95 protein-coding genes, 1 tRNA gene and 1 pseudogene (1 of these 97 only partly in view) are annotated in these 107,821 nt (G+C 38.6%); 24 read left to right on the top strand and 73 right to left on the bottom strand.

Going from position 1 to position 107,821, the window contains the following annotated elements:
- The 4 genes from J2Z32_RS07145 to J2Z32_RS07160 all read right to left on the bottom strand — a co-directional run.
- Positions 1-412, bottom strand: partial view of an iron-containing alcohol dehydrogenase gene (locus J2Z32_RS07145; RefSeq protein WP_210088495.1) — the 5' end (the start) only. It extends 752 nt beyond the left edge of the window; 412 of the gene's 1,164 nt are visible here — the first part of the coding sequence; its start codon is at positions 410-412; its stop codon lies off the left edge, out of view.
- Positions 413-603: 191 nt separating this feature from the next.
- Positions 604-2,184, bottom strand: a complete 1,581-nt coding sequence (locus tag J2Z32_RS07150) for a UDP-glucose--hexose-1-phosphate uridylyltransferase (protein WP_210088496.1) — start codon at positions 2,182-2,184, stop codon at positions 604-606.
- 27 nt (positions 2,185-2,211) lie between these two features.
- Positions 2,212-3,198, bottom strand: coding sequence for a UDP-glucose 4-epimerase GalE (galE, locus tag J2Z32_RS07155; RefSeq protein ID WP_210088497.1), 987 nt, complete (start codon positions 3,196-3,198; stop codon positions 2,212-2,214).
- A 1-nt stretch (position 3,199) separates the two neighbouring features.
- Positions 3,200-4,378, bottom strand: a complete 1,179-nt coding sequence (locus J2Z32_RS07160; protein ID WP_210088498.1) for a galactokinase — start codon at positions 4,376-4,378, stop codon at positions 3,200-3,202.
- A gap of 845 nt (positions 4,379-5,223) precedes the next feature.
- Between J2Z32_RS07160 and J2Z32_RS07165 the strand changes: the two genes are divergently transcribed.
- Positions 5,224-6,084, top strand: coding sequence for an AraC family transcriptional regulator (locus tag J2Z32_RS07165; RefSeq protein ID WP_210088499.1), 861 nt, complete (start codon positions 5,224-5,226; stop codon positions 6,082-6,084).
- A gap of 126 nt (positions 6,085-6,210) precedes the next feature.
- Here J2Z32_RS07165 and mgrA read toward each other — a convergent pair whose 3' ends face one another.
- Positions 6,211-7,215, bottom strand: a complete 1,005-nt coding sequence (gene mgrA / locus J2Z32_RS07170) for an L-glyceraldehyde 3-phosphate reductase (RefSeq protein WP_210088500.1) — start codon at positions 7,213-7,215, stop codon at positions 6,211-6,213.
- A 78-nt stretch (positions 7,216-7,293) separates the two neighbouring features.
- On the bottom strand, positions 7,294-8,037 hold the full coding sequence (locus J2Z32_RS07175; protein ID WP_210088501.1) for an NAD-dependent protein deacylase: 744 nt from the start codon (positions 8,035-8,037) through the stop codon (positions 7,294-7,296).
- A 177-nt stretch (positions 8,038-8,214) separates the two neighbouring features.
- Here J2Z32_RS07175 and ilvD point away from each other — a divergent pair, with 177 nt between their 5' ends.
- A complete protein-coding gene (gene ilvD, locus J2Z32_RS07180; RefSeq protein WP_210088502.1) occupies positions 8,215-9,903 on the top strand; it encodes a dihydroxy-acid dehydratase in 1,689 nt (562 codons plus the stop codon).
- A 147-nt stretch (positions 9,904-10,050) separates the two neighbouring features.
- Here ilvD and J2Z32_RS07185 read toward each other — a convergent pair whose 3' ends face one another.
- The 22 genes from J2Z32_RS07185 to J2Z32_RS07290 all read right to left on the bottom strand — a co-directional run bounded on the left by J2Z32_RS07185 (position 10,051) and on the right by J2Z32_RS07290 (position 35,453).
- Positions 10,051-10,452: an SH3 domain-containing protein gene (locus J2Z32_RS07185; RefSeq protein ID WP_210088503.1), complete on the bottom strand. Its 402-nt coding sequence runs from the start codon at positions 10,450-10,452 to the stop codon at positions 10,051-10,053.
- 283 nt (positions 10,453-10,735) lie between these two features.
- Positions 10,736-12,184, bottom strand: a complete 1,449-nt coding sequence (locus tag J2Z32_RS07190; RefSeq protein ID WP_210088504.1) for a polysaccharide deacetylase family protein — start codon at positions 12,182-12,184, stop codon at positions 10,736-10,738.
- Positions 12,185-12,270: 86 nt separating this feature from the next.
- Entirely contained in the window at positions 12,271-14,040 is a 1,770-nt protein-coding gene (locus J2Z32_RS07195; protein WP_245251274.1) for a peptidoglycan D,D-transpeptidase FtsI family protein, read from the bottom strand.
- Between the two features lie 213 nt (positions 14,041-14,253).
- On the bottom strand, positions 14,254-16,473 hold the full coding sequence (locus tag J2Z32_RS07200; RefSeq protein WP_245251275.1) for a methyl-accepting chemotaxis protein: 2,220 nt from the start codon (positions 16,471-16,473) through the stop codon (positions 14,254-14,256).
- A 244-nt stretch (positions 16,474-16,717) separates the two neighbouring features.
- The gene (locus J2Z32_RS07205; protein WP_210088505.1) at positions 16,718-17,986 is read right to left on the bottom strand and encodes a peptidase U32 family protein; all 1,269 of its coding nucleotides are present in this window, start codon (positions 17,984-17,986) and stop codon (positions 16,718-16,720) included.
- Between the two features lie 20 nt (positions 17,987-18,006).
- Entirely contained in the window at positions 18,007-18,942 is a 936-nt protein-coding gene (locus J2Z32_RS07210; protein WP_210088506.1) for a peptidase U32 family protein, read from the bottom strand.
- A 311-nt stretch (positions 18,943-19,253) separates the two neighbouring features.
- Positions 19,254-20,306, bottom strand: coding sequence for an endolytic transglycosylase MltG (mltG, locus tag J2Z32_RS07215; protein WP_210088507.1), 1,053 nt, complete (start codon positions 20,304-20,306; stop codon positions 19,254-19,256).
- An 81-nt stretch (positions 20,307-20,387) separates the two neighbouring features.
- A complete protein-coding gene (locus J2Z32_RS07220) occupies positions 20,388-20,690 on the bottom strand; it encodes a DUF1292 domain-containing protein (RefSeq protein ID WP_210088508.1) in 303 nt (100 codons plus the stop codon).
- Positions 20,683-20,994, bottom strand: a complete 312-nt coding sequence (locus J2Z32_RS07225; RefSeq protein WP_210088509.1) for a DUF1292 domain-containing protein — start codon at positions 20,992-20,994, stop codon at positions 20,683-20,685. Before J2Z32_RS07225 ends, J2Z32_RS07220 begins: the two co-directional genes overlap by 8 nt.
- Positions 20,995-21,006: 12 nt before the next feature.
- Complete coding sequence (gene ruvX, locus J2Z32_RS07230) at positions 21,007-21,423, bottom strand: Holliday junction resolvase RuvX (RefSeq protein ID WP_210088510.1); 417 nt, start codon at positions 21,421-21,423, stop codon at positions 21,007-21,009.
- Positions 21,424-21,433: 10 nt separating this feature from the next.
- Entirely contained in the window at positions 21,434-21,694 is a 261-nt protein-coding gene (locus tag J2Z32_RS07235) for an IreB family regulatory phosphoprotein (RefSeq protein ID WP_210088511.1), read from the bottom strand.
- 122 nt (positions 21,695-21,816) lie between these two features.
- Positions 21,817-24,444: an alanine--tRNA ligase gene (gene alaS / locus J2Z32_RS07240; protein ID WP_210088512.1), complete on the bottom strand. Its 2,628-nt coding sequence runs from the start codon at positions 24,442-24,444 to the stop codon at positions 21,817-21,819.
- A gap of 436 nt (positions 24,445-24,880) precedes the next feature.
- The gene (locus tag J2Z32_RS07245) at positions 24,881-26,845 is read right to left on the bottom strand and encodes a stalk domain-containing protein (protein ID WP_210088513.1); all 1,965 of its coding nucleotides are present in this window, start codon (positions 26,843-26,845) and stop codon (positions 24,881-24,883) included.
- A 98-nt stretch (positions 26,846-26,943) separates the two neighbouring features.
- A complete protein-coding gene (locus J2Z32_RS07250) occupies positions 26,944-28,008 on the bottom strand; it encodes an AI-2E family transporter (RefSeq protein ID WP_210088514.1) in 1,065 nt (354 codons plus the stop codon).
- Between the two features lie 144 nt (positions 28,009-28,152).
- Positions 28,153-28,362: a hypothetical protein gene (locus tag J2Z32_RS07255; RefSeq protein WP_210088592.1), complete on the bottom strand. Its 210-nt coding sequence runs from the start codon at positions 28,360-28,362 to the stop codon at positions 28,153-28,155.
- Positions 28,363-28,375: 13 nt separating this feature from the next.
- Positions 28,376-28,894 (bottom strand): PRC-barrel domain-containing protein, encoded by a 519-nt coding sequence (locus tag J2Z32_RS07260; RefSeq protein ID WP_210088515.1) that lies wholly within the window; start codon positions 28,892-28,894, stop codon positions 28,376-28,378.
- 69 nt (positions 28,895-28,963) lie between these two features.
- Positions 28,964-30,115 (bottom strand): cysteine desulfurase family protein, encoded by a 1,152-nt coding sequence (locus J2Z32_RS07265; protein ID WP_210088516.1) that lies wholly within the window; start codon positions 30,113-30,115, stop codon positions 28,964-28,966.
- A gap of 199 nt (positions 30,116-30,314) precedes the next feature.
- Complete coding sequence (locus J2Z32_RS07270) at positions 30,315-31,055, bottom strand: Bax inhibitor-1/YccA family protein (protein WP_210088517.1); 741 nt, start codon at positions 31,053-31,055, stop codon at positions 30,315-30,317.
- 84 nt (positions 31,056-31,139) lie between these two features.
- Positions 31,140-31,901 (bottom strand): ThuA domain-containing protein, encoded by a 762-nt coding sequence (locus tag J2Z32_RS07275; protein WP_210088518.1) that lies wholly within the window; start codon positions 31,899-31,901, stop codon positions 31,140-31,142.
- 37 nt (positions 31,902-31,938) lie between these two features.
- Positions 31,939-32,832: a carbohydrate ABC transporter permease gene (locus J2Z32_RS07280; protein ID WP_210088519.1), complete on the bottom strand. Its 894-nt coding sequence runs from the start codon at positions 32,830-32,832 to the stop codon at positions 31,939-31,941.
- 15 nt (positions 32,833-32,847) lie between these two features.
- Positions 32,848-33,783 (bottom strand): ABC transporter permease, encoded by a 936-nt coding sequence (locus J2Z32_RS07285; RefSeq protein ID WP_210088520.1) that lies wholly within the window; start codon positions 33,781-33,783, stop codon positions 32,848-32,850.
- An 80-nt stretch (positions 33,784-33,863) separates the two neighbouring features.
- Positions 33,864-35,453 carry an extracellular solute-binding protein gene (locus J2Z32_RS07290; protein WP_210088521.1) on the bottom strand — a complete coding sequence of 530 codons (1,590 nt, stop codon included), beginning with the start codon at positions 35,451-35,453 and terminating at the stop codon, positions 33,864-33,866.
- A 373-nt stretch (positions 35,454-35,826) separates the two neighbouring features.
- On the opposite strand from J2Z32_RS07290, the gene J2Z32_RS07295 reads away from it, so the two are divergent.
- The 3 genes from J2Z32_RS07295 to J2Z32_RS07305 all read left to right on the top strand — a co-directional run bounded on the left by J2Z32_RS07295 (position 35,827) and on the right by J2Z32_RS07305 (position 40,157).
- Positions 35,827-36,936, top strand: a complete 1,110-nt coding sequence (locus J2Z32_RS07295) for a GntR family transcriptional regulator (protein ID WP_210088522.1) — start codon at positions 35,827-35,829, stop codon at positions 36,934-36,936.
- A 31-nt stretch (positions 36,937-36,967) separates the two neighbouring features.
- A complete protein-coding gene (locus tag J2Z32_RS07300) occupies positions 36,968-39,196 on the top strand; it encodes a GH92 family glycosyl hydrolase (protein ID WP_210088523.1) in 2,229 nt (742 codons plus the stop codon).
- Positions 39,197-39,593: 397 nt separating this feature from the next.
- The gene (locus J2Z32_RS07305; RefSeq protein ID WP_210088524.1) at positions 39,594-40,157 is read left to right on the top strand and encodes a tyrosine-type recombinase/integrase; all 564 of its coding nucleotides are present in this window, start codon (positions 39,594-39,596) and stop codon (positions 40,155-40,157) included.
- Between the two features lie 60 nt (positions 40,158-40,217).
- Here the strand turns inward: J2Z32_RS07305 and J2Z32_RS07310 are convergent, their stop codons facing one another.
- Positions 40,218-40,904 carry a universal stress protein gene (locus J2Z32_RS07310; RefSeq protein WP_210088525.1) on the bottom strand — a complete coding sequence of 229 codons (687 nt, stop codon included), beginning with the start codon at positions 40,902-40,904 and terminating at the stop codon, positions 40,218-40,220.
- 124 nt (positions 40,905-41,028) lie between these two features.
- Here J2Z32_RS07310 and J2Z32_RS07315 point away from each other — a divergent pair, with 124 nt between their 5' ends.
- The 7 genes from J2Z32_RS07315 to mnhG are packed head-to-tail and all read left to right on the top strand — an operon-like array spanning position 41,029 to position 46,854.
- A complete protein-coding gene (locus J2Z32_RS07315; protein ID WP_210088526.1) occupies positions 41,029-43,440 on the top strand; it encodes a Na+/H+ antiporter subunit A in 2,412 nt (803 codons plus the stop codon).
- Positions 43,427-43,849, top strand: a complete 423-nt coding sequence (locus tag J2Z32_RS07320) for a Na(+)/H(+) antiporter subunit B (protein ID WP_210088527.1) — start codon at positions 43,427-43,429, stop codon at positions 43,847-43,849. Before J2Z32_RS07315 ends, J2Z32_RS07320 begins: the two co-directional genes overlap by 14 nt.
- A 1-nt stretch (position 43,850) precedes the next feature.
- Positions 43,851-44,189, top strand: coding sequence for a Na(+)/H(+) antiporter subunit C (locus J2Z32_RS07325; protein WP_210088528.1), 339 nt, complete (start codon positions 43,851-43,853; stop codon positions 44,187-44,189).
- Positions 44,182-45,657 carry a Na+/H+ antiporter subunit D gene (locus J2Z32_RS07330; protein ID WP_210088529.1) on the top strand — a complete coding sequence of 492 codons (1,476 nt, stop codon included), beginning with the start codon at positions 44,182-44,184 and terminating at the stop codon, positions 45,655-45,657. The genes J2Z32_RS07325 and J2Z32_RS07330 overlap by 8 nt, the downstream gene beginning before the upstream one ends.
- A gap of 12 nt (positions 45,658-45,669) precedes the next feature.
- A complete protein-coding gene (locus tag J2Z32_RS07335; RefSeq protein WP_210088530.1) occupies positions 45,670-46,149 on the top strand; it encodes a Na+/H+ antiporter subunit E in 480 nt (159 codons plus the stop codon).
- Entirely contained in the window at positions 46,149-46,427 is a 279-nt protein-coding gene (locus J2Z32_RS07340; protein WP_342453933.1) for a Na(+)/H(+) antiporter subunit F1, read from the top strand. The genes J2Z32_RS07335 and J2Z32_RS07340 overlap by 1 nt, the downstream gene beginning before the upstream one ends.
- Entirely contained in the window at positions 46,402-46,854 is a 453-nt protein-coding gene (mnhG, locus tag J2Z32_RS07345; RefSeq protein ID WP_425342983.1) for a monovalent cation/H(+) antiporter subunit G, read from the top strand. The genes J2Z32_RS07340 and mnhG overlap by 26 nt, the downstream gene beginning before the upstream one ends.
- A 105-nt stretch (positions 46,855-46,959) precedes the next feature.
- Here the strand turns inward: mnhG and J2Z32_RS07350 are convergent, their stop codons facing one another.
- A complete protein-coding gene (locus J2Z32_RS07350) occupies positions 46,960-47,583 on the bottom strand; it encodes an NAD(P)-dependent oxidoreductase (protein ID WP_210088533.1) in 624 nt (207 codons plus the stop codon).
- Positions 47,584-47,702: 119 nt separating this feature from the next.
- Between J2Z32_RS07350 and J2Z32_RS07355 the strand changes: the two genes are divergently transcribed.
- Both J2Z32_RS07355 and J2Z32_RS07360 read left to right on the top strand, forming a co-directional pair.
- The gene (locus tag J2Z32_RS07355) at positions 47,703-48,371 is read left to right on the top strand and encodes a cysteine hydrolase family protein (RefSeq protein WP_210088534.1); all 669 of its coding nucleotides are present in this window, start codon (positions 47,703-47,705) and stop codon (positions 48,369-48,371) included.
- 259 nt (positions 48,372-48,630) lie between these two features.
- Positions 48,631-49,224: a DedA family protein gene (locus J2Z32_RS07360; protein ID WP_210088535.1), complete on the top strand. Its 594-nt coding sequence runs from the start codon at positions 48,631-48,633 to the stop codon at positions 49,222-49,224.
- Between the two features lie 128 nt (positions 49,225-49,352).
- On the opposite strand, the gene J2Z32_RS07365 is transcribed toward J2Z32_RS07360, so the two are convergent.
- From J2Z32_RS07365 to J2Z32_RS07400, 8 genes are all read right to left on the bottom strand, one after another.
- Complete coding sequence (locus J2Z32_RS07365; protein ID WP_210088536.1) at positions 49,353-50,315, bottom strand: nucleoside-diphosphate kinase; 963 nt, start codon at positions 50,313-50,315, stop codon at positions 49,353-49,355.
- The gene (locus J2Z32_RS07370) at positions 50,312-51,862 is read right to left on the bottom strand and encodes a hypothetical protein (protein ID WP_210088537.1); all 1,551 of its coding nucleotides are present in this window, start codon (positions 51,860-51,862) and stop codon (positions 50,312-50,314) included. The genes J2Z32_RS07365 and J2Z32_RS07370 overlap by 4 nt, the downstream gene beginning before the upstream one ends.
- Before the next feature lie 31 nt (positions 51,863-51,893).
- Positions 51,894-53,726, bottom strand: a complete 1,833-nt coding sequence (glmS, locus tag J2Z32_RS07375; RefSeq protein WP_210088538.1) for a glutamine--fructose-6-phosphate transaminase (isomerizing) — start codon at positions 53,724-53,726, stop codon at positions 51,894-51,896.
- A gap of 30 nt (positions 53,727-53,756) precedes the next feature.
- The gene (locus J2Z32_RS07380; protein ID WP_210088539.1) at positions 53,757-54,794 is read right to left on the bottom strand and encodes a hypothetical protein; all 1,038 of its coding nucleotides are present in this window, start codon (positions 54,792-54,794) and stop codon (positions 53,757-53,759) included.
- Positions 54,795-54,906: 112 nt separating this feature from the next.
- Positions 54,907-55,893: an ABC transporter ATP-binding protein gene (locus tag J2Z32_RS07385; protein ID WP_245251276.1), complete on the bottom strand. Its 987-nt coding sequence runs from the start codon at positions 55,891-55,893 to the stop codon at positions 54,907-54,909.
- Positions 55,894-55,904: 11 nt separating this feature from the next.
- Positions 55,905-56,708, bottom strand: a complete 804-nt coding sequence (locus J2Z32_RS07390) for an ABC transporter permease (RefSeq protein ID WP_210088540.1) — start codon at positions 56,706-56,708, stop codon at positions 55,905-55,907.
- Positions 56,709-56,711: 3 nt separating this feature from the next.
- Positions 56,712-57,503, bottom strand: coding sequence for an ABC transporter permease (locus J2Z32_RS07395; protein ID WP_210088541.1), 792 nt, complete (start codon positions 57,501-57,503; stop codon positions 56,712-56,714).
- A 51-nt stretch (positions 57,504-57,554) separates the two neighbouring features.
- Complete coding sequence (locus J2Z32_RS07400; RefSeq protein ID WP_210088542.1) at positions 57,555-58,985, bottom strand: nucleotidyltransferase family protein; 1,431 nt, start codon at positions 58,983-58,985, stop codon at positions 57,555-57,557.
- 438 nt (positions 58,986-59,423) lie between these two features.
- Between J2Z32_RS07400 and J2Z32_RS07405 the strand changes: the two genes are divergently transcribed.
- Positions 59,424-60,203 (top strand): alpha/beta fold hydrolase, encoded by a 780-nt coding sequence (locus J2Z32_RS07405; protein WP_210088543.1) that lies wholly within the window; start codon positions 59,424-59,426, stop codon positions 60,201-60,203.
- Between the two features lie 91 nt (positions 60,204-60,294).
- Here the strand turns inward: J2Z32_RS07405 and cymR are convergent, their stop codons facing one another.
- Positions 60,295-60,714, bottom strand: a complete 420-nt coding sequence (gene cymR, locus J2Z32_RS07410) for a cysteine metabolism transcriptional regulator CymR (RefSeq protein ID WP_210088544.1) — start codon at positions 60,712-60,714, stop codon at positions 60,295-60,297.
- A gap of 467 nt (positions 60,715-61,181) precedes the next feature.
- Between cymR and mnmA the strand changes: the two genes are divergently transcribed.
- Together mnmA and J2Z32_RS07420 are read left to right on the top strand one after the other, a co-directional pair.
- Entirely contained in the window at positions 61,182-62,306 is a 1,125-nt protein-coding gene (gene mnmA / locus J2Z32_RS07415; protein ID WP_210088545.1) for a tRNA 2-thiouridine(34) synthase MnmA, read from the top strand.
- 217 nt (positions 62,307-62,523) lie between these two features.
- A pseudogene (locus J2Z32_RS07420) lies at positions 62,524-63,729 on the top strand (cation:proton antiporter).
- Positions 63,730-63,743: 14 nt separating this feature from the next.
- Here the strand turns inward: J2Z32_RS07420 and J2Z32_RS07425 are convergent.
- Complete coding sequence (locus J2Z32_RS07425) at positions 63,744-65,051, bottom strand: replication-associated recombination protein A (protein WP_210088546.1); 1,308 nt, start codon at positions 65,049-65,051, stop codon at positions 63,744-63,746.
- Positions 65,052-65,557: 506 nt separating this feature from the next.
- Between J2Z32_RS07425 and J2Z32_RS07430 the strand changes: the two genes are divergently transcribed.
- Positions 65,558-65,863 (top strand): CD3324 family protein, encoded by a 306-nt coding sequence (locus J2Z32_RS07430; protein WP_210088547.1) that lies wholly within the window; start codon positions 65,558-65,560, stop codon positions 65,861-65,863.
- 111 nt (positions 65,864-65,974) lie between these two features.
- Here the strand turns inward: J2Z32_RS07430 and J2Z32_RS07435 are convergent, their stop codons facing one another.
- The 12 genes from J2Z32_RS07435 to J2Z32_RS07490 all read right to left on the bottom strand — a co-directional run bounded on the left by J2Z32_RS07435 (position 65,975) and on the right by J2Z32_RS07490 (position 79,840).
- Complete coding sequence (locus tag J2Z32_RS07435) at positions 65,975-68,041, bottom strand: HelD family protein (protein ID WP_210088594.1); 2,067 nt, start codon at positions 68,039-68,041, stop codon at positions 65,975-65,977.
- A 180-nt stretch (positions 68,042-68,221) separates the two neighbouring features.
- Entirely contained in the window at positions 68,222-68,617 is a 396-nt protein-coding gene (locus J2Z32_RS07440; RefSeq protein WP_210088548.1) for a hypothetical protein, read from the bottom strand.
- A 170-nt stretch (positions 68,618-68,787) separates the two neighbouring features.
- Complete coding sequence (locus J2Z32_RS07445; RefSeq protein ID WP_210088549.1) at positions 68,788-69,531, bottom strand: tRNA threonylcarbamoyladenosine dehydratase; 744 nt, start codon at positions 69,529-69,531, stop codon at positions 68,788-68,790.
- Between the two features lie 33 nt (positions 69,532-69,564).
- Positions 69,565-71,343 (bottom strand): aspartate--tRNA ligase, encoded by a 1,779-nt coding sequence (gene aspS / locus J2Z32_RS07450; RefSeq protein WP_210088550.1) that lies wholly within the window; start codon positions 71,341-71,343, stop codon positions 69,565-69,567.
- A gap of 276 nt (positions 71,344-71,619) precedes the next feature.
- Entirely contained in the window at positions 71,620-72,873 is a 1,254-nt protein-coding gene (hisS, locus tag J2Z32_RS07455) for a histidine--tRNA ligase (RefSeq protein WP_210088551.1), read from the bottom strand.
- A 551-nt stretch (positions 72,874-73,424) separates the two neighbouring features.
- A complete protein-coding gene (locus J2Z32_RS07460; protein WP_210088552.1) occupies positions 73,425-74,180 on the bottom strand; it encodes an ABC transporter permease in 756 nt (251 codons plus the stop codon).
- Entirely contained in the window at positions 74,155-74,913 is a 759-nt protein-coding gene (locus J2Z32_RS07465) for an ABC transporter ATP-binding protein (protein WP_210088553.1), read from the bottom strand. The genes J2Z32_RS07460 and J2Z32_RS07465 overlap by 26 nt, the downstream gene beginning before the upstream one ends.
- Before the next feature lie 57 nt (positions 74,914-74,970).
- Positions 74,971-75,738 carry a MerR family transcriptional regulator gene (locus J2Z32_RS07470; RefSeq protein ID WP_210088554.1) on the bottom strand — a complete coding sequence of 256 codons (768 nt, stop codon included), beginning with the start codon at positions 75,736-75,738 and terminating at the stop codon, positions 74,971-74,973.
- Positions 75,739-76,218: 480 nt separating this feature from the next.
- Positions 76,219-76,668 carry a hypothetical protein gene (locus J2Z32_RS07475; RefSeq protein WP_210088555.1) on the bottom strand — a complete coding sequence of 150 codons (450 nt, stop codon included), beginning with the start codon at positions 76,666-76,668 and terminating at the stop codon, positions 76,219-76,221.
- 77 nt (positions 76,669-76,745) lie between these two features.
- On the bottom strand, positions 76,746-76,958 hold the full coding sequence (locus J2Z32_RS07480) for a hypothetical protein (RefSeq protein WP_210088556.1): 213 nt from the start codon (positions 76,956-76,958) through the stop codon (positions 76,746-76,748).
- Positions 76,959-77,088: 130 nt separating this feature from the next.
- The gene (gene dtd, locus J2Z32_RS07485; protein ID WP_210088557.1) at positions 77,089-77,535 is read right to left on the bottom strand and encodes a D-aminoacyl-tRNA deacylase; all 447 of its coding nucleotides are present in this window, start codon (positions 77,533-77,535) and stop codon (positions 77,089-77,091) included.
- 136 nt (positions 77,536-77,671) lie between these two features.
- On the bottom strand, positions 77,672-79,840 hold the full coding sequence (locus tag J2Z32_RS07490) for a RelA/SpoT family protein (protein WP_210088558.1): 2,169 nt from the start codon (positions 79,838-79,840) through the stop codon (positions 77,672-77,674).
- A 273-nt stretch (positions 79,841-80,113) separates the two neighbouring features.
- Between J2Z32_RS07490 and uraA the strand changes: the two genes are divergently transcribed.
- Positions 80,114-81,412: a uracil permease gene (gene uraA / locus J2Z32_RS07495; protein WP_210088559.1), complete on the top strand. Its 1,299-nt coding sequence runs from the start codon at positions 80,114-80,116 to the stop codon at positions 81,410-81,412.
- Between the two features lie 313 nt (positions 81,413-81,725).
- Here uraA and J2Z32_RS07500 read toward each other — a convergent pair whose 3' ends face one another.
- The 6 genes from J2Z32_RS07500 to J2Z32_RS07525 all read right to left on the bottom strand — a co-directional run bounded on the left by J2Z32_RS07500 (position 81,726) and on the right by J2Z32_RS07525 (position 88,533).
- Positions 81,726-82,238 carry an adenine phosphoribosyltransferase gene (locus tag J2Z32_RS07500; protein WP_210088560.1) on the bottom strand — a complete coding sequence of 171 codons (513 nt, stop codon included), beginning with the start codon at positions 82,236-82,238 and terminating at the stop codon, positions 81,726-81,728.
- Between the two features lie 162 nt (positions 82,239-82,400).
- On the bottom strand, positions 82,401-84,797 hold the full coding sequence (gene recJ, locus J2Z32_RS07505; RefSeq protein WP_210088561.1) for a single-stranded-DNA-specific exonuclease RecJ: 2,397 nt from the start codon (positions 84,795-84,797) through the stop codon (positions 82,401-82,403).
- Between the two features lie 74 nt (positions 84,798-84,871).
- A complete protein-coding gene (locus tag J2Z32_RS07510) occupies positions 84,872-85,807 on the bottom strand; it encodes a cation diffusion facilitator family transporter (protein ID WP_210088562.1) in 936 nt (311 codons plus the stop codon).
- 93 nt (positions 85,808-85,900) lie between these two features.
- Positions 85,901-86,818 carry a protein translocase subunit SecF gene (gene secF, locus J2Z32_RS07515; RefSeq protein ID WP_210088563.1) on the bottom strand — a complete coding sequence of 306 codons (918 nt, stop codon included), beginning with the start codon at positions 86,816-86,818 and terminating at the stop codon, positions 85,901-85,903.
- Complete coding sequence (gene secD / locus J2Z32_RS07520; protein ID WP_210088564.1) at positions 86,808-88,064, bottom strand: protein translocase subunit SecD; 1,257 nt, start codon at positions 88,062-88,064, stop codon at positions 86,808-86,810. The genes secF and secD overlap by 11 nt, the downstream gene beginning before the upstream one ends.
- A gap of 214 nt (positions 88,065-88,278) precedes the next feature.
- Positions 88,279-88,533, bottom strand: a complete 255-nt coding sequence (locus tag J2Z32_RS07525) for a post-transcriptional regulator (protein WP_210088565.1) — start codon at positions 88,531-88,533, stop codon at positions 88,279-88,281.
- A 178-nt stretch (positions 88,534-88,711) separates the two neighbouring features.
- Between J2Z32_RS07525 and spoVB the strand changes: the two genes are divergently transcribed.
- On the top strand, positions 88,712-90,322 hold the full coding sequence (gene spoVB / locus J2Z32_RS07530; RefSeq protein WP_210088566.1) for a stage V sporulation protein B: 1,611 nt from the start codon (positions 88,712-88,714) through the stop codon (positions 90,320-90,322).
- Between the two features lie 225 nt (positions 90,323-90,547).
- Here spoVB and J2Z32_RS07535 read toward each other — a convergent pair whose 3' ends face one another.
- On the bottom strand, positions 90,548-91,261 hold the full coding sequence (locus tag J2Z32_RS07535; RefSeq protein WP_210088567.1) for a DUF421 domain-containing protein: 714 nt from the start codon (positions 91,259-91,261) through the stop codon (positions 90,548-90,550).
- Positions 91,262-91,400: 139 nt separating this feature from the next.
- Between J2Z32_RS07535 and J2Z32_RS07540 the strand changes: the two genes are divergently transcribed.
- Both J2Z32_RS07540 and J2Z32_RS07545 read left to right on the top strand, forming a co-directional pair.
- A complete protein-coding gene (locus tag J2Z32_RS07540) occupies positions 91,401-91,793 on the top strand; it encodes a TIGR04086 family membrane protein (protein ID WP_210088568.1) in 393 nt (130 codons plus the stop codon).
- A 74-nt stretch (positions 91,794-91,867) separates the two neighbouring features.
- Positions 91,868-92,692, top strand: a complete 825-nt coding sequence (locus tag J2Z32_RS07545; RefSeq protein ID WP_210088569.1) for a phosphatase PAP2 family protein — start codon at positions 91,868-91,870, stop codon at positions 92,690-92,692.
- 91 nt (positions 92,693-92,783) lie between these two features.
- Here J2Z32_RS07545 and yajC read toward each other — a convergent pair whose 3' ends face one another.
- The 7 genes from yajC to ruvC all read right to left on the bottom strand — a co-directional run bounded on the left by yajC (position 92,784) and on the right by ruvC (position 99,628).
- Entirely contained in the window at positions 92,784-93,086 is a 303-nt protein-coding gene (yajC, locus tag J2Z32_RS07550; RefSeq protein ID WP_210088570.1) for a preprotein translocase subunit YajC, read from the bottom strand.
- Positions 93,087-93,107: 21 nt separating this feature from the next.
- Entirely contained in the window at positions 93,108-94,247 is a 1,140-nt protein-coding gene (gene tgt / locus J2Z32_RS07555) for a tRNA guanosine(34) transglycosylase Tgt (RefSeq protein WP_210088571.1), read from the bottom strand.
- Positions 94,248-94,267: 20 nt separating this feature from the next.
- On the bottom strand, positions 94,268-95,296 hold the full coding sequence (gene queA, locus J2Z32_RS07560; protein ID WP_210088572.1) for a tRNA preQ1(34) S-adenosylmethionine ribosyltransferase-isomerase QueA: 1,029 nt from the start codon (positions 95,294-95,296) through the stop codon (positions 94,268-94,270).
- Positions 95,297-95,305: 9 nt separating this feature from the next.
- Complete coding sequence (locus tag J2Z32_RS07565) at positions 95,306-97,381, bottom strand: SpoIID/LytB domain-containing protein (RefSeq protein ID WP_210088573.1); 2,076 nt, start codon at positions 97,379-97,381, stop codon at positions 95,306-95,308.
- Positions 97,382-97,473: 92 nt separating this feature from the next.
- The gene (gene ruvB / locus J2Z32_RS07570; RefSeq protein WP_210088574.1) at positions 97,474-98,475 is read right to left on the bottom strand and encodes a Holliday junction branch migration DNA helicase RuvB; all 1,002 of its coding nucleotides are present in this window, start codon (positions 98,473-98,475) and stop codon (positions 97,474-97,476) included.
- 23 nt (positions 98,476-98,498) lie between these two features.
- Positions 98,499-99,128, bottom strand: a complete 630-nt coding sequence (ruvA, locus tag J2Z32_RS07575; protein ID WP_210088575.1) for a Holliday junction branch migration protein RuvA — start codon at positions 99,126-99,128, stop codon at positions 98,499-98,501.
- Complete coding sequence (gene ruvC, locus J2Z32_RS07580; protein ID WP_210088576.1) at positions 99,125-99,628, bottom strand: crossover junction endodeoxyribonuclease RuvC; 504 nt, start codon at positions 99,626-99,628, stop codon at positions 99,125-99,127. The genes ruvA and ruvC overlap by 4 nt, the downstream gene beginning before the upstream one ends.
- 264 nt (positions 99,629-99,892) lie before the next feature.
- Between ruvC and J2Z32_RS07585 the strand changes: the two genes are divergently transcribed.
- Positions 99,893-102,301 (top strand): glycoside hydrolase family 3 N-terminal domain-containing protein, encoded by a 2,409-nt coding sequence (locus J2Z32_RS07585; RefSeq protein WP_210088577.1) that lies wholly within the window; start codon positions 99,893-99,895, stop codon positions 102,299-102,301.
- 101 nt (positions 102,302-102,402) lie between these two features.
- On the opposite strand, the gene J2Z32_RS07590 is transcribed toward J2Z32_RS07585, so the two are convergent.
- The 3 genes from J2Z32_RS07590 to J2Z32_RS07600 all read right to left on the bottom strand — a co-directional run bounded on the left by J2Z32_RS07590 (position 102,403) and on the right by J2Z32_RS07600 (position 103,939).
- The gene (locus J2Z32_RS07590; RefSeq protein WP_210088578.1) at positions 102,403-103,095 is read right to left on the bottom strand and encodes a BofC C-terminal domain-containing protein; all 693 of its coding nucleotides are present in this window, start codon (positions 103,093-103,095) and stop codon (positions 102,403-102,405) included.
- Positions 103,096-103,164: 69 nt separating this feature from the next.
- On the bottom strand, positions 103,165-103,653 hold the full coding sequence (locus J2Z32_RS07595; protein ID WP_210088579.1) for a GNAT family N-acetyltransferase: 489 nt from the start codon (positions 103,651-103,653) through the stop codon (positions 103,165-103,167).
- Positions 103,654-103,865: 212 nt separating this feature from the next.
- Positions 103,866-103,939: transfer RNA gene (locus tag J2Z32_RS07600), tRNA-Pro, on the bottom strand.
- Between the two features lie 177 nt (positions 103,940-104,116).
- Between J2Z32_RS07600 and J2Z32_RS07605 the strand changes: the two genes are divergently transcribed.
- Positions 104,117-104,668 (top strand): SLOG family protein, encoded by a 552-nt coding sequence (locus tag J2Z32_RS07605; protein ID WP_210088595.1) that lies wholly within the window; start codon positions 104,117-104,119, stop codon positions 104,666-104,668.
- Between the two features lie 133 nt (positions 104,669-104,801).
- Here J2Z32_RS07605 and J2Z32_RS07610 read toward each other — a convergent pair whose 3' ends face one another.
- The 4 genes from J2Z32_RS07610 to J2Z32_RS07625 form a co-directional block, all read right to left on the bottom strand.
- Positions 104,802-105,779: an aldo/keto reductase gene (locus J2Z32_RS07610; protein ID WP_210088580.1), complete on the bottom strand. Its 978-nt coding sequence runs from the start codon at positions 105,777-105,779 to the stop codon at positions 104,802-104,804.
- 101 nt (positions 105,780-105,880) lie between these two features.
- Positions 105,881-106,207, bottom strand: a complete 327-nt coding sequence (locus J2Z32_RS07615) for an iron-sulfur cluster biosynthesis family protein (RefSeq protein WP_210088581.1) — start codon at positions 106,205-106,207, stop codon at positions 105,881-105,883.
- A gap of 380 nt (positions 106,208-106,587) precedes the next feature.
- Positions 106,588-107,340 carry a class I SAM-dependent methyltransferase gene (locus J2Z32_RS07620; RefSeq protein ID WP_210088582.1) on the bottom strand — a complete coding sequence of 251 codons (753 nt, stop codon included), beginning with the start codon at positions 107,338-107,340 and terminating at the stop codon, positions 106,588-106,590.
- A gap of 35 nt (positions 107,341-107,375) precedes the next feature.
- A complete protein-coding gene (locus J2Z32_RS07625) occupies positions 107,376-107,720 on the bottom strand; it encodes a cupin domain-containing protein (RefSeq protein ID WP_210088583.1) in 345 nt (114 codons plus the stop codon).
- Positions 107,721-107,821 lie beyond the last annotated feature (101 nt).

The following is a 107,821-nucleotide window of genomic DNA, read 5'->3' on the forward strand; positions in this document are numbered from 1 at the left end:
TTAACACGGTACCTAGTGGAAGTCCACCTTGCGCAACCGCTTTACGCTCTGCAAAATCCCACATATCTCCATCATATTTAGCACCAACAGCAATCGCTTTAGCACAGTCAATCACACTGCCTCCACCAACAGCAAGAACAAGATCAATATGATGCTTGCGACATAAGTCTACACCTTCATGTACAGTGGATAAACGAGGGTTAGGTTGAACCCCAGCTAGTTCAGTTACAACTGCATTAATTTTACTTAATTCAGTTTTCACTTCGTCATATAGGCCAGTACGTTTAATGCTTCCGCCACCATAAACAAGTAGTACATTACGTCCAAATTTCTCTACTTCCTTACTTAAAGAGGATAATGTATTTTTGCCGAAAATTAACTTGGTTGGATTATGAAAAGTAAAAGTATTCATTTATTGTACCTCCGCTTTAAATTTGTAACTACCACTATATATTATAGGACTGTCCTACCTTAAATTACAAATGACATCATAATAAAAAAATAGGGGCTGATGGAACAACGGAGGTATGATGAAATTTCCTCTCCCTTTTTGTTCCAATCAACCACTACAGTAGCAAATCAAGTATATGGGTTAAAACTTATTTATTTTTCCACACAGCCTGCTTCAATTAGAAACTTACGGAAGGCAATACGCCCTGCTTCATCATTTTTAAACACACCCGCATGACCTAAAATTTCCGCAAACTTCACACCTACTACATTTTGTAATAAGCCTTGTGCTTCATCAAAAGTAAGGCTTGTTCCATGCAGTTCAACTAATTGCACAATCCATTCTTTATGAACAGCTAGCGGATGACCTCCAGTTTCCAAAGCTTCTTTATACAAAGCTTCATTCCCACTCAAAATCGAAGCAATGTCATTTAATTCTTCCTTTAAGCGACCCGGTAAAATAGCTAAGCCCATCACTTCGATTAAGCCGATATTTTCTTTTTTAATATGGTGCATTTCACGATGTGGGTGAAAAATTCCTTCTGGATGCTCTTCGTTGGTACGGTTATTACGCAATACCACGTCCATCTCATAGCCCCCAGCCTGACTACGACGTACAATCGGTGTTACGGTATTATGAGGAACCGTAGTTCCATCCTCCCCTTTGGAGAAGGCATATACGTCTACATCTGGATCACTGTATTGCTTCCACTTTTCATAGAGATCATTGCCCGCCTCAAGCACAGCTTGCTTATCGTTACCTTGTAAGCGAATGACGGTCATAGGCCACTTCACCATCGCTACAGTTACCCCTTCATAATCTGGATGGGTGAACGTTGCTTCACTTGGTGCTTTTTCCAGTGGGAAGGTGTGATGTCCACCTTGGAAATGATCATGTGTAAGAATCGAGCCCCCTACAATCGGCAAATCTGCATTTGAGCCTACAAAGTAGTGGGGAAACTGTTCTACGAAATCAAGTAGACGCTGGAAGGTTTCCTTCGTCAGCTTCATCGGAACATGATCATGATGGAACACGATACAATGCTCATTGTAATAAACATAAGGTGAATACTGAAAAAACCAAGGTTCATTGTTTAGCTCAATTGGAATGACTCTTAAATTTTGCCTAGCAGGATGATTAAGTCGCCCTGCATACCCTACATTTTCGCGACATAATTGACACTTAGGATAGATCGGTGGAGGTAACAGCTTGGCTGCTGCAATTTCCTTAGGATTTTTTTCTGGCTTAGACAAATTAATCGTGATTTCCATCATGCCAAAATCCGTTTCTTGCTCCCAATACATATTTTTAGAAATACGATCCATCCGAATATAGTTACTTGCCGTAGATAAATGAACAAATTCGTCCGTTGCTGCTTCAATACCTTTTGTTTCAGTGGTCTGCTTGAAGGCTGCAATCGTCTCAGATGGACGTGGCATAAGCAAGCCCATAATTTTTGCATTTAACAAATCGCGATACGTATCTGAGTTTTCTGCAATAAGTCCAATAGAATAGCCATAGTCCATTAATACATCAAGCGGTGCTTCAGGACTTGATATCGACGTTGTAGGCTGATTACCTAAATACGGCTCATCACTTTGAAAAAGGGATAACAATTGGTTGCGAGAAAAATCAATATCCTCATTTCCGATTAAACGTTGCTCGAATGCGTAACGGACTAGCTGCTCTATTGCAAAAAGTGCTTCATTTTTTAGTTCATCTTGTGCGGTCACCTTAAACACCCTCCTTTATCATCAAGCTTAGTCATTGTAGCCGTCTGGATGTTGTTCGTGCCAACCCCAAGCACTTGCGATAATATCATCAAGCCGATTACGAGAAGGATTCCAGCCAAGCACCTTTCTAGCTTTTTCAGAGGAAGCGATGAGCACCGCAGGGTCACCAGCACGTCTTGGACTGATTTCTACTGGGAAGCTACGACCTGTTACTTCCTGTACCTTTGCAATCACCTCTTTGACTGAAAAGCCTTGACCATTGCCGAGATTAAACACATCACTTTCTCCACCCGCTAGCAAATGCTGAACCGCAAGCACATGCGCATCCGCCAGATCACTTACATGAATGTAGTCACGTACACAAGTGCCATCAGCAGTTGGATAATCATCACCAAAGACTGAAATTGCTGGACGTTTACCTTGTGCCGCTTGGATAATTAATGGAATCAGGTGTGTTTCTGGAGAATGATCTTCACCAATTTTGCCACTAGGATGTGCACCGGCTGCATTAAAATAACGCAACGCTACATATTTGATCCCTAACACTTTATCAAACCAAGACATCATGCGTTCCATCGTCAGCTTGGTTTCCCCATATACATTAGTTGGATTTGTAGGATCACTTTCTTCAATTGGCACTTTATTAGGCTCACCATAGGTTGCAGCAGTAGAGGAGAATACAATCTTACGTACATTTGCTTCATCCATCGCTTCTAATAAGCATAATGTGCCGTAGACGTTATTGTCATAATATTTAACTGGCTTTTGCATACTTTCACCAACAAGAGAGTTAGCTGCAAAGTGAATCACAGCTTCAATTTCATTTTCGGAAAATAACTTTGCTAATAAAGCTTTGTCACGAAGATCCCCCTCGTACAGCTTACCTCCAAGTAATGCGTCCCGATGTCCAGATTGTAGATTGTCAATCACAACAACCTCTTTGCCTTGACTAAGCAATTCTGCGACTGTATGAGATCCAATGTACCCTGCTCCACCTGTTACGAGAATAGCCATGTTATTTTTCCTCCTTTATTTCATGTACACCTTGACCTACACCACAAATATAAAAGTCTGCCTTAAGTCCTGTGCGTGCCTCATATGCTTTACCTACTTCGGCTACAAATTGCTCCACATCATCCTCATGGACTAACGATACCGTACAACCTCCAAAACCTGCACCTGTCATTCGAGAGCCTAATGTTCCTTTAATTTTACGTGCTTCCTCAACTAACACATCTAGCTCCAGACAGCTAACTTCATAAAGATCACGTAAGGAGTCATGAGAAGCGTTCATATAGTTACCAAACAACTGTAAATCGTTGCCCTTGAGAGCTTCCACCGATTTTAAAACACGAGCATTTTCTTCTACAACATGCGTAGCGCGACGTAGCAGCACGTCATCCTGAATTAAATCCTTTAATTGTTCAAACCGTTCTGGTGTTAAATGTGCAAGATAGTTAAGTTCTGGCTCTTGTTGCTGTAAAGTAGCAAGCACAGCATCACATTCACTACGTCTCTCATTATATTTTGAATCCACAAGCCCTCTACGCTTATTAGTGTTACTGATCACAATTTTATAAGCACCTGTGCGGAAAGGTACTAGATCATATTCCAATGTGTCGCACATTAACAAAATCGCATGGTCCTTTGCTCCGTTTGCAACTGCAAACTGATCCATGATGCCACTATTTACACCTACATATTGATTTTCAGTTCGTTGTGATAATACCGCAATTTCTACCTTGTCTTGTGCTTTACCTTCCATCCCAAGCAAGCTGTAAGCAGTAACTACTTCAATAGAAGCAGAAGAGGAAAGGCCAGAACCATTTGGAATTTCCCCATGGAACAATAGGTCATAACCAGAAGTCAGTTCTACTCCCATTTTTTTAAGCTCAACGATAATGCCTAATGGGTAATCCACCCACTCACCTGTTTTTTCCACTCCAATATTGTGTAGCTGAATGGAAGCTTCATAAGGTATATTTGTAGATTTTAAATTTACAAGATCATCGTTCCGCTTACGAATGATCAACGTTGTTCCGAATTCAAGTGCAGCAGGCAATACATACCCACCGTTATAGTCAATATGCTCACCAATCAAATTAACACGACCAGGTGCATTAAAAAAATGCAGGGATTGCTCATTTTCCTCATAACGTGTTAAAAATAATTGTTTTAGTTCTTGTTTATTCATTGTATTTAACTCCTTCGCTAACATGTTATTGTGTTTCAAAGGCTAATTTTAAGATGGATCCTTCTTGATTTAAGTATAAAGAATATAGCGAAAAATGATAATGTATCTATGTTAGTTGAATATGGATTTATGTGACTTTAGGGTTTAGAATATAAATGAGTTAAAAACAATAGAATGAATGAAATACTTGTTAACTGAGTAGGTGGATGTTACGTTCCAGAGGGTTGTTTCGATCGCTCTTAAAATCAAATTTTATTTGAAAGAACTGTATAGGTTAAAATTTGATTTTAAATACGAACGCTCCGCTTCTCCACAATCCCCCTGTCTCTTCACAAATTCAGGTGGTTAACAAGTATTTTATTAATAAAGAATATTTTTAAATTTATTTATATTCAAAGGTGAAGATGGGGAGGGGGCGTTACGTTCCAGAGGGTTGTTTCGATCGCTCTTAAAATCAGATTTATTTGAATGAACTGTATAGGTTAAAATTTGGTTTTAAATACGAACGCTCCGCTTCTCCACAATCCCCCTGTCTCTTCACAAATTCAGGTGGTTAACAAGTATTTCATTAATAAGGAATATTTTAAAACTTATTTATATTCAAAGGTGAAGATGGGGAGGGGGCGTTACGTTCCAGAGGGTTGTTTCGATCGTTGTTAAAATCAAATTTTATTTGAACGAACTGTATAGGTTAAAATTTGATTTTAAATACGAACGCTCCGCTTCTCCACAATCCCCCTGTCTCTTCACTAGTTTAGTTGGGGAGTCAAATTATTATCCTATTCAAATAGCATTGTTTACATAGTAGCTTTATTAACTAAATTTATAGGTTGAGGTGAGACGGTATGGCGGATGTTACTTATTATTCGGCGGCAAATCCTGAAGGTGATGCTGATAGCAACAGCAACCTACACGTATTGTTTGCAGGCGCTAGTCAAACTGAGGCCGAGCACAAGCTAGGTCCTAAAATATATAATTATTATTTATTACATTTTATCGAGCATGGCAAAGGGCAGTTTGTAAACGATTCAATTGTGTACACATTACAAGCGGGAGATTGCTTTCTGATTCCACCTAATCAGTTAGTGAGCTATGCTTCCGATCCGATTGAACCATGGCGTTATCGCTGGATTGCCTTTTCAGGTGCTGGCGCTGAAGCCTTGATTCAAGAGGCTGGGTTTACGCCACAAATCACCGTATTTACACCTGGAGCAGATAGCGAAATTTCTAAAATGCTTTTTGAAGTGCTAGAGGCTTTCCACAACCGTAAATTAGGCGCTAATTTATTATCTCTCGGATACTTATATCTTATTATGGGTGAAGCGAAAGAAACGTTGCTTAAGGACTCGCCTATACCTGTTGGTGAAACGGTAGTACAACGAATTGTAAAACAGATGATCCACTATATGTCTAGCCAATATGCTTATCCAATCTCGATTGAGCAAATGTGTCACAGCTTAGGCTACAATCGTGCCTATTTGTCTCGTATTTTCCGTAAAGAAACGGGAACTACGCCTGTCTCTTACTTATTAAAGCTACGAATTGAAAAATCAAGACAATTGCTTCGTAGTAAACCTGAACTATCCATCGAGCAAATTGCAGCTTCAGTGGGAATGACCGATCCTCTTTATTTCTCAAGACAATTTCGTAAAATATATGGGAAATCTCCAAGTGATTATCGCAAATCCGTAACAAGAAAATCGTAATAAAGTAAATTTTAAAAGTAATTAAATAATGATCGCATTATTAATAAGTTGCAAAAAAACGCAACCCATATTCAGGTTGCGTTTAAACAATTTAATAGTTATGATTCTACACTCGTCTTCCGTTTATTAATGCTCTCCAGCGCTATTCAAAATCATTTCGATTCGCTCTAATTCTTCTGCTGAAAAATCTAGGTTGTCTAATGTTTTAACATTTTCTTCAATTTGACTGGCTCTACTTGCCCCAATCAAAGCAGAGGTCACTTTACCGTTACGCAATACCCAAGCAAGCGCTAATTGAGCTAAGCTTTGTCCACGAGCTACAGCAATCTGATTTAATGCATGTACTTTTCGTAGCAATTCCGGCGTAATATTTTGTTCATTTAAAAATACACTTGCACTTTTTGCTCTAGATTGCTCTGGAATTCCATTGAGATATTTATTTGTTAGCAAGCCTTGAGCTAATGGACAAAAAGCTATGCTGCCAACACCATTCTCCTCTAGTACATCTTGTAAGCCATCTTCAATCCAGCGATTAAGCATAGAATAAGCAGGCTGATGAATGAGCAGTGGCGTGCCAAGTGATTTTAAAATTTTTGCAGCTTCAGCGGTTTGTGCAGGATCATAGCTTGAAATTCCTACATACAATGCTTTACCAGAGCGGACAATGTGGTCTAACGCCATCATCGTTTCCTCCAATGGAGTATCGGGGTCAAAGCGATGTGAATAAAAAATGTCTACATATTCTAATCCCATGCGTTTTAAACTTTGATCAAGGCTGGATACTAAATATTTGCGAGAGCCCCATTCTCCATAAGGACCCGGCCACATGTTGTAACCTGCCTTAGTCGAAATAATTAACTCGTCTCGATAAGGAGCTAGGTCTTTCTCTAGTACTTGTCCAAACATTTCTTCAGCTGACCCAGGAGGGGGACCATAGTTATTTGCTAAATCAAAATGAGTAATACCTAAATCAAATGCGGTGCGTATCATTTCTCTCCCATTTTCAAAGGAATTAATGCCTCCAAAATTATGCCATAGCCCTAATGAAATCGCTGGTAGCTTTAATCCAGATTTCCCCACACGATTATATGCCATCGTATCATATCGATGTTCATTTGCTGTATATGTCATTTAAGCGCTCCTTCTTTCATATCGAATTGGGTCAAACATGCTTACGCTTTCATAAGGTCATTATAACGTCAAAGAGAGCTAAAGAGAAATGATTTTCCCCACTCTTTCTAGTACAGCACCAATTGGCTCTTTTATGTGCATATCCACTTGATCATCATATGGAGTTGAGGATGAATTCAATAAAACAATACGGCCCCCTCTAAAATAATGAATAAAATTAGCAGCAGGATAGACAGTAAGGGAGGTTCCACCAATCAATAATAAGTCTCCTTGCTGCATAGCTTCAATCGCACCCGAAATTACATTTTCATTCAAATTTTCTTCATATAACACAACGTCAGGTTTAACGATCTTTCCACAATCGCCACATCGAGGAACAACCTCATTACTATTAGCAACTTCATCTAAAGAATAAAATCTACCACAACCCATGCAAAAGTTACGATGAATTGATCCATGCAATTCCCATACTTTTTTATTGCCTGCATCTGTATGTAATCCATCTATATTTTGTGTAATTATCGCTTCCAATTGATCATTTTGTTCAAGTCTAGCTAAAAACTGATGAGCAGCATTAGGTTGTGCATCTAAATGTAGCATTTTAGATTTATAAAAATCAAAGAAAATTTCAGGATGTCGATTAAAAAAACGACGACTGAGTATTTCCTCAGGTGAATATGGCGATTGATGCTGGGCCTGATAAAGTCCTGCTGCTGAACGGAAATCAGGAATACCACTTTCAGTTGAAATGCCCGCGCCTCCAAAAAACACAATTTTTTTACTATCTTTTATCCAATCAGCCAAAATCTGTTCTTGATTCAAATCACACCACTCCTTTCGTTTTTATTATAACATTTCAACATAACAATATTTTCATCCAATAAACAAAAAGGATGGATAGAAAAACTTTACTACATGTGTTAGACTATTGAGAAAACCTTTAGCTAATTAAAGCTACAATTCACTACAATATATATAAATGGGAGGAAGTTGAATAACATGGCAGCCAAGAAAATGCGTTCTGATATGATTAAAAAAGGCTTTGATCGTGCACCTCACCGTAGCTTGCTACGTGCCGCTGGGGTAAAGGAGGAAGATTTTGGCAAACCGTTTATTGCCGTGTGCAACTCCTATATCGATATCGTTCCAGGACATGTCCACTTGCAGGAATTCGGAAAAATTGTTAAAGATGCAATTCGCGAGGCAGGTGGCGTTCCATTTGAATTTAATACGATTGGTGTAGACGACGGGATCGCAATGGGACATATTGGAATGAGATATTCCTTACCGAGTCGTGAAATTATTGCTGATTCCTTAGAGACGGTCGTTTCTGCTCACTGGTTTGATGGCATGGTATGTATTCCTAACTGTGATAAAATTACGCCAGGGATGATGATGGGTGCTTTACGTGTAAATATTCCAACCATTTTTGTCAGTGGTGGACCTATGAAGGCTGGCGTAGACAGTAAAGGAAACAAACTGTCCTTAACTTCTGTATTTGAAGGTGTTGGTGCTCACCAAACTGGTCAAATTACGGATGATGAACTACTTGAATTAGAACAATTTGGTTGTCCAACCTGTGGATCTTGTTCAGGTATGTTTACTGCAAACTCCATGAACTGTCTTGCCGAAGCATTAGGGATTGCGATGCCTGGAAATGGGACAATCCTAGCTGTAGCGGAAGAACGTCGTGAGTTTGTAAGACAATCTGCGAAGCAGCTTATGGAGTTAATTAAGCTAGACTTGAAGCCTCGTGATATTGTTACTAAAGAAGCGATTGATAACGCATTTGCACTTGATATGGCAATGGGAGGATCTACGAATACAGTTCTTCATACATTGGCATTAGCTCAAGAAGCAGGTATCGATTATCCTTTAGAGCGTATTAATGAAGTTGCTAACCGTGTTCCACATATTTCTAAGCTTGCTCCTGCATCTAATTACTTTATCGAGGATGTACAAAATGCAGGTGGCGTAAGTGCCGTTCTTAACGAATTACTCAAAAAACCGGGTGCTATCCATGGCGATCAAATGACGGTAACTGGCAAAACAATTGCTGAAAATGTAGCCGGACATGAAATTAAGGATCATAATGTTATTCATGCTATAGATAATCCATATTCTGAGCGTGGTGGACTAGCAGTTCTTTACGGTAATTTGGCACCTGAAGGTTCTGTTATCAAAGTAGGTGCGGTTGATCCTTCTGTGGGTGGTTATCACAAAGGTCCTGCAATTTGCTTTGACTCACAAGATGAAGCATTGTATGGCATTGCAAATGGTAAGGTTAAAGAAGGACATGTCGTGGTTATTCGTTATGAGGGACCTAAGGGTGGACCTGGTATGCCAGAAATGCTAGCACCAACCTCACAAATTGCTGGTATGGGCTTAGGTGCTAAGGTTGGTCTTATTACAGACGGACGTTTCTCAGGGGCATCTCGTGGAATTAGTATCGGTCATATTTCGCCTGAAGCTGCAGAGGGTGGACCTATTGCTTTTGTTGAGGATGGCGATATTATTGAGCTTGATCTTAACAATCGTAAAATAGAGCTTCACGTCTCTGATGAAGAATTGGCACGTCGTCGCAATGAGAACTGGACAGAGTTCGAACCTAAAGTAAAAACAGGTTACTTGGCACGTTACTCCAAGCTGGTTACAAATGCAAGCCAAGGTGGCGTATTGAAAATTTAAGAATGAACTTGATATAGCAACTAAAATGAGTAGCTAATCAATCTAATCCGACAATTTAAAAGAGACTCCCAAATCTTATTTACAAGACTTAGGAGTCTCTTTTGTTATCGGAATATATTGAAATAATTATATTTTAATGTTTATTGCTTAACCCCATTCTTCAACATAGCTGGTTACAACCCAGCCAGTTATTCCTGTAGCCTGACTTTCTACTTTCATCCACTCATAGCCCTCTTTAATGGTTGTTTCATATCCTGTAACAAGATCACCTTTATAAAGAAGGCCTTTGATCGTAGCTGAAGTTGAAGGGGTACTTCTTATTCGAACTCCATTTCCAGTTATTCTATAGGTAGAAGTAAAAGGGGTTATGATACCAATTGACTGTACTGATTGGACAGGCACTAATCCAGCAAGCACCTCTGGTTGGACTGCCATTTGAGCTTGTCCAATATCACTTGTGTTGCTTGTATTGTCATATGCAAACGCTGCCTCTGAGGGGACGATTAATGTGGCTGTAATCAAGGATACTGCTACGATTTTTTTAAACATCTTTTTTCCTCCCTATTATTTTTAATAATATCCGGAGTTTCTCTAGATGTTAGAACCATCGTTCAAAGCAGTAATACAAGTTGGAATTTAGGTGGTTCTTAAAATTAAGATAATTAGAAATATATTCCAACAACAAATCTATTGTAGCATAATTTACAAATTATTCAATGGTTATATGGATTACTGTATATCCATATTAATTTCAATCAAAAAACTCCTCTTTAAAATGCAGTAGTTCTAAGGATTGACCTTCTTCTGCACAATTAAAGTGGAGTTTTTAGGATTAACGAAAATGCAAATGAGCTTGCATTACAGCTTCCTCTTCTTCCTCAGTTGCGGCAACCGGCTGAAGCTGATTATCGTACCAACGAAAATGAGATGAGTCAGTTAAATATTTCTGGAATAATACATCTATTGGCATCATAATCATTTTAGGCTCTAACTGGTGTGCTGTTTCTTTATTATTCACTCTTGAGAAGCCGTCTGGATGAATAATACTCATTAAAAATTTCAAATAAATATGAGTGGATCTAGCAAACAATCCTTTAGGCAATTCACTTACCGTAAATCCAAATTTCTCTGGCCCACGATTAATCATGCTAACTCCGTATAAAGCTTTGATGTCCCCAAATTCAGGATGTTGTGCAATATAACTAGCTAGGTCAGGCAAGGTCTTCTCTACGCCTCGGATCATTTGAATGGCAACCTGAAGTGAAGTTCTTGAGGACATTCCAATCTGGAATAGTTTTTTATTGTCAAAATGCAACTCCATAACCTTATCCCCATGCTGCAAAGGTACGTTGTCTCTTGTCCCCTTCATCATTACAGTTTCACCATGATAAGTTCTGATTCTAAAATGCAGGAAAGGTTCTTCCGTATTTGTAGACTTCAAATGAAATAAATAATGAAATAGCTTTTCCCACAGCAACCATAAGAAAACAACAAATCTTTTCATTTTAGGTAAAGTTCTTTTACCCGATGCCTTTTCCTCTAAGTAAGAAGAAAGAGACGTTTTTTTACCGGTTGTTTGCTCCGTTTCGGTGATTAAGTCATCAATCCGAATGCTCTTTAAACCGCGTTGCTCGGCTTCCCGCAGCACACGCTCCAACGCAATAAGCATTTGACCAGGAGCACCAGCGTTGGCTCCAAGTGTGGCCCCACAATCATGAAGCAAAAAAACCTCGCCACCCTTTAGCTTTTTCATCATTCGTTTACATAAACGATCAGCGCCAAGTCTTAATCGCCAATCTCCAAACATCGCTGACCACAATACAATTTGGGTTTCATTTCGCTTAGCAAAATCAAATATATTCACGATCCCCCAAGGTGGTCTATAATAGTGCGTGTTCTCTCCTGTTACATCACGTATAATTTTTGTTGTACTGTGAATTTGCTTTCTAACCTCTTTAGGACTCATTAGCCAATTCGTCTTGTGAATATAATTGTGAACCCCAATCATATGCCCTTCCTCATGCATTCTGGACAAAAGGTCTGGGTGCTTCTCCGCATTTGCACCTACAACAAAAAAGGTCGCTTTTGCATCGTAACGCTTCAATAAATCAAGTAATTGTGTTGTGTAAGTTGCGTCAGGTCCATCGTCAAAGGTAAGTGCAAAATGCTCCTTACTTACCCCTCTCCGGAATACTCTAAAACCAAACAAGCGACTAATTAATCCAGGTATAAAAGCATACAGTGACGTAAGGTAGAACATCCACAGAAGCAAAGTCTCCATATTCTGGTCCCTCTCTTTATCTCTTGTTACTTACTCTGGCATGCTTAAACCTAACATCTTATTTATATTACCATATTCGAAGTAAATTAGCGCACTAATTTAGAATGCTCCGCTAATATATTCATGGTTTCCTTAAATAGCAGGGTCGCTTTATTTTTTGCATTAACAGGTTGATTTTTGATCAAAACAGCAACGGCATATTGCGGCTTCTCAGTAGGTCCATACCCAATAAACCAATGATGATTACGAGACTGCGAACCGTAGGTAACCTGTGCTGTTCCTGATTTCCCAGCCAGTGTCCACTTTGCAGATTGTAATGATTGACCTGTGCCCTCTTCAACTACCTTGCACATCCATGAAGCTAGTAGACGGCTTGTACGGATGGATATTTGTTGCTCATTTTTTCTTACCTTTGGTTCGAAATCAATAAAGTGACTGCCATCTTTATAGGTAATCGCAGATGCTAATCTAGGTGCGGCAACTTTTCCATCATTTAATAAGGTCACTACTAAATTAGCGGCTTGAAGAGGTGTAATCTGTACATCTCTTTGACCAATCGCAGTTTGAGCACGTACACCACCATCTGCTAACTTTGCTTTAAAAATAACACCTGCTTCTTCCTGATCAATTTGTTGTAGGTTATTTCCTTGCCAACCTATTTTTCGGCCTAACCCAAGCCCATAAGCAGTATTCATAATATCCTGTTCGCTTAATCTTTCACCTAAGGTTGCAAAAACAATATTACAGGAATGAGCATAACCATCCTCTAGCGTAATTTCACCGTGCCCCTCCTGTAACCAGCAGGACAGACCGTATTTTCCATATTGCCTATTACAACGAAATACTTCGTTTGGCTGTGTTACTCCTTTCTCTAAAGCGGCAGCAGCAATGACCGTCTTAAAAATCGAACCTGGCACAGCGGCTTTCACCGCACTATTGCTCCATTCACCCCGCTCTAAATTAATACGTTTTGGATCATAAAAAGGTCGCGAAACCATACTAATAACGTCTCCATTAGTAGCATCCAGTACAACAATTGCACCTTGCTCGATATGCTGTTCCTCTGTTAACTGCTCAATTTGACGTTGAAGTGTATTATCTATCGTACTATGAACAACGAGCGGTAAATAGTTACTTGGTTGTCCCTTAATTGTTGCTCCTACCCCTTGTAATGCTCTACCCTTTCCGTCTATTGCATAATAGGCCGCTGTTTTTTCTGCTGCCCTTAAATAGAAATCAAAGCTACGTTCAAGCCCTGCTGCACCTAATGAAACACTTAAGTCCCTTTTCCCTCTATTTTTGATTCCAAGAGATTTTATTAATTCAGGCTGCTCAGCCAAATAACCCAACCATTGATTGCCTCTTAATCCTTCAGCATAACGATTCATATAAGGTAAGACCATAATCCCTTTCAGGTTACGCCATTGCTGAAGTTCATCCTGCTTAACATGAAAAACACCAGACTGCTTCTCTTCCCATGCTTGTGGTATTTTTAAATGCACCCATGTCTCATGAAGCTTGGCCGTCGTTGTATGCAGCAAAGAAGCAATACGTTTCATCTCCTTAGCAGATGGAAGCTGCTTAAGCGGAAATAAAACAGGTGTCCATACTACTTCACCAGTCAAGGCAACTCCATTCCGATCTACAATATGTCCCCTACCAGAATCAAGCTCAATTCCTTCTTGTCGTTGACGAACAGCTAACTCATTTATTGTAGATGTGCTCGGCTTTATAATTTTCCAACCAGCGCTAGTTTGAATCCATAATAATCGAAAAATAACAATGAGAAATAAAAATAAAAAGAGCATTAGAATATAAAATATGCGTTTTTTTCTTAATAATGATAGCCTATGCAAAATAGAGTCCCTTCTTTCTAACCCAGCTAACCCCTAGTCGTTATTTTTGATCCTTTATTACAAGCATGTCCTTAAAAATATACTTTCACACTACACTTCAAGCTACATTTCACAAACGATGTCACTTCAAGACAATAAAAAACTGCTTTCGTAGTTTTTCACTACAAAAGCAGTTTAAATAATTTAATAAATATACAATTTATGGAGCGCCCTTTATACTGTGAACTTAGATAATGTTTCTTTTAAGCCTACGGAAACCTGCTCTAATTTTTGAGATAAATTCACTAAATGATTTCCGATATTCTCTTGCTCATTACTTAATGATGCAACCTCTTCGGACGTTGCAGAGGACTCCTCAGCGACAGCACTCACGTTAGTCATTGCTTCAGACATAACCGCCTGAGATTGATTTAGCTCATCGATAGAGGTTGTTACCATACTTAAATGGTTTACGAAGCCTTCCATTTTTTCCTGTACAGAAATGAAGATTTTACTTGTTTCTTTTACCGAGTCAATTTGCTCTTCAAACAGTGGATTGGCATCCATTAAAGCCTGCACCGTTTGGTTCATCTCTGTACTAATTTCATCTGTTATTTTGCCTACCATTTTAATCGATTCTCTGGATTGATCTGCAAGCTGACGAATTTCATCTGCGACCACCATAAAACCTCTGCCTGCTGCTCCTGCACGTGCTGCTTCGATTGTAGCATTTAACGATAGGATGTTGGTTTGCTGTGTAATATTTTGCATCACATCAAGTACCTTCATAACAGAAGAAGTGCTTGTTTTTAGCGTATTCACCTTATCGGTTAACGCTTGAATGATGTCAACTGTCGTATTTGTTTTATTTAGTAATCCATCCAAATACTTTGTTCCAAGCTGACTAGATTGCTCTACCTCATGTGCAGAAGTAGACATTTCTTTGTTCGCTTGAATCACTTTTTCCATTTGACGACCAATGTTATCCGCCAACTCGTTCCCACGTTCAGCTTCATTTGCCAAACTTGTAGCACCGTTCGCAATTTCTTCTGTTGCGATTGCAATTTCCTTCGCAGACATCGCCGTCTTATTAGAGGCATCTGTAAGTTCTGTTGCTGTTTCTAACACATCTTGCGCAGAGTGATTGGTTTGCTCTACTAGCGTAGTAATTTGCTCCATCATTACATTAAAGCTGCCAGTCAGTTGCCCAATTTCATCTTTAGAGGTAACCACCATACGAACATTTAAGTTCCCCTTTGCGCCTTCTTCCATTAAATCCTTTAATTTAACTAACGGACGCCCAATCATATTGACCATCCACATCCCGATTAAAATAGCAATAATTGCGACAACACCCGCTGAAATATATGTAGTTAGTAAGATGCCTCTTGCATCTTTCGTTAGCTCTGCTGTTGGGATACTGCCAAGAAGTTTCCAGCCCGACGTTGCTTGCTCCTTAAATACGGCAAGAACAGATTCACCTTTTGCATTTTTAGTTTTAGTGCTTTCAAGCTTTTGCTCAACTGCTTTGCTAATATCAAATTCTGAAGGTTTCCCTTCTTCATCTTTTACGGAAGAAGCAACGATTACGTTATCAGACGCTAAAATCTGAACCTTAGCTCCTTCACCCATTTGAAGCTCTTGTAGATATCCTTTTAAAATATCTAGGTTGAGATCTGCAACTAATACAAAACGTTTCATCGTGTTTACACTTTGAACAGAACGAGCTAAACGAAATACAGGTGTTCCTTTTGCTTCTGGAACATTTATCCATACAATTTTGGACGATTTGGACAACTCTTTAAACCAACTTTGATCATGAATGGTTTCAAGGAAATTTTGATCTACTGCACCTGAAGTCACGCTAGTGAAATTGGGATCATCTGCAACTAAATAAATACCTGAAATCCCTTTTGTTGAAAAAGTAAGCGCGTTCAAACGAGTTCTCATTTTTGTCGTTGCGGTAAACTTGTCATATTCTGTCGATGTTGTTAACGCCAAATCCATAATCGCTTTTTGCATTTCATCATCTAAAAACATCTGCTGTATATTATCTTGAAATTTTTCGAAAATGATATCCAGCTTCTGGGCTGTCTGAGTTACGGTAGCAAGATTTGCTTTTTCTGCATTATCTTCAATCGTGCTTTTAGCCATTTGATACGAAATGATCCCGATCGATAATACAAAAAACATAATAGCTACAAAAAATATAAGAAATAGACGGATACCCACTGATTTTCTTGGATCTGCCCATTTTACATCTTTCGTACTTTCCTTCATAAAATTAAATGATTTTTTTGCAAATTTACCTGAAAACAATTTCTTATAATTATAAGAAGTTACTTTTTTAACTATTTTTGATGGAAATGTCTTAAGCTTATTAACTCCTGCCTGCTGCTCTCCCTTCTGTTTCGTTTTCTCTGTTTTGAAACCTTTCTTTGGACCTAGACTCATACTAAACACCTACCCATTTTAATATTCGCACGCTCATTACCTAGGCTCTGAGTCATGTTAATTACTGTCAGTAAAGCGTTTTCCCATCACATTATGCAATTCGACAAAAGTTAATATATTCCTCTATCTATATCGGCAAATTCTTTGTTATCTTTTAAGCTTAAAGACCTAAAACTTAAAAAAACATAAAAACAGGACTCCCGAACTACAATTCAGGAATCCTGCTATTTATTTTTTTCGACAATTATTTCTTTTTTCTCATCATATCAAAATAAGCAACAGGCTGATCTACTTTCATTTGGATACGTTGTAGTGGGTGACGAGCAACATCAAGCTCATTCCCCTTTTCATCCCATATTTGTCCAACTGTTTGTTTAAAGAAGCGACCTCCTGGACCAAAAAACTCAACCTCTGTTCCTGGCTTAAAATGATTTCTTTGCTCAATTAATGCTCTACCTGTTGCTTCATCATAATCAAGAACTAGTCCTGCAAAATCATAAGGAATCACTTTTTCTTCTGGCTCATAAATATGATCCTCATGATCTGGTGTATCATTGAAGAAACCAGTGTTAAGAGGTCGGCTAGCTGCTTTATTAATTTCATCTACCCATTCCTGCTTGAGCTCATAATGCTCTGGGTCCTCCATGTAAGCATCAATTGCTTGACGATAAGCATTTACAACGCTAGCGACATAATGAATAGACTTCATTCTACCTTCAATTTTAAAGCTATCGATCCCTACATCAACAAGTTCTGGGATGTGATGAATCATACATAAATCCTTGGAGCCCATTGTAAACGGATTATCCTCAGGCTCAAATAAGGGATTTGCTTCTTCCTCTACTGCACCTTCAAATAAATCATATTTCCAACGGCACGATTGACAACATCCACCACGGTTGCTATCTCGATCTGTAAAATGGTTCGATAATACACAACGTCCAGAATAGGAGGAGCACATTGCACCATGTATAAAGGCTTCAATCTCAATATCTACTTTTTGTTTAATCTCTTGAATTTCTTCAAAGCTAGTTTCACGCCCTAATACCACACGTGGTAAACCAAGCTCTTTCCAGAAGCTTACCGCTTGCCAGTTCATTGTAGATTGCTGTGTACTTAAATGCACTTCAATTTCGGGCACCTTATGCAATGCAATATCAACAATCGTAGGGTCCGCTGTAATAATCGCCGCAATCCCTGCCTTGCGTAGCTCCTTTAAATAGTCCTCAATTCCGTCGATATCCTCGTTATGCGCATAAATATTTGTCGTTACGAACACCTTAGCGCCGTATTTTTTAGCAAATTCAACACCTTCAGCCATCTCTTCAAAGCTAAAATTATCCGCATTAGATCTTAGACCATATTTTTGTCCACCGATATAAACGGCATCAGCTCCATAGTGGACTGCAAATTTTAATTTTTCAAGATTTCCTGCTGGAGCGAGCAGCTCTGGCTTGTCCAATCGATAACGTTTGCCTACATATTTTGCTTTACTTTTTGTCGCTGTTTGCACCTTTGTTCACCTCGAAAAAATTAATAAACTTGTTCTTTATAAAAAAATCCAAAGGACAACTCACGATGAGGGTCCTGTACGTTCCGAATTTCATCTAACCATGCTTCGTTAAACTCATAGTTGTCAGGATCATTAAAATAACAATCCATCGCTTTACGATACGCTGCGATCACAACAACATTGTAGCTCTGTGGCTTTAACATGGTTTCAATTCTAAAGCTTGGAATCCCCGCTGCCATTAAAACATGTAAATCTTCCAAAATGCATATATCATCTGAACTCATAATATGCGTGCCGGTTTCATCCTCGTAAATTGGGAATTGTTCACCAGGACGTTCCTCTTCCACTAAAAACAAACCACGTTGCTTGCTTGTATCCTCTCCCTCAGGAAATTCACGACCTTGATGGGACATATAGCTACGTACTAAACGACGTTTAGAATGATAAATATTAGTCATGCCATGTACCTGTACCTCTGCTTCAAGCTCCAAATTCGGATACATGCCTGTAATTTCTTCCATGTTTAATTCTCTTGCTAATACGACACGCGTAGCGCCTTGCTTACCCCAAAAGTTAGCTGTTGAATAGTTGGTAGAAGTCATCTCCGCATTCCAATGTAGCTTTAACTGAGGAGCCACCTCACGCACTACTTTAAGTACGGCTGGATCACCAAATTGAATGCCATCAACACCATAAGCAGCAATTTGTTTAATGTATTGTGTCAAAGCAGGTAATATTTCATGGTCTACAAAGTTGGTTACACTTACGTAAATTTTCCCTTCACGTTCATGCACAACCTTCACAGCATCCTCTATCTCTTCTAACACAAAATCATTAGGCAATCTCATACCATAAGGGGAGGAGCCAATTAATACCGCAGTTGCCCCTGCGTCCATGTATTGCTTGATATCTTCTAATGACCCTGCGGGTGCAAGTAATTCTATTGTTTTTTTCATGCGTCTTTCTCCTTCAACACGTTAACATTTTCTATATTGAACCTATCTAATTAAGCTTGGCTTTACTAACCTGAGGATATATGCCCATTAAGCTTAATAATTTTCGTGGCTCAATCTAAAATCAGTCCTTGACAGCCCAGCCACATTAGCGAAGAGACAGAGAGATTCTGGATCTAACTATAGATCTCCATTCAAAGGAATCTGGTTTTAACAACGATCGTAAGAACTCTCTGTATCGTAGTCTCTAACCTCCAAACGTTGTCAAGCACTGATTTCTAATAGAGCAACCTTTATTAAGCTTAATTCACACACTATTTAGCCATTGCCTTACTTTTTTCAATATTATTTAAATGCTCCTTATAGGTTTTAGCGAATAAATGCTCGCCACTGCCGTCCTTTTTAGTAACATAAAATAAATAATCAGAGCTTTCCGGAGCAAGTGCCGCCTCAATCGATTTCATGCTTGGTGCTGCAATTGGACCTGGAGGTAACCCTGCATATAAATAAGTGTTGTAAGGACTGTCTGTACGTCTTAAATCTGAATTATATAAACGTTCCTTTGGTTTCTCAAGCAAATATTGAACCGTTGCATCGATTTCTAGCTTCATATCTTTAGCCAGACGGTTATATATGACACCTGCAACCTTACTGCGTTCAGAATCCACAACAACCTCACGCTCAATCAAAGAAGCCAACGTCATCATTTCATTTAAAGTTAAATTTTGTTGCTTTAATTTTGCATCTAAATCAACAATGCTGTCTAATCTTTTTTGTGTCTCTGCAAGCATACGTTCAATAATTTCTTGATCTGTACTGCCTTTTTTCATTTCGTACGTTTCAGGGAACAGATACCCTTCCAAAGTATACATCAAATTTGAACTATTAGGGATAGCTTGTACTAAATTTCCAGTAAAACCTTTTCCTGTTTTCACAAGTTCTTTAAAGCTTTTTTGATCAACAAAACCTTCTTGTGCAAGCTTGACCCCAATTTGTGCCACTGTGAAGCCTTCTGGAATCGTGAAGCGGATCATTTCTTTTTCAACAACTTCTCCTGCATTTAGCTTCGCTATAATTTCCTGATATGTGACACCAGGTTTAAATTGATATACACCAGCCTGAAAATGACTTCCTTGCGATTTTACCTTTAAATATCCTTTAAACAAAAAAGAAGATTTGATAAGTCCTTCTTGTTGAAGTTTATCCGCAATCGTAGCACTACCTGTACCTGATTTAATTTCAATTTGTACAGCTTGATCTGAGGAAGCGACAGGCTGCATGCCGTAATAAGCCCACCCTGCTATAGCCCCAATTCCAATTACAAATAGTAATAGGATACTTAGTATCCATCTCCACACCTTCTTCAAGTATTAACCTCCTTAACAGCCAAAAAGGGCGGTTGTCCCGCCCCTCCTAGACCGATCTATAAGACTTTACAACCTTATTACTTATTCAGAAAATGTTAGCTCGTCATAAAGCTCACTAATATTTTCCCACTCTTCGTCATCATCAATCGTAACTAATTCTAATTGGCCTTCATCATTTTGGACCACTTGAAATATTTCAGGCTCCTGATTACTAGACGGCTCATCACTAACTAAAACAGCATAGGATTTGCCAGCGATATCAAATTCCTGTTCAAGTACATAATAGGAAGGCTTTCCACCTTCATCTGTAAGCTCAAGTGTCGTACCGATTGCATCCTTAACCTTTGTCGTAAAGACGACATTACTTGCTATATACTCAGTCATGGTCAGCTTCTCCATCAAACTCATCAATCAAGGTATTAAACGTTTCTTCTACGATCTCCCACTCTTCATCACTATCGATCGTGTATAATTTAAGGTCATCGCCATCTTCTTCATAACGAAATGCGTATACCTCTTCGCTTTCCTCATCAGAGCTTTCAGGCTCTAAAGGAACGACCATCATATACTTGTTATCAGAACCGTCCACTTCGAACTTCATAATTACTTCGAATTCCTCTTCATTTCCTTCCTCATCAGGAATATAAATAATTTCCGGTTCTTCTACATGATTACGTTCGTTCGTCATATGCGATCACCCTCACTTTTTACTCTTAGAGTCCAAATAGTTTTGTAATATCAATGCCGCCGCTAATTTATCCACGACACCTTTGCGTTTCTTACGACTTACATCTGCTTCAAGCAATGTACGCTCTGCAGCTACTGTACTTAGACGCTCATCCCATAGATGAATAGGTAACTGGAGTTTTTCACTTAGCTCACTGGCAAAGGCTTGACACAATTCACCACGTGGACCAATAGTTCCATTCATATTTTTGGGTAAGCCTACTACAATTTCCTCTACCTCATATTGCTTCACTAGCTCTGCAATCCGCAGTAGATCTTGCCCTTCCTTGCGACGCTCAATCACCTCAAGCCCTTGAGCTGTCCAACCAAGGTCATCACTAATAGAGACTCCAATGCGGCGGTCTCCATAATCTAGACCTAAAATCTTCATTCCAACGCTCCTAACGGTGATTAGCCATGTAAAACCTTACTAGCTCTTCTATCAATTCGTCACGCTCTTTCTTGCCAATCAAGCTTCTTGCGTTGTTATGACGCGGAATATACGCCGGATCACCAGATAATAGATAACCTACAATCTGATTTACAGGGTGATAATCCTTTTCTTGCAGTGCACCATATACCGTAAGCAAAATTTCTTGTGACGAGACCTGATGTTCATCACCCTTGACATTAAACTTTACAGTTTTATCCATAGAGTCCATGACGACACCTCATTTCTTTTGAGACCTAAGCACCTGCTACTACTGTATAGCGGATCTATACCCATACTATACCATATCTAACGGACAATAAGGAAATTTCTCAGCACATTAAATTAGATCCATTATTCCAGTACTGACAGTAGTTCTGAAGCTTTAGCAAGCGCTTCATTTAACTTACTTATATCTTTACCACCTGCTTGTGCCATATCAGGGCGTCCGCCTCCGCCTCCACCACAAACACTAGCGACTTCCTTAACTAATTTACCTGCATGTAGTCCTCGCTTGATATCCTCAGCAGGAACAGCAACAACAAAGTTAACTTTATCCTCCATCACGGCACCTAACACTAATACAACATCAGGTAACTTCACCTTTAATTCATCTGCAAGCCCACGTAAAGCATCCATATGATTAACGTCAACCTTAGCTGCAAGCAACTTCGTATTGCCTACTTGTGTTACCTGATCTGTAAGCTGACCTGCCTCAATGTTACTTAGCTTAGCTTGAAGTGATTCATTTTCTCTACTTAATTCCTTTAATTGCTGGTACAAGCCTTCGATTCGTTTAGGAACATCCTGCACATGACTCTTAAGAAGACCTGCCGATACCTTCAGCAATTCAAGCTGACTATCCATAAACTCGTAAGCACCTTGGCCTGTCACGGCTTCAATTCGGCGTACACCTGAACCAATACCACTTTCACTAATTAGCTTAAACAAACCAATTTCTGAAGTGTTATTGACATGACAACCCCCACACAATTCAAGGCTATAGCCACCCATTTGCACAACACGTACAATATCACCATATTTTTCACCAAATAGCGCCATAGCTCCTAACGCCTTCGCTTCATCAATTGGCTTATTGTCGATCATGATCGGTAAAGCATTCCAAATCTGCTCATTCACACGTTTCTCAATGATAGCCAATTCTTCATCCGAAATACTGCCAAGATGGGAGAAGTCAAAACGCAGACGTTGACTATCTACTAATGAACCTGCTTGATTGACATGCTCGCCTAACGTTTCCTTTAATGCTTTATGCAGCAAATGTGTTGCAGAGTGGTTTTTTTCGATTTTGCTTCGATTGCTTTCATCTACACGAGCAGTTACCGTTGCGCCCTTCACCAGCTCTCCAGATGTCACGACAACATGATGAACAAATTGACCATGTGGTGCTTTAAACAAGCCTTGCACTTCTGCACTACCTTGCTCGCCATGAATATGGCCAGCATCGCTTACTTGACCACCACTCTCCGCATAAAACGGAGTCACATCCAAAATAATTTGTCCTTGCTGACCCGCAGATAATGTTTCCACAAACTGATCATCCGCAATAATCGCTACAATTGTAGTAGTCTGAACAAGCTCATTATATCCAACAAATGACGTTTTAGTCGTAAAGTCGGATAATACACCCCCTTGAACCGCCATGCTACCGCCTTTATTACTTGCACCTCTACCACGTTCACGTTGTGCTTCCATTTCCTGTTCAAAGCCTTCATGATCCACCGTTAAGCCATGCTCAGCAGCAAAGTCCTCGGTTAAATCTAGTGGGAAACCATAAGTATCATATAACTTAAAGCTTTCTACCCCTGTCAGTACTGTACGGCCCTCTGCTTTTGCTTCTTCCGCAATCGTAGCAAGAATAGTAAGTCCATCGCTTAATGTTTCATGGAAACGCTCTTCTTCCGCTAGTACAACCTTCACAATAAAATCACGTTTCGTTAACACATCACTATAGTGGTTACCCATAATGACACCCACTACATCTACAAGGTCATACATAAATGGCTTGTCTAGTCCTAATACTTTCCCATAACGTACTGCACGGCGGAGTAAACGTCTGATTACATAACCTCGTCCTTCATTTGAGGGCAATACACCATCTGCGACAGCAAACACGACGGTACGAATATGGTCCGCAATAACCTTTAAAGCTACATCTATTTCTTCATTTGTTCCATAGGTCACGTTAGCAAGCTTCGCTGTTTGCTGAATGATCGGTTGGAATAAATCTGTATCAAAATTAGAATTAACGTCCTGTAATATAGAAGCAAAACGTTCAAGACCTGCACCAGTATCAATATTTTTATTTGGAAGTGGTGTGTAGCTACCATCTTTATTATGATTAAATTGAGTGAATACAAGGTTCCACACTTCAAGATAACGCTCATTTTCCCCACCTGGATACATCTCAGGATCAGACATATCAGAACCATAAGCTTCACCACGATCGTAAAAAATCTCTGAACATGGTCCACATGGTCCTTCGCCAATATCCCAGAAATTATCCTGTAGCTTAATGATACGCTCTGCTGGCAAACCAACCTTTTCATTCCACAGCTTAAATGCTTCCTCATCTTCAGGGTATACAGTCACGGATAAGCGCTCTGGATCAAAACCAATCCAATCTTTTCCAGTCAAAAACTCCCATGCCCATGTAATTGCTTCTTCTTTAAAATAATCACCAAAAGAGAAATTACCTAACATTTCAAAAAAGGTATGGTGACGTCGTGTTTTCCCTACGTTTTCAATATCCGTTGTACGAATACACTTTTGAGCATTCGCTAACCGCGGGTTTTCAGGCTTCACTCGTCCATCAAAGTAAACCTTTAGTGGTGCCATTCCAGCACTAATCCATAACAAAGAAGGATCGTCGTGCGGAACTAAAGAAGCACTTGGCTCAATTTTGTGTCCTTTTCCTTCAAAAAACTGCAACCATTTTTCACGAATCTGATTCGATTTCATCGTTAACCCTCCTAAAATTAAAAAAACGCAAAAAAGTCCCTGAAAATCAGGGACGAAATCAATCGCGGTACCACCCTGGTTATCGCCATTTTGCAAGCTAATTATTCATAACTTTTGCTTATCGCGATCTCCTTGAAAGCCCGATAACGGTGGCAACCCGTTGAATTTAGCATTCACACTCTGAAATTAGCATTCAGCTTAAGCGATCATCAGGTTTCTTTCAGCCTATGTACTTTATTTTATCGTTAAAATATAAGCACAACGGAAACCCGTCTCTTTAAAAACCGTCTAAAACTTACTTTATTTCATCACCGATTTTGTTTTATAGACAAATTAATTCAAGTATATAAGGCACAACATGGGCCTGTCAATGTATTTGATGGTGATTTAATCGCTTCCTTATAGCTTGATCGTCTTTAGTCAAGGTCATCCTTACTTAATTAGTAAATTGAATAACCTTACCATTGGCGAAAGTCACAATTTTAAAATCCAAATTTTTATTGCCGTATACCCAGACCTCAACTGTTCCTTTATTTTTAACCGATTTTTTTGAGATCGAGGTCGGATGTCCCCAGGCGAATTGAACTTGTGTAGTATTCATCCCAAAGCTTACTTTATTTTGTTTGATCTTATTCCAAACTGCATTTGACCATTTATATTTTTTATAAGGATCATAAGTTAGTAATTGGTTTGAATCGTTTAATGTATCAATCACATTTGAAGTTGTCCCTACTGCATAAGGTTCGTATATTTTACCTTTTGCACCTTGGAAAATAACCTCATAGGTTCTCTGATCTTGCTCACTTATCGTTACGTTAATATCTTTGATTGTAACTTTGCTGAAGCGTTCGCCACCATAATAGAAATTGTTTACCCAATAGCTTTTTCCAATATACTTAGCTAAACTTCCTAATTCAGACTTTTTAACAATTTTCGCTGTTTCTTCAGATTGAATTACAAGCTTCGCATTACCAATCACTAATTCTCCTTGTTGAAGCTTGGCATTCCAAGTAAATGTTCCTAACTTCAATTCAGTAAGTAATGCTGCTGGGAACAAAATTTTTCCATTTTTAACCTGAACCTTACCTTTAAGTGTTACCTTTGTTCCATCTATATCTGCTACGATGCTACCAATTTGCAATACGATCTTTGTTTCTCCTAACTGAATTTTTATTAACGCTTTGTCAACATTCGCAACTGCGCCTAGTGCTTTAAATACACCTTCTATAGGTAAGTAGGAGACACCATCTAGCAAAACAGCACCAGTCAGTTTTTGATTATTTGATACATTAAAGGTAAAGCTAGAACTCATCCCATTAGTTTCAAGGCTGACAGTTGTACTTCCCATACCTTTTGCAAGCAATTTTACAGGATCATTCGCCTGCCATTGTGCTATCTCAGGCTTTTCAATTTTTAATTCGTTATCTTTCGGTTGACGTAATAGCTCATAGCCATTGGAGTAAGTCTCCATTACATTCAAGTCTATAGATGAGCCGATTGACGCTTCCTTAGAAGATGGCTGTAATGTCAATTTAGATAACTTAGGAGGTGTCAATGGAGTAATTGCACCCTTCTGATAGTCATAGCCCACCCATAAACCATCTTTTGATTGAGCAAATAGTTCATTCGTTGAACTCACTAGCTTAACAATATTTGACAACTCACTTATTTGCTCTGCTACATATTTCTTTTGTCGACTATAACTCCATACCGTTCCATTTTGATGAATAGCAATCAAATTAGATTTGTTATCCCGAACAAAAGAGGTAATATTACTGCCTACTTCACGTGGAGCATCGTCAGTAAGCATATCTAGTAACGTTATCGTTCCATTTTTTTTGAGTACTGCAGTATTAACATCCCCTAGTTTAATTTCAACCGCTTGCTCAACATGTCCAATCTTACGAGGCTTAGATGTATAATTTTCGGCAAACCATATATCCCCAGAAGCTAAAAGTACAGCAACTTTTTCTTCATACATATCAGCATCAATAACATCTTTAATTTCTTTCATTTTACCAACTACACCAGAAATGGTTCCATCATTATTAATAATAATATCACCATTAATTTTTTTGATGCCACTTACTTTAGTTAATTTAATTGAATGTTCAGAATTAGCATTCCAGTTTGCAAGATTTCCATCTTCTGTCCAGGCAAATAACCCCTCACCACTACTAGGATTCCCTCCAATTCCCTTATAACTTCCTGTATCATGTACAGGCCCATCAAAACTTGTGGTCCAAATGGAACCGTCCTCCATTAAATAATGATTGCGGTTAATCACATCAATGATTTTCCCATCTGTGCTAGACCCAAATGCCGTCCCCATTCCCACTAACAAGCTACTAAGCATACAAAATACAAGTAAGGCAATACCGCTTTTTTTTCTTATTTTCATATTCTCATTCCCCTTGATTTAGTCATACCTGTCTATTCTCAGGTATTTTCCTTAAAAAGGGAATGAAATTTTTATTATTAAAGGAAAATTTTATTTATTTACACCGACTTTCGTCGAATATAATATACAAAAACATGCTGGATCACAACCTTGCATACGGCGAAGAAAGGAACTGCCAATATTAACCCCACTACACCACCTACTTCACCACCAACAAGCAATGCAAATATAATCATCATTGGATGAAGCTGCAGGCTGCGCCCAACCACCTGTGGCGATACAATGTTACTTTCCACCGTTTGACAGATACAATTAACAACAATGACCAGCAGAACTTGCTTCCATGACATCGTTACTGCCATCACTAAGGCAGGTGCAGCGCCTAGAAAGGGGCCAATATAAGGTATGATGTTACAAATAGATACAACGCCTGCTAATAGCAGTGCGAATGGCATCCCGATAATAATATAGCCAATATAGGCAAATATCCCGATTATGACGCAAACTAACAATTGTCCCCGTACATAGCTACCTAACGCATCATCGATTTCCTTCATCAAACGAACAATTGGTTTGCGATGTGCACGAGGCAAAAATTGCATCATTTTATCTTCAAAAAACTGAAAATCCTTCAAAATATAAAAAATAAGAAACGGGACAATAAATGCATTAAACACAATTTCAATGGTTGCTCCAATATTATTCATGAAATCAGATAACGCTTTGGCGAACTTTTGCTCTAGACCAAAAAACCAATTCGTTAAGCCCATGCGGATTCCACCTGGCATACTGCTATGATCAATTTCATTAATAACCTGCTGGGTGTGCATAGTGAGCTTAGGAAGGTGCTCATCTAATTCGCCTAATTGTTTAATAATCATCGGAATTAAGTTGATTAAAATAACAGCAACTATGACGAGGAAAACCGCATAAATAAGTAATACCGCAATAGTTCGTGGAACTTTTCGCCCTCCTAATGTCCTTACAATTGGATTGAGTACATAAGAAATAATCATAGCAACGATAAAAGGGGCTAGAATCGCCTTGAAAAAATCATAGACATGCCCAAACATCGGACGTAGCATCCAGCCAAAAAACAAAATAAGCATTGCTAATAAAATCCATAGGGTAGTCTGAAAGAGCTTAGTTTTATGTATAGGCATCCATTCCGCCCTCCTAACGAACAAGATAAAACTAAGTATGCGCTAATTAGAGGGGATTTATGTTTAAAAACAAAGAAAGAGCAACCTCTTCACTTTGAAGTGAATAAGATCGCTCTTCTCATATATTGCTTATGATCATGTTTATTAAGAGGATGCTTGAATAGAAGAAAAATCTTCCGGTAAATTTTCATTAAAAAACAAATCATCCAATGAACTTAATGTGCCATCTTCTTCGACTTGATAAACTGACATTTTTTCGCCGTTTACAGTTAGCTCGATAAAGCAACCCCAGCAATAAAATTGATGTGAACCAATCTTACCGATATCCTTGGAATTGCAGTTTGGACATTTCATCATATTACATCACCTATCCATCAGAATAATTCATGGGTGTCTCTAGTCGCTGCTCACTCAGAGAGGGCACCATGATTACGTTCTCGCCCATTGACATACCCGGTAATAAAGGCAGCATCTTTCTACCTTCCATCAGATCGGCAAAAAATCCATCACTGATTTCAATTCCTGTAATTGTATTTCCCTTTTTTTGGTCAAAATAAACATCACTAACATGTCCAATCATTATTCCATCTTCGGTTAACACGGAAAGTTCTTTCAATTTCTCTTTGCCTGTCAAAAAAGTTAAGTTTATGTTGTCGGCATCTTGTTTATGGATCGCCTGTTGATTACTTATCATTACAGCATCTTCGCCATAGGCTACAATATCTTGCCATAACACGATTTTAGTTGAAGAAAAAAGATGCTTTCTTTCTAATAAAATCCCTTGCAAAACCCATTCATCGTTTAACATTAAATCGAGGACTTTTCCAACACGTTTACCTGTCTCTATATCATATACAGGTAAACCGATCATTTCATGAAATCTCATAGGCTAGTCCTCCTTATCCTAAATTCGATATAAACTGAGAGCCTCCTCCCCAACACAAAAAGTAAACTATTATTTTTTATTACGAAGTCGCTCCAAGATGGTTCCAATTTTTTGCGCCGTAAATTTTATATTATCAGTAGTATTACCCATTCCCATACTAAAACGAATCGCAGACGATAAAGTTTCTTCTGACAAATTCATTGCTTTTAAAACATGAGATGGCTCTAAAGAACCTGACGTACAAGCAGAACCACTTGCTACTGCGATTCCTTCCATATCTAAGTTCATAAGCATCGTCTCTGTTCCACAATCAGGAAAGCTAATATTTAAAATGTGAGGCAATCTATGCTCTGGATGTCCATTAATGATAAACCTCTCATGTCCAACTCTTTCATCCAGCTCAGCTAAAAATAAAGCACGTAGTTTCTCATAATGTTCGTATTTGTTACTTTGTTCGCGATATGCAATATGTGCTGCTGTAGCAAAACCTACAATACCTGCAACATTTTCAGTTCCTGCACGTCGTTTTTTTTCTTGCAACCCTCCAAATAACAATGGGGTAAGCTGTAGCTTTTGACGAACATATAGTGCACCAATCCCTTGAGGACCATTCATTTTATGCGAAGAAAAACTCATCAAATCTACAGGGAGCTGACTACAGGAAATCGGTAGAATTCCCATCGCCTGAACTGCATCAACATGAAATAAAACTTCATTTTCCTTTGCAATCTTCCCAATCTCCTCGATGGGTTGGATTGTGCCCGTCTCATTATTCGCGTACATAATGCTAATGAGTATTGTATCCTCTCGAATGGCCTCTAACACCTGCGTAGGTGCCACGCGACCATAATGATCTACAGGTAAATAAGTAACTTCGTACCCTTTTGCCTCTAGCTGCTCACAGGCGTGTAAAATTGCATGATGCTCTGCTTGCGTTGTAATAATATGCCGACCCTGATGGGCAAAAGCCGTCGCAACCCCAAACAATGCTAAATTATCACTTTCTGTCCCTCCGCTTGTGAAAACAAGCTCTTCGGGCAAACAGTCTACAACTTTTGCGATACCATCACGCGCATTTTGGATTAGCTTCTTCACATCACGACCATAAGCATGAATGCTAGAAGCATTCCCAACATGGTCTGTCATTACCTTTACCATTTCGGCTGCAACATCAGGATGAACCGGTGTTGAAGCGGCGTGGTCTAAATAAATATGTTCCATTTCATTATCCCCACTTCAATTGAAATTATAACAATAAAAACCATTTTATATCAATAAAACCTATTTTTATTTTAATCAGCACTTAAAGGGCTGTCCTCTAAGTCACAATAGACATAAAGGCAGCCCTATTACAAAGCACTTCTTTAATTGCATTATTCATAAAATCTAATTAAAAGTCAATTAAAACATCACTTATTGATTAATCACGACTATTAATTTTAGCTAACAGGCGCAATAGCTCTAAGTACAACCAAACTAAAGTAACCATTAAACCAAACGCACCGTACCATTCCATATATTTAGGTGAACCATTTTCAGCACCTTTTTCAATGAAATCAAAATCCAGTACTAGGTTTAAGGCGGCTACGATAACAATAACAACAGAAATGCCAATGCCAATCAAGTTACCTTCATGTAAATAAGGCATTTCAATGTTAAACCACCGTAATACCATGGAAGCTAAGTATACAAGTGCAATACCACCAGTAGCGGCAAAAACACCTAACTTAAAGTTTTCCGTTGCTTTAATAATTTGAAACTTATAAATGAGCAATAACGCCAAAAATACGCAAGCTGTCAATAAAGCTGCCTTCATTACAATGCCATCAAAAAGTGATTCATAGGTAGCTGAAATTGCGCCTAAAAACATCCCTTCTAAAACAGCATAAACAGGAACTAAAAATGGTGAAGACTTAGGAGCAAAAGAAACAATTAATGCTACAACAAATGCCGCTATCCCGCCTATGTAAGCTAATTGCACGACTTCATAACCTTCAAAATACCGCATCCACGTAGCAAATGCACTAGCTAACAAAATGATCAGTGTAATAAAAGATTTATTCACCGTACCACCTAATGTCATCGTGTTGCCACTTTGATAAGACTCAGGTCTTTCAAAGGTTCTTTCTCTTAATGTTGGATTCCCACTACGTCCGATCAAAAAAATTTCTCCTTTACTGTGAAATTTAAAACTAGTATACCACATATAGGAATTTAGTAAGGGAAATTTTTCTAATCATTTTTTCTAACTATTTTGTCTAGCTTCAAAATGGCCATAGGTTGGCATTATGTTTTGCGTTGGCGCACACCACTTTACCGCATTTTTAATAACCTGCTGCACTTTTTCGTTGTAATAGCTTGGATATGTTTCATGACCAGGCTGGAAATAAAAGATTTTGCCTGTGCCTCGTCTAAACGTACAACCACTTCTAAATACTTCGCCACCAGGGAACCAGCTCACAAAAATCAATTCATCAGGCGTTGGGATATCAAAATGCTCCCCATACATCTCCTCTTGCTCCAATTCAATAAAATCTCCAATGCCTTCAACAATGGGATGACTAGGATTCACATTCCAAATTACACTGTTTCTTCCGTCCTCACGCCATTTTAAATCACAGGAGGTGCCCATTAGCTTTTTAAATATTTTTGAAAAATGTCCTGAATGAAGTACGATTAAGCCCATTCCTTCTAAAACTCGCTTTTGCACACGTTCTACAATACTATCCTCTACTTCGTTGTGAGCAATGTGCCCCCACCAGATTAAAACATCAGTTTCCTCTAACACCTGCTGTGTCAAGCCATGCTCCGGCTCATCTAAGGTGGCTGTTCTTACCTTAAATTGTCCTTGGGCTGACATATTAACCTTAGGTTCACTACTAGCGAGTAGTCCGCTTTCCACTAAAAAGTTAGCAATTTGTCCATGAATCCCATCAGGGTACATTTCCTGTACGACAGGGTTACTTTGCTCATGACGAAATTCATTCCATACCGTTACACGAATCATGCACACGCCTCCTTGCTGTTATATTTATATCACCAATTTAACCTTTAATCGCGCCAACCATAATCCCTTTTTCAAAGTATTTAGAAACAATTGGATAAAAAATGAGCACTGGAACACTTGAGATAACGACTACAGTATACTTAATGGACTGCTTAAGTGCATTTACTTCACTCTGATTGGCGCTCATAATACTTTGGTTTACAGAGTCACCCATCTGATTTTGCACAAGTATTTCTCGTAAAATTAACTGTAACGGAAATAACTCGCGATCAGACAAATAGATCATTGCATCAAAATAGCTATTCCATCTACCTACACCATAAAACATCATCATGACGGCAATGATAGGTGTAGATAATGGAAGAACAACTTTAAGCAATAGCTGCAAATCGGTTGCCCCATCGATAAACGAGCTTTCCTCCAGCTCCAGCGGGATGTTTTGCTGAAAATACGTACGCATAATAATCATATTATATACACTAATTGCCCCAGGAATAATCATAACCCATGCAGTATTTACAATACCGAGAGATTGATTGACGATATACGTAGGAATAAGGCCACCTGAAAAAAACATCGTAAACGTAAACAAAATCGTGATAACGTGACGTCCTCTAAAGTCTCTTCGTGATAACGGATATGCCGCAAGTGTCGTCATCACCACGTTCACAGCTGTCCCTAACACCGTATATATCGCAGCATTTTTAAATCCCATCCAAATATCAGTATTTCCTAACACACGCTTGTATCCATCAAGTGTAAATCCTTTTGGCCATAACAGCAAAACATCATCAAAAATTTGTCGTGGATCACTTAGGGAAGCAAACACCACAAATAATAGTGGATACAATACAAGTAGCGTAAATATACTTACGATGATTATATTTGCCCAATTAAATATTTTATCGCCCTTTGTTAACTGAAATTGCATATGCGCTTCTCCTCCCTACCACAGACTTGTTTCGCTAAATTTCTGAGCAAATTTATTGACCAAATACAACACGATAAAGTTAATTAAATTGTTAAACAGTCCAACAGCGGCGGAAAAGCTATATTCAGCATTTAAAATCCCTGCTTTATACATATAGGTAGATAAAACCTCAGACGTGGCTAGATTTGCATCATTTTGCATCAGCAATACCTTCTCAAATCCAACAGACATGACAGAGCCTGTCGCTAATATTGTGCAAATCACAATCGTTGGCATGATTGCAGGAATCGTAATATACCAAATACATTTCAATCGTGACGCCCCTTCAATCGCTGCCGCCTCATATTGATCTTGAGGAATCCCAGACATCGCCGCTGTATAAATCAAAGTACCCCACCCAACAGATTGCCAAATTCCTGACCATACAAACACATGCGCAAATAGATTGGGATTGCCAATAAAATCAATCGGTGTACCACCAAAATATTGAATGATGGAGTTTATTACGCCATCTACGGGTGAAGTGAAAAACATAACCATCCCAACAATAATAACGACTGAAATAAAGTTTGGAATATATGAGATCGTCTGAACGATGGATTTAAACTTCTTATTCCTAAGCTCGTTAAACATCAGCGCTAAAATGATAGGCAGTGGAACGCCCACCAACAGACTATATAGACTTATTCTTAACGTATTAACAATGACATCTTTAAAATAAAAAGCATTAAAAAACCGCTCAAAATGACTAAATGCCACCCAAGGGCTATTCCAAATCCCAAACGCTGGAGAGTAGTCCTTAAATGCAATAATAACCCCATACATCGGGATATAATTCCAAATAATTAAAGAGGCCAGTGGCAACAGCATCATAATGTATAACCACTTGTGTCTCATCACAGCTTGACCCTTTGACTTTGTAAAATGCTTTCTCGCTACAAGCCGTCCCATAGTATTCTCCTCTCTATAAACGGATAGGAGATTCATTAAGAATCCCCTATCCCTATCGGCTGATTATCGCTTTTAAAGCATTAGCTGTCTTTATAGCGCTTGTATTGTGTCTTTTTAATTTCCAAATACTTCTCTGCTCCCATTTTTTTAAGCTGAGCAATATAATTGTCCCACTCCTGATCAATATCCTTAGTCCCTGTCACAAACTCCACTCGCATCTGCCCAACGTAGTTTCCAATATCCGCAATAATTGAAGAGGATTCATTGGCTTCCTGAATCGTTGCGGGCAGATCTGGCAACATGACACGTGGTAATGTATTCTCATTTAGGTCAGTATACAGGGGCGCTTTCTGCCGTCCTGCAGCTGCTCGAATTTCTGGCGACAATTCAATATAAGGGAAATACCCGCCATATACGTTATCTACATATTGGAATGCACCAAGTCCAATCCCATCTTTATAATTTAAAATGTCATCAATATACACTTTATTGCCATTTTCAACGTTGTAGGTGACGCCTTCCTTCCCTAAATAACCAAATACACTTCCTTCTTCACTATAAAAATAATCCACCCATTTAAGAATCATTGCAGGGTTTTTGGCATCCTTCGTAATGACTAAGCTAGATGCACCCGCAACCTGTGAATCTGTTAGTGAAGCAGTATGTCCCCCAGGTCCTGCAAGCACATTAATTGGAACAAAGTCATCCTTTACTTGTTGTCCGATATAATCAGGTGCCGCCCAATTCCAAGCACCTACCGTATCCTTAGCCGCATCTGCGGTCCATTTGTCATAATCAATCCCACTAAAAGATTGCTTATGAATGGCACCACTTTTATATAAACGATTTTCATACTTTAAAAGCTCTTTATAGCCATCAGACATAATCGTAAGCTGAATTTCATCGCTGTCATCCACATAAATAAAGTTTCCTAGTGCTTTACGTCCACCATTGCCAATCCCAAAGGAACCCATCAGCATTTGTTCAAATGTCCAGCCTAAAGAACCACTTGGCATATACCAACCTTGTTCGTCGTTAACCTTGTTGCCGTTTGGATCTTGGGTAACAAACGCATTTAATGCTTGTTCAAGCTCTGCCGTTGTCTTAGGCACATCAAGCTTCAGCTTATCCAACCATTTTTTATTAATATATAAACGAATCGTACGATTTCCCTCTGGATAAGGATCAAGATAAGGTGTCGCATATATGTGCCCATCCGCACTCGTTAACCCTTTTCGCACATCCTCATGCTCATCCATATATTTTTGCAAATTGGGCGCATGCTCTTTAATTAAATCCTCTAACGGGATAAAGAGACCCTGCTGTCCATATTTCAACAACTCTCCATTACTCCAATCCACTTGGTAAAAGGCATCTGGTAGCTTGCTACGGGTAAGTATGACATTTTTCTTTTCTCCTATATCACTAAGCTCTTCCCACTCCACCTTAATGCCTGTCATTTTCTCGTATTCCTTCCACATCCATAAATCTTTAGATGCAGGTCGTAAATTATTCCAGCTAGGTCTAAGCATTGATATCGCTTTCATATTTTCAGTTTGTTGTCCATTATCATTTTTTGAGCCTTCTGTTTTACCACCACAGGCTGTCACAATTAAAACCAATGCTAAAATACTAATGAGTGCAAGCCCTCTTTTTCTAAAATGATTCATTTGATCAACCTCCCTCTGTAATTTGGTATATCAAATATCTAAACAAAACATATTTTGAGGTATACCATATTATTTGTCAAGAGGTATAAACGAAGAAAAGAAACCGTTTACAATTTATACATAATCCTTTTTATTTTTCAAACTTATGCCATTGTTTTTTCTGACTAATTTTGTAGTAAAGCAATAGTACAAACGATGCTAAGGCTCTCAATCTACAACAACTAATATATCGTGTTTATTTATATTGCTGAATAACAAAATCTATCGTATATTCAACGTAATGTTTGTCGATAATCCAAATTTAAACACCATCCATGAAACTTGACATAAATAATCAATATATGATATATCATATTTGCAAGGAGAATCAAAAATGGAACAAATACCTCTATATCAACACATTGTAAACACACTTAAGCAAAAGATGAACTCAGGAGAGCTTCATCCTGGGGACCAGCTTCCTACCGAAGCTGAAATTTCGAAGCAATTTAAGGTTAGCCGTATTACTTCAAAAAGAGCTTTAACAGAGCTAGAAAATGAAGGTTTAATTTACCGAATCCAAGGAAAGGGGAGCTTTGTAAATGAGGTTCAACCGTTTCTTCGACCAGTAGTAAAAGCAAGTAAGGAAATTTTGCTTATTCTTCCCTTTACGCATAACCCCGGGCTTGGTGACTATGAAAAGGGCATTAATGAATTTTTAGCAACAACAGATTATACATTAAACATCCAGTCGAATACGAGAATTAGCCAACATAAGCTTTTGCAAAGTGCGTTACAAAGCTCAAACTCGGGTTTAATTTTGTACCCAGTCAGCAGCAATTCAGACCTAGGTATGTTATATCAATATCACTTATTGAAATACCCGCTGATTACGATGGACAAAACGATTGATGGCATTCCGTTTCCATCCGTTGTATCGGATAATTTGAACGGTGCTTATATGGCTTGCAAGCATTTAATTGACAATAACCATAAAAAAATTGCCTATCTCTCCTCGTTGAAGGTTGAAACCTCTTCTTCTATTCGCGAGCGATACTTTGGTTATTTGAGTGCACTATATGACCATAACTTAATCGATTACAGCGTCCATGATTTAACAGCACGTTTTTTAACCCATGATAGTGATAATGGCAGGGATTATTATTTGCAGTTTATTCAGTCCATTATGGAGCAAGGAATTACAGGGCTTGTTGCTGAAAATGATTTGATTGCGATCGAGATTATACAAATTGCCAAGGAAATGGGTTTATCCATTCCTAAGGACTTTTCCATCGTTGGTTTTGATAACATTCATCTGTCTACCTATGTTGAGCCTAAATTAACAACCATCTCTCAGGATTTTGAAAGAATGGGTTATTTAGCGGCACAACAGCTAATTACAGAGATTGAAAACCAACAACAGGACTTATCTAAGGATTTACCTAAAAAAAATATAGTTGTCCCAGTTAAGCTCATTGAGCGACAGACCGTCAAAAAACTTTAAACCCGTTTCTAAAAAACGTTGGAGGTTTTACATGCTAGATTACATTGATACTAGACAAGGCACCAACAGTAAATATACATTTTCAAATGGCAACACATTACCCGTTACAGCAGTTCCGTTTGGCATGAATCATTTTGTAGTCCAAAGCAGTGACGAGGGAAGTTGGTTTTTTAATCCCTATGATCGGGTTTTTCAAGGGGTACGTCTAAGTCATCAGCCAAGTCCATGGATGGGAGATTTCTCTCATTTTGTGATGACCCCCATTGCAGACGACAAAATTAAAGGCTCTCTCTTTTCTTGTCAAAGCTCTTATCGCCCTGAGGAAGCAATTTTCAAACCACATTACGTTAAGGTGAAGCAGCAACGATATAATATTGTCACAGAGCTTGTCCCTTCTACTTATGGTGCTGCATTACAGATCAAATACAATTCAAGGCAGCAAGCAGGATTTGTATTAAATATTAAAAATCGTAGTGAATTTCATATCGATGCTACAGGGCGTCGGGTCACAGGTTATGTTAGTAATTTCTCAGGCTGTCATGATGATCAATTTAAGATGTATGTCGTGATGCAATTTAGTAAGGAGATCGATTTAGATAGCTCTGGTTACTATGATGTGGACGGACTGCTATGTAATGAACAGGACATCAGTGGGCTTGATCAGCATGTTGTTATCCGATTTAAAGATTGCGAACAAGACCTACTAGAGGTGAAGCTGGCTACGTCTTTTATTAGCTTAGAGCAAGCAGAGCTTAATTATAGCCGGGAGGCAAATGTCACCTTTGATACGTTTAAAGACCAAGCGGCTAACAACTGGAATCATTATTTAAATAAAATAAAAGTAACGCATTCAAATGAGCAATATATACGAACCTTTTACAATTGTTTGTACCGAATGTTCCTATTTCCACAAAAGTTTTATGAGCTAGACGATCAGATGCAACCTATTCATTATAATACAACAGCAAAAGCCGTTAAAAAGGGAGTATTATACACAAACAATGGATTTTGGGATACATATAAGACGGTATATCCGCTGTATTCCATCATCGCGCCAAAAGAATATGAGAAAATGCTAGAAGGATATTTGAACAGTTACCTTGAAACAGGATTTTTGCCAAAATGGTTATCGCCAGATGAACGTGGTATTATGCCAGGCACACTCATAGACGCAGTGATAGCCGACGCGGCATCCAAAGGGATCGGAATGAAGCTCATGCCCCAATTGCTAACAGCTATGTTAACGGGAGCAACAACGCAAAGTGAGCAAGATTGCTACGGTAGACGAGGTACTTTAGATTATATTAAATATGGTTATGTTCCAAACCACTATCATGAAAGCGTTAATCATACGCTTGACTACGCATATAGCGACTATTGTATTAGTGTTGTAGCGGAAGTGCTGGGCAATGAACAAGTGACAGAGCATTATCGTAAAAGTGCCCTCAATTACCGTAACATCTTTGATCCAAATACCGGTTTTATGCGGGCAAAGGATAGTCAAGGTAAATTCCGTTCAGATTTTAACCATTTTACATGGGGCGAGGATTATGCTGAAGGTAGTGCGTGGCAAAATAGTTTTGCGGTCTTTCATGATTTTGGAGGATTAGTTCAGGCTTACGGTTCGCAGGAGCAGTTTTTTCAAAAGATCACTGACCTGTGCAATACACCTCCCCACTATGATGTGTTAGGTTACGGCTTTGAAATTCATGAGATGAGCGAAATGGCAGCTGTTGATTTTGGTCAAGTGGCTATCTCGAACCAGCCAAGCTTCCATATTCCTTATTTATTTAATTACGTAGGGCAACCTGCGTCCACGCAAATTGTCGTCAAGCAAATCATGACTCATTTATTTCATAATGGGTTTAGTGGTTACCCTGGTGATGAGGACAATGGCAGCATGTCGGGTTGGTATGTGTTTAGCGCGATGGGCTTTTATCCAGTCTGCCCTGGAAGTAAAGAGTATGTGCTTGGTATTCCGTTATTCGATAGCATTACGATTGAGCTACCAAACGGCAAGGAAATGTATATTAGTACCGATAATAACAATCCTCAATCTAACTTTGTTAGTAAGCTCACTTTAAATGGGGAGCAATATAATAAGTTGTTTATTACGCATGATGATATTATAGAAGGTAAATCATTAAACTTCACGCTGGGGCTTGCACCCACCTATCGAAGCTATAAAGAGGAAGATCTTCCGTTTTCGATCTCAAAGAAAAAGAAAAGTACGATTGAAGATAACATAGTATTGAGCTAAGTTATTTATTTAAAATGAAATGTATTTAGAATGAATGAGTGAGAACAAAAAGGATAGTGAAAATAGGTTAATTCCTATTTCACTATCCTTTTTTATGCCTTCCTCAACTATATTTTTGGCACACCAAATTACAAATACATACTAGGGCGTGTCTGAAAACTCACTCAGGGTCATCTATTCCCGCCTTTTCGCCTCCTACTGCGTTACTTTTCCTTGACTTACCCCGGTAAGCCTGCGAAAAAGTGCCTTGTATGAAGCGAAAATTCGCCAATATCTACTCCCTGCTGACTTTTAGACACGCCCTAGCCTGTTTATCTAAAAAAACGTTTTTTTCAATTGTGATGTTACTCAATGTATGTTAATGTATTATTAAGTAACATGTCGGGAGGGATATTTTGTGCAATATGTAAATCCGATTCGAGATATTGAAACGATACAAGCCATGAAGCAAGTACTGAGAAAGCAATCACTCAGAGATGTGTTGCTGTTTGTACTCGGAATCAACACTGGAATTGGTCTTCTTGATATGCTGAACCTAACGATACAAGACGTCTGGGATGGTCAGCAGCCAAAGCAGTTCCTTTACTTAAAGGATGCACACGCTGGGGAAGAGAAGGCGTATTATTTAAATAGCAAAATCCGGCAAATCCTGATTGAGTATTTATCTAGCGAGGACTGGAGCGAAGATGATTATTTATTTAAATCGAAAAAGGATCGTCGCCCCATCACCCGTCAACAGGCATACCGTATTATTAACCATTCGGCAAGGGAGGTAGGAATTACAGAAAAGATTGGCACGCATACGCTTCGCAAAACATTTGGCTATCATGCGTACCAAAGAGGTATTGCCATTTCAATTATTAAATCCGTTTTGAATCACCACTCCACTTCGGAAACCTTGAAGTATTTAGGAATTGACAAGAATGCAGATTTGCCTATTAAAGTAGATGTGAATTTATAAAAAAATACCCTCCTAATTAAATTGGAGAGTATTAAATACATTCTATATATGTGGTCCTAATTATTCATCGGTGTCTTCCAGACCCAATGCGGTATCAATTTCTACGTTTTTTAGTTCAGTGACGATTCCATCGTCAACCAGGACCTGCAAAGTTTCGGCATCCTTCATAAAACGGAAAATTCCATTATCAAAATCCGTATCAACTTCTTTAAAGAAGATGCCTTCAAATTCCGTATCCTTTTCATGATTAAAGCTTAATCTATAATGCTGATCTTCCTTAATCAAGTAAGCACGTGTTCCATTTCTGTACATCCCTTCGCCATCACGAATATAGCGGGAGACCGAAATGATGTGCAGATCAACAAAAGGAATTTCACGCACCAAAGCATTAACAATGGAGCCTTTAGTAATTTGCTCCCATCGACTTTGTGCCGTCTGACCTAAAATAATTTGCGTAATATCTTTTTCTCTAGCAACTTCAGCAATAATTTTTGTGACAGGACGACTTTCATTATCTTTCATAATAAATTGTGCTGTACTGTGAGAGTTTGCATATTCTTTCCATTTTTCGATATAAAATATTTTCTCGGCATCCAGCTCGTCAAAGGGCTTGGGATCAATCGTTAAAATGTAAAGGGGAGCCTTCATCATATTCGCAATTTTACAACCGCGTTTGATTAGTCTTTCGCCGTTAGGTCCATAATAAACGCAGACAAGAATACTTTCATTCATCATTGTAATATCCATTTTTTAATACTTCACCTCAGGGTTAAATAGTAGATCGTTAAATTAAACTACGTAAGACTATAATTGAAGTTTCATAAAGAGTCAACAACAGGACAACATTATTGTAAAGTAAGGAGGAGGTCGCTTGGCTATATTTTTTATTTTCATTTTTCTTCCATTTTTAAGCGCCATACTTGTACCATTTTTGTATAAATATCTCAATCGCCTTGTACATACAGGGTGGTTCGTATTACTCGCCCCCTTATTCATATTGATCTATTTACTTCAATATATACCTTCGATTGCGGCGGGTGAAACGTACCAATATACTTTATCCTGGATTCCGACTCTTGGTATTAATATCGTTACTTATGTGGATGGATTAAGCTTACTGTTTGGTTTACTCATTTCAGGTGTTGGGGTACTAGTTATTATTTACTCCATTTTTTATATGTCTAAAACCCGTGAGGCACTTCATCAGTTTTATGTCTATTTGCTTCTATTTATGGGAGCAATGCTGGGACTCGTATTCTCTGATCACCTTCTAGTTTTATATGGATTCTGGGAGTTAACGAGTGTGTCCTCTTTCTTATTAATTGCGTATTGGTATGAGCGTAAGAGCTCGCGTCAGGGTGCCTTAAAAGCCATGCTCATTACTGTAATTGGCGGATTCGGTATGCTTGCCGGATTTATAATGCTAATTATGATGGCTGATACTTACAGCATTCGGGAAATCATTGCCCAAGTGGACGTGATTCAGAATCATGCTTTATTTATTCCTGCTATGCTGTGTATCCTGCTGGGAGCTTTTACGAAATCTGCACAATTTCCGTTTGGCATCTGGTTACCTGATGCGATGGAAGCACCCACGCCGGTTAGTGCCTACCTGCACTCTGCGACGATGGTGAAAGCAGGTATTTATTTAGTTGCTCGCACAACCCCGATCTTTGGGGGGAGCTCCGTATGGTTTTGGCTTGTAGCTGGTGTTGGTGTGATTACACTACTCTATGGCTCTTTATCTGCATTACGTCAAACCGATTTAAAGGCATTGCTTGCTTACTCAACGATTAGTCAATTGGGCTTAATTATGAGCTTGCTTGGTGTAGGTTCACTTGCCGTGTATTTTGGTCCTGGCGAAAAGGGTAGTCTCTTTACTGTGGCGACCTTCGCTGCCTTGTTCCATCTATTTAATCATTCTACCTTTAAAGGAAGCTTGTTTATGGTCGTAGGAATTATTGACCATGAGACAGGAAAACGGGATATTCGTTATTTAAGTGGGTTAATGCAGGTGTTACCAGTGACATTTACCATTGCGATGGTTGGTGCCTTTTCAATGGCTGGATTACCGCCATTTAACGGTTTTCTAAGTAAAGAAATGTTTTTTGCCGCAATGACAGAGCTAACGCATGTTAGCGCATTTGGTCTAGATCGTTTAGGTTTAATATTCCCTGTCATCGCTTGGATAGCCAGCGTATTTACGTTTGTATACTGTATGATTTTTGTATTCAAAACGTTTGGTGGGAAATTCCACCCTGAGAAGTTAACGCGTAAAGTACATGAGGCTTCATTTGGTATGTTATTTGCACCGATCGTGCTGTGCTTGTTTGTCGTGTTAACCTTCTTTTTCCCAAATGTACTTGGAAAGTACATTTTAATTCCTGCTTTAACCTCAGTTTTGCCAATGATGCCAATCTCTTCTACTGATCTAAAGATTAGCGCATGGCATGGCATAAATACTGAATTGCTGATGACGATTGGCGTAGTTGTGCTTGGTTTCCTACTATTTAGAACAGCAAAACGTTGGATTCGACTTTTCCGTAATTATCCACAAACGCTAACTTTAAATCATCTATTTAACAAAGCACTTCCTAGTATGGAAAAGAGAGCTGCTTCGCTAACTAACCGTTATATGACAGGTTCATTAAGACATTATTTAAGCTATATTTTTTCTTTCTTTGTCATGTTGCTATTAGGCTCACTTCTATTGAACTACGGACTTAAATTCGATTTCTCTAACGATGCAAGCATTACATTATTTGATGCTGGACTTGTACTAGTGATGCTGATAGCAGCATTAACAGTCTTACTTACGAATCATCGTGTAGTAGCGATCGTTGCTTTAGGGGCTGTTGGTTATATGGTGTCCATGTTTTTCGTTATCTTCAGAGCGCCTGATTTAGCCTTAACACAAATGGTTGTAGAAACAGTAACTACCGTGCTTTTCCTACTCTGCTTCTATCATTTGCCAAAACTCAAAAAGGATATCGAGCGTATACCGTTCAAGCTGAGTAATCTCATCATTTCAATTTCTGTTGGCTTAACCGTCACCTTGCTAGCTTTATCTGCGAATGGTCACAAATTGTTTGAGCCTATTACAGCGTTCTTCGAAAGAGCCTATGAGCTAGCTGGTGCTAAAAATATAGTCAATGCAATCTTAGTTGATTTCCGTGGATTTGATACAATGCTTGAAATCTCTGTTCTAACGATTGCAGGATTGGGTGTATATGTTCTAATCCATCAACGCTCAAAAAGGAGGAAACAGGATGAAACCGAATAATGTTATTTTACAAACGGTAACGCGTGTAGCCGTATTTATTATTTTCACCTTTTCCATCTATCTGTTTATGAGTGGTCACCATCAGCCCGGTGGTGGCTTCATCGGTGGATTGAGTACTGCGGCAGCAATTGTACTCCTTTACTTGTCCTTTGGAATTGAGAAGGTTCGGGAAAATATTCCTGTCGACTTCAAAAAGCTTGCTGCTGTTGGCGTATTTATCGCCGTAGGTACAGGTCTTGTTAGTATCGTCTATGGTCAACCGTTTCTAACCCAAACGTTTGGGCATGTAAACTTACCGATTTTCGGAGATACAGAGCTTGCGTCAGCTATGGTGTTCGACACTGGAGTTGCTTTAGCGGTAATTGGTACTGCGGTAAATATTATTTTAAGTATAAGTGAGGACCGCTGATATGGAGACTCTAATTATTTTGTTGGTTGGCGTACTTGTATCAATCGGAACCTATTTGATTTTATCCAGACGGCTGCTACGAATTGTACTTGGAGCTTCTCTCATCAGCCACGCTGTTAACTTGTTGCTCATTACCTCTGGTGGTCTCAAGACAGGTTCAGCTCCCTTGCTGAGTGAGAGAACACAGCAATTTACGGATGCGATCCCACAAGCCTTAATTCTGACGGCGATCGTAATCAACTTTGCGGTCACCGCATTAGTATTAGTTCTAGGTTATCGTGCTTATCAAAGCTTCGGGAGTGATGACATGGAACAGTTAAGGGGAAATGAGTATGAATAATTTATTAATTGCTCCGGTCGTTATCCCTTTATTAGCGGGAATGGCCCTGATCATTTTTCAAAAAAGTATTTATCTTCAACGCACGCTTAGTCTGATTGCGTTATGCTTAACTACTGTCGTTGCTGTAATGCTAGTCAGTCGCGTGAGTAATGGCGGGATTCAAGCCTTACAGCTTGGCGGCTGGGAAGCGCCATTTGGGATTAGCTTTGTCGCTGATATGTTTAGCGCCTTGCTTCTACTTGCCACCTCCGTAGTTGCAATCGGTTGTTTACTTTATGCCTTTTCCTCTACAGAACGACGGCAAGAAAAGCTTTATTTTTATCCTTTGTTTTTATTTTTAATTACCGGCGTGAATGGTTCATTCTTAACAGGGGATTTATTTAACTTATACGTATTTTTTGAAGTATTTTTAGTTGCTTCCTATATCATGATCACTTTAGGTGGCAGTCAAAAGCAGCTTCGAGAGTCACTAAAATATATTTTTACAAACATTATCTCATCTGCCTTTTTCCTGATGGGCGTAGCTTATCTATATTCCATCACAGGCACACTAAATCTGGCACATCTATCGCTACGTATCGCAGAGGTCGGTCAGGATGGGTTAATTACGACAGTGGCACTATTATTCCTAATTGTGTTTGCACTAAAAGCGGGCCTTCTGCTTTTCTTCTGGCTACCCGGCTCCTATAGCGTACCTCCTACTGCGGTTTCCGCTGTTTTTGCTGCCTTATTGACCAAGGTAGGGATCTATGCGATTTTTCGGATGTTTACTCTCATTTTTTATCATGAACCACAAATCACACATCTGACTATCGGTATTTTAGCAGCTGCCACGATGATTTTGGGGGCCATTGGGGCGATTGGCTATTGGGATCTACGGAACATCCTTACCTATAATGTGGTCATTAGTGTTGGATTTATTATGGTTGGTTTTGTAGCCTTTACCACAAATGGTACGATGGGCTCCATCTATTATTTACTTCACGATATGGTAATCAAGGCTCTTGTATTTCTAATCGGTGGCACAATTATTCATCTCACAGGCACTAGCCGCTTGAAGGAGATTGGTGGTTTAATTCGTCTAAAGCCGATGCTTGGCTGGATGTTTTTAATTGCTGCTTTATCTATGGTAGGTATTCCACCTCTGAGCGGTTTTCTGGGTAAAGTATTTATAACACGTGGCGCTTTTGAATCTGGTTATTTCTGGCTTGGTGCGATTGGCTTAGTCGCCAGCTTAGGCATCCTCTATTCGATGATTAAGCTGTTTATGAATGCGTTCTGGGGCGATAAAATGCTGAATGAAGATGAGTTAAAGGGCAATGCTAAAGGCTTATTGTTCCCCATTATCTTCTTAACCTGTGTAAGTCTAGCTTTAGGCCTTGGTGCTGAAGGAATCGCAGACCATGTCGCTCAAGCTGCCAATGAGTTGCTTAATCCTAGTCTATACATTAACGCAGTGTTTAAGTAAAGGAGGGATACGATGCCCATTCAAGTACTTCTTAATATATTTATTGCTTGCTTGTGGATGTTTCTACAAGACGATGTCAGCATTATAAATTTTATTAGCGGTTATTTTGTAGGTTTGTTCATTTTATTATGTACTCGACGATTTTTTAAGGATCGCTTTTATATATTTACGCTTGCTGCAATTGGTAAGCTATTCATCATCTTCATTCATGAGTTAATTACCTCCTCCATGATGGTGATGAAGCATGTACTAAGACCTAAGGTTGATGTCACACCAGGAATTTTCAAGGCTGAAACGGATTTAGAGGGAAGCTTAGAGGTAACATTACTCTCCTTGCTAATTTGTTTGACACCGGGCTCAGTTGTGATGGAGCTTACTCCCGATTCTAAGATCCTTTATATTCATGGTCTAAATTTGCCTGAATCTAAGGACTCTGTCATTAAGTCAATCTCTGTATTTGAAAAAGCGATAAAGGATGTGACGCGAAAATGATATTTGAAACTATATTACGTATCGCTTTAGGTATATTGATGCTCTCCATCCTTGCGAACATGTACAGGGTGGTGAAGGGGCCTTCTGGTGCGGATCGTGTGCAAGCCCTTGACTCCATCGGCATCAATTTAATTGCTAGCATCGCTGCCTATTCTGTATTATTTCATACCCAAGCTTTCTTTGACCTTATATTGCTAATCGGAATTCTGTCATTTATCGGGACAATTGCCTTTGCAAGGTTTATCGAAAGGGGTGTTGTCATTGAGCGGAAGCGGTGAAGCAGTTGGCGCAATTCTCATTTTAGTTGGAGCCATCTTTAGCTTAATCAGTGCGATTGGTGGCATCCGTTTGCCTGACGTCTATACTCGATCACATGCGGCATCTAAAAGTTCTACTCTTGGTGTGTTGTGTGCATTGGCAGGAACCTTACTTTATTTTCTGATTTCTGATGGCATTTTTAGCGTTCGTCTTATTTTAGGTATTTTCTTCGTCTTTCTGACGGCTCCAGTCGCTGCACACGTGCTGTGTCGTTCAGCTTACCGTAACGACGTGCCCATGGCGGGAGCTGTAGAAGATGAATTAGCACAATATTATGGGATGAACAAAGATGATCAAGGTACTGTTGAGAAAGATGTAGTGAAACTTGATGCGTCTTCGATCTCAATGATAGATAAGGAAGCCTCGCTTCATACATCTGAAACTTAAGTCTTAGTCAATCACATAGTGGGGATATCAAAGAACAATTATAAATAGCGAAACGAGTCTTAAAATCAACTAAGGCTCGTTTTTTTATACCAAATCCTATTCAAACTAGTATGCGATCCCCACACGTAGCTTGATAAAATCAGCATTATTTATTTGACTGTAAACAAATTGCGCTGTATCCACCACTGATATTTTAGACCCACCCTCTGGTAAATAATTGGCCTGCACTCGATATTGACCAACACCTTCTCCATCTGGCAGATACGTCGGACACACAATCGTCCAATCCAGAGTTGACGATCTCAACATTTCGTAAGCTCGATGATGTTCTTCTGCTGCGCGGGTAGATTTCCGCTTCGACTCGCTTGATTGATATCTTAATACGTTTGGCGTTGTTCTACTTTGCAGGATACCTGCGGTTCCTACAGTAATTATTCGTTGTATTCCTTCTTGCTCCATTGCATTTATAATCAAAGGCATACTACCCGTTAGGGTAGTTGTCCCATCTGTATTGAGTGCGCTAATAACCACGTCGATACCACGCATCGCATCCATAATATCATTTTGATTTAAAACATTTCCCTGAATGACCTTCAAGTTCCCATCATGATTGAATTCAAGCTTTTCTGGTGTTCGTGCTAATACCGTCACTTGATGTCCATCATGAAGTGCATAGGACACAATTTTACTCCCCACTCGGCCTGTTCCGCCTAAGATTAAAAGATTCAAAAGTTATAACCTCCTGACTAGTAGACATTCTAATTGTTCTCTCTAGCGTTGTAGTCTTAACCTTTAGTTTACACTATGTTGTTTAGTATAATATATTTAACCTTATGTTAATCGAAAGGATGGTCATATTGACACGTTATATTGAACCGAATTGGAAACGTAGTGTATTAATTACAATTGATACTCAAAATGATTTCTCTGTAGTCGGTTCTAAGGCGGAAGTACCAGGAACTGCTGAAATTTTACCAAAAATGAAGCAGCTTGTTGATGCATTTCGTACAGCAAAGCGCCCAATTATTCACGTCATTCGATTGTATAAGCCAGATGGCACCAACGCCGATCTTTGTCGTCGAGAAATGATAGAAAATGGATTCCATTTTGTTATTCCAGATACAGACGGTGCTGAACTCGTCAACGAAATCAAGCCAGACCCTTGTCCCCCTCTTCGTGGAGATTTACTTCTAAATGGTGAGTTTCAACAACTAGGAGAATATGACTGGGCTATGTATAAACCAAGATGGGGAGCTTTCTACCAAACAGATCTGGAGGAATTCCTTATCCAAAAAGGGATTGACACTTTAATTTTTGCTGGATGTAACTTCCCTAATTGTCCTCGAACAAGTATGTATGAAGCGAGTGAAAGAGATTTGAAGGTAGTGATGACAGGAGATGCTATATCTGGTGTTTATGAAAAAGGGTTCGAAGAAATGAGAAACATTGGGGTATCTGTTTTGGAATCAAATGAAATTATAAATAAATTAAATTGTAAAAACAGAACGCAAAAATAGCACCTCATCGTATGATGACGCACTTATCCCTACTCTATTTGAGTATACGGAAAAGCAATGAAACGACGCCTATCACTCCTGTCGCTATCAGACATTTCTGTACCACCCCCATAAATATTATTTATAAAAAATTATCATAGACAATTTCACAAAACCAACAATTTTGACAAGTTCACTGGTGATTGTTAATCTATTGTTCGAGAGGTAACGATTCTCTGTTATCTTTAACACTATAATTTTTTGATGCTTGGAGGGCTCTATGACGGAATGGATTATGGATTTCATACTTTTTTTTAAGGATTTATCATATGCAGGGATCGTGCTCGCGTTGTCCTTTGAATTTGTGCCTGCTGAAATCGTTCTCCCACTAGCTGGCTATTGGGTGCATCTCGGAGATTTAAATTTGTATCTAACCATTTTAGCTGGAACAATCGGGGGAACCTTTGGACCATTAACATTGTATGCGCTTGGTCGATATGGGGGTAGACCGTTTATTGAGAAGTATGGAAAATACTTTTTCATTCGTCCTCATCACTTGGATTCTTCCGACAAGTTCTTTGAAAAATACGGAAATGGCGTTGCTTTCTATGGACGTTTTGTCCCTGGAGTGAGAACACTAATTTCTATCCCATGTGGAATTGCAAAAATGAATGTGTTTAAGTTTAGCTTATATACCTTTTTTGCAATGTTACCCATCACTGCACTGTACGTGTACCTAGGATTTAGTTTAGGGCATCAATGGGAAAATGTAGACGAACTCGTTAAACCTTATATCATTCCTGCTGCAACCGTATTTGTTGTTGCATTTGGCTTGTATGTGATTGTAAAGCAAATGAAGAGGAAGCCTGCTTAAGCGTAGGTTTGCTCGAAAAAAGAAGTGACCAACTCTAAGCCTGTGAGGGTCACTTCTTCATATGAACCAAAAATGATGGACAAAAATCGCATAGATTTTAAAAGTTCAACCCTCATACATTGGAATGTTTAAAATAATAATTGTACATCTCTTTGAACAGGGAAGACTCTTTTTATACCATCAAGTGGCAGAAAATCTTTACCGTTAGTAATAAGTTGAATTTTATCCCAGTCACTCAATGGAATATTTCTTTCATTAAGCCAATTAAGTATATTACGCCAATTGGTGTCATTTTTAATATTCCGCATAAATTCTGTTATTTCAGAGATTAAGATAGGATCTGAGGCACATTTTTTAGTGATGTCATTATAAATTGAGAAAATACTACGTGCGCTAAAATCATAAAAGGAATAAGTCTCATAGAGTGAACTAACTAATTCTCTAAGAGGGGTTTCATAATTGTTTCCCTTCTCAATTTCCTTAAAGAGGGAATTACGATCTTGGTAATCAAAACAAATACCTAATTCTCTAATAATATCAATTGGCTCGTCGGATGTATGAATAAAGTTAAGCAACTTGTTTGTTTGTCCTAGCATAGATCTTAGATGTTCAGGTTTTCTTAACGTTGGATTGGCTGGGCCTTTTATTGCACTTAAAATTTCAGAAGCTGGAAATTCACTATTATGATCTAGGCGTAATACTACTAAAAGAGACTTCGTATCACTAATTAGATCCATTATATCTAATTGTTCCCTTTTAACTAGATTACACTGGTATCTCCAAAGTTCTCTATAGATATGACGACTATTTATATAGGACTTCGCAGCCAAAGGATAAAAACCATATTGTTTTAAAAAATCGAGACTTTCCAATATTTTTCGACCAGCAATAGCCTCTGGTTTAAAAACTATAACTGCAAGATTACTAACAATTGTTTTCGGATCCCCAAAGTGTTGTGAAAAATCCTCCCAACTCTCCCTAAAATAGGTATCCATTGCATATAACATTCTTTTTTCAGGTAAATAGCTTAAAAATTCTGGCACGTTAATAGAAGTCATTTCATGAGAATAGGTGAATGCTTTCATTATCATTGCTTCTTCGCCTGCAGTTGAAAAACCTTATAAAGTGAGTCTACCAGCAATTTCAATCTTTTTTCAGCATGAGTTTCTTCTTCGCTTGAATATCTAGAAATAGATAGCGCTAAAAATTCTCGTTCAATCAGATTAACCTCAAAGTTTTGCAGTTCTAATTCAAATAAATCAAGTATCTCAATAAAACAGCCCTTCTTTTTAGCTTCAAGCAAAATTTCACTTGTTTTTCTGTCATATTCCGGACCAATATAATGATCAATCTTAAAACTTACATATAAGGGATGTCTTTTTGCAACGTTAGAGACAGGCAATGGGAACCTGATTTCCATCATTTCAAGTTCAAGTCTGTTATAATTACCTATTGATACATCCACCCCTCGATTCGATAGTATTTCTATAAAATCGTTTTTCATTTTAAAAGTAACAGGATCACTTGAATTAGTATCCCAAGAACAGGGATCAAAATAATCTCTAAAGCAATACTCAACTTCCTCTCTCGAGCATACTGCTCCGAATTCTTCAATACACATATAACCTCTGCAATGATCAATTCTTTCTTGGTGCAAAATTCTATTCTCAAATATCTTAGTTTTCTCAAAATCAAGTATTGAATAGTATCTTTTTCCATCAAGTTGATTTAAAATAATATTTCTTGGAGCCATATCTCCCCATAGCACACCATTATCATATAAATAATCGAGTAGTTCTCGAATATCTTTAAGAATATTTCGTCTTACAACAAAATTACTTTCATTTAAAAGTACTTCTTCTAAAGTAGGTCCTTCCACATAATTAGATACAGAGTAAAATTTTAATTCTTCATTGTCTGCAATTACAATATTCGGGGATAGAATATTAAATGAAGCATTTGGATTAATATATACCTGATTTAATTCTTCATCTGTAAGCAACTTTTCTTTTAATGCGACTACCATTCTTTGTTCATTCAGAAACCTTCCCTGCTTATTAGGATTATTTCTCTTTGTTATGACAGCACGTTTTTTATTTAAGTAAACTTTCTTTACTAATCCAGCCCTAACCAAAGAATTTATCCCAGGAAGATCAAATTGGGCATCAAAATAGCCACTCAAATCTCCACCTGTAGCCAAAAATAAACCTTCTACAGTCTCCTTATCAGATTCATTCTCTACATAGACCAGAACATCCTTTTCTTGTCCTATACCTGTATCAAATAACTGGTCTAAACGCTTTACAAATTTAAGTGAGCGTTTTTTATCAATTGAGTAAATTTGATATTTCATAAACTGATATTCAAAGTATGAAATCGAGCCCTTAGATAAAGATTCAATACACGATTTAAAAGAAGGATCACTTCTATTATTTAGTGCAAATAAATAGTCACCAATGATTCGAAAGTCATGTGCATCTAGTAGCAAATGAATAGTCAATAGCTCAGTTTTACTCAAACATTTTGTAACAATATGAGTTGCTAATTTGTTTAAAAGAGAATGGCTATTATAATAAGACAAACTCTGGTTTTTTGTATTTATGACCTTATTATAAAGTTGTCTATAATTATGATCCAATTAGAATCCCCCAATTCTGTGAACAGTAATCTCACCTTACCGTTACCGCCTTTGCTAAAGATCGTGGCTTATCAATGTTGCGACCAAGCGATTCTGCTGTATAATAGGCAAATAGCTGACCTGCAACCAGATGTATAATAGAATCAAGGTACTCATTAATTGAAGGAAGTTTGATGTAAGAATAGATGTCATTTAAATCAATAGATTCCTCAAACTCACTTCCAAACACAATCACCTTGCCACCTCTAGCTTGAATTTCCGAAATGTTAGAGAGTGTATACTGATATTTCAATGAATTAAGTTTCTTATTTGGCAAAAATGCGATTGTATAGAAGTTCTCATCAATAAGTGAGAGCATACCATGCTTCAAACTACCTGCTGATACCCCTTCGCCATGAATGTAAGAGACTTCCTTAAATTTTAACGCATTCTCCATAGCAACTGGGTATAGTATTCCTCTACCAATAAAGAACCAATTTTCTACACCATTATGATAAACAGCAAGCATTTTGATTGCTTCCTCTGTTTGAATAAATAATTGCTTTAATACCTTTGGCAAAGACAAAGATTCCTCTTTAAACTTTATATACTGCTCCTCTGTTAGGAAATTTTTAATTTTTCCTAACTCAAGTGCTAATCTATATAATGCCATTGTCTGACTAATCACAGACTTTGTGCTTAATACTGATACTTCAACACCAGCTCCTTGGAAAAGAGTATAGTTTGCTAAACGCTGACAAGATGAACTACTTACGTTATTAATGGCAGTAACCGTGGCACCTGCTTGACGAAATAATTTTACAACTTGAAGAGTATCAAAAGTTTCACCCGATTGTGAAATCGCTATCAAATGATGCTTGTTTTTTGGCTGAACTACATGAATCATTTCATCAGCAGGATGACTGATAGCATATTCATTTGCCAAGGAGTGGAAAAAGTATTGACCAATCTGCGAAACATAATTAGAACTGCCAGCTCCTACGATAGCTACTTGCTTGTCCAGCATATCACATGTGATTGCCTCAATTGTATCCGATGATAAATTGTTAATTGCATTTATCGCTGAAGGTCCCTCATGAAGTTCCTTAAGCATATAATGAGAATAATCTTCCTTCTCATTACTTGTGTTTACCTCCATTATTTCCACTCTTTCTCGAATAACAGGACCACGTCCCAATTCCTGTGTGTTATAGATTTCTAATGCGTTAGCGTTAATTCTTACGATATCTCCGTTCAATAAAAATACCATTTGGTTAGTAATTATAGATATCGCCAACTGATCTGAGGCAATGATTGATAGGTTATCATGATTACCGACGCATAATGGGCTATCAGAACAAGTTCCATAGATTACGGAAGTATCAAAAAGTGTAGTAAAAACATAAGCATAGTTGCCCTCAAGTCTACTATTTGTTAGGACAATACTTTCTAAAAGATCTTTTGTCTTTTCGTAATGCTTAGCTAGTAGGTGAACAATAACTTCTGTATCTGTCTCAGAATTAAAAACTACTCCTTGTTGTGCTAACTCTTTCTTTAACTCAAGGTAATTCTCAATAACGCCATTATGAACCAATGAAAATTTATCATTATAAGATTGATGGGGATGACAATTTTCAATAGATACCTTTCCGTGAGTTGCCCATCTTGTATGGGCTATTGAAATGTTTGACTCAGGATGTTGCTTAAAAAAACCATTTTCATCCTGTTCACTAATAGAACCTACTCCCTTGACGTAGGTTATCTTACTATTCTGTATCGTTGATAAACCAAAGGAATCATATCCTCTATATTCAAGTTTTCTTAAAGCGTGTACTGTCTTTGTAAGTGTGTTTTCCTCACCAATTATCCCTACAATTCCACACATATATTACCTCTCCCATGCTATCATTATTTATTAGCTATAGTCTTCCAATACACTTTTTCTCTTTACATCTAATGTAACGCAGTGGAACCCTCCACCCAATGTTCGAGAATGTCTTAACTCTAAAGGTGCTACATCAATTTTATGCTTTTCTAACAATTTTATTAATTTCTTTTGATGTTTACAGACAAGTGCTAGATTTGGATTAATCATCATAAAGTTCATTCCAATCCAGGCAGAACCATATGCAACCCCTGTGAAGCCAATATCAACCATATCAGGTGCATATAAAACATCCCAATTTTTAAAAATTTGTGGAAGATTTTTCTCGTTGACTCGCTCTGGATTCACTAAAACTAATCCTGGTCGAAGCAAAGTAATTGTCGTATCTATATGAGTCGAAGCATACAAATCATGACAAGCATGCACCCGGTACTCACTACCAAGAATGTTCTGTAACCATTTCGCCCCCATAACGTTCCCAGTATCAGAAACGAGGTATATTAGATCTCTACCAACACGAAGTATATTAGCTGCATCAAAAACTGGTTCTAATTCGTGCAGTGCCGATTGACTTGCATCAGTTGTATTGTACATACTGTCCAATAATCTAGGTTTTGGAGCTGATAACCAACGAGCACCACTTTCAATGCATTCAACCATATAATCCTTATAAGCATTTGTTTCAAATAAACGGGATCGTAACGACATTGGCGTTTCAATAATTGTGTTTCCTATTGGTAATAATATATCTCTCGGGCAATAATTGTACATTCCATCCGATTCCCAATCAGTGGTCTTATATACCTTTGAGTGGTCAGTATCCTCAGGCCTCCTAACCTTAATTCCGAGTCCCATAAATAACTCAACAATTCTCTCAAGGTCTTCTTCCGTCTCTTCTATAATTCTCAGATTATGAGGACCTGAAGGGATATCCGCCACATTTTCATAATCAGAGTATCTAATTGCAAATAATCCTTTATCTCCCAATGGAACCTGAGCTCCTTTTGCTCTCCCTACAAAAACCTCTTCTAATTGATCCCACTCATTATGCACATTAATAATGCTCATATTTTGCTATACCTCCACAATAAATTATTAAAATCTTTTTGTACTGATTCGTCTTATTCCCAATATAAGGTTGTACATTCTAGGCATAACCCCCTCCTAGTAAAGCTAACTGCTAATTAGCTTCTTTCGATGCAGCTGCATAGAGATATTTTACAGCTTCCTCAATATCGGGCTCTTTTAACTGCATATCCTTTATCTCATAGTTTTTTGAAATAATTGAGATGGCTTGAGCAACCGATAAATCATTTTTATTAAATAAAAAACTTTTCCTAAATCCCTCATCTTTGAGAAGCTTGAGTCTGTTGTCATTTAGTTTATTATCTTTATCATCAAGATCCAGCGTAAGCACATGCCCAGGATTAAAGTTATTTTTAAAAGCAGTTACTGTATTATCAAAAATAACCTCACCCTTGTTTATCGTAATAATTCGATCGCATACTTCTTCTATATCTTTCATATCATGCGTAGTCAGGATAACTGTTGTTTTCTTAGTTTTATTTATTTGCTTAATAAAATTCCGAATTTTAGCTTTTACCGCTACATCTAAACCAATAGTTGGTTCATCTAAATAAAGGATTTTAGGATCGTGCAACAAGGCCACTGCTAATTCAGCACGCATTCGTTGTCCAAGACTTAATTGGCGTACAGGGGTTCTTAAAAATGGCTTCATCTCAAGCAAATCCACATAATACTCAACATTATTTCGGAATATTTTGGGGTTGATTTTGTAAATTTTAGCGAACAAATCAAAAGTCTCTTCCATTGGAAGATTCCAATATAATTGTGTTCGCTGACCAAAAACAACTCCAATATCCATTGCATTTTCCTTCCTATTCAGGTAAGGTTCCTTTCCATTTACCTTGACTAAACCTGAAGTAGGAACAAGAATACCTGCCAGCATCTTAATCGTAGTTGATTTTCCAGCACCATTTGCACCAATATACCCAACCAATTCGCCTTCTTGGATATTGAAGTTTATATTGTTTACTGCCTTTTTAATTTCATAATTTCTCGTTATGATTGATTTCAAAGAAGCTGCAAAACCCTTTTCGCGTTTAAATACTCTGAAATCCTTTGTTACATTGCTAACCTCTATCAATGTTGTCCCCCCTAGGATCCAGTACTTTTATAATGATTAACCCCGACAAACCAAAACTTATATGCGAGAAAAAAGCAAACAATTCCTACAATTGGAGATAAATACTGGAAGCTGTGATTAAAAAAAATAAAATCCTTCTTTGAAAGAAAGTGTTGCACTGGATAAAAATTAATAAAAGCATAGGGTAGGATAAAGGTCAGAATAATCTGGATTGTTTTGTTATAGATGGTAATTGGGTATCGTATAAAGTCCTTTATTTGAAAAAAAAGGACTTCCCTTAAACCTTCTGTTTCCACAATCCAAAATGACGGTACTGATGTTACAATCAATCCAGCCGCTTGTATTAAGGCACCACTAACAATTATCACTATTAAGAAACATATGTCACCTCCTGTTAATGTTTGATTTAAGTTATTAAAACAAATTACGATTACACCAATAGAAAGGATAAAGTGAGTAATATAAGCACTGTTAAACTCTCGACAAACCAGATACAAAAAACTATTTAAAGGCTTGGTTAATACTTCATCAAACGAACCGTTCTTTACCATATTGCTTAACTGAGTAGTAGCGTTAAAAAAGAAGAATCCGGCAATTGCATATGAACATAGATTTAATGAAAATAATAATAAAACTTCATATGCTCCCCAGCCATTAATGGTTTGGAACTTTTCTATCAACAACCAAACAATTAAAAATTCGGCTCCATAAGATGCAAATTGAGCAAGCCCGCCCATTATAAATGCCTTACGGTTTTCAGCTACTCCCATTATTCTTAATTTTATATATTCTAAATACAATCTCGCATAGTGCATTCCTCATCCCCCATGAATCACCAATTTAGTTTGAACCTTATACCACATGTATTTCTCTATGCAAATAATAAATGCTAACCACCCTATCTGCATAAGTAAAATGCTAAGCATTTGATGGATCTCATACTTCCCCAAGAAAATAGCTATTGGTTCAAAAAAAATAAATCTAAAAGGAAGAATCTGACACACCTTATATAACCAATTAGGATAAAACCACAATGGTACAACAGACCCTGAAAATAACTGAAACAATGATCCGATAAAAAAAGGGATATACCAAGAGGTTTCAAGCCAAAAAGCAAACAGTCCAAATATGTAGTGGATATGAAAAGCAATTAAGATTGCCAATATAAGAGTAATTGCAAATATCAGCGTATTCCCAAAGCCTCCAGATAAAGAAAAGTCAAAAAATAACCAAGTAAACGCTATAGATGGAATAGTTATAAAAACAGTTTGAAACAAGTTTGTTCCTAAATCTTCAGAAAATATATATCTTTTGAAATTTACTGGTTTCATTAAATCTAATATAATGCTTCCATTCTCCACTCGTTCAGCTATTTTTTGTCCTGAACCCGATTTAGTTAATGTCATAACAATTGAAGCAATTATAATGTAACTTATCATCTCTCCGAAATTAATATTACTAACATTTCCATTCCCACCATACAATGCCGTCCATACATTGATTTGAATGATAAGAAGCATAACGCTTGCTAAAATCGTAATATAAAAGTTAAAGCGAAATGCATAACGTTCTCGAAACGCTTTTTTCAAAAACTCTATATATAACGCCATATATATACCTCACTATGTGACAGAGTTTTTAATTATAAAATAGCAATCAAATTATATTTTTTGTATAATAATTGGTATAATACAATTAATTTCATTTTTGTTCTCATGTTTTTCTATATATATATTCATTCCCACCTTATTTTCTTCAATCAAGTAGTGCGCTCTCAATTCATTTTCAGATAGTGTGAATTCCACATTAAGTGACTTTTTATTTTCGTTATAAATAATTCTTCCTCTATTTATTGTTGAACCAAAACTTTTCTGTCTTTCTTTAGAACCGAAAAATGTCATTTTATTTTCATCTTCACTAAAGTTAATATTAATAATATCGTTTTTATGAATGCCCTCTACATTCTCAATACTTAAATGTACATACAGTTTGTTATCCCAGTTCAAATTCATATTGATCGGCTTTTTTTGATTATCTCTTGATGCATAATAAACATTTATGTCTGAAATACAATCAATACTTAAATTATTATTACTCTTCAATTTAAGTTCCTTGGCTCCTAACTCTAGTAAAGCGCTTTCAAAAGATATATTGAAAACTGAATTAAATAGTTTTTTAGGAACAATCCATTGATTAAAATTCCACATTAAGATTTGAGGAAACCGATTTAGAGTGTGACTTGTACTAGGTAAACTTACTTGATAAATTTCTTTTAATAGAATGTTAACAAATTCCACACAGTGTTCAGCATGAAACTTTTGGGATATTTGCAAGAAATCATCAGCATGAAAATTATCTTCTTGAAGTAATAAGTATACTTCCACCAAATTAATTAACTTAAAATGTGGAAGTTTATCTACGCTAGTAATATAGTCTCTGAATATTGATACACACAATATAATTAACGCGATATTTACATTAGGAACTAAGATTTTCTCAGATAATTTCACTGTATTCTCTAATAAATCACAATAAGTAATTTTTCCTTTAAGTATTGATCCGGACGTTGTGCTCATATTGTTTTTTACTGATATATCATTAATATCTTCAGGATAGGACACAACTGGAACGAACTTATGCAAATCAATAAGTATTCCCTCTTTTTGAAGTTCAGACAGTTCATGAGTGGTTTCAGTTTTTATTTCCATAAACCCCTGAGCAACTAATAACTCTTTGAATTCATAAGGATTACGCGCCAAAATATCAATGTCAGATGTCCCTCTTAAAAGAATTCTTCCATTTGTAATGTGATAATTACTAAATCCTTTAATAACAATAACTGGTTCCTCTATATTTTTCTCTAATTCCATTAAAAAGGATCTAAATTGTTTATATTGATTAGTAATAGCTTGTAACTGTTCATTTATTTCTGGTATTTCCTTTGTACTATTTAGAAACTTTTTATAGTATGACTCAAGTTTATTTTTCATGACATGCTTTAACGTCAAATCCTGAATTATTTCATCATTTTCATTCTCGTTATCAACATGCACTTTATCAATCAATTTCTCTAATAAGATAAACTCTTTCATATACACCCCTATAACCAATTTAGTCTTTAAGAACCAAAATTTTTAATCACTACCTAATAATTAACAATATTTAATTTGAAATTATTATATTATGATCAAAAAATAAAAACTACCTGAATAATTTATCATAATTTCATATGTTTTTTATATATTAGATCACGTAAAGGCATCTCTCTATCAGTTCTTCATTAAGGCGTTGTCTCTTCTATGATTCACATGGTGTTCTTAATTCTTTATCATGTAAGTTGAAATGAAAGACATGCCATTTTTACTTACCGATGTTATCGAATACTTTAAATAATTAGATTTTATCTTGTTACGCAGAAAATATGATTGTTTATTACTAAATCCAATTTTACGCCGAAATTAGGCATTTACCTTATCTAGGGGGAATATCTTAATGGGGAAATACATTTTTCAAAAAATGAGGCGATACACTTGGGATACTTCGTTAATGTGGAACCGGGCGTAAAAGTATTTATAGAGGACATCAATCCGAAGGGAAATAAAACGATACTTTTTATTCATGGGTGGCCGCTAAACCATAACCAGTTCGAGTATCAGTTCAATTACCTTCCTAAGCTCGGATATCGTTGTATCGGAATGGACTGGAGAGGATACGGTAATTCGGATAAACCATTCGACGGGTACAATTTTGATAGATTAGCAGATGATGTCCGCATGGTTATTGAGGCTTTACAGTTAAAAAACATAACACTGGCAGGTCACTCTACTGGAGGTGCGATATCGATTCGTTATATGGCTCGCTACAAAGGGTATGGGGTATCTAAACTTGTCCTAATTGACGCTGCCTCTCCATCAAGCGTTCCACAAGAATTTGCAAATAAAATCATCGAAGATACAAATCATGACCGCCCACAAATGCTACAAGACCAAACGAGTTCTTTTTTCTTTCAGTATATTTCCGAACCAAAATCGGATTGGTTCTTTTTAATGGGATTACAAGCGGCGAATTGGGCAACTTCCGCCATTATGGTCACGCTTAGAGATGAAAATGTTTACAACGATCTTAGTCAGATCGATGTACCCACATTAATTATTCACGGAATTCATGATAAACTCGTTCCCTTTGCCCAAGCTGAAGAAACACATAAACTGATCAAAAATTCCATGCTAGTTCCGTTCCAATACAGCGGTCATTGTGCTTTTTTAGAGGAACGCGATAGATTTAACCAATTATTGTCTTCCTTTGCATAACGAATCGGATTAGCCGCACCATGAATCCCCATAAAACACTAAAAAACTCCTTGCACACCAAGGAGTTTTTGTCATTTCATCTCTCACATTTCTAAATATAAAACATGTAATCCGTTTTCTTATTATCCTCATGGTACGTAATTAAATCCTCGAGGGAAGTGGAATCAAGCACCTCAGCGATACTATCGCGAATGCGTAACCACAAATCACGCTTGGCTGGATCATCCTCCTCAGTGAAATCAACTGGTGAAATTGGTCCTTCCAACACACGAATTATGTCCCCTGCCGAAATGGTTGCAGCTTCCCGAGCTAAAATGTACCCACCGTAGGCGCCGCGAATACTTTTTACTAATCCTGCGTTGCGTAATGGTGCAATAAGCTGTTCTAAATAATGCTCAGAGAGTTGATTTTTTTCAGCAATACTTTTTAGGGAAGTTGGACCTTCGCCGAATTTCATAGCCAACTCCATCATGATGGTTAAACCATAGCGTCCCTTTGTGGAAATCTTCAAAGAAGCCACCTCTTTCAATTTTCAAATAATCTTTATATAATAAGCTTTGGTTTATTAACAACAGAAAAGGAAAACTCCCTATTCCTATCATTAATCTATGTTTATCGTAACATAAGTGTAGCCCATTTGGAAAATAAATAACATGAAATGTTTGGTTTTTGACTCTAATTAAAATTAGTGGTTGCCAACCAAGTTGATGGAAGGCTGCAGAACAAAGGTTTTTCCGATCGTTGTTAAAACCAGATTTCTTATAAATATGACAATCTTATCGTTAAAATCTAGTTTTAAATACGAACGTTCCACTTCTCCAAAATCCTTTGTTCCTTCGCGAATTGTGGCCTTTGGCAACCACTAATTTAGATATCGAGTCAGTTTTACACAATAAAATCTATAATTCATTGTTATATTTGGACTGCTTTATGATAAGATAACGACAGCACTATATTTCAACAAGGAGGAACACGTAAATGTCAAAACCAAACAGCCAAACAAGAGTTGTTGTCGGTATGTCGGGAGGCGTCGATTCCTCAGTAACCGCATTATTGCTCAAACGCCAAGGCTACGATGTCATCGGTATTTTTATGAAAAATTGGGATGACACTGACGAATTTGGACAATGTACTGCTGAGTCGGATGCTGAAGATGTAAGACGTGTCTGCGAGCAGATCGACATTCCTTATTATACAGTTAATTTTGAAAAGGAATATTATGATAAAGTCTTTGCCTATTTTCTTGAAGAATATAAGCTTGGTCGTACGCCAAATCCTGATGTAATGTGTAATCGGGAAATAAAGTTTGGTGAATTTTTAAACAAGGCAATGGATCTTGGTGCTGATTATGTAGCAACAGGGCACTATGCTAGACTAGTGCATGAGGATGGTATCTATAAGCTGCTTCGGGGTGTAGATAACAATAAGGATCAGACCTATTTCCTTAATGCACTTAATCAAGCACAGCTATCCAAAACCATGTTCCCTATCGGACATTTGCCTAAACCAGAGGTACGTAAGCTTGCAGAAGAAGCAGGATTATATACAGCGAAGAAAAAAGATAGTACAGGCGTATGCTTTATCGGAGAACGTAATTTCCGTGAATTCCTTAGTCAATATTTGCCTGCCAAGTCTGGAAAAATGATTGACATTGCAACAGGTGAAGTGAAGGGTTCGCATGATGGCTTAATGTATTACACCCTTGGGCAACGCCAAGGTCTTGGAATCGGTGGTTCAGGCACTGGGGAACCATGGTTTGTGGCGGAAAAGGACTTAGAAAACAATGTCCTGTATGTTGTACAAGGGGACAAGCATCATAGCTTGTATTCTAGTGGCTTAACTGCATCAGGAGTGAACTTTATTTCAGGCAAAAATCTACTTGCTGATGGCCCATTAAAATGTACAGCTAAATTCCGTTACCGTCAGCCTGATCAAGGTGTGACTCTTACTGCACAACCTGATGGCACTGTAAATGTTGCTTTCGATGAGCTTCAAAAGGCAATTACCCCTGGACAAGCTGTTGTATTTTATGCGGGTGAGGAATGTATCGGTGGTGGAACCATAGAGGTCGCGCATAAAATTCCGGATCCAGCAGCACATTAATATTTTTGCAAATAAACAAAGTAGAAAATCTGTAGCATTTACCTTGATGGTATTTTGCTGCAGATTTTTTTGATTTAATCTCTTATAAGATAAATATACATTTATTTAACTGCCAACAGCCATAATAACCACAATGAAGAAAATAATTTTTCGTATATAAATGAAAGGAGAGGAGGGATCAATTTTGCAGCAATTTAATGACGTATTAATTCAAATCTTGATTTTATTAGCGATTTCAATCAGTGTTATTGGAATAGCCAAACTTATCAGGCAACCTTACTCAATTGCACTAGTTCTTGTTGGATTACTGCTAGGGGTAGCAAATATCCCTTTTTTAGAGGCTGCTGAAACCTTCATTACACAATCACACGTTTTTCAGGCTGTTGTAATCTCTTTATTCCTGCCTATCTTATTAGGTGATGCAACACTAAAATTACCCTTTAAGGAACTAAAGCAACAACGCAAACCAATTTTTCTGTTGGCCTTTGGTGGAACATTATTATCTTTCATTGTTATTGGTTGTAGCTCTTATTACATTCTTGGTCTTCCCCTTATTGTCGCTTTCACTTTTGCTGCTTTAATGAGTGCAACAGACCCTATTAGTGTCATTTCTCTTTTTAAATCATTAGGTATTTCCAAAAAACTGATTACTATCATCGAAGGGGAATCATTGTTAAATGACGGAATCGCTGTTGTACTGTTTCAAATTTCAACAACTTATTTTTTAGCTTATATAGAAATGGGCTTAAGCGGTTTAGGTAGTGGAGTCTTGCTCTTTTTGAAGTTTAGCATTGGCGGTATACTCATTGGTTCAATTTTAGGATTTTTATTTTCTCAAATTATTCGTGTGTATGATGACTATCCACTAGAAATTTCCTTTTCTATCCTTCTTTTTTTTGGCTGTTATTTTACAGCAGAGCATTTCCACGTTTCAGGTGTTATCGCCGTTGTTGTTGGAGGTTTGATTTTTGGCAGCTATGGTGCAAATATAGGCATGTCTGAAACTACCAAGGTAAACATCCATTCCTTTTGGGATGTTGTTACTCTTATTGCAAACTCATTAATTTTCTTAATGATTGGTTTAGAAATTAGAAACATAGACTTTTCAGACAAGTAGAAGCTAATTTTGTTTGCCATAGTCCTTGTCTTAATTGGTAGAACTATTGCTATATATGTGAGCTTAGCTCCACTCAAAGGCTTCTTAGAGAAATGGAAAGTAATTATTAATTGGGGTGGTTTAAAGGGGAGCTTATCTATTGCACTTGCATTAAGCTTGCCACACTCGTTTAGTGGGAGAGAAAATATTTTAGTATTAACATTTAGTGTGGTTCTGTTCTCACTTCTGTTCCAAGGGCTTACTTTAAATCTAATTATTAAAAAAATGACATTGGCTCCTTGCGAAGAAAGAACAAAACCACATTGACATCTACTTTAATCTCATTTCTTCCGTCTCAACTGTTGATTATATTTAATTTTACTTTCGTTTCCTTGCTCTGTTGCCTCATAAAACACTTGGCCCTCTAGCTGAGTAGGTAAATATTGCTGTGGCACAAAATGACCATCATAGTTATGAGGGTACTTGTAGCCAACATGACCAAGCTGTTCCGAGCCCTTGTAATGTGCATCACGCAGATGGAGTGGAACTTCAGCTGATTTGAGTTCGTTTATGCTTGTCATTGCTTTGGAAATTGCCATAATAACGGCATTTGACTTCGGACTTTCTACTGCGAATAAAATCGCCTGCGCAATATTCAGCTTGCCTTCCGTCCAGCCGTTATTGTGATACGCCTCTAATGCGCTTGTTGCCTGTACCATGGCTTGTGGATTAGCAAGCCCAATATCCTCACTACACGCCGCGATCAGACGACGAATAAACGTCATCGGGTCCATTCCCAGCTTTTCTACACCATAAAGACACCAAAACAACGCAGCATCACTAGAACCACGAATGCTTTTATGAAAAGCAGATAATACATCATATTGCGTAGACTCGTCGGCCTTAACGATAGGACGGCGTATACATTCCTCTGCCACATCCATCGTAATATGTACAGTCCCATCCTGCATGGGTGGTGTTGTTAACGCAGCCAATTCTAGCGCATTTAAAGCACGACGAATATCGCCGTTTGCCATCGAAGCAATGTGCTGTAGCGCTTCCTCCTCAACTTGAAGGGACATGAAACCTAAGCCACGCTCTGTATCCTCTAATGCCCGTTTCATCGCGGCATAGGAGTGCTGACTTGTTAATGCCTGTAGCTGAAATAACGTAGAACGACTTAGTAACGCGCCATTAACATAATGAAAAGGATTTTCTGTCGTAGCCCCAATAAAAATAATTGTTCCCTTCTCAACAGCAGGTAGCAATGCATCTTGTCTAGCGCTATTAAAACGATGTACCTCATCTAGAAACAAAATCGTCTTTGTGCCATATAAAGCTTTGTCTGCCTCTGCCTTTGCAATAACCTCGCGTACGTCTTTTACAGAGGCATCAACTGCATTTAGACGAACAAATTCACCTTGGGTTTGATGAGAAATAATATGAGCTAATGTTGTTTTCCCACAGCCTGGTGGACCATATAACAAAATAGAAGACACCTGATCTGCCTCAATCGCACGTCTAAGCAGCTTGCCTTCCCCTACAATATGTTCTTGTCCAATGTATTCTTGTAACGTAGTTGGACGCATGCGATCTGCAAGCAATCTTCCTACGGGTTGTTGATCACCTTGATAGGTAAATAAATCCATTCTATTCACTTCCTTATCTTTTGTATTTTATCACATGTAAAGTGAAAACAGCGAGAGCAACACTTAATATTCTAGGTGGTAAAAAACACTTATAATCATTCTTTCACTGTAAACTTGATTGGAAATATGAGTTAATATAGATGTCGGGGCCGACAAGTTTTGAGGAAAGGGGCTGATTTTAAAATGTTTTCAACAAGTGAGGTGGTCTCCGTTTAATTACGGAGATCCCAGTTAATGAAATAAGGGGCCAACAAGGGTCCCTTATTTTTATAAAAAGCGCGAATATCAATTCCTCATATCTAACAATGAGAATAGAGTCATTTTTTCTTTTTGGAAGATGTAGGTAATGTTGATGTGGATAAATGTGTGTAACCTATGCTATAGTAGGAATTATAAAAATAAACGCAAAACAGATGTACAAATTAACGAAAGGGGGAGTTACGACATGCCAACTTATTTGATGACGCTGTCAACACGAAGACAACAAATTGAGGAGGATTTTGATCGTGAACTACAAAAACGGGAGAGAAGTGCTTCCCCCCCGATTATTAGAGGAGCTTCAGCAATATATTCAGGGTGAATTACTTTATATTCCTAAACAAGAACAAGCGCGTACACCTTGGGGAGAACTCAGTGGCTCTCGCCTAAGTCTAAATATTCGTAATCAGGAAATTTATGATGACTATTGCAATGGGCAATCTGTCAAAGTATTAGCTACAAGCTATCATCTTTCAGAAGAAAGTATTCGTAAAATCATTTCCAAAATGCGTGACTGTGAAGCAACAGTAGCTCTAGCCTATACTCACGCTTGACTATTAAATATGAAAATTAAACAAAAGGGATAGACTTACACTACAAAGTCTAATCCCTTTTTTACATTTAATCCACCTTTTAAACTCAAGGTCTAGCTATATTATTTATTTTTAAGCAGGAATATGAACGTAGCTTGGCACTTGTTTCCCATGTAATATCCACAACTCATGTAGTGCGCGTGTACAACCAACGTATAAAAGCTTGGCATCCTGCTCACTATAATGTGCTGTGTCTACATCTGTCACAATGACCGCATCAAACTCCAGTCCTTTAGACAAATAAACAGGTAAGACAGAAATCCCTCCGCGATATTCACCACGGTCTCCATCAATCAAGTTAACCTCAATTCTAGAGTCAATGAGGAATGAATATAAGCTTCTTGCTTCTGCTAAAGTTCTTGTTAAAATTGCGGCAGTGCGATAGTCACCTGACATTAACTGCTGTAGATTTGCTAACACTTGGGCTTGAACAGCCTTAACCTCAATTGGCTTTAATAACACTGGATTCCCACTCCGGAAAACTGGAATGGCAAGTAAATCGGTTTTCACCCCAGATTGTAAAATATGATTTCCATAATCAATGATTTCCATCGTGGAGCGATAGCTACGTTTCAAGGCAAAATAAGAGGTTTCTTCTGGCTGAAATAAGCTGCTCATTTCTTCCCACGACTGTATCCCTTTATAGTAATGAATCCCTTGCGAAAGATCACCAAGAATCGTAAACGAATGTCCCTTCACAAATTGATCTAACACTGCAATCTGAAACGGAGAAAAATCCTGTGCTTCATCGATAACGATATGGTCAAAGGTTTGGGCACTTGTTATCTCATTTAGCTTTGTATACAAATGAAGCATTGGCGCAAGGTCTTCTTCCTTAATGACGTTCCCTTTTAGATTCCCTTGCGTTTGCTTCCATATTTCCGCTGGAATTCCTGACTTTAGCTGTGGTAAGCCAAGCTTAACTCCTTTTTTCACTCCAAATAACTCCTGATAGATCGCTAACGGTGTAAGCTCTGGCCATTTTTTTGCATAGGCCTTCTCACGTTGCTGCGCTTTTTTCTTGCGCTCCTTTAGTTCATTAGCAGACATCGATTTTTTAAGCTCCATCTCAATCCAGCGATGAATACGAGCTAACACACGCTCCTTGCGTTTGGCAATCGGGTAATGACGATATTCCCCTTCAAACCAAGCTACAATCTCCTCATAACTTAATACAGCACCATCCCAAGGCTCAAATGAGAGCTTCGGTACACATAACGTATCTAGGGATACAATAGCTTCATCTATTAGGTTTTTAAACTGTATTGAGCCTTTAAATCGTCCTGATAGTTGCTCATCACCACGTTCGTGCTTAACATGATTTTGATCAAACCAGTTCGTCCATACCGAGGAATCATCTACTGCCACCTCATCTAGCTCCAGCAATTGTGAGGCCCAATCCATAAATGTACCTTGACCAATATCACCAACACCTAGTTCAGGCAGGACCTCAGAAATATAATCAATAAACATCATATTTGGTGCAAAAATCATCATTTTTTCGGCTGACATCTGTTCCTTATATTGATATAGCAAAAAGGCTAGCCGGTGAAGCGCTACTGTTGTTTTCCCACTTCCCGCTACACCTTGAATAATTAGAGCTGCATTACGTGGTCCACGAATAATTAAATCCTGCTCCGCTTGAATCGTCGATACAATATCCCGTAAGCGATTATCCTTGTTTTCTCCTAAACGATATACCAAAAATTCATCAGATACCGCAGGCGCCTCACTGTCTCGGTTAAAGGTGTCTGCAATACGCTCCAATTCACCCTTACGCACAATGATGTTACGCTTTAAGTGAACTGAACCGTTTATTTCACCCTCTGGAGCTTCGTAACTAGCCACCTCTCCCCCTGTAAAGGAATAAAACAAGCTAGCTAGTGGAGCACGCCAATCTAACACTAATGGCTGGTTGCTCTGAGGATCGTTTACGCCTCTCTTTCCGATATAATAAGGATGTAAGCCTTCACGATCTGTTTCAAAATCCAATCGCCCAAAATAAGGCTCCTTGGCTGATAGCTCTAGCTGCTTCATCTGCTGCTGTCGCATATCCTCCAATACTTGCTGGGTAAAATCTGAACCCGTATATTCGGGTATGCTACGTAGTGAAGATAGCTGTGTATCCATCATCTCCATCGTCTGCGTAAGCTTCTCTTTTTCTTCTTGATAGGCACTTTGAAAATCTGCCACTTTCAGTTACCTCCTAAGGTTTATTCCTTCCATATACGTACAGTATAAAAGCAAAAGGAACTCCATTATACACCTTGGGTTTGTTAAGCGCAAAGCTTTTAAGTAGAAAATAAAAGTGTTGAATACTTAGTCACTTATAAGCCAAGTTTTAGCAATCTCTGGATCATCATAATATTGAATGGGGACCAAAAATGAATAGTTCTGTTTCCTTAACATTTTACGAAAACGCCACTTATCCCAGAAGGACAACCCTACTATCGCAATTTTTTTCGAGTGATTTTGTAAGTAAATCATGTTCTCAAGGAACTTGTTTAAGACAGCATTCGTCAACTTTGTTTTGTAAAAATCAACCCAAATATTTAAGAGGCGGTTTTGGCTTGATATAAATTCCTCTTCATCTTTCATTAATTTAAACAACGAATCCTCATTTTCGTAAAAGCTCCCATATTTCAAGCAATGTAATTCCCCACCTTTGTAATAGTAAGGAAATAAAGAACCTCCTGGTGATTTCATACTAGACATCGTTCACCCCTCCTTAAAAACTATATAGTGAATATAATTCGCCGCTTAATTTTTGTTCCCTTTTGTTATTTCAGTCTTTAAGCTTAGTAATTTGGATTTATTAAATAAAAAACCGCTTATGAAAAACTGAGTGCTAAGTCAGTTCACTTCATAAGCGGTTTTATGTTCTTTTATTTTTTTGCCAACAAATCACGTACAGCCACACTTGTCATAATCAAACCCACCGTAGGCGGAACAAAGGAAATGCTCGCAGGAGGTTGCTTTGCCTTACGAATCTCAGGGGCATTCGGAGACACAATTTTTTCAGTCACATCTACTCTAGGCTTAACAGGCTTTTCAGTAGAGAAAACGACCTGAACACCTTTTTTAACGCCGAGATCCCGTAGCTTGCCACGAATGACTCGTGCCATCGGGTCCATATGGGTTTTAGAGATATCTGCGACCTCAAATTTAGTAGGGTCCATCCGATTTGCCGCACCCATACTTGAAATCATCGGAATCCCACGCTTGCGACATTCCATAATGAGATGCACCTTGTAAATAATGGTGTCAGATGCATCTAACACATAATCAAGGTCATATTGGAACAACTGCTCATACGTTTCTTCCGTATAAAACATATTAAGCGCAATCGTTTCGCACTCTGGATTGATTAGCTTTACACGCTCACACATTAAGTCCGTTTTCTTTTGCCCCACTGTGGAGGTTAAGGCGTGAATTTGACGGTTCACATTCGTGATATCTACAACGTCTTTATCAATCAAAATAATACGTCCTACACCCGCACGAGCGAGGGATTCAACCGCAATTGAACCCACTCCACCAATGCCAAGCACTGCAACGGTACTATTTTTTAAAATTTCAAGTCCTTCTTGCCCAATGGCAAGCTCTGTTCGTGAAAATTGATTCAGCATTTCGAGGTAACTCCTCCTCTATATTATGAGGGATTAATTTTTAACTGGTTCTGGTTTTTTAGCCACTTTAATATGAAGCTGCTCCAATTGACCTTTATCCACTTCGGATGGTGCATTCATAAGCAAGTCGGTTGCACTTGCTGTTTTAGGGAATGCAATCGTTTCACGCAAGTTAGTTACACCTGCTAACAACATCACCAAACGATCCAAACCAAACGCCATACCACCATGTGGAGGTGTACCATATTCAAACGCATCTAACAAATATCCAAATTTGTCTTGCGCTTCTTCTGGAGATAAACCAATCGCCGCGAACATTTTTTCCTGCACATCACGTTTGTAAATACGCATAGAACCACCACCAACCTCATATCCATTCAGAACAAGGTCATAGGCTTGTGCAAGAATTTGCCCTGGATCAGTGTCAAACAACGCTGCATCTTCATCACGAGGACGTGTAAATGGATGGTGAAGTGCTACATAACGTTTTTGATCCTCATCCCACTCAAGCAATGGGAAATCAACAACCCACGCAAATTTAAATTCATTTTCGTTAATTAAGCCAAGCTGACGTCCGATTTTTAGACGCAAGTTACCAAGCACATCTGCTACTACTTTTTTGTTATCTGCGGAGAACAAGAGCAAGTCGCCTTCTTCTGCACCAGTACGTTCTTTTAGCGCTGCGATTTCCTCTTCGTTAAAGAACTTCACGATTGGACCACGGAATTCGCCTTCCTTCACTTGAATCCAAGCCAAACCTTTAGCGCCATAGCGAGCAGCAAATGGACCTAAGTCATCAATTTCCTTACGGCTCCATGTTCCACAGCCTTTAGCATTCAATACCTTAACTTCTCCACCCTTTTCGATGACAGAAGCAAATACTTTAACACCACTTGTTGCTACGATGTCATTGACTTCAATAAGCTCTAAGCCAAAACGTAAATCTGGTTTATCTGAACCATATTTGTTCATTGCCTCTGCATACGTTAAGCGTTGGAATGGCGTTGAAACTTCAATGCCTTTTGTTTCTTTAAAGACACGAGATACCAATTGCTCCATCATGGATAACAATTCATCTTGGGTTAAAAATGATGTTTCAATATCCACTTGCGTAAATTCAGGCTGACGGTCCGCACGCAAATCCTCATCACGGAAGCAACGTGCGATTTGATAATAACGTTCGATTCCACTGACCATTAGCAACTGCTTATACAATTGTGGAGATTGTGGAAGTGCAAAAAATTCGCCTTCATGCACACGACTTGGTACTAAGTAGTCACGTGCACCTTCTGGGGAGCTTTTTGTTAAAATTGGTGTTTCAACATCAATAAAGCCTTGCTCATCTAAGAAATCGCGGAATACTTTAGACGCTTTAGAGCGAAGTGCTAGTGTACGTTGCATTTCAGGACGACGCAAATCTAAATAACGATATTTTAAACGTAAAGATTCATCTACCTCAATGCCATCCTCAATGAAAAATGGTGGTGTTTTTGCCGCGTTTAACACATCAATTTCAGTAACACGAACTTCAAGCTCACCTGTTGGCAAGTTAGGATTCACCGTTTCAGCATCACGTTTTACGACTTCACCTTTTACCGCGATGACATATTCACTACGAACCTTGTCAGCGATACCAAGCGCATCACCAGAATAAGCTGGGTTAAAGACAACCTGCACTAAGCCACTGCGATCACGCAAATCAATAAACAATACTCCACCTAAGTCACGGCGAGTTTGTACCCATCCATTTAATACTACAGTTTGTCCAATATGTTCGGCAGTAATTGTACCGCAACTATGTGTTCGTTTCATGTAATTCTCTCCTTAATATATGTTTGGTTGTTAGGCTCTATTTAAAATTTAGCACTTGACAATGTCTGGAGGGTGGTAGCTACGATCCAGAGCGTTCTTGCGATTGTTGTTAAAATCATATTCCTTTTATTGAAGTAATTTTATGGATGGAATTTGATTTTAAGAGACAACCTTCAGAATCCCTCTGTCTCTTCGCTAGTTTGGGTTGGTTGTCAAGCAATAATTTCAAGATCGAGCCGGTTTTTTAGCTCAAAAAAATCAAAACCTGACGCCTGCTTATTTTTGTTGTCCTAGCTCCTGAACAAGCTCAGCTAGTTTAACTGTACGTTGCTGTCCTGTTTCCATTGCTTTTAGGGCAATTTCACCACAACTTAGCTCATCATCACCAAGGATCGCAGTATATTTCGCCTTCATGCGGTCTGCGGATTTCATTTGAGCTTTCATCTTTCTGCCTAAATAATCGCGGTCTGCTGAAAATCCTGCTTGACGAAGCTTAAATAGCTGAGTATTCACTTCCGCTTCTGCAGCTTCACCTAATGCGATGAGGTATATATCTAACGGTTGCTCATTCGTAGCAGCTACCTGTTGTTTTTCCAGAATCAGCGCAATGCGCTCAAGTCCCAGTCCAAAACCAATCCCTGGCTGCTCAGGCCCACCAATTTCACTCACTAAGCCATTATAACGACCACCACCACCAACAGTAGCGACATTCCCTGTTTCATTCGCCTTATATTCAAATGCAGTAAACGTGTAGTAATCTAACCCTCTCACCAAGCGAGAATTAATGACATATTCTACACCCATGCTATTTAATAACGACTTTACCTTCTCAAAGTGTGTGCTGCTTTCTTCGTCCAAGCTATCCAAAATAGATGGGGCATCCGTAAACTTATCTTGATCCACCTTACAATCAAGCACACGAAGTGGATTACGTTCAATGCGAGCTTGGCAATCCTTACACAATGTTTCTTTGATTGGATTGAGGAAACCTAACAGCTTTTCACGGTACACAGCGCGACTTGATGGGTTACCTACAGAGTTTAATTCTACCTTTACGCCTTCTAAGCCAAGATCACGGCAATATTGGTAGCCTAGTGCAATCACTTCAGCATCAAGACTAGGGTCGGCTGAACCAATCGCCTCTACGCCAAACTGATGGAATTGACGTTGACGACCTGCCTGAGGTTGCTCATAACGGAACATCGGTCCCATATAATATAGCTTCGATATATCAGGGTCACCGTATAGCTTGTTTTCTACATAAGCACGAACAACACCAGCAGTGCCTTCCGGACGAAGCGTCATGCTCCGATCCCCTTTATCTAGAAACGTATACATTTCCTTTTCCACAATATCTGTCGTTTCCCCAACACCTCTAGCAAACAACGAGGTTTGTTCAAAAATTGGAGTGCGAATTTCGCGATAGTTAAAGCGACGACATAAATCTCTTGCTTTTTCTTCGATAAACTGCCATTTTTCCACAACCCCTGGCAATAAATCCTGAGTCCCTTTTGGTTTTTGAAAATCCATGATAAGACCCTCCCTTTGTAGTCTAAGTGTAGCTTTAAGCTTTAGTGTTTATTAATTTTAGCAACAAAAAAACTCCCGCCTCTGTCAACTTGCAACAGGGACGAGAGATTATTTAATGTAATCACCCGTGGTACCACCCACATTCCGAACTAGCCTATTCAGAAATTTAGAGTCACGTCCTGAGACTGTGTATGCCCTAAAATCTAATATCACTTGTTCGCTCATATACGGTTAACGCCCGTTTACGCCTAACGTCTACTAAGTCATCAAGATACTTACACTATCGCCCTTATCAGGCAAATAGTTCGTACATTGTACACCTTTCGTCATTAGGTTCTCGGAGAGGTCTTTCATTCAATCATCACCAGAATCCTTCCAGCCAAAGGGATTCATCTCTGTGGATGTGGGGTTGAATTACTTTTTCCCGTCATCGAATTTAGATCATAATCATAATTAACATCATAACTATATTGCTTGATTGTATATGAAGCTCTGTAGTAAAGTCAAGCACTAAAGAGTTGTAATTTTAACTTTCACAAAAAAAGAAGGTCTTATTCCCATTTAAAAAAGCGAAGTGAAATACAAATACATAATGCTCCTATGACTACCATGACTATAATAGGTATAATTACCCCTTCTATAGGTAAGTTAAGTGACGTTGCTTTGAGCAACTTAATGCCTTGTGTCAATGGGAGAATATCCGCTATCTTTTGCAGAGAGCTAGGCATCATCTCATAGGGTAACGTTGTTCCTGAGAAAATAAGCATTGGAAAATACAATAAACTAGCTATGGCCCCAGCAATTTTAGGATTAGGTGCAATCCCACCTACTAATAATCCAATACTAAACATCGATAGCATCACAAGAAGATATGCGCCTATAAACCGAAGCCATGAACCATAAAATTGAAAATCAAAAAAAATCAAAGCAAACAAATACAACGCAATTAAAGAAACAATAGAATAAAGCGCATAGATTGCAATTTGCACCATTAAAATTAGGACAGGACTAACGGGTGTTACTTTAAAACGCTTTAAAATCTTTACATTACGATAATCAGATACAACGATAGGAAGTCCCATAACTCCACCTGCACAAATCGCAATCGTAGAAATTGCACCAAAGGACTGTTCTAAGAAAGTATAGTTTGCGCCTGTAAAAGCAGGCTTATTCCCAAATAATGAACCAATAATTACCAATATAATTATAGGCATAAATATTGCAAATATTAGCATATCTATTCCGCGAAGAGATAATTTAAGCTCCGTTTTAAATAGTGTATTAAATGCCTTCGTATTGATGGTCATATTCATCCTCCTCACTCGCAAACCATAAATAAGCATCTTCAAAATGTTCATAAGGACTCATTGCAATTGCTTCTTGAACCGTACCACAAAAGACGCTTCTTCCTTTTTTCATAATCAAAATTTTGTCACACAATGCCTCTACCTCATCCATGAAATGTGACGTTAAAAACAAGGTCACTCCAAATTTCTTCAATTCAATTAAGCTCTTCCATACATCACGTCGCGCTTTGGTATCGAGTCCAGTGGTCAACTCATCAAAAAAAATTACTTTTGGATTAGATATCAAAGCCAGTACAATAAAAAAACGTTGCCTTTCTCCACCTGACAGTTCACTAACTAAACTCTTTGATTTATCGCCAAGACCAAATTGCTTTAACAGAAAAGCATAATCGACATGATTTTTGTATAACGAAGCAGTCACCTCACACAGCTCTGAAACTTTGATCTTATCCTGATAATTAGACTCCTGATACTGTACGCCAACATCTTCAAATATTTTTTTTCGATGCTTTTGAGGATTCATACCTAAAATGCTGACAGATCCATAGTCTTGTTTTTTCGTGCCTATAATACATTCAATCGTTGTACTTTTACCTGCACCATTGGGGCCTAATAAACCAAAAACTTCTCCCTTCGCAACACATAAATTAAGATTTTCAACTGCACTGACAGCCCTGTATTTATCTTGTTTGTAGTATTTAGTCAAGGCTGTCACTTCGATTGCCATTTCCATACTTTGCGCCTCCTTTTTAGTTGCAACAAAACAATAACACCAGAACAAAGTCTGGTGTTATAATGGAGGGCTTGGTTTATCAAACTTCTTCATTTCATACAGTAATAAGCTCATATTATGGGCATTTTGCTCGGTATCCTGTAAAGAAGTCAACAACTGATCACATACTGTAATAATATCGTCACTTGGTGTAGGCGTATCAATGACCTGTCGAATGTTGACCCTAGTATGCTCATACTGAGATAATGCATTTAACATTCTTAAAATAGCGGAAAGCGAATAATTAGCACAACGTAATGATGAAATCAATTTTAGTCGTTGGAGATCCTTAGCTGTATATACGCAATAACCATTATGTTTACGTTTGATCGTTAATAATCCATTCATTTCCCAATTTCTTAATGTGTCAATGGAGATACATAAATAATCCGCTGTTTGTTTTCTCGTTAAAGTCCCTGAAGCTAATTGTTGTTCATTTCCATTAATTATTTGCTCTGCTATTACAATTGCTTCTTCTGCATTACGTTGTTCGCGTTTAATTTGCCCAAGATACTTCAATGTTAATTCAATCGCTTTATCATAATTCCTTGCTGCTGCACATTTAATAATGGCAATGACTTGTTTTCGTAGTCCATTTTGGATAACTTCAATTTTGAATCCAGTCCTTATTAGCTTCACTTGCTGTAAATGAAGATCAGTATATATGCGGTAACCATTTTGCTTGCGCTCAGGCTTCGATATAAAACCAAGCTGCTCATACAGTCGAACTGTATTGGGATGAATTCCAACACAATTTGCAACTTCAGAAGTTGTGTATGTATTCAATGCATCACCTCATTTGTACTTATAATAATAAAACATAACTAGGGTCTGGTGTTATAGTGGAGGGTTTGAACTTAAAAACTAAAAAAGCTGAATTTGGGCAGAAAAAAACCTGTCACCAACGGGGTGCAGGTCCAAAGGTAATATATTAAAAGGGGGTCATGTGTTTATTATAGCCAAGCAATGTTAAAGCAACATGAATGTAATATTACAGTTATATTACAAAATTAGTTTTTAGCACAATATTAGGCTCAAAACCAAAATTAGTGGTTGCTAACTTCAGGGGGAAAGCAGCTACGGTGCAGAGGGTGGCTTCGACCCCTGTTACAGCCTTGATTTTCTTGAATTAAATATTTATCGATGAAAAACAGGCTGTAAAGGCGGACGTGTTCACTTCTCCACCATCCCTCTGCCCCTTCGCTATTTTGGCTTCCTCTCAACCACTAAATTTCTAAGTTGAGCCCAATATTATTTGGCATAACGTTATAACGCCTCCACATAAGCACCTAATGTTCTTAGCTTAGAGATAACTTCATCATACTGCTCATCTTTCGCTTTTGCACTTAACACATAACGTAGTGAAGACAAATCGCCTTCATCATTTATGATATCTCCTTGTAACCCGTTGTCCTTAACGCCTTCTTTAGTATCCTCATTACTTGAGGCATTAACATCATCATTATTGATTACAAAGGGAACCGTTCCCTGCGTTGAGGTCGTACCTGCAAAACCACTAGATGGGATCATTCCACCTGAAGCTGTAGAATTTGCATTTTGAATCGGTGCAAATGGCACTAACAAGTTCGAGCTACGTCCAATGCCCTTCTCTAGCTTCCCCACCTCAAGCTGTTCAAGCCCATAAGGAATTAAGCTACTTCTAGCACCTTCAGCTTGATCTTCACTGGAAAAATAAGCCTGAATATGTTTAGACATAGATATCTCTCCTTTGTAGTTATAAAATCATAAAAATACTATGCTTGTTATTACCCAAAAGGAGTAGCTTTATAACTTTAGTGCAAAATCGGCGAATAGGAATGCTTCGTTGTTTTAGAATACATACTTGTTGAGCGTAGTGAAAATAAGACAGAAGGCTTAACATCCGAAGCAATTAACAGCATTTCTTCTCCCGCCGTCATTGTCCCCAGTATGCAAGCCTCCTGTAAGGTTGAAATCTCATGTAAAGAGGACAGGTTCATCCATTGTGACTGTATAGCACGACGCATAGCTAATCATCCTTTAAACATCGATTTGATCATAGATCACTATTAGCCATGTCCTCTTTGATTGTAGATTATACTGTATATCTTTCAGTTTAAAATAGTCACTTTAGCATGATTTACAGCTGTGTATACTTTAATTTGCTTTCGTGTCCAACACTAAGGTGACAGGACCATCATTCACAAGGGAAACATCCATATCTGCTCCAAAAACACCGGTTTCTACAGCAAGTCCCTTTTCTCTCAGCAAATTATTAAATTGCTCGTACAAAGGCTCTGCATGATCTGGTTTAGCCGCAGCCATAAAATTAGGGCGTTTCCCCTTACGAACATCACCATACAATGTAAATTGTGAAATAGATAAAACAGCACCGCCACAATCCAATACACTGCGATTCATCTTGCCTTCTTCATCGCTAAAAATACGTAAACCAGAAATTTTCTCTGCTAAGTATTGGGCATCCTGTAATGTGTCATCATGGGTGATGCCTACTAGCAAAACAAGCCCTTGCTGAATACTGCCAACAACCTCATTATTCACGATAACCTGTGCTTGCTTGCTACGTTGCACAACGATTCTCATAATTCACCTGTACTTTAGCCTTTCTTCCACCATAATCCATAATGCATATTGCATAATTATCTGTTTAACATAGTGACCCTAATTTCAGTCTAATTTGCTGAGCTTCATTCATTCGCCCATTTGTCATAATTTCGCTTTATTGCATAATTCGGTGAACCGTATAAACATCCTTCACACGTTTGATTTTTTCAACAACAGCATGTAAATGCTCTGTATTGCGAATTAAAATCGTCATATGCACTAACGCCATTTTATTTTTATCCGAACGACCAGACACTGCTGACATATTTGTTTTACTTTCAGAAACCGCCTGTAGAACCTCATTTAAGAAGTTGCGACGATCATGCCCTGTAATTTCAATATCGACACTATAATTAGCTTCAACTGCATTTTCCCATTCAACTTCGATGACACGCGCTGCCTCTTCCCCATCATTAGCGGTAGGTATGTTAGGACAGTCACTCCGATGGACAGAAACCCCACGTCCACGCGTAATGTAACCAATAATGTCATCCCCAGGCACAGGATTACAACATCGTGCAAAGCGAACAAGCAGGTTGTCGATCCCTTTTACAACGACTCCATTGGTAGGTCCCTTACGATGTGTTGGTGCAGGCTTAACTTCCTTCACTTCATTGGTCAGCTCAATATAAGAAGCCTCATCTTGCTCTTTGCGTAGCTTCTCAGTCAGCTTCGTTACAATTTGAGCCGCAGTAATCCCACTAAAACCAACGGCAGATAACATATCATCAACGTCATTAAAGGAATATTTCTTTGCAGCCTCCATTAATTTATCATCTGACATATAGCCGGATGGCTCAATGCCCATACGTTTGAGCTCACGTTCAATCGCTTCATAACCCTTTTCAATGTTCTCTTCCCGTTTTTCCTTTTTAAACCACTGTTTAATTTTACTGCGTGCATGGGAAGACTGAGCGATCTTGATCCAATCTTGACTTGGTCCATACGAATGCTTAGAGGTCAAAATTTCAACAATATCACCCGTTTTAAGTCGATGATCTAACGGAACAATCCGTCCATTCACCTTTGCTCCAATTGTACGGTTACCAACCTCTGTATGAATGCGATAAGCAAAATCTAAGGGCACAGAGCCTGTAGGTAGCTCTACAACCTCACCAGAAGGGGTAAATACAAAAACTAAATCAGAGAAAAAGTCCATTTTTAGTGATTCAACAAATTCATGCGCATCTTTAGCTTCATGCTGTAGCTCTAATATTTCTCTAAAAAATGTAATTTTATTGTTAGGGGCTTCAATGCCTTCTTTATACGCCCAGTGGGCCGCAATCCCGTATTCTGCCGTTCGATGCATTTCTCTTGTTCGAATCTGCACCTCTGTAGGCTCACCTGTAGGTCCTACGACAGTCGTATGCAGAGATTGATACATGTTTGCCTTAGGCATCGCAATATAGTCCTTAAAGCGTCCAGGCATCGGCTTCCATAAGGTATGAATAATTCCGAGTGTGGCGTAACAATCCTTTATATTGTCAACAATGACGCGAATCGCAAGCAAGTCATAAATTTCGTTAAATTGCTTGTTTTTTGTTGTCATTTTTTTATAAACACTATAAATATGCTTTGGTCTGCCTGATAGGTCTGCTTCAACACCCATTTCATCAAGCTTCTCTGTAATTTTAGAAATCACCGTCTCGATAAACTCCTCGCGTTCTGCACGCTTTTTACGCATTAAATTCGCAATACGATAATATTGCTGAGGGTTTAAATAACGTAATGAAATGTCTTCCATTTCCCATTTAATCGCTGAAATACCAAGACGATCAGCAATCGGGCAAAAAATTTCTAACGTCTCATACGCGATTCGACGTTGGCTTTCCTCAGACTGATATTTTAACGTTCTCATGTTGTGCAGACGGTCAGCAAGCTTAATAACGATCACACGTATATCTTGTGCCATCGCAATAAACATCTTCCGATAATTTTCATTTTGCTGCTCTTCTTTGGAACGAAATTTAATACGCTCTAACTTAGTTAAACCATCCACTAATAGCGCACATTCACTCCCGAAATGGGTCTCAATCTCCTCTAAGGAAACTGTAGTATCTTCAACGACATCATGAAGTAGAGCAGCAATAATGGATAACACATCCATTTGCATACTCACTACAATATCTGCTACTGCCAAAGGGTGTAAAATATATTGTTCACCTGATTTACGAAGTTGGCCTAGATGTGCACGATCCGCAAACTCATATGCCCTTTGAATACGATCCAGATCCTCTTCTTTTATATAGGTGGACGCCTTATCAAGTAATCGCTTAATGCCCATTGAATACGTTTCGTTTCCTTTCTGTCAGCTTAGCCGTTTTTAGATTTCCTATAATTATGACTCTTACGCTCTTTTACGTCAACTACTTGGTTAAAACCGACTCCTAATTCTAAAAAATTTTCATTTATTTGATTAATTAACTACTAAATTTCTATGGATTGTCAAAAATATACCTAACATGACACATTTTTATGTTGTAAATTGTCTCAAATATCTTTAAGCTATTAAAGGAGTTTTAACCGTGAGTTAATATAGATAGAGGGAGTGACACTTTTGCAACGTGAAATTCAAGTTAATCAAAAGGTGCCATTTGCACCTGGATTCCTGCTAAGCCTGCAGCACTTATTTGCAATGTTTGGCAGTACAGTGCTTGTACCTAACCTTTTTGGCGTAGATCCTGCAACGATCTTGCTCATGAACGGAATTGGAACTTTGCTTTACATTTTAGTTTGTAAGGGGAAAATTCCTGCATATTTAGGCTCAAGCTTTGCATTTATCGCTCCTGTTATGGCTGTTCTAACCAATCATAAGGATGCGGGGAATGGATATTCCCTTGCTCTTGGGGCATTTATAGCAACAGGGATTGTCTTCCTTTTAGTTGCATTACTAGTTAAATATGCAGGTACTCGTTGGATAGACGTCGTCTTCCCTCCAGCAGCAATGGGTGCCATTGTTGCATTAATTGGATTAGAATTGATCCCTGTTGCCGCTGGTATGGCTGGTCTCATCCCTGAAAATGCGGGTGATACAACTTGGGTTGCTAATCCAACTACAATTACCATCTCATTAGTAACATTAGGAGTTACATTGCTAGGTGCAGTCCTATTCCGTGGATTTCCTAAAATCATTCACATTTTGATCGGGATTGTCGTTGGTTATGGACTTGCTTGGTATTTAGGTGAAGTTAAAGTAGAAAATATAAGCAACGCACAATGGTTGTCCATGCCAACCTTTACGACACCTCAATGGGATGCTTCTGCAATACTTACCATTCTTCCTGCTGCACTTGTTGTCATCGTTGAGCATATTGGTCATCTACTTGTCACAAGTAACATTGTTGGTAAAGACTTAGCTAAAGACCCTGGCTTACATCGTTCCTTAATGGGAAATGGGGTTTCAACCATTTTATCTGGTTTTGTAGGCTCAACGCCTAATACAACCTATGGAGAAAATATTGGGGTTATGGCGTTAACGAAGGTATACTCCATTTTTGTTGTTGGTGGAGCAGCGGTGATTGCCATCGTATTATCCTTCTTTGGTAAATTCTCAGCCGCCATTTCAGCAATTCCTCAACCGGTAATGGGTGGCGTTTCATTATTATTATTTGGAGTTATCGCGGCATCAGGACTTCGTATATTAGTTGAACAAAAGGTTGATTTCTCTAAAGCTACGAACCTATTGCTCACAAGTACAATTCTAGTCATTGGATTAAGTGGTGCAAAGCTCACTATGGGTAGTGTTGAGCTTAAGGGGATGGCGCTTGCTACTGTCGTAGGTATTTTGCTTAGCCTCTTGTTTAAGCTAATCGAGGTGCTTGGCTTGTCTAATGATAAGGAAGAGGCTTCACATTAATTAAAACATTAATAGAACATTAAAAAAGGCTTTGAAGCTAATTACGCTTCAAAGCCTTTTTATGATAAATTGCTAGGGACAGCTCTACTTTAGGAAATCAGTGTTTGACACTAACTTTAGGATAGATGCTACGTTCCAGAGAGTTCTTACAATCGTTGTTAAAACCAGATTCCTTAGAATGGAATCATAGATACAATCTGGTTTTAAAGACGATCTTCAGAATCTCTCTGTCTCTTCGCATGTTTGGGTAGACTGTCAAACACTGATTCATAATAGAGCTTCAATAAAATTTATAAACGTAAAGGCTCTACGCTTAGTATGTCATCAAAGTGTAGACATCAATATCTTTAAGCTTGTCACGACCATGTAACTCAGCTAATTCAATCATAAATGCCGTTCCAATCACGTTACCACCAAGCTTTTGAACTAATTCAATGGAGCTACAAATCGTTCCACCTGTTGCTAGTAAATCGTCAGCAATCAATACATTTTGTCCTGGCTTGATCGCATCTGTATGCATAGACAACGTATCTTGTCCATATTCAAGACCATAACTCACATCAATTGTACTAAAAGGAAGTTTTCCCTTTTTGCGAATCGGTACAAATCCAACCCCTAACGCATAAGCAAGTGGTGCACCTACAACAAATCCTCGCGCCTCCGGACCAGCGATAAGATCAATCTTAAGATGGGAAATCATATCCTTAATTTCATTAATCGCCATGCGATATTTTTCACCATCATTTAGCAAGGTAGTAATATCCTTAAAACTAATACCTGGTTGCGGAAAATCTGGCACGACACGAATATGCTGTTTAAAATCCATAAATATATTCCTCCTAAATAGTTGCAAAAATCAATATGTCAACAATATATTTAGCTCTTAACTAAATTTAGGGCTTGATAAGGCTATAGAACAACTCTCTGTACCGTAGCGGTCTCTTTCGCTAGCATTCATGCACTATTTTTCGTAAAGAACCCAATCTATTTAAGCATATTTTTGCTTTAACATCCAATCTCGAATACGAGCAACCTCACCATTCACCATAAGCTGCTCAACTTCAGCTAATTGCTGCAGATGAATAAAATGTGTGGATGTTTCTAATGCACGTTTTGATGGAGCGGGATTAATTCTTATCTCTCCTTGCTCCCAAGTAATAAACTCTAACTCCTTAAATACTTCTAATGCCATACTTAACATGCGTCTAGATAACCCTGTTTTTTTACTGATATAAGGCAACAGCTCATTTTCAGAAGTAGTACTCACAGACCTTATCATCGCATACAACTCTTTAAAATGCTCTCTAGTTGGTAAAATGACTTGTTCTTCTGGTTTATGAACATCATGCAACAAATAAATACGCTCTAAGCTACTTAGCTTCCCTTGTATATAATGCCACGTTTTTGCCCCAGTTGGAAGATGCATTATAAATATTGTTGTCACTTCTGCTAAGCTCATCCCTTTTGCAATGTCATTGCTTGGCAAAAGCCCTTCCTTCTCATCATAAATCCATAAAGAATAATTAGGCAATTGGTTTTGTCTAAATAGATTTTGAAACCCCGCTTGAACAAACACAGCATTTTTAGCAGAAGCATTTACACCACTGGCCTCCAGCTTTTCAGCAAGCTGCTCAAGCTTGAGGTGCGCTGATTTTGTATGACGGTAATCAAACACCTGAATATGGGAAACCGCAATATCCTGAATAAATAACTGAGGTTTACGCTTTCCATTCCATTCATTAATACTAACCTCAACGACTAAATCAAGCGTTGCATCCTCAGACAATAAATAGGCAAGATTTCCTTTATTAAAGGCAATTGCTTCAATTGTACACCCTTGCTGGGCAATGAGTAGCTTTAGATGCTTATTATCTTTTCCCATTTGACGGCTTTCTAACAGCTTAGCGCCACGTATTAACAGCTTAGGGCAAGGATTATTCATCCCAAAGGGAGCAAGCTCCTCCATATGCTCGATGGTCTCTATCGTTAAATCAGACACATTACAAGCGATATCGACCTGCATCGCAGGGGTAAAATGGGCTGGAGTTAGTATATGATGTGCATAGCTGTTTAACTGCTGCTCAAACTGCTCTAGCTGGGCTACTGCAAGCGACATCCCAGCAGCCGCTGGATGACCACCATAGTGATCCATAAGCTTACTGCAAGCCGTCAATGCCTGATAAATATCAAAATCTGGAATCGAGCGAGCGGAACCTTTACACATACCAGTTTCAGGATCAATTCCAAGTACAATAACAGGTCGATAATATCGATCAAGTAGCTTAGACGCGACAATCCCAACAACACCCACATTCCAGTTTTCCCCTGCCACAACAATAATATCGGGAATACCACCCTGCGCTGCTTTCTCTTCTACCTGCGCTACGGCCTCTATCAAAATTTCCTCGACTAACAGCTGCCTTTGTTTGTTTAAAACATCTAATTCCTCGGCAATCGTCTCTGCTTGCTCCATATCCGAGGCAGTCAAAAGTTCTACTGCTCTACTAGCATGACTCATTCTTCCACTTGCATTAATTCGTGGAGCCAGTCCAAAACCAACCTGCACTGCATTTACTATGTTTTGTTGATTTCCAGATATCATGAGTAAAGCGCGAATTCCAGGAAAACTTGATGTATTCATTAACTTTAAACCATAGGTTACTAAAATTCGGTTTTCATCTCTTAATGGCATTAAATCAGCAATCGTTCCAATTGTGACGAGTTCAATCCAAGCTTGTGGTGTATGTTCACCTAATAAGGCTTGTGCTAGCTTATAAGCCACACCTACTCCTGCGAGTCCTTTAAAGGGATAGTTGCAATACTCTAGCTTTGGATTAATAAGACTGTAAGCCTTAGGGAGCACAGCAGGTGGCTCATGATGATCTGTCACAATCACATCAATCCCTAATGAATTTGCATATTCAATTTGCTCTACTGCACTAATTCCTGTATCCACCGTCACGATTAAACTGTAACCCTGCTCATGAAACTGCTGAATTGCATGAATATGTAATCCATAACCTTCCTTTGAACGGTGAGGGATATAATAATCGAAGTCCGCTCCTAATTTACGCATGAGATGAATCATTAGTGAAGTTGATGATACGCCATCCGCATCATAATCACCATAAATTAATATTTTTTCCTTTTCCAGCAAAGCTTGCTTAATTCGGTCAACAGCCTCACGGACTCCACTCATAAGAAATGGATCATGTAATTCAGTTAAGCCTCCGTACAAAAAGCTTTTAGCCTGATCAAAATCTGTAAACCCTCGCTGATATAACAATGTACCCACAATATGTGGCACATTTAACTGATTAGATAAGAAAAAAGCTTGCTGCTCATCTATGGAGCCAACTTCCCAATTAAATTTAGGATGAAGCAACTACGCACACCTTCCTTCATACTGAAGCCATTTGCATCATGATAGATTACGATATGACTGTCATTTTTCTCTGATTACTGAATTAGTGTGGGCATATCCGCATCTGAATCCTCATGGTTACTTTTATAAGGATAACCTAATGCATACGGGACAATCTCAACATTAACCTCACTAATATGTGAGAAACGATGTAACAGGAGCACTCTAGCACGGTTTGCAATTTCCTGTGCCTCAAGCACTGTAATCCTTGGGTTTACACTAATTTTAACTTTGACAAAAATATAATGTCCCTGCTCCTGAGCGATGAGCTCATCTACCAAAATGACACCATGTACACGTTGAACAGTTTCAATTAATGGCATTACATTTTCTACAGCTCCATTTACAAGCTCAGGTACATAAATTGCAGTAACTAATAAACGGTAAGCACGCCAAAATAACAAGCAAGCTACAACAATAGCAGCTAAAGCATCCAAATAAAGTAAAGCAAAAATATCCATTGCTTGACCGAGCATGGAGCCAAAAACACCTAGCAACACAAAAATAGAAGTATACAAGGAATAACGGTGATTCTCAATATAATTTTGCATGTTTTGTTTGTTCTGCTTCTTTTGCCGGTACTGATATTGAAATACAACTTCCTTTAGTGCAATAGACAATACAACTGCAATTCCCGCAATATAACCTGGGGCTTCAATTTCTTCTCCTATAATCGTTGTAGCTGCGGTCATAATCATCCATAATCCACCTACAATAAACATGGAGCAAAAAATAACTGCAATAAGTGGATCTATTGCTTCCTTAGTACGGTATCTAAGCATTTGTTTGGATGGAGCTTTAAGCTTTAATTTCTCCGCTACAGCAGCCAGTGCATCTGAGGCTGAATAAAGTGCACCTGATAGCAATGTAAGACTGTTGAATAGAAGTCCTATTGCGCCTTTAAATAAGGCTAACACGATGTCACTTACAATTCCAAACCAAGCAGATGAGTCATGTTGTTCGCGGTTCATAATAACCCTCCCAAAAAACAAAATAATGCTATAAAAACGATAGGGCCGCATCCCAATCGACGCGGCCCTATCCTGCCAATCTACCTACCTAAACTAAACAGTCGCTTTGGACGGTTTGCCGGATTTATTATTATTTTGTTTACTTTTAAAAATAAACCAAAGTGGGCTTGCGATAAAGATCGTAGAATATGCTCCAAATAAAATCCCAATCGTCATAGCAAGGGAGAACATACGGATAGATTCTCCAGCAAAGAAGAACAGGAACAATGCCGCGATAAATACAGTTAACGCTGTATATAAAGAACGCATTATTGTCTGGGAAATACTATGGTTTACTAGCTCGATTAAATCTTGACGAGTTTTAATTTTAGCGAATCGTAAATTTTCACGAATACGGTCAAAAATAACGATCGTATCATTAATCGAATAACCAATAATCGTTAGAACAGCGATAATAAACGTTAAATCAACTTCCCAACGGAAGACAGAGAAAAGAGCAACAACAATAAATGCGTCGTGTAACAGCGCAATTACAGCCGCTAAAGCAAATCTCCATTCAAAACGAATACTTACATAAACAATAATCCCAATACAAGAAATGAGAACTGCTTTAATTGCATTTGCCGCTAATTCTTTAGCCATTTCAGTATCTACTGTGTTTACTTCAAACGAAGCTCCAGCGTCTAGCTTTTTGATCTCTTCTTTTAGCTGATGATCATGATCAGGACTAAGCACTTCAGTGAAACGAATGTTTAAGCGGTTATCGCCTTCTGTATATTCAACTCCACGAGTTAATCCTAATTTTTCAACGATCGGTTTTACATCATCTGCAGATAAATCCTTGGTTAAGGAGATATCTACGTTAGATCCCGCTTTAAAGTCAACACCATAATTCAAACCAAAAAATCCGAGACATAAACCACCTAAAATCGTTAGAATAATCGACAATGTGAAGAAATAGCGACTAAGGTGTACATAATTTAATACATTTAATTTCTTTTTAAAGTTCACTGATTTCACTCTCCTTTACCCCGAAATATTTCGGTTTAAGCAACTTGCCTGATTTCAGCAAGAGGTTCAGCAAGAAGCGTGAGAAGTAAACATTTGTCAAAATACTTAACAGGATTTCAACAATCAATACAAGTGCAAAACCTTTAACCGCACCTGTACCATATGCAAACATAACCGCCGCTACGATAATGGTTGTAATATTAGAGTCCAAAATGGTTCGAAGTGAATGCTTACTACCAGACTTCACCGCAGACAATACGCTTTTCCCACTTTGTAATTCTTCACGAATACGTTCACTGGAAATAATATTGGCATCAACAGCCATACCAATCCCCAGTATAAGGGCTCCAATCCCCGGTAAGGTTAGCGTAAAATCAGCCAATACAAACACGGCAATTAATAGCCAAGTATGAACGATAAGTGCAAATGCCGCAAACAAACCAGGAATATGATACATAAATGTCATAAAGATGATAATTAAAACAGTTGCGATTAAACCTGCTTCAATCGTAGAAGTCAAAGATTGTTGACCTAGTGTAGCACCAACACTTTGTGAATATTTCTCGGTTAGCTTAAGTGGCAATGCCCCTAAGTTAATGTTATCACGCAGTTGTTTAGCTTCTTCTACTGTGTAGCTACCTGAAATAGATGCTGTGCCATCTGACAACACGGCTCTAACTACTGGATTAGACAACATATTTTCATCAAGGAAAATAGCAAGCTCTTTGCCTATCAAGCGTTCAGTAATTTGCTCAAACTTTTTAGCATCTTTAAGCTTTATTGCAATGACTGGTTGCTTTAATGAGTCATATTCAACCTTAGCGCCACCCTCAACAAAGTCAGTCCCAATCAACTCAATTTTGTTATATTGGTTTGGTTCCTTCTCTGTTCCATCCTTACTACGGAACGTAAGTGTCATCGGCTCTTTCATTTTCTCACGAACTACCGCTTCATCCGTCACACCCGCTAACTTCAAGCGAATACGGTTCGTTCCTTCGGTTGTTACGTCCGGTTCACTAGTTCCAAGTGCATCGGCCCGTTTCTGTAAGCTTTGTGCAGTTTGAACTAATGATTCCTTTGTTACCTTTGCCCCTTGCTCAAATGGTGTGGCTTCATACAAAATTTCAAATCCGCCCTTTAAATCAAGACCAAGATGTACATTTCGCAATAAACCTGGGGTTGTCCACACCATAATTCCAGTTGTAGCTAATACAACGACTATGAATGCGATGATTCTTTTTTTCATCCCGTACTTCGTACCCCTTTCAAATTCTCAATATTCCTATTATAGCCATGTCAGAAAAGACCGTCAATTTATCAAAAGTTGGCGTTTTTGTGTACTTTTAGACAAAGTCTAAAACAGCCTCACCATCACTTGGAGGGAGAAGCTGAATTCTGTCGATAAATCTATACGTTTTTTCAGTTAAAATTACATATAATTCAATCTGTTCCGTACATGGTTATATAGGGTCCCCTCTATACATAGAGAGTGTTAAATAGTTCATAAACTGAGTTGCTTTGAGTGATAAAATATCATTCACAAGCTGGTGTGTTCTAGGTAATTGTTGTTTTTTGTATTTAGAGGACACACAATTCCATATGTCTTCCGCAGTAACATGCTCATACCCAATGAGGTGAAATTCCTCCGCCTTGCTCTGGCATAAACCTAAAATGGCTTTGTCGAATTCTTCGTTGGTAATCATTTCATCTGACATGGTTATATGCCCCCTCTTCACTCACCTATAATACAATTCTACCTTAAAAAAATAATTCCTGCTATGCACAGATTCATAGTTTCATAAATTGAGTTCTAGGATCATGTCATGAATTTGGACAGGTCCAGCATATCTATAAATAAAAGTAACCTGTCCTGTTGAAAAGAGGGAAAAATGCGTGAATAAACAAACATTTATACAAGGTGCTATGATTTTAATGGTCGCAGGGGTAATTAATCGTGTATTAGGATTTCTTCCTCGAATTTTACTACCAAGAATTATTGGTGATGAAGGAGTGGGGCTATATCAGCTTGGATATCCTTTCTTTCTTGTCATCGTCACGATCATATCAGGTGGGATCCCACTCGCAGTTGCCAAGCTAGTTGCGGAAGCTGAATCACAAGATGATAAGCAAAAATCGTCTACGATCCTTCGCAACAGTTTAGTTCTTACTTGTGGTGTGGGTGCTTTATTCACTATATTAAGCATCGTATTTGCGCCTTGGGTCAGCAATCATATTTTAACAGATCCTAGAGTGTACCAGACATTTTTAGCGATGAGTCCAATGATCGTCATTGTCGCAGCATCTTCCGTGTATCGAGGTTACTTTCAGGGGAAACAGGATATGATCCCATCGGCATTATCATCTACGTTAGAAACGATTGCAAGAATCATTTGTGGATTATGTTTTTCTTATCTCATGTTACCGATGGGACTTGCTTATGGAGCGGCAGGTGCAATGTTAGGAGTCGTTGCGGGTGAAGCTGTAGGGTTTGCCGTATTGTTGTGGCAATATTCTAAAATGCGAAAACGTGAGGGGAAGAATATTTCTAAACCTAGCTTAGACTCAGAGGAATCTGAGCAGGCACAACCAATACAACAAAACAAATCTCAAAAAGCAGGTTTTCTCGCATCAATAAAATCATTACTAACGATTGCCATTCCAGTTACAGCAGGTAGGCTGGTCGGCTCCTTATCTTATTTGCTCGAATCCATCACAACAGCTCAAGCCTTAGCAATTGCAGGGGTTGCCACTGCCGTAGCTACTGCCCAATATGGCGCACTGCAAGGTATGATTATCCCACTCATTTTGTTACCAGGTGCTTTAACAGCATCGCTAGCTACTTCTCTTGTTCCCTCATTATCAGAAGCAAAAGCAAAAGGCGACGAAAAAACGATACACCTACGTCTTCATCAGTCACTTCGACTTGCGTTACTCACAGGTGCACCTTTTGCGGCAATTATGTATGTAATCGCTGAGCCGTTATGTCTAGTCATTTTTAATCATGCAGATATTGCAGGTATGTTAAGGCTGATTGCTCCTTTTGCTATTTTTATATATGCTCAGCCACCATTGCAAGCCGCACTACAGGCACTTGATCAGCCTGGGCGTGCTTTAATTAACACGTTAATTGGAGCGATAATAAAAATTGTGCTCATTTTTTATTTAGCGGTGAATCCAAGCTTTGGCATTTATGGTGCTGTCATAGCGATTGCTGCAAATATGATTATCGTTACCTTGCTTCACAGCTATAGCATTGCACGCAAAATTCATTATCATGTTCCATTTTTAGATATTATTAAAATCGTCAGTGCTATGTTTATTATGGGTGCAGCAGGAAAATTTATTTACGAACAAGTTGTCTCAGGTGCTTCAGCCGTATCCCAAATCGTTGTGGTGTCTGGGGGCTCTGCCATTGTATATTTAATTTTACTCCTATTACTTGGCATGCTTGATATTCATGATATTAAAAGAATTCCGTTTATTAAAAAGCGGTTTAATCATTAAGCTTTCAGGCTAATTGAACGGGATAATATCGGCTCTATTTAGAAATTAGTGCTTGGCAACGAATGGAGGCTGGTAGCTACGATCCAGAGCGTTCTTGCTATTGTTGGGTTAGCAGTCAAGAACTAATTTTAAGATTGAGTCGAAATATATATAAATAAAAAAGTGCTAACCATCAAAAACAAGAACATGGTTAGCCACTTTTTTTATTCTAATCGCTCTTAAAATTTAAGCCTTTGGATCCTTTAAATTAACGTAAATATCGCCTTTATAGTCTAAGGTGCAGAAAAATACTTCTTTAAAATCCAAAACGCCTTTGGATTGAAGTTGTTGTTTGAGCCAAAATCTCGTTTGACCAATATCCTCCAAATTTTCATGCTGTACAACTCCATCCATAATTAAAGGAATGGGCAAGGCACTATATTTTATGTTTGACAATAAGTAGCGGTTTCCATTTGTTTTTTTAAAGTTTTTACCAGGTTTTTTATCTGGTTTAGGTAACACACTTAATTGTCCACTTGTTTCTAAAACAGCGAACTCAACGTCATTAATGCTGCCAATATTTTGGGAACGTAACTGCATAAGCAAATCATCCAAATTATACCTTTGTTTTTTCATTTCATGTTGATTAATTTCTCCATGTTTAATAATGACACTTGGTTTGCCATCAACAAAAACTCTTAACTTACGACTATATAAGGAGAGCTGAGAGAGTGAGATTTGAACAACAACCAGTACAATGATCGGAATAAAACCTTCATACAGCGGACGAGACAAATCATCAATGACAAATACTCCAATTTCCGCAATCATGATGGAAATAACTAAATCAAAAATGGATAATTCTCCAATCTCTCTTTTCCCCATAATTCTCATGGAAGCAAAGACAGTAAAGTACATTAAAAGGGTACGAATCACATGGTTCAAAATATGTGCTGTCATCGTAAACCTCCACTTGCTAAGTATTTGGCTATAACAATTTCTATAGTGTGACCTGTTTTCAAAATATTATGAGACATGCTGTAATAACTAGCTACTTTGCACCATAAAATGAAGTATTACAATGATTGGAGGACATGTTATGCAACTTATTCGCCGACTTGCTTCATTCCGCCTAGAACACCCTATACTTTCTGGACTATGGTATGCCTTCTTATGGATGATGATGGGGGCACTTGTATTATCCTTGCTTCTGCAATGGGATATACTTGAAGAAATTAGTCTGCCTAATTTCACTTATATTATTCATGCAATTTCTCTTTTGATTGGTGGGATCGTCGCGGGTAAACGTTCATCGCGTAAGGGCTGGTATCAAGGAGCTGTCACAGGCTTTATGTATGGCATTCTTTTGATACTGACAAGCTTCCTTGCACTTGATAGCTCCATCACATGGTCTGATCTAACATTATTATTGCCAACGATGTGCATCAGCGCCTTTGGCGGGATGATTGGGGTCAACTTGAGTAAAAAATAATAAATGAATTTCTGTTTATTGTCCTCCTGTGGTAAACTATAGTCTTGAGATGGGAGACACAAGGAGGTTTCATATTGGTTATATTTCAATCCATGCCAATGATTTCGATGGTCACTACTTTTGTGACACTGATTCTCATATGGATAAGCACATTAAAAAATCCGTTTAAAGCTTTTTGGGCATTAGGAAAACAATTTATTGCTTCTCGTAAATTTTTGATTCTTGTCCTTGCAATGATTGGTGTACTTCTTATTAATAGCTGGGAACTTCAATGGGAAGAAGCGATGAATTACAGTGCTGATTTTACGCCACTCATATATAATCTTGAAGGTCATTTTATTCAAAACTTTCAACAACTATTTCATTCACAATGGCTTAACATTGTATGTGCTATTTTTTATGTTATCGTTTTTCAAGGTTTAATTATTGCTTCACTTGCGGTTTATGCCTCAGATAACAACAAAATTTCGATGTATGCAACCTGTTGTACTGTAATGATTAACTATATGGTTGCAATTCCCTTTTATTTGTTTGTTCCGGTCCATGAAGTATGGTCATATGCACCATCAGGTTCAATATTTTATATGCTTGAGGTATTTCCTAAATTTAACGAGGTTTATCGTCAATTTTCTGGTATTGACAACTGCTTTCCAAGTTTACATACCTCAATTTCAGTATCTATGGCTATTTTAGGTTTCCGTTCTGGGAATAAGATTTGGAAAATAGTAACGATGGTTTCTGCAGCTATTATCGTATTTTCAACCCTCTATTTTGCAATTCACTGGGTAAGCGATATGCTTGCGGGCTTAGTTTTAGCTAGTGTTGCAACAACGTTAGGAACAAAATGGGCAACACGCATTCATCGTGGTAAGGCAATCTCACATTCTTTATCGCAATAATAAAACCTTTGGATTTTAATCGCACATAAAAAAGCCACATTCGGAATGAAAAATAACTTTCATCCAGAATGTGGCTTTTTCGTTAAAACATTTAGCTGATGTTAATCGCGTGACTAATTGCACTACGTTCAAATGTAAGCTTAGTTACATCATTAACAAGTAAAACTACAGTCTCATTCGTGATTTCTTGGATTGTACCATGTAAACCACCAATAGTTACAATCTTATCACCCTTCTTTAACGTACTAAGCATTTGATTTCTTGATTGTTGTTTTTTCTTTTGCGGACGAATCAACACAAAATAAAATACCCCAAACATAAATGCAAATGATAAAACCATAGTAATCAAGCTACTTGATCCCCCACCTGCTCCTGCTGCTGCATACTGAAACATGAATATCCCTCCAAGTTATAATTAAAAGCCTTTGGTATTACCATGTAGGCCATATTGCTCAAAAAACTCATCCCGAAAATCAAGCAAACGATCCTCCCGAATTGCCTGACGCACCTGTTTCATCAAATTAATTAGGAAGTGCAAATTATGATACGAAGTCAGACGAAGTCCAAACGTCTCATCAGCTTTAATCAAATGACGTAAATAAGCACGTGAATAATTCCGACATGTATAACAATCACATTCAGGATCAAGTGGACCAAAGTCTCGTTCAAACTTAGCATTACGAATAACAAGCCTTCCTTGACTTGTCATCGTTGTCCCATTACGCGCAATACGTGTTGGTAATACGCAATCAAACATGTCAACACCACGAATGGAGCCTTCAATAAGCGCATCTGGTGAACCTACGCCCATCAAGTAACGAGGCTTGTTAGTAGGCAGTAGTGGCACTGTATAATCCAGCACCTCATACATTAAATGCTTAGGTTCGCCCACACTCAGTCCACCAATAGCATAACCTGGAAAATCAAGTGAAGTCAAATCCTTTGCACTTTGTTTACGTAAATCTTCGAACATCCCACCTTGCACAATGGCAAACAAACCTTGATCTTGAGGTCTTGCATGACTTTCTAAGCAACGCTCCGCCCAACGAGACGTACGCTCAAGCGAATGCTTCACATAATCATATTCGGCAGGATAAGGTGCACATTCATCAAAGGCCATCATAATATCAGAGCCTAACGCATTTTGAATTTCCATCGCCACCTCTGGTGATAAAAATAATTTATCTCCATTTAGGTGAGAGCGAAAATGAACGCCTTCCTCTGTAATTTTACGCATTTCACTCAAAGAGAAAACTTGAAAACCACCACTATCTGTTAAAATAGGGCGATCCCAATTCATAAATTTATGCAAACCACCCGCTTCACGCACGATGTCATGTCCTGGACGCAAAAATAAATGATACGTATTACTTAAAATAATTTTTGCTTCCATTTCCTTTAATTCTTCGGGACTCATCGTTTTCACGGTTGCTTGGGTGCCTACAGGCATAAAAATTGGTGTTTCAAAGGAACCATGTGGCGTATGCACCACACCTAAACGAGCACCAGACTGCTTACACGTTTTAATATGTTCATAGGTTATTGCTGCGCTCAATCTCATCATCCATCCTCTATTTAATAAATAAACATTGCGTCACCAAAGCTAAAAAAGCGATAACGCATTTCAATTGCTTCACGATAAGCAGCTAACACATGCTCACGACCCGCAAGAGCACTTACCAGCATTACTAGCGTAGATTTAGGCAAATGGAAGTTGGTCAGCATGGCATCCACCAAGCCAAATTTATAGCCTGGATAAATAAAGATGCCTGTCCAGCCACTAGTTTCTACAACGGGACCATCGCCAATTTGCCCCGCAACGGTCTCAAGTGTACGTGCAGACGTAGTACCAACTGCAATAATACGACCCCCACGTGCTTTCGTTTCATTTAGAATTTGAGCCGTCTCTTTAGACAACATATAAAATTCCTCATGCATGACATGATCTTCTATACGATCTACGGACATGGGTCTAAATGTGCCTAAACCAACATGCAGTGTAATGAAGGTAATTTGCACGCCCATATCTGCGATTTTCTGTAAAAGCGACTCTGTAAAATGTAGGCCTGCTGTAGGCGCCGCCGCAGAACCTTCGTGCTTGGAATATACGGTTTGATAACGCTCACGATCATCGAGCTTTTCTTTGATATAAGGTGGCAAAGGCATCTGACCAAGGCGATCTAAAATCTCATTAAAAATGCCTTGATAGGAAAACTTAAGCACACGCCCTCCCATATCACTTTCATCTTCAATGATTGCCGTTAGCTCATCACTAAATACAATCTCCGACCCTTTTTTTAGCTTTTTGCCGGGCTTCACTAATGCCTCCCAGCGATCTTCTCCTAGATCTTTAAGCAAAAGCACTTCTGCTTTCGCACCTGTATCCTTTTTCACACCAAACATTCTAGCAGGAATTACCCGTGTATCATTAAGCACTAAGGTGTCGCCCGGCTTCAAATACGATAATAGATCATTAAACGTATGATGCTCCGTCTCTCCAGTTTGCTTATTTAGCGTTAAAAGACGAGAAGCACTTCGTTCTAAAAGTGGCGTCTGAGCAATTAATTCCTCTGGTAGATCAAAATCATACAACTCTACATCCATAGTTTATCTTCATTCCTTAATTATAGTTACATTTTGATAGTAATGCTTCAATATATCCTCATAGCTATAACCTGCATCAGCTAAGCCTTTTGCACCCCATTGGGACATTCCAATGCCATGACCATAACCACGACCAACAAACATGAAATTATTACTATTATCAACCACTCGTGCTTGCTCCGCACCTAATATGACCATTTGCTTTGCACTTGCTGTCTGAGCTCCATTTGCAGTCATTACCGTCGATGTATTGACTGTAGTGCTTGTAGCTACACTATTACCAGCACCTTGTACAGTATACATTCCAGTTGGCACAATATCAAACAATGTGCTTGGTAAGCCACCTAATGCAGAACGCCAGCTATCAGGATACTTAATTTTCAAGTCTTTTCCGTCCGCAGTAAGCTGAAGCACTCGACCAGAAGGCCCTCGCTGGGATACTGTTAAATTAGAAATGGAGGCTGGAACAGCAGTCGTTAGCTTCCCTGTTAACGACTTTACTAATTGAGCAGAGGTAAACGGCCCTCGCATCCAGTCATATTCATTAGATTGAGCCACCGTCGCTAGCACAACGACCTGTTGACCATTATTTAATGTCCCTACGCCAGCAACATTAGATTGAATAAGAGGAAGTGGACGTACATTTACACCATTAGCCGTTGCTTTTGCATAAGGGAGTCCTGCATTGTTGGATGAACCTGTTAAGGTTACATTGTCTTCACGAACATAACCAGCTACACCACTTGGCATTTGTATATAATACCATGATTTTAACGCACTTTGAGACACATTATCCTCTTTACTAGGCACACTTGCAAAAACAGGGTCAACATTCCCCCAAGCCTCTGTAGAGTCTGCGGATACCCCACCACTATTAGAAGAGAAAATACCTTCTACTACTTTACCATTAGCGTAGATTACTTCACCTTCAGTAGCATCTACGGCAGAAGTAACACTAGCGACTTCCTTTTCAGTTCCGTTATACACCTGACTTAAAGTCGTATCTACTAAACCTGCTACTTTAAATTTATTTACCTTCATATTAAATTTTGCAAAGCTACGTGCAGCTACCGCTTGTGCTTTAAGGGCCTCCGCTCCCCATGAGCTAGGCACTTCAGCCGCAACAACAGAATACAAATATTGATTCATTGGTAACTCATTCACTAAAGCAAGTTGACCCGTAAGCACACTAATCTCGAAATTCCCACGATACTTGCGATTAGAGCGTTCTACCACCTGAGTTGGTAGATTACTAGAATTAGTAATACTTAAAATTGGGTTGCTCCCATAAACAGCATAATGAGACACTGGAGAGGGAGCAGACAAGTTAAGAGTTACCTCCTGATGACTTAAAAGTGCCATGGACACTTGATCAGGTGTAACAAGCGTTGTTCCTCCTCCAGCTTGTGCCACTTCAGCTTTGCGCCCAGCAAGCGAAGTATCATCCACTTCTCCACCTGCCCAGACTGCAAAGCTACTGCTATCCTTAACAGCAATATAAGCATCCACATTAGCATCCATCAGCTTACTTTGCATCGCTAACGCTTGATCACGAGAATTATATTGCCCTGCTTCGTAATAATATGGACCTTTTGCTGTTGCTTTTTGCCCACCTAGCTCACTTGCAAGAGTCGATGACACCCGAGTAGCAGCCGTATTTGCTTCTGCTTTACTGCCATAAGGACCGGTATAAATTTGATATACGTTACCTTGAGAGGTATTGGTCATATAAGCAACAGGCTTGTCTGACGTTGCTTGCAACTTTTTAATAGCGGCAGCAATGTTAGCCCAGTTAGTGCTTTGCATTGCTTTAACCTTAAAGCTATCAATACTAAATCTAGTTGTCTCATTATTGCTAGATTGAAGCCATGGCGAACCCGTAGGACCAATTTGCAATCCACCCTCACCTTTTAGTGTAACGACAGGAACGGTTAATTTATAATTGCTGTCTGTATTCACGAATAAAGCAACTCGCACATTTTCTTCATTAGCATGTGTAGTCACAGCAGGTATACTTGTCCACAACATTACAGCTGCAAGTAAGCTAGCACCTACAGCTAAAATTTTTCTTCTTTTCGTTTTCATCATGCACTTCCTCTCTGCATTAAAATATATTCTTTTAAAATCCACACTAATATACTCACCACTTGTTGATCATAAAAACTTTATTCTTAATTTCACATCTCAGGTAGAGGTAATCCTAAATGATGATACGCAGCAGCAGTCACTGTTCTTCCTCTAGGGGTCCGCTGAATAAAACCAATTTGCATCAAATAGGGCTCATACACGTCTTCAATCGTCTGACTTTCTTCCCCAATCGTCGCCGCAATCGTATCCAGGCCAACTGGCCCCCCTCGAAAGCTAGTAATCATCGCATTCAACATTTTGTGATCGATTAAATCAAGCCCCATCGGGTCAACCTGTAGCATCTTTAACGATTCCTTGGCAATATCAGGCGTAATCATGCCGTCTCCACGTACTTGTGCATAGTCTCTTACCCGTTTCAGCAAGCGGTTAGCAATACGAGGGGTCCCTCTTGACCGAAGTGCAATTTCATCTGCGGCATCGCCAATAATTTCGATTCCAAAAATATCTGCACCACGTGAAACAATGTAGCTTAGCTCCTCCATCGTATACAGCTCTAATCGGCTAACAACACCAAAACGATCGCGGAGTGGCGCAGATAACAGTCCTGCACGTGTAGTAGCCCCAATCAATGTAAATGGAGGCAAGTCTAGCCGCACGGATCTAGCACTTGGGCCCTTACCGATCATAATATCCAGCGCATAATCCTCCATAGCAGGATACAAAACCTCCTCTACCGAGCGATTTAAACGATGAATTTCATCGATAAAAAGCACATCACCTTCTTGTAAGTTCGTTAATAGTGCCGCCAAGTCGCCAGGTCGTTCGATCGCAGGGCCTGAGGTTGTTCTAAGGCTTACTCCTAGCTCATTTGCAATAATGTTCGCAAGCGTCGTTTTACCAAGCCCCGGCGGGCCATATAGCAATACGTGGTCTAGCGCTTCCTTGCGCATTTTGGCTGCCTCAATATATATTTTCAAGTTTTCCTTCACTTGATTTTGTCCGATATACTCCGCTAAATAACGAGGGCGAAGACTGAATTCAACCGCCTGATCCTCCATCATCAGATTCGCAGAAATTATGCGATCATCCACCTATTTTTCCTCCTCTCTTTCACTTATGAGCCTGCATACAGCAGTTTAAGCGCCTTCTTCATGACAACATCAATGCTATCGTTAGCAGAAATCTGATCATGCAATTTCTTCCATGCCGAGTCAAGCTCTGAATCTGTATACCCTAGCGCCTTGAGGCCTTCTCTTGCCTCTTGCCAGCTAGAGCTAGACTCTTTGGCACTCGCTTCCACAACAGCAAAGTCATCAAATAATGAGGGAGCCCCCATATCCTTCAATTTATCTTTGAGATCTAGGATCATCCGTTGTGCGGTTTTTTTCCCGATCCCAGGTAACTTAATTAAGAAATTAATATTTTCTTGATGAATCGCTGCGATAACGGCATCAGGATTGCCACCGCTTAAAATCCCTAAGGCAACCTTCGGTCCAATTCCAGAAACCTCGATAAGCTTACGGAATAAACGTCGTTCCTCTTGACTCGTAAAACCAAATAATAAAATGGCGTCCTCACGTACATGATGATGCGTATAAATCGTTACCACTGAGTTAGGTTTCGTGCTTTTTGCACTATAGTAAAATGGATTAGGACAATAAACCTGATAACCTACACCTTGCACATCAAGCGCCACATAATCAGCTTCAATGTACGCTACTTCCCCCCGTAAAAAATCAATCATGATTTTAATACCTCATTTATTTTAGAATTTAGTGTGTATGAATGTGCATGACAAATCGCTACTGCAAGTGCATCTGCTACATCATCTGGCTTAGGTATCGCTTGTAGCTTCAAAAACATACGGGTCATTTCCTGAACCTGTTTTTTTTCAGCTTTTCCATACCCAACGATCGCTTGCTTCACCTGCATAGGCGTATATTCTGCAATGGGTAAACCTTTTTGCTTTGCAGCTAAAATAAGCACCCCTCTAGCCTGACTCACAGACATCGCATTGGTGACATTCCGATTAAAAAATAGCTTTTCAAAGGCAACCGTATCTGGTTTATATTTCTCTATCAATTGTACCATTGCTTCATAAACATGCAGTAGACGCTCCTCATCTGGTGTATGTGCCTCTGTCTGAATACAGCCATATTGAACGGGAGTGATTTTATGTCCCACTTTATCTATAAACCCAAAGCCCACAATGGCAATCCCCGGGTCAATTCCTAATATTCTCACGACTTTTCCTCTCCCCACCTTCAAGCTAACCGAACATATGTATTCATTATACACAATTCATGCCTATCAGACATAGATAAGCTGTATCTATTTTGCTTCTATCTATTTTACATTAGTTCTTGGATAATAGTTGTGGTATTCTGCTATTTTTTGTGCAAAACGAATAGTATAATAAGAAATACAATCATTAAAGCGCATACATACATTTACTTCATCCTTGATTGCTTGAGTTTTCATAATTGAAAAAAGAGGAGAATTAATAAAATGACAACTGCAATTTATCGTAATTCATCCTACTCATGGCAACAACGAACAGAAGATTTAATCTCTAACATGACTTTACCAGAAAAAATTGCTCAGCTCACCTCGACACGTTTAGGGGATTTACTTACGAGTGTAGAGCACTTTACCTTCTCAGCAGAGCTAGCGACAAGCCATATCCCACATGGATGTGGGTATATTGCCCGTATCGGTGGAGCGACAGATCTGTTACCGCATGAAATAGCAAAGGTCATGAATACCATTCAGCGACATTTTATTGAGGGCACACGCCTAGGCATTCCCGTATTTTTTATGACAGAGGCGACCTCAGGAGTACTTAGTCGAGGACATACCCTATATCCACAAAATATCGGAGCGGGTGCAATGTTTGATGAAGCACCAATCACTAAGATGGCAGATGCGATGCGCCAGGAAATGCTCGCGACAGGTGAACGTTGGGCGCTGGGCCCCGTCATTGATGTAATTCGTGATCCACGTTATGGAAGATGTGAGGAATCCTTTAGTGAAGATTTTTACTTAACAAGTCAATATGGTGTTGCCTATGTTCAGGGTCTGCAATCTCAAGATCTATCCCAAGGTGTTATTTCTACATTAAAGCATTTTGTTGCCCAAGGGATTAGTGATGGGGGGCGCAACTGTGCACCAATCCATGTGACTGAACGTGAACTGCTAGACGGATATGCCATTCCTTTTGCGGCTACGATTCGTGATGGAGGTGCTTTAAGTGTAATGGCAGCTTATCATAGCATTGATCAAATTCCCGTTCACGCTTCTTCCACTCTTTTACGAGACATGTTACGGGATAAGCTTGGCTTTACAGGAATTACACTATCCGATGGAACAGGTATTCAGCTTATCAACTCATTTCATGATTATTGCCGTACACAAGAGGAAGCAACAAAACTTGCGATAGAGGCAGGCATTGAATGTGAGATTGATTTTATGTTTGCAAAATATTTACAGGACTTAGTTGAAAAAGAAATCGTAGAAGTTGCACTTGTAGATGCCGCAGTCTATAAAATATTATCGCTCAAATTCCGCATGGGCTTGTTTGATCATCCTTATGTTGATGAAGAAAAAGTTGATGTATCCCTTTGTACGCCAGAAATGATCGCCATATCTAAGGAAATGGCGCTCCGTTCGATGACCTTGCTCAAAAATGAAGGGCTGCTTTTACCTCTAGACCCAACTAATCCTAAGCTGCGAAAAGTCGCTGTTATAGGGCCACTAGCACATAGCAAAAAGTTTGCGTATAGCGATTACTCCTATCCTTCACATATAGAAGATATGTTTAGAGGGGCTGAAAATTTATCAGAGGAAGAGATGCTCACAAAGGCACTATTTTTTAAAAAGCAACAAACACGTTATGAGGATTTGTATCACGACATCCCCACCGTATATGAGGCATTAAAGCTAGCTTTGCCACACACGGAGGTCGTGTATGCCCAAGGACTTAAGGATACCTTTAACTATCATAACAGCCCAGATTTTGAGCAAATTGAAGACGCTGTCGCGATCGCTCAGGATGCAGATGTGATTATCGCGGTATGTGGGGATACAAGTGGCATGGGAGGGACCAATGATAGTGGTGAATCTACAGACCGTATTGAAATTGGCTTATCCCATGAGCAAAAAAGGCTACTCCGCGCGTTACATGCTACGGGACGTCCTGTCGTATTAGTATTATGCAACGGTCGTCCACTAGAGCTGTTAGAGGAAAGCAACACGATGAAGGCTATTCTTGAGGCATGGAAGCCAGGGATGTGCGGAGCAGAAGCCATCGTTGAAACATTAATTGGTATGAACAACCCAGGTGGCAAGCTTGCTGTCACTTTGCCTAAAGCGCTTGGTCAGGTGCCTGTGTACTACGCTCAGCTAGCAACAGGCCATAAACAATTTTGGCGGCAAACCTACTTAGAAATGGACGTAGCTCCACTTTACCCGTTTGGTTATGGCCTTAGCTATACATCGTTTGAAGCAAGCGAGGTGGAAATGCTACAGCACAAAGATGGGATTACGGTTAAGGCAACAATTACGAATACAGGAGCATGTGCTGGTGATGAGGTGGTGCAGGTTTATGTACGTAAAAAGTACGCAAGCGTGCTTCAGCCTGAACGTGAATTAAAGGCATACAAGCGAATTACAATAGCGCCAAAAGAAGCAGCAATGTTGACCTTCGAAATTGCTTATGATTCCCTTGGTTACCACAACGTAAATATGGAGCTTGGCTTAGAGAACATCCAGCTTGATGTATTACTAGGTTTCTCATCGCAAGATATTGTCACAGAGCAACAATTTGAGCTACAGTTGGCACAAGGATTTCGTCCAATTACTAAACCTGTGTATACAAATAAAGTTTTCGTTACAAAAACACAAGTGAATAACGCTTAAGTTACAACAGAATCGTTGATCAAAATAGTTGATCAATGATGTGAAAATGTAAAAAAGCTTCTAGCTCACACTCTATCGTGGATGGCTAGAAGCTCTTTTTATCATTTTGACTCCGTTTGCGTAATAACTCCTTCAGTTGCACCTACCGCAAATTCACTAAACGTAGATAATACACTATCAAATTCCTCTACATCCTGAACGCGTATCCCTTTACGGATTTGCTCCATTTCCTTTTGCGGCAATACACTTTCCATCGTTTCTACATCAAGTTGAAAAAAAGTTTTCAGCACCTTTTCTTCTTTTGGCGAACCGTCAAATAAACTTAAATTGCCTAACCGATCAATCCCAAAATATCCATTTCGCTCACATTCCGTAGACAATGCATTTACATGCTCCTCCAGCCACACATCCCCACCATTTCCGATCCGTCCGATCCAGTCAGGATGCTCCTTTAACAACGATGTGATTTCATCTGGCTTCATAATGCCTAACACCGTCGTTTCCTCTCCACATATATATTTTTTACTCAAATGTACAATTTTAGCTTGACCTGAACGTTGGATATCTTTAAGCCAATCGGGCGTAACTTCATCCTGCAATTTAGTATCCTGTAGCAAGCCTAACGTTTCCTTCACAATCGGTTCACTTGTCATTAAAGCTTCCATCTGCTTAGAAAGCGCAAGTCCTTTCCAAGCCATAATTGCAACAAGGAAACAGGCTAGACCTGTCCAAATCGCTCTACGCCACCTTCTCATTCGTCTTCTTAGATGCTTACTTATCGCGAAGATATTCACGTTATATCCCCTTCTATCGGTCATTATTTAATGTTTAGTTTGACCTTAGACAGTAGGAAATATACACCATTAGACATGATGTCTTATTTTTTTCACGAGCAATAACTCATCACAAATCGGGATATTATCATAACCAAGCAGAGGAATTTGCGGTTTTATTTTTCTTGCCTCTACCACAGCATCAGAATAAACCTTTTGAATTCGATACCCTCGTTTTTGGTAAAATTTCAAGGCTCTTAAATTGTCATTGGTCGTAATTAGCTTCACATTTTCACAATGAAGGCGGTTTGCTTCCTGCTCTATCATCACTAGTAGCTGACCTCCAATACCTTGACCCTCATTCAAGCTATCTAAAGAAATAATTTCTAGCTCTTGTTCTCTATGAACATATGTAATTAGTCCAACAATGTCCTCATCAGCATCAAGTGCAGCATATCCATCTAATTCATCACCCTGATACACTCCAGAGGATATAACCATCTCAGCACTTCCCCACTGGGTTGCAAAAAACTGCGTAATCAGCGCTCTATTTATTTTTTTAGTCGAAACAATATTCACACTAACGCCTCCTTGTAGAAAAACTATTCTATTTAGGTTCACATTTAAAAATTTATATGAATTAGATTATATTTATCGATGAATCAACTTTAACATAAGCAGGTTATCAGCACACTATAATTGTGTCATAACAAAAAAAGACTTAACAAGAAAATTAATTTCTCGTTAAGCCTTTTCTGTAGGGCTTATTACATAAGCCAATCTTACAATTATCGGGACGACACGATTTGAACATGCGACCCCCTGGTCCCAAACCAGGTGCTCTACCAAGCTGAGCTACGTCCCGAAAGTAGTATATCCTCAGAAAGGATAACAAGAAGATAATACCATAAATAAAATAGTAACGCAACACTTTTTTATGATATAAGAAGCTATAGTGATATAATAGAATAGAGATTATAGATTATAGAATCCAATAGATCCTCAATTTAAAACTATTTTTAGGAGAGACAACCTAATTATGATCAAAAATCTGCTTGTCACTGGCTATCGCGCACAAGAGCTTGGTATCTTTAACCAAAAGCATGCTGGCATTCCTTTTATAAAGCAAGCCATTATGAATAGACTTATGCCTCTTATCGATCAAGGGTTAGAATGGGTCATTACTGGAGGGCAATACGGTGTAGACTTGTGGGCCTGTGAGGTTGCACTTACACTAAAGCAACAATTTCCCCAGCTTAAATGTGCGATCATTACTGCTTTTAGTAATCAAGAAAGTAAATGGAGTGAAGAAAAGCAACTTTATTATGAAGGAATCACTACAAAGGTAGACTTTGTTACTTCGGTAAGTAAAGAGGAATACAGTGGTAGCTGGCAATTTTCAGCAAGAGATGATTTATTGCTTCGTAAAACAGACGGTATTTTACTGTTATATGATGAAGAAAATGGAGCGGCTAGCCCTAAATACATTAAAGAGCGTGCTAGAAAAAAAAGTATGGTGGATGGCTATCAATTGTTTATCATTACCCCTGAGGAGATTCAAGACATTGCGAATGAATCTAGCTTAGAATATTAATTTTATGATTGGATAAATGTATGGCTTTAGCCCTATTAAAGTCCGATTGCTGTAAATCCGCACAAATTGAAGTCACAACCGGACTATAAAAGGCTTCTTGATTTATTAAAGAAAGTTTAATCCAGTAAAGTGATTACCAAGAATAAGCTTCTGGGGCTGGTCCACCTGGTCCAGGGAAAATATCATTTAGTTTAGCTAATACTTCTTCTGTAAGGACGACATCCACAACACGTAATGAATCCTCTAGTTGCTCCAGTGTTCTTGGTCCGATAATCGGAGCGGTTATTGCCTTGTTAGACAATACCCAAGCGAGGGCAACCACGTCCTCTGCTTCATCAAGCTCTTGGCATAAAGTCGCAAACTGTTCTAGCTGTGTACGATGCTTTTCGATCTCCTCTGTTTTTTTACTACGTTTTCCTGTTCCCGCTAAAGCGTTACGCCCTAACAATCCACTTGCAAGTGGGCTCCAAGGAATGACACCAAGCCCATGATGTTCTGCTGATGGAATTACTTCAAGCTCTGGTGTTCGCTGCAATAAATTATAGAGATGTTGTTCAGACACAAGCCCTTGGAAATGACGTTCCTTTGCCGCAGCTTGTGCTAACGCAATATGCCAGCCTGCAAAGTTGCTAGAGCCGATATAGTCTACCTTACCTTGCTGAACTAGGGATTCAAAAGCCCCCCATAACTCATCCCAACCTACATTTCGGTCGATATGGTGCATTTGATATAACTCCACATGATCGGTTTGTAGTCGCTTAAGCGAGGCTTCAAAGCTTCTTCTTATTTTATAACCTGACAGCCCTCTTGCATCATTTGGACCATCCAACTCATTATTCATATTTCCATATACTTTAGTTGCTAGCACAACCTTTTCACGTCTGCCTCCACCTTGCTTGAACCAACGTCCTAAAATTTCTTCAGTTAGTCCTTTTCGATCCTCAGCTCCACCATAAACATTTGCGGTGTCAAAAAAGTTAATGCCCGCATCTAAAGCCGCATCCATAATTTTATATGCCTCTTTTTCCTCTGTTTGTGTGCCAAAATTCATAGTCCCTAAACATAGACGACTTACCTTAAGTCCTGACTTACCTAAATACGTATATTGCATCAAAAAGTCCTCCTTAAAAGATTTTTAATTTTAGCATAGGTGTATCATAGTTATGTCCCTATGTTTTACTATAAACCTTAAAGTAGACTTTAACTCAATAATTACTTTTCAACTCGTAAATCTCTAATTTGAACACGAGTGCCGTAGTTGGAATTGTCACTAAACAATTTAAACGTAGGGAATTCTGGATCACCCTCTAAATATAATTGCTCATTATAAAAAATTTGATGCTGCTGGTCTACAATAAAATGGAACTGGTCTGAGGGGACGTTCAAATCAGTTTGTAATGGGGCATCAACAAGCAACAGCACATTGATCCCTTCACATCCACAACCTTCTGTATCATAAAAAATTTTAAAATATCCAGGACGCTCCCCTAGTGCAGTAGCAAGTTTGTGGCCAGCCAACTCATCTAGTTTGATATGCATGTAATGCCCAACTCCTTATTTGTTTAAATTTAATATTACACAATTTGAAATCAAGTAAAAATTCCTAGGGTTTCAATTGTGGTAACCAACAGATAGGGGGGCTACCCGATAAAGTGGAATCTTGTTTAAAATTAAATTTTCAAGAAAATACTAAAATTTTGGTTCATCGTTTAAATTCGTGGTTGACCAACAACCCAAGCTAGCGAAGGAACAGAGAGATTCTGGAAAAGCGGAGCGTTCGTCTCTTAAAATCAAATTCCATCCATAAATATACTTCAATATAGGAATCTGATTTTAACAACGATTGGAAGAACTCTCTGTTTCGTAGCTTCCATCTCCATTATGGTCAACCACGAATTTTATTTTGAATCTACTTTTCACTATTTTCTACTAGCCACCGCAATATACTCCATCTTCACCTCAGGATGATTAAAAAAGGAATACATTTTTTTGAACATGCCACGATTTTCTTTTTTAAGACCATTGCTAATGATCTTTAAGGTTCCTAATAGACCCTCATCACGAATCATACCTTTAGGGGACATCAGGCTCATATCCCCATGAGAGGTCGAGACTGCAAAACCCTCCTCTTTAAACACCTGCTCCCAACGGCTTAAAGTTAATGGCTCAACATTGACATGAATCGTTTTGCGTAACGCCTCAATCGTGTCCGCCATATCCTCTTTAGCAAGCATCACATCATGCGTAAGCAAGATGCCACCCGGCTTAAGTACACGATAATATTCTGAGATCGCCTTTTGCTTTGATTTACCGTTTAACATCGTTAACATTGCTTCATTAAAAACAACATCAAACGTTTCATTCTCAAATGGTAATTTCATAGCGTTGGCTTGTTGAAGTGTAATTTTATGTTCTAGGTTGTTACTTGCAATGTTGTGTCTTGCCTTTTCCAGCACACGTGGATCCATATCTACCGCTGTAATGTGACAACCATATGTTTTAGCAAGCTCCATCGAGGTGGTACACATGTTACATGCAACTTCAAGCACTTTCTTACCTTCATTTAAATTTGCTTGCTCTATTAACCAGTTGGTAGCCTTAATCCCACCCGGTCGCAGGCGTTTTTTGCCAAGTCTAGCTAAAAAGGTGTGTCCTACCTCATGTTTTGTCATCTCGTCCCCTCCTCTCCTCTTACCGTGCTACAAAACTAAGGCTTTACAATAATTAAAAGCATTTTGAATGAATCTTCTACTGCTCGTAAACCATGCGGAATTGTAGATGGCATAATGATCGTTTCACCTGCACGTACGTTATACACATCATCACCAATAGTAATTTCAGCAACACCTTCAATGACATTAACCATCGCATCTCCTGGGGAGGAATGCTTTTTAATTTCTTGCCCTTTATCTAAAGCAAACAAAGTCATCCCGAAATTAGGGCGTTGAACCAACGTCATGCTAGAAGTTTGTTGTGGTTCAACAGTCACTTGTTGATCTAATCTAATTACACTTGCTTGCTCTAAATTTCTGATTAATGTTTGATTTTCCATATCAAATTCCTCCCACTATAAATTAATATTTTCTCTTGTTTGCTCACTCGTTCTCAGGTTTTCATTCATTGACAGAATGGCAGTTGGAGAAGTCATGTAAG

This window comes from Paenibacillus turicensis (genome assembly GCF_017873435.1).
Lineage (GTDB): Bacteria > Bacillota > Bacilli > Paenibacillales > Paenibacillaceae > Fontibacillus > Fontibacillus turicensis.

Coding starts and splice junctions, on each gene's coding strand:
- galE (WP_210088497.1), bottom strand. CDS start 3,198: ATGGCTATTCTCGTAACAGGTGGAGCAGGGTACATTGGATCTCATACA.
- J2Z32_RS07160 (WP_210088498.1), bottom strand. CDS start 4,378: ATGAATAAACAAGAACTAAAACAATTATTTTTAACACGTTATGAGGAA.
- J2Z32_RS07165 (WP_210088499.1), top strand. CDS start 5,224: ATGGCGGATGTTACTTATTATTCGGCGGCAAATCCTGAAGGTGATGCT.
- mgrA (WP_210088500.1), bottom strand. CDS start 7,215: ATGACATATACAGCAAATGAACATCGATATGATACGATGGCATATAAT.
- ilvD (WP_210088502.1), top strand. CDS start 8,215: ATGGCAGCCAAGAAAATGCGTTCTGATATGATTAAAAAAGGCTTTGAT.
- J2Z32_RS07185 (WP_210088503.1), bottom strand. CDS start 10,452: ATGTTTAAAAAAATCGTAGCAGTATCCTTGATTACAGCCACATTAATC.
- J2Z32_RS07190 (WP_210088504.1), bottom strand. CDS start 12,184: ATGGAGACTTTGCTTCTGTGGATGTTCTACCTTACGTCACTGTATGCT.
- J2Z32_RS07200 (WP_245251275.1), bottom strand. CDS start 16,473: ATGAGTCTAGGTCCAAAGAAAGGTTTCAAAACAGAGAAAACGAAACAG.
- J2Z32_RS07210 (WP_210088506.1), bottom strand. CDS start 18,942: ATGAAAAAAACAATAGAATTACTTGCACCCGCAGGGTCATTAGAAGAT.
- J2Z32_RS07220 (WP_210088508.1), bottom strand. CDS start 20,690: ATGACTGAGTATATAGCAAGTAATGTCGTCTTTACGACAAAGGTTAAG.
- J2Z32_RS07225 (WP_210088509.1), bottom strand. CDS start 20,994: ATGACGAACGAACGTAATCATGTAGAAGAACCGGAAATTATTTATATT.
- ruvX (WP_210088510.1), bottom strand. CDS start 21,423: ATGAAGATTTTAGGTCTAGATTATGGAGACCGCCGCATTGGAGTCTCT.
- J2Z32_RS07235 (WP_210088511.1), bottom strand. CDS start 21,694: ATGGACTCTATGGATAAAACTGTAAAGTTTAATGTCAAGGGTGATGAA.
- alaS (WP_210088512.1), bottom strand. CDS start 24,444: ATGAAATCGAATCAGATTCGTGAAAAATGGTTGCAGTTTTTTGAAGGA.
- J2Z32_RS07245 (WP_210088513.1), bottom strand. CDS start 26,845: ATGAAAATAAGAAAAAAAAGCGGTATTGCCTTACTTGTATTTTGTATG.
- J2Z32_RS07250 (WP_210088514.1), bottom strand. CDS start 28,008: ATGCCTATACATAAAACTAAGCTCTTTCAGACTACCCTATGGATTTTA.
- J2Z32_RS07255 (WP_210088592.1), bottom strand. CDS start 28,362: ATGAAATGTCCAAACTGCAATTCCAAGGATATCGGTAAGATTGGTTCA.
- J2Z32_RS07260 (WP_210088515.1), bottom strand. CDS start 28,894: ATGAGATTTCATGAAATGATCGGTTTACCTGTATATGATATAGAGACA.
- J2Z32_RS07265 (WP_210088516.1), bottom strand. CDS start 30,115: ATGGAACATATTTATTTAGACCACGCCGCTTCAACACCGGTTCATCCT.
- J2Z32_RS07275 (WP_210088518.1), bottom strand. CDS start 31,901: ATGATTCGTGTAACGGTATGGAATGAATTTCGTCATGAGCAAAGTAAC.
- J2Z32_RS07280 (WP_210088519.1), bottom strand. CDS start 32,832: ATGCAATTTCAGTTAACAAAGGGCGATAAAATATTTAATTGGGCAAAT.
- J2Z32_RS07285 (WP_210088520.1), bottom strand. CDS start 33,783: ATGGGACGGCTTGTAGCGAGAAAGCATTTTACAAAGTCAAAGGGTCAA.
- J2Z32_RS07290 (WP_210088521.1), bottom strand. CDS start 35,453: ATGAATCATTTTAGAAAAAGAGGGCTTGCACTCATTAGTATTTTAGCA.
- J2Z32_RS07295 (WP_210088522.1), top strand. CDS start 35,827: ATGGAACAAATACCTCTATATCAACACATTGTAAACACACTTAAGCAA.
- J2Z32_RS07300 (WP_210088523.1), top strand. CDS start 36,968: ATGCTAGATTACATTGATACTAGACAAGGCACCAACAGTAAATATACA.
- J2Z32_RS07310 (WP_210088525.1), bottom strand. CDS start 40,904: ATGGATATTACAATGATGAATGAAAGTATTCTTGTCTGCGTTTATTAT.
- J2Z32_RS07320 (WP_210088527.1), top strand. CDS start 43,427: ATGAAACCGAATAATGTTATTTTACAAACGGTAACGCGTGTAGCCGTA.
- J2Z32_RS07325 (WP_210088528.1), top strand. CDS start 43,851: ATGGAGACTCTAATTATTTTGTTGGTTGGCGTACTTGTATCAATCGGA.
- J2Z32_RS07330 (WP_210088529.1), top strand. CDS start 44,182: ATGAATAATTTATTAATTGCTCCGGTCGTTATCCCTTTATTAGCGGGA.
- J2Z32_RS07335 (WP_210088530.1), top strand. CDS start 45,670: ATGCCCATTCAAGTACTTCTTAATATATTTATTGCTTGCTTGTGGATG.
- J2Z32_RS07355 (WP_210088534.1), top strand. CDS start 47,703: ATGGTCATATTGACACGTTATATTGAACCGAATTGGAAACGTAGTGTA.
- J2Z32_RS07360 (WP_210088535.1), top strand. CDS start 48,631: ATGACGGAATGGATTATGGATTTCATACTTTTTTTTAAGGATTTATCA.
- J2Z32_RS07365 (WP_210088536.1), bottom strand. CDS start 50,315: ATGATAATGAAAGCATTCACCTATTCTCATGAAATGACTTCTATTAAC.
- glmS (WP_210088538.1), bottom strand. CDS start 53,726: ATGTGTGGAATTGTAGGGATAATTGGTGAGGAAAACACACTTACAAAG.
- J2Z32_RS07380 (WP_210088539.1), bottom strand. CDS start 54,794: ATGAGCATTATTAATGTGCATAATGAGTGGGATCAATTAGAAGAGGTT.
- J2Z32_RS07390 (WP_210088540.1), bottom strand. CDS start 56,708: ATGCACTATGCGAGATTGTATTTAGAATATATAAAATTAAGAATAATG.
- J2Z32_RS07395 (WP_210088541.1), bottom strand. CDS start 57,503: ATGGCGTTATATATAGAGTTTTTGAAAAAAGCGTTTCGAGAACGTTAT.
- J2Z32_RS07400 (WP_210088542.1), bottom strand. CDS start 58,985: ATGAAAGAGTTTATCTTATTAGAGAAATTGATTGATAAAGTGCATGTT.
- mnmA (WP_210088545.1), top strand. CDS start 61,182: ATGTCAAAACCAAACAGCCAAACAAGAGTTGTTGTCGGTATGTCGGGA.
- J2Z32_RS07425 (WP_210088546.1), bottom strand. CDS start 65,051: ATGGATTTATTTACCTATCAAGGTGATCAACAACCCGTAGGAAGATTG.
- J2Z32_RS07435 (WP_210088594.1), bottom strand. CDS start 68,041: ATGGAGATGATGGATACACAGCTATCTTCACTACGTAGCATACCCGAA.
- J2Z32_RS07440 (WP_210088548.1), bottom strand. CDS start 68,617: ATGTCTAGTATGAAATCACCAGGAGGTTCTTTATTTCCTTACTATTAC.
- J2Z32_RS07445 (WP_210088549.1), bottom strand. CDS start 69,531: ATGCTGAATCAATTTTCACGAACAGAGCTTGCCATTGGGCAAGAAGGA.
- aspS (WP_210088550.1), bottom strand. CDS start 71,343: ATGAAACGAACACATAGTTGCGGTACAATTACTGCCGAACATATTGGA.
- hisS (WP_210088551.1), bottom strand. CDS start 72,873: ATGGATTTTCAAAAACCAAAAGGGACTCAGGATTTATTGCCAGGGGTT.
- J2Z32_RS07460 (WP_210088552.1), bottom strand. CDS start 74,180: ATGACCATCAATACGAAGGCATTTAATACACTATTTAAAACGGAGCTT.
- J2Z32_RS07465 (WP_210088553.1), bottom strand. CDS start 74,913: ATGGAAATGGCAATCGAAGTGACAGCCTTGACTAAATACTACAAACAA.
- J2Z32_RS07475 (WP_210088555.1), bottom strand. CDS start 76,668: ATGTCTAAACATATTCAGGCTTATTTTTCCAGTGAAGATCAAGCTGAA.
- J2Z32_RS07480 (WP_210088556.1), bottom strand. CDS start 76,958: ATGCGTCGTGCTATACAGTCACAATGGATGAACCTGTCCTCTTTACAT.
- dtd (WP_210088557.1), bottom strand. CDS start 77,535: ATGAGAATCGTTGTGCAACGTAGCAAGCAAGCACAGGTTATCGTGAAT.
- J2Z32_RS07490 (WP_210088558.1), bottom strand. CDS start 79,840: ATGGGCATTAAGCGATTACTTGATAAGGCGTCCACCTATATAAAAGAA.
- J2Z32_RS07500 (WP_210088560.1), bottom strand. CDS start 82,238: ATGGATTTTAAACAGCATATTCGTGTCGTGCCAGATTTTCCGCAACCA.
- J2Z32_RS07510 (WP_210088562.1), bottom strand. CDS start 85,807: ATGAACCGCGAACAACATGACTCATCTGCTTGGTTTGGAATTGTAAGT.
- secD (WP_210088564.1), bottom strand. CDS start 88,064: ATGAAAAAAAGAATCATCGCATTCATAGTCGTTGTATTAGCTACAACT.
- J2Z32_RS07525 (WP_210088565.1), bottom strand. CDS start 88,533: ATGTCAGATGAAATGATTACCAACGAAGAATTCGACAAAGCCATTTTA.
- J2Z32_RS07535 (WP_210088567.1), bottom strand. CDS start 91,261: ATGACAGCACATATTTTGAACCATGTGATTCGTACCCTTTTAATGTAC.
- J2Z32_RS07540 (WP_210088568.1), top strand. CDS start 91,401: ATGCAACTTATTCGCCGACTTGCTTCATTCCGCCTAGAACACCCTATA.
- yajC (WP_210088570.1), bottom strand. CDS start 93,086: ATGTTTCAGTATGCAGCAGCAGGAGCAGGTGGGGGATCAAGTAGCTTG.
- queA (WP_210088572.1), bottom strand. CDS start 95,296: ATGGATGTAGAGTTGTATGATTTTGATCTACCAGAGGAATTAATTGCT.
- J2Z32_RS07565 (WP_210088573.1), bottom strand. CDS start 97,381: ATGAAAACGAAAAGAAGAAAAATTTTAGCTGTAGGTGCTAGCTTACTT.
- ruvA (WP_210088575.1), bottom strand. CDS start 99,128: ATGATTGATTTTTTACGGGGGGAAGTAGCGTACATTGAAGCTGATTAT.
- J2Z32_RS07585 (WP_210088577.1), top strand. CDS start 99,893: ATGACAACTGCAATTTATCGTAATTCATCCTACTCATGGCAACAACGA.
- J2Z32_RS07610 (WP_210088580.1), bottom strand. CDS start 105,779: ATGCAATATACGTATTTAGGTAAGTCAGGACTTAAGGTAAGTCGTCTA.
- J2Z32_RS07615 (WP_210088581.1), bottom strand. CDS start 106,207: ATGCATATCAAACTAGATGAGTTGGCTGGCCACAAACTTGCTACTGCA.
- J2Z32_RS07620 (WP_210088582.1), bottom strand. CDS start 107,340: ATGACAAAACATGAGGTAGGACACACCTTTTTAGCTAGACTTGGCAAA.
- J2Z32_RS07625 (WP_210088583.1), bottom strand. CDS start 107,720: ATGGAAAATCAAACATTAATCAGAAATTTAGAGCAAGCAAGTGTAATT.